At 66.3% G+C, this 115,343-nt stretch carries 92 protein-coding genes, 1 tRNA gene and 4 pseudogenes (1 of these 97 cut by a window edge); 45 read left to right on the forward strand and 52 right to left on the reverse strand.

The annotated features are described in order from the left end of the window. The 6 genes and pseudogenes from BN4346_RS27195 to BN4346_RS27215 all read right to left on the reverse strand — a co-directional run. Positions 1–177 (reverse strand): annotated as a pseudogene (locus tag BN4346_RS27195) (type VII secretion protein EsxS); the annotation flags it as partial. A 253-nt stretch (positions 178–430) separates the two neighbouring features. Then, complete coding sequence (gene fdhD / locus BN4346_RS27200; RefSeq protein WP_067968491.1) at positions 431–1,255, reverse strand: formate dehydrogenase accessory sulfurtransferase FdhD; 825 nt, start codon at positions 1,253–1,255, stop codon at positions 431–433. Between the two features lie 88 nt (positions 1,256–1,343). Then, complete coding sequence (locus BN4346_RS27205; protein WP_067968494.1) at positions 1,344–3,053, reverse strand: GMC oxidoreductase; 1,710 nt, start codon at positions 3,051–3,053, stop codon at positions 1,344–1,346. A gap of 10 nt (positions 3,054–3,063) precedes the next feature. Continuing rightward, positions 3,064–4,599 (reverse strand): succinic semialdehyde dehydrogenase, encoded by a 1,536-nt coding sequence (locus BN4346_RS27210; protein ID WP_067968499.1) that lies wholly within the window; start codon positions 4,597–4,599, stop codon positions 3,064–3,066. Beyond that, entirely contained in the window at positions 4,596–4,766 is a 171-nt protein-coding gene (locus tag BN4346_RS48770) for a hypothetical protein (protein WP_235653536.1), read from the reverse strand. The genes BN4346_RS27210 and BN4346_RS48770 overlap by 4 nt, the downstream gene beginning before the upstream one ends. A gap of 7 nt (positions 4,767–4,773) precedes the next feature. Continuing rightward, complete coding sequence (locus tag BN4346_RS27215) at positions 4,774–5,637, reverse strand: Rieske 2Fe-2S domain-containing protein (RefSeq protein ID WP_235653537.1); 864 nt, start codon at positions 5,635–5,637, stop codon at positions 4,774–4,776. A 113-nt stretch (positions 5,638–5,750) separates the two neighbouring features. Here BN4346_RS27215 and BN4346_RS27220 point away from each other — a divergent pair, with 113 nt between their 5' ends. Further along, positions 5,751–6,935, forward strand: a complete 1,185-nt coding sequence (locus BN4346_RS27220) for an RNA-guided endonuclease InsQ/TnpB family protein (protein WP_078058454.1) — start codon at positions 5,751–5,753, stop codon at positions 6,933–6,935. Between the two features lie 50 nt (positions 6,936–6,985). Here the strand turns inward: BN4346_RS27220 and BN4346_RS27225 are convergent, their stop codons facing one another. The 7 genes from BN4346_RS27225 to BN4346_RS49445 all read right to left on the reverse strand — a co-directional run bounded on the left by BN4346_RS27225 (position 6,986) and on the right by BN4346_RS49445 (position 14,308). Beyond that, a complete protein-coding gene (locus tag BN4346_RS27225; RefSeq protein WP_067968502.1) occupies positions 6,986–7,978 on the reverse strand; it encodes a PDR/VanB family oxidoreductase in 993 nt (330 codons plus the stop codon). Beyond that, positions 7,975–8,334 (reverse strand): cytochrome P450, encoded by a 360-nt coding sequence (locus BN4346_RS27230; protein WP_078058455.1) that lies wholly within the window; start codon positions 8,332–8,334, stop codon positions 7,975–7,977. Before BN4346_RS27230 ends, BN4346_RS27225 begins: the two co-directional genes overlap by 4 nt. 22 nt (positions 8,335–8,356) lie before the next feature. Further along, positions 8,357–9,585, reverse strand: a protein-coding gene (locus BN4346_RS27235; RefSeq protein WP_096867456.1) for an IS3 family transposase whose coding sequence is annotated in 2 segments (ribosomal slippage) — positions 8,357–9,273 and positions 9,273–9,585 — 1,230 coding nt in all. Because the reading frame shifts where the segments join, the coding sequence is not laid out codon by codon here. 63 nt (positions 9,586–9,648) lie between these two features. Then, positions 9,649–10,554 carry a cytochrome P450 gene (locus BN4346_RS27240; protein ID WP_109562133.1) on the reverse strand — a complete coding sequence of 302 codons (906 nt, stop codon included), beginning with the start codon at positions 10,552–10,554 and terminating at the stop codon, positions 9,649–9,651. 46 nt (positions 10,555–10,600) lie between these two features. Beyond that, a complete protein-coding gene (locus BN4346_RS27245) occupies positions 10,601–12,076 on the reverse strand; it encodes a long-chain-fatty-acid--CoA ligase (protein WP_067968513.1) in 1,476 nt (491 codons plus the stop codon). A gap of 44 nt (positions 12,077–12,120) precedes the next feature. Next, positions 12,121–13,029: a lysophospholipid acyltransferase family protein gene (locus BN4346_RS27250; RefSeq protein ID WP_067968516.1), complete on the reverse strand. Its 909-nt coding sequence runs from the start codon at positions 13,027–13,029 to the stop codon at positions 12,121–12,123. 31 nt (positions 13,030–13,060) lie between these two features. Beyond that, positions 13,061–14,308 (reverse strand): PucR family transcriptional regulator, encoded by a 1,248-nt coding sequence (locus BN4346_RS49445; RefSeq protein WP_154677546.1) that lies wholly within the window; start codon positions 14,306–14,308, stop codon positions 13,061–13,063. A 373-nt stretch (positions 14,309–14,681) separates the two neighbouring features. On the opposite strand from BN4346_RS49445, the gene BN4346_RS27260 reads away from it, so the two are divergent. From BN4346_RS27260 to nrfD, 4 genes are read left to right on the forward strand one after another with little or no spacing between them, the layout of a single operon-like run. Beyond that, on the forward strand, positions 14,682–15,950 hold the full coding sequence (locus BN4346_RS27260; RefSeq protein ID WP_067968518.1) for a PucR family transcriptional regulator: 1,269 nt from the start codon (positions 14,682–14,684) through the stop codon (positions 15,948–15,950). Positions 15,951–16,007: 57 nt separating this feature from the next. Beyond that, positions 16,008–19,190, forward strand: coding sequence for a formate dehydrogenase-N subunit alpha (gene fdnG, locus BN4346_RS27270; protein WP_235653538.1), 3,183 nt, complete (start codon positions 16,008–16,010; stop codon positions 19,188–19,190). Beyond that, entirely contained in the window at positions 19,190–20,158 is a 969-nt protein-coding gene (locus tag BN4346_RS27275; protein WP_067968527.1) for a 4Fe-4S dicluster domain-containing protein, read from the forward strand. The genes fdnG and BN4346_RS27275 overlap by 1 nt, the downstream gene beginning before the upstream one ends. Then, positions 20,158–21,213 carry an NrfD/PsrC family molybdoenzyme membrane anchor subunit gene (nrfD, locus tag BN4346_RS27280; RefSeq protein WP_067968531.1) on the forward strand — a complete coding sequence of 352 codons (1,056 nt, stop codon included), beginning with the start codon at positions 20,158–20,160 and terminating at the stop codon, positions 21,211–21,213. The genes BN4346_RS27275 and nrfD overlap by 1 nt, the downstream gene beginning before the upstream one ends. Before the next feature lie 10 nt (positions 21,214–21,223). On the opposite strand, the gene selD is transcribed toward nrfD, so the two are convergent. The 3 genes from selD to BN4346_RS27295 are packed head-to-tail and all read right to left on the reverse strand — an operon-like array spanning position 21,224 to position 24,242. Continuing rightward, entirely contained in the window at positions 21,224–22,204 is a 981-nt protein-coding gene (selD, locus tag BN4346_RS27285) for a selenide, water dikinase SelD (RefSeq protein WP_067968534.1), read from the reverse strand. Continuing rightward, on the reverse strand, positions 22,201–23,340 hold the full coding sequence (locus BN4346_RS27290; protein WP_407695052.1) for a PDR/VanB family oxidoreductase: 1,140 nt from the start codon (positions 23,338–23,340) through the stop codon (positions 22,201–22,203). Before BN4346_RS27290 ends, selD begins: the two co-directional genes overlap by 4 nt. Beyond that, the gene (locus tag BN4346_RS27295; RefSeq protein ID WP_096867615.1) at positions 23,337–24,242 is read right to left on the reverse strand and encodes a metal-dependent hydrolase; all 906 of its coding nucleotides are present in this window, start codon (positions 24,240–24,242) and stop codon (positions 23,337–23,339) included. The genes BN4346_RS27290 and BN4346_RS27295 overlap by 4 nt, the downstream gene beginning before the upstream one ends. A 117-nt stretch (positions 24,243–24,359) precedes the next feature. Here BN4346_RS27295 and BN4346_RS27300 point away from each other — a divergent pair. The 4 genes from BN4346_RS27300 to BN4346_RS27315 all read left to right on the forward strand — a co-directional run bounded on the left by BN4346_RS27300 (position 24,360) and on the right by BN4346_RS27315 (position 28,996). Then, positions 24,360–24,454 (forward strand) — tRNA-Sec (locus BN4346_RS27300). Positions 24,455–24,477: 23 nt separating this feature from the next. Continuing rightward, entirely contained in the window at positions 24,478–25,785 is a 1,308-nt protein-coding gene (selA, locus tag BN4346_RS27305) for an L-seryl-tRNA(Sec) selenium transferase (RefSeq protein ID WP_067968539.1), read from the forward strand. Between the two features lie 12 nt (positions 25,786–25,797). Beyond that, positions 25,798–27,594 carry a selenocysteine-specific translation elongation factor gene (selB, locus tag BN4346_RS27310; protein WP_067968543.1) on the forward strand — a complete coding sequence of 599 codons (1,797 nt, stop codon included), beginning with the start codon at positions 25,798–25,800 and terminating at the stop codon, positions 27,592–27,594. Between the two features lie 173 nt (positions 27,595–27,767). After that, positions 27,768–28,996, forward strand: a protein-coding gene (locus BN4346_RS27315) for an IS3 family transposase (protein WP_096867457.1) whose coding sequence is annotated in 2 segments (ribosomal slippage) — positions 27,768–28,080 and positions 28,080–28,996 — 1,230 coding nt in all. Because the reading frame shifts where the segments join, the coding sequence is not laid out codon by codon here. On the opposite strand, the gene fdhD (BN4346_RS27320) is transcribed toward BN4346_RS27315, so the two are convergent. Genes fdhD (BN4346_RS27320) through BN4346_RS27335 form a run of 4 tightly spaced genes read right to left on the reverse strand, consistent with a single transcriptional unit; the run spans position 28,974 to position 34,699 of the window. Next, the gene (fdhD, locus tag BN4346_RS27320; RefSeq protein ID WP_067968554.1) at positions 28,974–29,780 is read right to left on the reverse strand and encodes a formate dehydrogenase accessory sulfurtransferase FdhD; all 807 of its coding nucleotides are present in this window, start codon (positions 29,778–29,780) and stop codon (positions 28,974–28,976) included. The genes BN4346_RS27315 and fdhD (BN4346_RS27320) overlap by 23 nt on opposite strands. A 2-nt stretch (positions 29,781–29,782) precedes the next feature. Further along, a complete protein-coding gene (locus tag BN4346_RS27325) occupies positions 29,783–32,155 on the reverse strand; it encodes an FdhF/YdeP family oxidoreductase (RefSeq protein WP_078058457.1) in 2,373 nt (790 codons plus the stop codon). Continuing rightward, positions 32,152–33,234: a cytochrome d ubiquinol oxidase subunit II gene (gene cydB, locus BN4346_RS27330; RefSeq protein ID WP_067968557.1), complete on the reverse strand. Its 1,083-nt coding sequence runs from the start codon at positions 33,232–33,234 to the stop codon at positions 32,152–32,154. The genes BN4346_RS27325 and cydB overlap by 4 nt, the downstream gene beginning before the upstream one ends. Positions 33,235–33,250: 16 nt before the next feature. Next, a complete protein-coding gene (locus BN4346_RS27335) occupies positions 33,251–34,699 on the reverse strand; it encodes a cytochrome ubiquinol oxidase subunit I (RefSeq protein WP_067968560.1) in 1,449 nt (482 codons plus the stop codon). A 195-nt stretch (positions 34,700–34,894) separates the two neighbouring features. Here BN4346_RS27335 and BN4346_RS27340 point away from each other — a divergent pair, with 195 nt between their 5' ends. Continuing rightward, positions 34,895–35,935, forward strand: a complete 1,041-nt coding sequence (locus BN4346_RS27340; RefSeq protein ID WP_096867458.1) for an FUSC family protein — start codon at positions 34,895–34,897, stop codon at positions 35,933–35,935. 75 nt (positions 35,936–36,010) lie between these two features. Here BN4346_RS27340 and BN4346_RS27345 read toward each other — a convergent pair whose 3' ends face one another. After that, a complete protein-coding gene (locus tag BN4346_RS27345) occupies positions 36,011–37,165 on the reverse strand; it encodes an NAD-dependent formate dehydrogenase (RefSeq protein ID WP_067968563.1) in 1,155 nt (384 codons plus the stop codon). Positions 37,166–37,639: 474 nt separating this feature from the next. Between BN4346_RS27345 and BN4346_RS27350 the strand changes: the two genes are divergently transcribed. Next, positions 37,640–38,704: an FUSC family protein gene (locus tag BN4346_RS27350; RefSeq protein WP_067968565.1), complete on the forward strand. Its 1,065-nt coding sequence runs from the start codon at positions 37,640–37,642 to the stop codon at positions 38,702–38,704. Positions 38,705–38,738: 34 nt separating this feature from the next. Here the strand turns inward: BN4346_RS27350 and BN4346_RS27355 are convergent, their stop codons facing one another. The 3 genes from BN4346_RS27355 to BN4346_RS27365 form a co-directional block, all read right to left on the reverse strand. Next, positions 38,739–39,671 (reverse strand): LysR family transcriptional regulator, encoded by a 933-nt coding sequence (locus BN4346_RS27355; RefSeq protein WP_067968567.1) that lies wholly within the window; start codon positions 39,669–39,671, stop codon positions 38,739–38,741. 142 nt (positions 39,672–39,813) lie between these two features. After that, positions 39,814–41,268, reverse strand: coding sequence for a catalase (locus BN4346_RS27360; RefSeq protein WP_067968570.1), 1,455 nt, complete (start codon positions 41,266–41,268; stop codon positions 39,814–39,816). Positions 41,269–41,506: 238 nt separating this feature from the next. Beyond that, a complete protein-coding gene (locus BN4346_RS27365) occupies positions 41,507–42,730 on the reverse strand; it encodes a GMC family oxidoreductase (protein ID WP_456080967.1) in 1,224 nt (407 codons plus the stop codon). A gap of 104 nt (positions 42,731–42,834) precedes the next feature. Here BN4346_RS27365 and BN4346_RS27370 point away from each other — a divergent pair. Continuing rightward, positions 42,835–44,096, forward strand: a protein-coding gene (locus BN4346_RS27370; RefSeq protein ID WP_096867617.1) for an IS3 family transposase whose coding sequence is annotated in 2 segments (ribosomal slippage) — positions 42,835–43,138 and positions 43,138–44,096 — 1,263 coding nt in all. Because the reading frame shifts where the segments join, the coding sequence is not laid out codon by codon here. Here the strand turns inward: BN4346_RS27370 and BN4346_RS27375 are convergent. The 4 genes from BN4346_RS27375 to BN4346_RS27390 form a co-directional block, all read right to left on the reverse strand. Continuing rightward, the gene (locus BN4346_RS27375) at positions 44,051–44,590 is read right to left on the reverse strand and encodes a GMC family oxidoreductase (protein WP_067968573.1); all 540 of its coding nucleotides are present in this window, start codon (positions 44,588–44,590) and stop codon (positions 44,051–44,053) included. The two genes, BN4346_RS27370 and BN4346_RS27375, sit on opposite strands and share 46 nt — an antisense overlap. Before the next feature lie 110 nt (positions 44,591–44,700). Next, positions 44,701–45,822, reverse strand: coding sequence for a PucR family transcriptional regulator (locus BN4346_RS48780; RefSeq protein WP_078058467.1), 1,122 nt, complete (start codon positions 45,820–45,822; stop codon positions 44,701–44,703). Between the two features lie 98 nt (positions 45,823–45,920). Beyond that, the gene (locus BN4346_RS27385) at positions 45,921–46,829 is read right to left on the reverse strand and encodes a LysR family transcriptional regulator (protein ID WP_067968577.1); all 909 of its coding nucleotides are present in this window, start codon (positions 46,827–46,829) and stop codon (positions 45,921–45,923) included. A gap of 3 nt (positions 46,830–46,832) precedes the next feature. Next, positions 46,833–47,699, reverse strand: a complete 867-nt coding sequence (locus BN4346_RS27390) for a helix-turn-helix domain-containing protein (protein ID WP_067968580.1) — start codon at positions 47,697–47,699, stop codon at positions 46,833–46,835. A gap of 103 nt (positions 47,700–47,802) precedes the next feature. On the opposite strand from BN4346_RS27390, the gene BN4346_RS27395 reads away from it, so the two are divergent. Continuing rightward, a complete protein-coding gene (locus BN4346_RS27395) occupies positions 47,803–48,711 on the forward strand; it encodes an alpha/beta hydrolase family protein (protein ID WP_067968583.1) in 909 nt (302 codons plus the stop codon). Positions 48,712–48,735: 24 nt separating this feature from the next. Here the strand turns inward: BN4346_RS27395 and BN4346_RS27400 are convergent, their stop codons facing one another. Beyond that, positions 48,736–49,311, reverse strand: a complete 576-nt coding sequence (locus BN4346_RS27400) for a VOC family protein (RefSeq protein WP_067968587.1) — start codon at positions 49,309–49,311, stop codon at positions 48,736–48,738. Positions 49,312–49,404: 93 nt separating this feature from the next. On the opposite strand from BN4346_RS27400, the gene BN4346_RS27405 reads away from it, so the two are divergent. Genes BN4346_RS27405 through BN4346_RS27415 form a run of 3 tightly spaced genes read left to right on the forward strand, consistent with a single transcriptional unit; the run spans position 49,405 to position 53,238 of the window. Next, positions 49,405–50,046 (forward strand): TetR/AcrR family transcriptional regulator, encoded by a 642-nt coding sequence (locus tag BN4346_RS27405; protein ID WP_067968591.1) that lies wholly within the window; start codon positions 49,405–49,407, stop codon positions 50,044–50,046. 2 nt (positions 50,047–50,048) lie between these two features. Further along, positions 50,049–51,062: a 2-hydroxyacid dehydrogenase gene (locus tag BN4346_RS27410; RefSeq protein ID WP_067968594.1), complete on the forward strand. Its 1,014-nt coding sequence runs from the start codon at positions 50,049–50,051 to the stop codon at positions 51,060–51,062. Continuing rightward, complete coding sequence (locus BN4346_RS27415) at positions 51,040–53,238, forward strand: acyl-CoA dehydrogenase (protein ID WP_067968597.1); 2,199 nt, start codon at positions 51,040–51,042, stop codon at positions 53,236–53,238. Before BN4346_RS27410 ends, BN4346_RS27415 begins: the two co-directional genes overlap by 23 nt. Positions 53,239–53,313: 75 nt before the next feature. On the opposite strand, the gene fadD2 is transcribed toward BN4346_RS27415, so the two are convergent. After that, positions 53,314–54,984: a long-chain-fatty-acid--CoA ligase FadD2 gene (gene fadD2, locus BN4346_RS27420; RefSeq protein WP_067968601.1), complete on the reverse strand. Its 1,671-nt coding sequence runs from the start codon at positions 54,982–54,984 to the stop codon at positions 53,314–53,316. Positions 54,985–55,051: 67 nt separating this feature from the next. Here fadD2 and BN4346_RS27425 point away from each other — a divergent pair, with 67 nt between their 5' ends. After that, positions 55,052–56,281: a DNA polymerase domain-containing protein gene (locus BN4346_RS27425; RefSeq protein ID WP_067968604.1), complete on the forward strand. Its 1,230-nt coding sequence runs from the start codon at positions 55,052–55,054 to the stop codon at positions 56,279–56,281. 3 nt (positions 56,282–56,284) lie between these two features. Here the strand turns inward: BN4346_RS27425 and BN4346_RS27430 are convergent, their stop codons facing one another. The 8 genes from BN4346_RS27430 to BN4346_RS27465 form a co-directional block, all read right to left on the reverse strand. Further along, a complete protein-coding gene (locus BN4346_RS27430; protein ID WP_067968606.1) occupies positions 56,285–57,418 on the reverse strand; it encodes a Rieske 2Fe-2S domain-containing protein in 1,134 nt (377 codons plus the stop codon). Positions 57,419–57,423: 5 nt separating this feature from the next. Next, complete coding sequence (locus tag BN4346_RS27435) at positions 57,424–59,085, reverse strand: AMP-binding protein (protein ID WP_067968608.1); 1,662 nt, start codon at positions 59,083–59,085, stop codon at positions 57,424–57,426. Next, positions 59,075–59,638, reverse strand: coding sequence for a nuclear transport factor 2 family protein (locus tag BN4346_RS27440; protein WP_096867459.1), 564 nt, complete (start codon positions 59,636–59,638; stop codon positions 59,075–59,077). Before BN4346_RS27440 ends, BN4346_RS27435 begins: the two co-directional genes overlap by 11 nt. A 79-nt stretch (positions 59,639–59,717) precedes the next feature. Next, entirely contained in the window at positions 59,718–60,803 is a 1,086-nt protein-coding gene (locus tag BN4346_RS27445) for a PucR family transcriptional regulator (RefSeq protein ID WP_067968615.1), read from the reverse strand. A 110-nt stretch (positions 60,804–60,913) separates the two neighbouring features. Then, entirely contained in the window at positions 60,914–62,284 is a 1,371-nt protein-coding gene (gene ltrA / locus BN4346_RS27450) for a group II intron reverse transcriptase/maturase (protein ID WP_067968617.1), read from the reverse strand. A gap of 555 nt (positions 62,285–62,839) precedes the next feature. Next, the gene (locus BN4346_RS27455; RefSeq protein ID WP_067968619.1) at positions 62,840–63,601 is read right to left on the reverse strand and encodes an SDR family NAD(P)-dependent oxidoreductase; all 762 of its coding nucleotides are present in this window, start codon (positions 63,599–63,601) and stop codon (positions 62,840–62,842) included. A 29-nt stretch (positions 63,602–63,630) separates the two neighbouring features. Further along, positions 63,631–64,656, reverse strand: coding sequence for a phosphotransferase family protein (locus tag BN4346_RS27460; protein ID WP_067968622.1), 1,026 nt, complete (start codon positions 64,654–64,656; stop codon positions 63,631–63,633). Further along, positions 64,653–65,864, reverse strand: coding sequence for an acyl-CoA dehydrogenase family protein (locus BN4346_RS27465; protein ID WP_067968624.1), 1,212 nt, complete (start codon positions 65,862–65,864; stop codon positions 64,653–64,655). The genes BN4346_RS27460 and BN4346_RS27465 overlap by 4 nt, the downstream gene beginning before the upstream one ends. A gap of 156 nt (positions 65,865–66,020) precedes the next feature. Between BN4346_RS27465 and BN4346_RS27470 the strand changes: the two genes are divergently transcribed. From BN4346_RS27470 to BN4346_RS27525, 12 genes and pseudogenes are all read left to right on the forward strand, one after another. Beyond that, positions 66,021–66,932 (forward strand): TetR family transcriptional regulator, encoded by a 912-nt coding sequence (locus tag BN4346_RS27470; protein ID WP_067968627.1) that lies wholly within the window; start codon positions 66,021–66,023, stop codon positions 66,930–66,932. Positions 66,933–66,935: 3 nt separating this feature from the next. Then, positions 66,936–70,528: pseudogene (locus tag BN4346_RS27475) on the forward strand (hydantoinase B/oxoprolinase family protein). 20 nt (positions 70,529–70,548) lie between these two features. After that, on the forward strand, positions 70,549–71,496 hold the full coding sequence (locus tag BN4346_RS27480) for an ABC transporter substrate-binding protein (protein WP_067968631.1): 948 nt from the start codon (positions 70,549–70,551) through the stop codon (positions 71,494–71,496). A 97-nt stretch (positions 71,497–71,593) separates the two neighbouring features. Beyond that, positions 71,594–72,253: a 5-oxoprolinase subunit B family protein gene (locus BN4346_RS27485; RefSeq protein WP_067968634.1), complete on the forward strand. Its 660-nt coding sequence runs from the start codon at positions 71,594–71,596 to the stop codon at positions 72,251–72,253. Positions 72,254–72,258: 5 nt separating this feature from the next. After that, positions 72,259–73,112 (forward strand): annotated as a pseudogene (locus BN4346_RS27490) (5-oxoprolinase/urea amidolyase family protein). Between the two features lie 9 nt (positions 73,113–73,121). Then, the gene (locus BN4346_RS27495; RefSeq protein WP_067968637.1) at positions 73,122–73,667 is read left to right on the forward strand and encodes a GNAT family N-acetyltransferase; all 546 of its coding nucleotides are present in this window, start codon (positions 73,122–73,124) and stop codon (positions 73,665–73,667) included. A 444-nt stretch (positions 73,668–74,111) separates the two neighbouring features. Next, the gene (locus BN4346_RS27500) at positions 74,112–75,335 is read left to right on the forward strand and encodes a sodium-dependent bicarbonate transport family permease (RefSeq protein ID WP_067968640.1); all 1,224 of its coding nucleotides are present in this window, start codon (positions 74,112–74,114) and stop codon (positions 75,333–75,335) included. Positions 75,336–75,561: 226 nt separating this feature from the next. Further along, complete coding sequence (locus BN4346_RS27505; RefSeq protein ID WP_067968643.1) at positions 75,562–76,950, forward strand: MFS transporter; 1,389 nt, start codon at positions 75,562–75,564, stop codon at positions 76,948–76,950. Positions 76,951–77,052: 102 nt separating this feature from the next. Beyond that, positions 77,053–77,343: pseudogene (locus tag BN4346_RS27510) on the forward strand (winged helix-turn-helix domain-containing protein); the annotation flags it as partial. Further along, the gene (locus BN4346_RS27515) at positions 77,340–78,032 is read left to right on the forward strand and encodes a sirohydrochlorin chelatase (protein WP_067968650.1); all 693 of its coding nucleotides are present in this window, start codon (positions 77,340–77,342) and stop codon (positions 78,030–78,032) included. The pseudogene BN4346_RS27510 and the gene BN4346_RS27515, both read left to right, overlap by 4 nt. 221 nt (positions 78,033–78,253) lie before the next feature. Beyond that, positions 78,254–79,645: a nitrate/nitrite transporter gene (locus BN4346_RS27520; RefSeq protein WP_067968857.1), complete on the forward strand. Its 1,392-nt coding sequence runs from the start codon at positions 78,254–78,256 to the stop codon at positions 79,643–79,645. A 1-nt stretch (position 79,646) separates the two neighbouring features. Next, positions 79,647–80,780, forward strand: coding sequence for a uroporphyrinogen-III synthase (locus tag BN4346_RS27525; RefSeq protein ID WP_067968653.1), 1,134 nt, complete (start codon positions 79,647–79,649; stop codon positions 80,778–80,780). Here BN4346_RS27525 and nirD read toward each other — a convergent pair. Further along, the gene (gene nirD / locus BN4346_RS27530) at positions 80,777–81,145 is read right to left on the reverse strand and encodes a nitrite reductase small subunit NirD (RefSeq protein ID WP_067968656.1); all 369 of its coding nucleotides are present in this window, start codon (positions 81,143–81,145) and stop codon (positions 80,777–80,779) included. The two genes, BN4346_RS27525 and nirD, sit on opposite strands and share 4 nt — an antisense overlap. Beyond that, positions 81,142–83,709, reverse strand: a complete 2,568-nt coding sequence (nirB, locus tag BN4346_RS27535; RefSeq protein WP_067968659.1) for a nitrite reductase large subunit NirB — start codon at positions 83,707–83,709, stop codon at positions 81,142–81,144. Before nirB ends, nirD begins: the two co-directional genes overlap by 4 nt. Positions 83,710–83,930: 221 nt before the next feature. Between nirB and BN4346_RS27540 the strand changes: the two genes are divergently transcribed. From BN4346_RS27540 to BN4346_RS27560, 5 genes are all read left to right on the forward strand, one after another. Next, positions 83,931–84,383 (forward strand): Hsp20/alpha crystallin family protein, encoded by a 453-nt coding sequence (locus tag BN4346_RS27540; protein ID WP_067968662.1) that lies wholly within the window; start codon positions 83,931–83,933, stop codon positions 84,381–84,383. 165 nt (positions 84,384–84,548) lie between these two features. Then, positions 84,549–84,845 carry a hypothetical protein gene (locus tag BN4346_RS27545; RefSeq protein ID WP_067968860.1) on the forward strand — a complete coding sequence of 99 codons (297 nt, stop codon included), beginning with the start codon at positions 84,549–84,551 and terminating at the stop codon, positions 84,843–84,845. Between the two features lie 69 nt (positions 84,846–84,914). Beyond that, complete coding sequence (locus tag BN4346_RS27550; RefSeq protein ID WP_067968665.1) at positions 84,915–85,739, forward strand: hypothetical protein; 825 nt, start codon at positions 84,915–84,917, stop codon at positions 85,737–85,739. 34 nt (positions 85,740–85,773) lie between these two features. After that, the gene (locus tag BN4346_RS27555) at positions 85,774–87,693 is read left to right on the forward strand and encodes a fumarate reductase/succinate dehydrogenase flavoprotein subunit (protein ID WP_067968668.1); all 1,920 of its coding nucleotides are present in this window, start codon (positions 85,774–85,776) and stop codon (positions 87,691–87,693) included. Beyond that, on the forward strand, positions 87,693–88,448 hold the full coding sequence (locus BN4346_RS27560) for a succinate dehydrogenase/fumarate reductase iron-sulfur subunit (protein WP_067968671.1): 756 nt from the start codon (positions 87,693–87,695) through the stop codon (positions 88,446–88,448). The genes BN4346_RS27555 and BN4346_RS27560 overlap by 1 nt, the downstream gene beginning before the upstream one ends. Before the next feature lie 2 nt (positions 88,449–88,450). On the opposite strand, the gene BN4346_RS27565 is transcribed toward BN4346_RS27560, so the two are convergent. From BN4346_RS27565 to BN4346_RS27575, 3 genes are all read right to left on the reverse strand, one after another. After that, complete coding sequence (locus BN4346_RS27565) at positions 88,451–89,320, reverse strand: aldo/keto reductase (protein ID WP_067968674.1); 870 nt, start codon at positions 89,318–89,320, stop codon at positions 88,451–88,453. 239 nt (positions 89,321–89,559) lie between these two features. Further along, a complete protein-coding gene (locus BN4346_RS27570) occupies positions 89,560–90,429 on the reverse strand; it encodes an inositol monophosphatase family protein (RefSeq protein WP_067968677.1) in 870 nt (289 codons plus the stop codon). Between the two features lie 64 nt (positions 90,430–90,493). Next, entirely contained in the window at positions 90,494–90,970 is a 477-nt protein-coding gene (locus tag BN4346_RS27575; protein WP_407695123.1) for a flavin reductase family protein, read from the reverse strand. A 277-nt stretch (positions 90,971–91,247) separates the two neighbouring features. Between BN4346_RS27575 and BN4346_RS27580 the strand changes: the two genes are divergently transcribed. After that, positions 91,248–93,092, forward strand: a complete 1,845-nt coding sequence (locus BN4346_RS27580; protein WP_067968867.1) for an acyl-CoA dehydrogenase — start codon at positions 91,248–91,250, stop codon at positions 93,090–93,092. A 107-nt stretch (positions 93,093–93,199) separates the two neighbouring features. Here the strand turns inward: BN4346_RS27580 and BN4346_RS27585 are convergent, their stop codons facing one another. Beyond that, positions 93,200–94,666 (reverse strand): PPE family protein, encoded by a 1,467-nt coding sequence (locus BN4346_RS27585; RefSeq protein ID WP_067968680.1) that lies wholly within the window; start codon positions 94,664–94,666, stop codon positions 93,200–93,202. 253 nt (positions 94,667–94,919) lie between these two features. On the opposite strand from BN4346_RS27585, the gene BN4346_RS27590 reads away from it, so the two are divergent. The 4 genes from BN4346_RS27590 to BN4346_RS27605 all read left to right on the forward strand — a co-directional run bounded on the left by BN4346_RS27590 (position 94,920) and on the right by BN4346_RS27605 (position 98,459). Next, on the forward strand, positions 94,920–95,525 hold the full coding sequence (locus tag BN4346_RS27590; protein WP_067968683.1) for a TetR/AcrR family transcriptional regulator: 606 nt from the start codon (positions 94,920–94,922) through the stop codon (positions 95,523–95,525). Positions 95,526–95,635: 110 nt separating this feature from the next. After that, the gene (locus BN4346_RS27595) at positions 95,636–96,664 is read left to right on the forward strand and encodes a methyltransferase (protein WP_067968685.1); all 1,029 of its coding nucleotides are present in this window, start codon (positions 95,636–95,638) and stop codon (positions 96,662–96,664) included. Positions 96,665–96,750: 86 nt separating this feature from the next. Next, positions 96,751–97,719, forward strand: a complete 969-nt coding sequence (locus BN4346_RS27600) for a GlxA family transcriptional regulator (RefSeq protein ID WP_067968692.1) — start codon at positions 96,751–96,753, stop codon at positions 97,717–97,719. An 11-nt stretch (positions 97,720–97,730) separates the two neighbouring features. Continuing rightward, positions 97,731–98,459 (forward strand): DJ-1/PfpI family protein, encoded by a 729-nt coding sequence (locus tag BN4346_RS27605; protein ID WP_067968694.1) that lies wholly within the window; start codon positions 97,731–97,733, stop codon positions 98,457–98,459. 130 nt (positions 98,460–98,589) lie between these two features. Here the strand turns inward: BN4346_RS27605 and BN4346_RS27610 are convergent, their stop codons facing one another. After that, positions 98,590–99,945 carry an acetyl-CoA C-acetyltransferase gene (locus BN4346_RS27610; RefSeq protein ID WP_067968696.1) on the reverse strand — a complete coding sequence of 452 codons (1,356 nt, stop codon included), beginning with the start codon at positions 99,943–99,945 and terminating at the stop codon, positions 98,590–98,592. 139 nt (positions 99,946–100,084) lie between these two features. On the opposite strand from BN4346_RS27610, the gene BN4346_RS27615 reads away from it, so the two are divergent. Further along, entirely contained in the window at positions 100,085–101,422 is a 1,338-nt protein-coding gene (locus tag BN4346_RS27615) for a 3-oxoacyl-ACP reductase (protein WP_067968870.1), read from the forward strand. 5 nt (positions 101,423–101,427) lie between these two features. After that, entirely contained in the window at positions 101,428–102,270 is an 843-nt protein-coding gene (locus BN4346_RS27620) for a MaoC/PaaZ C-terminal domain-containing protein (protein ID WP_067968699.1), read from the forward strand. A gap of 9 nt (positions 102,271–102,279) precedes the next feature. On the opposite strand, the gene BN4346_RS27625 is transcribed toward BN4346_RS27620, so the two are convergent. Then, on the reverse strand, positions 102,280–102,885 hold the full coding sequence (locus tag BN4346_RS27625; protein ID WP_067968702.1) for a TetR/AcrR family transcriptional regulator: 606 nt from the start codon (positions 102,883–102,885) through the stop codon (positions 102,280–102,282). A 137-nt stretch (positions 102,886–103,022) separates the two neighbouring features. Here BN4346_RS27625 and BN4346_RS27630 point away from each other — a divergent pair, with 137 nt between their 5' ends. Further along, complete coding sequence (locus tag BN4346_RS27630) at positions 103,023–104,516, forward strand: PE-PPE domain-containing protein (protein WP_067968705.1); 1,494 nt, start codon at positions 103,023–103,025, stop codon at positions 104,514–104,516. A 12-nt stretch (positions 104,517–104,528) separates the two neighbouring features. Here BN4346_RS27630 and BN4346_RS27635 read toward each other — a convergent pair whose 3' ends face one another. Next, positions 104,529–105,149, reverse strand: a complete 621-nt coding sequence (locus tag BN4346_RS27635) for a TetR/AcrR family transcriptional regulator (RefSeq protein ID WP_067968708.1) — start codon at positions 105,147–105,149, stop codon at positions 104,529–104,531. Between the two features lie 78 nt (positions 105,150–105,227). Beyond that, positions 105,228–106,406, reverse strand: coding sequence for a glycoside hydrolase family 3 N-terminal domain-containing protein (locus BN4346_RS27640; protein WP_067968710.1), 1,179 nt, complete (start codon positions 106,404–106,406; stop codon positions 105,228–105,230). 134 nt (positions 106,407–106,540) lie between these two features. Here BN4346_RS27640 and BN4346_RS27645 point away from each other — a divergent pair, with 134 nt between their 5' ends. Continuing rightward, the gene (locus BN4346_RS27645; protein ID WP_019738802.1) at positions 106,541–106,714 is read left to right on the forward strand and encodes a DUF2613 domain-containing protein; all 174 of its coding nucleotides are present in this window, start codon (positions 106,541–106,543) and stop codon (positions 106,712–106,714) included. 49 nt (positions 106,715–106,763) lie between these two features. Continuing rightward, positions 106,764–110,855: an alpha-(1->3)-arabinofuranosyltransferase gene (locus BN4346_RS27650; RefSeq protein ID WP_078058458.1), complete on the forward strand. Its 4,092-nt coding sequence runs from the start codon at positions 106,764–106,766 to the stop codon at positions 110,853–110,855. Positions 110,856–111,044: 189 nt separating this feature from the next. On the opposite strand, the gene BN4346_RS27655 is transcribed toward BN4346_RS27650, so the two are convergent. After that, complete coding sequence (locus tag BN4346_RS27655; RefSeq protein WP_067968713.1) at positions 111,045–111,971, reverse strand: hypothetical protein; 927 nt, start codon at positions 111,969–111,971, stop codon at positions 111,045–111,047. 74 nt (positions 111,972–112,045) lie between these two features. Between BN4346_RS27655 and BN4346_RS27660 the strand changes: the two genes are divergently transcribed. Further along, on the forward strand, positions 112,046–113,467 hold the full coding sequence (locus BN4346_RS27660) for an NADP-dependent succinic semialdehyde dehydrogenase (RefSeq protein WP_067968716.1): 1,422 nt from the start codon (positions 112,046–112,048) through the stop codon (positions 113,465–113,467). A 9-nt stretch (positions 113,468–113,476) separates the two neighbouring features. Here the strand turns inward: BN4346_RS27660 and wrbA are convergent, their stop codons facing one another. The 3 genes in view from wrbA to BN4346_RS27675 are tightly spaced (at most 17 nt apart) and all read right to left on the reverse strand, a layout consistent with a single transcriptional unit that may run on beyond the window. Further along, entirely contained in the window at positions 113,477–114,079 is a 603-nt protein-coding gene (gene wrbA, locus BN4346_RS27665) for an NAD(P)H:quinone oxidoreductase (protein WP_067968719.1), read from the reverse strand. 17 nt (positions 114,080–114,096) lie between these two features. Further along, on the reverse strand, positions 114,097–114,690 hold the full coding sequence (locus tag BN4346_RS27670) for a CE1759 family FMN reductase (protein WP_067968721.1): 594 nt from the start codon (positions 114,688–114,690) through the stop codon (positions 114,097–114,099). Then, on the reverse strand, positions 114,687–115,343 hold the 3' portion of the coding sequence (locus BN4346_RS27675; protein WP_067968724.1) for an LLM class flavin-dependent oxidoreductase. The gene runs 441 nt beyond the window's last position; only the last 657 of its 1,098 coding nucleotides appear in the window; the start codon falls outside the window, past its right edge; it ends in the stop codon at positions 114,687–114,689. Before BN4346_RS27675 ends, BN4346_RS27670 begins: the two co-directional genes overlap by 4 nt.

Consider the following 115,343-nt stretch of genomic DNA (forward strand, 5'->3'; position numbering starts at 1 on the left):
CACAAACCGCGCATGCGACCCCTGAAACGCCGCAGCCGCCTCACCCACATGAAACGCCTGCGCCGACATCGCCGCCTGCTCCGCCTGCGCCATCGTCGACCGCATCAACGCCGCCTTGGCACCAAACGCCGACTCCGACGCCACCAACTGCGGAATATGCGCATCCAACAAACTCATCCCCGCACTCCTCTCAACTATCGATTAGTCGCCGCCCGCGCCGTTCCGGTTCCATGGAGGCCACGACCGCTCGTTGCTCGCATCGTTGAGAGCGGCCACAGCACTCCCGGACAAGAACGCCGGCAGAGTCAGTCGGGTCAATAACTGAGGGTTGATGCTACGTTATTTACCTCGTTATACGAACCATTAATTGGATCAACAACCGCGAATGAGGATTAACTTTTAGGCGCCTGACGGGGGCTCCGCCGGTGAATCAGCCGACGATGCGGTCCGCGCGGCTGTAGATATTCATCGAGTCACCGCGAAGAAACGCGACCAACGTCAGCCCGCATTCGCCGGCCAGGTCGACGGCCAATGACGAGGGCGCCGAGACTGCGGCCAGCACGGGAACACCGACCATCACCGCCTTCTGGGTCAGCTCGAACGACGCCCGCCCGCTGACCAGCAGCACGGTCCCGGACAGCGGTATCCGGCGCCGCTCGAGTGCCCAGCCGATCACCTTGTCGACGGCGTTGTGCCGGCCGATGTCCTCGCGAACCACCTGCATCGCGCCGCCGTCGGTGAAGTCGAACAGCGCCGCGGCATGCAGACCGCCGGTGCTGGCGAAGACGTCCTGCGCCGCCCGCAGTTGATCGGGCATCGCGGTCAGCGCCGCCGCGGGAATCTGGACCGGGTCGTCGCCCGGGTGATATCGGCTGGCAAGGCGTACCGCGTCCAGTGCGGCCTTGCCGCAGATACCGCAGGATGAGGTGGCGTAGAAGTTCCGGGAGATGTCCACCAGCGGCGGCGGCACGTGCGGCGCCAGTGTCACATCGAGCACGTTGTAGGTGTTGGGGGTCTCCGGGTCGCCGCAGTAACGCGCGCTCACCACGTCGTCACGCCCGGCGATGATCCCCTCGGTGAGCAAAAAGCCCTGCGCCAGCTCGACATCCGATCCGGGCGTGCGCATCGTGACGGTGAGCGGCACACCGCCCAGACGGATCTCCAGCGGTTCCTCGACCGCCAGCGTCTCGGGCCGCTGCATCGCATCCCCTGCGACGAGGCGGCTGATCCGCCGACGCTGCGTTATCCGACTCATCGCTCCATCTTGCTCGGTCCGTTCGCATCTTCAGCGGTCAGTACTCGGCTGGAGAAAACGCTAGGGCGAAAGCTGTTGGAGTGAAAGACTATCCGGCGGCCTCCCGCCGGATAACCGGGAGTCGCAACGCTGCCGGTGCGCCCGCCGGGACCACCGGGTGGTTCGGAACGATCGGGGTGATACGGCGGTAGCCGCAGCTCTGCTCGGGCCGCTGGTCGGCTTGCCCCTTGTTCGGCCACATCGCGGCGGCACGCTCGGCTTGGGCGGTGATCGTCAACGAGGGGTTCACCCCCAGATTCGCCGAGACCGCCGAACCGTCGACCACGCTGAGGGTCGGATAGCCGTACACGCGGTGATACGGGTCGATCACACCGTGGTCGGGATCCGCGCCGATCGCGCACCCCCCGAGGAAATGCGCGGTGAGTGGAATGTTGAACAACTCTCCCCAGGTTCCCGCGGTCACGCCGCCGATCTTGGCCGCGATCCTGCGGGTCGCTTCGTTGCCCTCCGGGATCCACGTCGGATTGGGCTGGCCGTGACCCTGTTTGCTCGACAGGTGCCGGCCGCGCAGCCCGCCCTTGGTGTAGGTGGTGATCGAGTTGTCCAGGTGCTGCATCACCAGGGCGATGATCGTGCGCTCGCTCCAATTCTTCACCGCCAGCACGCGCAGCAGCGCGACCGGATTCTTGGCCGCCACACCCAGGAACTTGCACCAGCGTGGCCAACGGCCGCCGCCGTCGGTCATCAGGGTCTGCAGCAGGCCCATCGCGTTGGAACCCTTGCCGTAGCGCACCGGTTCGACGTGGGTGTCACCCGAAGGATGGAACGAGGAGGTGATGGCCACCCCCCTGGTGAGGTCCAGGTCGGGATCGACTTTGTACTTCATGGCACCCAGAATCGACTCCGAGTTGGTGCGGGTGAGCACACCGAGCCGGTCGGACAAACCCGGCAGGGTTCCGGTGTCCTTCATCTTGTGCAGCAAGTTCTGGGTGCCCCACGTGCCGGCGGCCAGCACCACGTACTGCGCGGTGTAGGTTCGGCGGTTCTTTCGCAGTAGCGCTCCGCTCTGTACCGTGTCGACGTGCCACGCCCCGTCCGGCGCCTGCCGCAGCGACGTGACGGTGGTCAGGGGATGCACTGCGGCACCGGCCCGTTCGGCAAGGCCGAGATAGTTCTTCACCAGCGTGTTCTTCGCGCCGTAGCGGCAGCCCACCATGCATTCTCCGCATTCCACGCAGCCGGTGCGTTCGGGCCCGACGCCCCCGAAGAACGGGTCGGCGACGGTTTTGCCGGGCTCCCCGAAGAACACCCCGACCGGTGTCTGGATGAACGTGTCACCGACGCCCATGTCCTCGGCAACCGCTTTGACGATCTCGTCGGCCGGGGTCATGTGCGGGTTGCGAACCACACCGAGCATGCGCTGACCCTGCTCGTAGTAGGGCGCCAACTCGTCTTCCCAGTCGGTGATGTGCTTCCACTGCGGGTCGTTGAAGAACGCGGCGGGCGGCTTGTACAGGGTGTTCGCGTAGTTCAACGATCCGCCGCCGACACCCGCGCCGGCCAGGATCACGCAGTCCCGAAGTAGGTGGATTCGCTGGATGCCGAAGCAGCCCAGTTTCGGCGCCCACACGAATTTGCGCAGATCCCAACTGGTTTTCGCGAACTGCTCGTCACTGAAGCGACGGCCCGCCTCCAGCACACCGACCCGGTATCCCTTCTCGGTCAGCCGCAAAGCTGTGACGCTGCCGCCGAATCCGGACCCGATCACCAGGACGTCGTAGTCGAATTGCTCGGCCATGGGCTCCTCCTCATTTGACGCCGGGCGTGCGCCGCAGCACCCGTAATCCGGTGGTCATGATCCGCGCGTAGCGGCCCGGTTCGAGCCACGACGGCGCGCCGACCGGTAGCAGCCGCTCGGTGGCAATCGTCTGCGGTTCGGTGTATTTGAGGATGCCGTGTTCGCCGTGTCGACGCCCGAGACCGGAGGCCTTCATGCCGCCCATCGGCGCGTCTACCGACGCCCACGCGGCGGCGTAGGCCTCGTTGACGTTGACGGTGCCGGCCTGTAGCCGGGCGGCGACACGGCGGCCGCGCTTCGGGTCTGAGGTCCAGACGCTGAAGTTCAGGCCGTAGTCACTGTCGTTGGCGCGTTCGATCGCCTCGTCGTCGTCCTGGACCCGATATAGCGAGACGACCGGCCCGAACGTCTCCTTGGCGAACGCGGCCATGGACTCGTTAACCCCGGACAAGATGGTGGGCTCGTAAAAGTAGGGGCCGATGTCCGGGCGTGCCCGGCCGCCGGCCAGCACGTTGGCGCCCTTGCTCACCGCGTCGTCGACGTGGCCGGCGACAACGTTGAGTTGTTTCTGCGAGATCAGTGATCCCATATCTGCCGAATAGTCCAGGGTCGCCGACAGTTTCATTGCGTTAGCGGCGTCGGCGAAGCGGGTGGTGAACTGATCCCAGAGCCGGGCCGGCACATAGATGCGTTCGACCGAGATACACAGCTGCCCGGTATTGGAGAAGGCCGCCCGCAGAGCGCCCGACACCGCCTTGTCGACGTCGGCATCGTCGAGCACGAGCAGCGCGTTCTTGCCGCCGAGCTCCATCGAGCAGTCGATCAGTCGCTCACCGGCCTGCGCGGCGACGGTGCGCCCCACCGCCGTGGAACCGGTGAACATCAGATAGTCCGAGTGTTCGATGATCGGCGCACCCAGCTCGGCGCCGAAACCGGTCAGCACCTGCACCAACCCCGGCGGCATACCGGCTTCCTCAAGCAAGGCCACCGCCCACAGCGCCGAAAACGGGGTCTGCTGATCGGGTTTCGTCAGCACTGCGTTGCCGGCGACGATGGCGGGAAGGGCGTCGCTGATACCCAGGGTCAGCGGATAGTTCCACGGCGAGATGATCCCCACCAGCCCCTTGGGGTGATGCAGTTCGGTGACCTGGGTGAGCGCCAGCTGCACACCCTGCCGGCGCTTGGGGCGCAGGTAGTCCGCGGCGGTGTTCGCGTAATAGCGGGCCGTCAGACAGACATCGAGGATTTCTTCGAATGCGTGCCGGCGCGCTTTGCCGTTCTCGAGCTGGATCAGGTCGAGAACTTCGTCCTGACGTTTGAGCACCAGGTCGTGGAAGCGCAACAACACCGCGGCCCGGTCGCGGATCGGGCGCGCAGCCCATCCCGCCTGCACCGCGCGAGCACGCAGCGCCGCGGCAGCCACATCGGCACCGCCGCAGCGCGGCACCCGTCCCAACAGCTCGCCGGTCATCGCGTTGGTGACCTCGATGGCGGAGTTCGGGTCCGCGGTCGCCACCCTGGCGGAGAGCTCATCGGTGCGGGTCATGGCATCCCATTCAGAACGAAACGACCGGACTCCTCGTCCACCATCTCCATGGCGATCCGGCGCGCACGCACCGCAGCGCGGTCGGCTTTGACGTTGATGTCACGGCGGGGCTCGCCGCGTTCGCCAAGTCGCGCCTGAATCGTCTCCAGCACAACCGAATCCCGCATCGCCCAGTCATGGAACATGCTGCGCAGAAACTCGGCGACCCGCCCGTCGTCGGGTAGCGAAGTTGCGGGCCATCTGCAGGAAGACGTGGGTGGCCTGCGGGGATTCGGGGGTAAAGCCCTGGATCCGGAGCAGCTGGTGGGTAGTGCCGGCCTCGAGATCGATCACATAGTGCTGAACGTGCAGCCCCGGTGCGACGAAGGTTCCCTCCTCGCGTCGGCTGCCCCTGGTGTCGGCGGGAAGGCCGGTGATGTCGGCTTCCCAGGGGGCCAGGCGGCTGGGCGGCGTGATCCGGGAGTAGGAGACCGACCGTTCGGAGACCTCGACCTCGTCGAGTTGGGGAAGAACTTCGATATCCGGCGGAACGACTTCGGGGTGCATCACGAATACATCGGTCAGGTCGAGGTAGTGCTCGTGCAGCAGCAGGTAGTTGGCGTCGACGCGCAGCACCTCGGTGGTGCCGGTCCATCCCGAGCCGTCGGCGTACCACGGCACTCGCGGTGGCGGGCGCAGCGCGGCGACACCGGGATCGCCGAGCCAGATCCAGACGAACGGCGCCCGCTCCTGAACCGGGTAGCTGCGAACTGCGGCGCCGGGCGGCACGTTCTCCTGTGACGGCACGTCCAGCAGGCAGCCGTCGGCGCCGAACGCGAAGCCGTGGTAGCCGCAGATCACCCGATCACCGTCGCGCCGGCCGGCCGACAGCGGATAGGCCCGGTGGATGCAGCGGTCCTCCATGGCGACCACGTCGCCGGATCGGCGGCGGTACAGCAGGACCTGCTTGTCGAGGAGACGACGGGTCAGCAGTCCTTGCCCGACTTCGGCGCTGGCCGCGGCGACATACCAACAGTTGTAGGGATAGTTGGGTCTCATCTCAACTCCTTCGCCGAGAAGCGACGGGATTTCTGCCTGGACGAAACGCTGATCCCGCTCCGCACGGGTCTATGACACCCGTCTGTGTCGGTGGCGAGGTTTACATTGCGGGTATGTCCAGGTTCCTGCTGTTGCCGACATCCGCTCAGCAAGTCGTGTTGTCGGAACATTGCCGACATGCGCGGTTCGTGTGGAATCTGGCAGTGGAGCAGCAGCAGTTTTGGCAACCGGGGCGGCACGCCCCTGGGTACAACAAGCAGTCGGCACAGTTGACCGAGGCCCGCGCCGAATATGCTTGGTTGGCGGCTGGGTCGCAGACGGTGCAGCAGCAGGCACTGCGGGATTTCGCACGCGCCATGGAAGGCTTTTTTGTGGGCACTCATGGCCGTCCGTCGTGGCGCAAGGCCCGGGTACATGAAGGGTTCGGAGTAGTCGGGGTGCGGCCAAGCCAAGTCCAGAGGCTCAATAGGCGTTGTGGACAGCTGTGGGTACCCAAGGTTGGGTGGGTTCGGTTCCGATGGACGCAGGCGGTGCCGAACGGTGTGAAGTCCTACCGCGTTACTCAGGATCGGGCTGGTCGGTGGCATGTCGGCTTCCCGCGCATTCCCGACCCAATCCCAGGGCCGCGTGACGGCAGCGTGGTGGGTGTCGATCGCGGTGTGACGGTGTCGGCGGCACTGTCTACCGGCGAGCTGCTGCACGCTCCTGGTCTGACCTCCGGTGAGCAGGCCCGGCTGTGTCGATTGCAGCAACGCCTCACCCGCGCCAAGCGAGGCTCCAACCGCCGACAGCGAACCAAGTTGTCCATCGCGAAGCTCAAAGCGCGCGAAGTATGCCGACGACGAGATTGGGTCGAGAAGACCACCACCGATCTTGCACGTCGGTTTGACACTATTCGGGTGGAAAAGCTCGACGTGCGGGCGATGACCCGCTCTGCGCGCGGCACGGTTGACAAACCAGGCACTCGCGTTGCGCAGAAGCGGGCGCTCAACCGTGAAATCAGTCGTCAAGGGTGGGGTCAGCTGGTTATCCGACTCAGCAACAAGGCCGGGGGCCGGCTCGAGCGGGTCCCGGCCGCGTACACATCTCAACGATGCTCGGCATGCGGATATGTCGCGCCCGAAAACCGCAAGAGCCAAGCGGTCTTCAGGTGCGTCGCCTGCAAAGCGGGACCGCGCAACGCCGATGTAAACGCAGCACGCAACATCGCCGCCGGACGGGCGGTGCCAGCACAGGGAGACTTCGCCGTAGGGCGGTCTGTGAACTGTGAACCTCAACTCAGCTCTCCTGCTTCCTAAGTTAGGTGGGACGGGGTTGGAATCCTCGGGCTTCGCATCCGGGGAGGACGTCAAAGGTCCAGCACCAGCCTCTCGGAGAGCGACCGTGAAACGCAGATCATGATTGTCTGGTTCGCCGCCTTCTCGGCGTCATTGAGCACGGAGTCGCGATGGTCGCCCGCGCCCTCGATGATGTCGCATTCGCAGGTTCCGCACACGCCCTCCATGCACGACCCGAGTACGTCGACACCGGCTTCCTCACACACTTTGTAGATCGATTTATCTTGTGGCACTGTCAAAGTCATTCCGGACCGCTGACATTCCACGTCGAAGGCGGTCAATGCAGCGGGTTCGTCGAGCGCCTTGGCCGAGAAACGTTCCACGTGCAGGCTTCCGTCCGGCCATGAGGTGCACGCGTCCTCGACCGCGCCGAGCAGGCCCTCCGGTCCGCAGCAGTACACCAGCGTGTCCTCGGATGGTTGGGCGAGAACGGATTGCAGGCTCGCCCGGAAGTCCGGCTCGTCGTCGTCGCGCGAACAGAGCACCACCCGCTCGCCGTAACCCTCGAGCTCGGCGACGAAGGCCATCGACGCTCGCGTCCTGCCGCCATAGAGCAGCTTCCAGTCGGAGCCCGCGGCGTCTGCCGCGGCGATCATCGGCAGCATCGGGGTGACACCGATACCGCCCGCGATGAAGTGGTACCGCGCCGAACCGACCAACGGAAAGTGGTTGCGGGGCCCGCGGACCCGCACGGTGGCTCCCTCGTGGAGCTTGTCGTGGACGAACTGGGATCCGCCGCGACTGTTCGGGTCGAGCAGGACGCCTACCCGCCACTGCGCGCGGTTGGCGGTGTCACCGCACAGTGAGTACTGCCGCACCAGCGACGGCGTCATGATCAGGTCGATGTGCGCCCCGGGTGCCCAGTCGGGCAGGTCGGCGCCGGCCGGGTCGGCGAGGGTGATCGTCACCACCCCGTCGGCCGAGGTCTCTCGGCGGCGTACCTCCAGGTCGGCCTCGACCTCCCGGTAGGCCGGGCGGCCACGGGCGGTCTCGGCGGCCGTCACGATGTTCTCCGGACCGGAATCGACTTGAACTGGTTGAGGAACAACGCCCGCACCCGGGTCGGCTCCCCGTCCGGCATGAGATCGGGAAAGCGTTCCAGGGTCCGCTGAATCCACAGCTTCAGCTCCAAGCGGGCCAGGTTGGCGCCCAGGCAGAAATGCCGGCCGCGGCCGCCGAACGCCTGGTGCTTGTCGGCAAGACCCTCGCGGGTGATGTCGAAGGTGTGCGGATCCGGGAAGGCCGTCTCGTCACGGTTGGACGCCAAGTACCACAACAAGAGTCGATCGTTTTCCTTGATCGTCTTGCCGTGCAATTCGGTGTCACAGGCCGCCGCGCGGCCCATGGGCCTTGCCCCCATGTAGTGGACACGGGATTTGTGGTTAAGCAGCTTCGGGCAGCGTAGCCGGTGTCAGGGTCCTTTCGTAGGTGGCAGGGCTGGATTGACGGCAGTGGGAGTGCCGTCGTTTGGTGTTGTAGCGGGCTAGCCATCGGAAGACCTCCCGGCGGCAGGTCGCCGCGTCCGGCCAGCAGGCACGGTCCTGCAGGATCTCGCGTTTGAGGGGGGCGTTGAAAAATTCGGCCAGGGCGTTGTCGGCGCTCGTTCCCACCGCTCCCATCGACTGGATGACCCCATACTCGCGGCAGAGGGACACGAAATCCCTTGAGGTGTACTGACTTCCGTGGTCCGAGTGGAACACTGCACCGGCCAACGTGCCGCGTAGCGCGGCAGCGGCGTTGAGGGCGTCGGTGACCAGTTCGGTGCGCATGTGATCGGCGATCGCCCACCCCGCTACCCGCCGCGAGCAGCAGTCGATCACCGTGGCCAGGTACAGGTTGCCGCCGGTGGCCAGTGGCAGGTAGGTGATGTCGCCGACATAACGGGTGTTGATCTGCGCGGCGGTGAAATCCCGCTTCAGCAGATCAGGGACTTTCTGGCTGGCCGGATCCGCCGCGGTGGTCTTGACCCGCCGCCGGCGCCGATAACCGACGATCCCGGCGCCGCGCATCACTCGAGCGACCCGCTTGTGGTTGACCCGCTCACCGTCGGGCGCACCATCGTTGAGCTCGGCGGTGATCCGCGGCGCCCCGTAGGTGTTGTCCTCGCCGTGCACCACCCGGATACGGGCGGCCAGCGCCTCATCAGCGGCGGCCTTCGCGGCGCGGGAATCGGCGCCGGCGAGCCAGGCGTAGAACGATGAACGCGCGACCTCCACGACCGCGCAGAGCCACTTCACCTCGAAGGCGTGTAGGTGGTCGGCGACGAACTGGAAGCGGCTCACCAGTTCGTCTCCCCGGCGAAATATTTGGCTGCCGACCGTAGAATGTCCCGCTCGGTGGATAGCCGAGCCTCGGTGGCGCGCAGCGTCTTGTTCTCGGCGCGCAGCCGCACCAGTTCCTGCTCCGGGCTCTCGGCCCCTGGCGCAAGCTCGGTCTCTACGCTGCCGCGGCGGTGCCGAATCGCCACGCCGGCCGACTTGCACCACGCTGAGAGCGTGGCTTCGCTGACACCGAGCTCGGCAGCGATCTGCGTAATCGTCGCACCCTCGGTATCCCGGTACAGCGCGACCGCGTCACGCTTGAACTCATCGGGGTAATTTTTCCTTGCCATCGGGTTGGATCATCTCGCTTCCCCCAGGACATTCCTGGGATTGAGCGTGTCCAACACACGGGGTCAAGTCCCCATGAAGGAGAACGCCGGATAGCACCGCAGCCCTTCCTCCACGGCATTCGGGATCAGCTCTGGGCGCTCGGCGAGCAGGGTCCGCAGCTCTGGATCGCCCAACAGGTGCAGCATCGTCGCGCTGTAGGTCGCCCGGGTCGAGTCATTGGCAGCCGACATCAGCAAGATGAAGAACGTGCCAAGCTCGATCTCGTTGAGTCGCTCGCCGTCGACCTCCGCGTTCATCAGGGCGGTGATCAGATCGTCGCGCGGGGATTTGCGGCGCTCTTCGATCCGCGCCATGACATAGCCGATGATCTCTTGCAGCACCGCCTCGGTATCGGACCACTGTTCACGGATGGCCGGGTCCTCGAAGGCGGTGAAGACGTTGGTCCAGTGCACCAGCTTCTCGTCGTCCTCGGGCGGTGTGCCGAGCAGTGAGCCGGCCACCCGGGCCGGAACGGCCCGCGCGACATCGGCGACCAGGTCGAATCTCTCGGTGTCGGCGACACGGTCGAAGACGTGGTCGATGATCTGCGTGATGTGGTCCTGGTGCTCGGCCACGCGTTGCGGGGTAAATGCCTTGATGGCCAACGCCTTGAGCCGGTCGTGGCGCGGCGGGTCGATCGAGATCATCTGGGACTGTTGGACGGCCAGCGGCACCCCGATGTCGTCGAGCAGGAAGATGCCGCGCCGTTCGGAGGAGAATGTCTTGTGGTCGCGACTGACGGCCCGCACGTCGTCGTAGCGGGTGATCGACCAGAAGCCGCCTTCGTCGGGCGCATTGCGTTGCGGGCTGAAGTGCGCCGGCGCTTCGCGTTGCATCCTGGCGAACAACTCCCACGGCGGACCGTCATCCCAGTGCGCGGAGTCCGCCAAATCGACGCTGTCGAGGTCCTGTTGACCGACGGTTGTCATCGTCGCACCTTTCCTTGCCGCGAATGCTGGCTGCTTACGAATTCCATTACGCGTCTGCCGGTTTGGCGATCTCGCGTTTGAGGATTTTGCCGGTGGGGCCTTTCGGCAGCTCGTCGACGAACCAGACCTTGCGCGGATACTTGTAGCCGGCGAGCCGGTCCTTCACGAAGTCGCGGATGGCCGCAGAATCCGCCTCAGCGCCGGGCCTCAGCGCAACGGCGGCACCGACCTCCTCGCCGAGCAGGTCGTCGGGGACACCGACCACGGCCGCCTCGCGCACCGCGGGATGCTCGTAGAGCACTTCCTCGATCTCGCGCGGATACACGTTGTAACCGCCGCGGATGATCATGTCTTTGGAGCGGTCGACGATGAAGAAGTAGCCGTCGTCGTCCACCCGGGCCAGGTCGCCGGTGTGAAACCAGCCGTCGGCGTCGATCGCCTCGGCCGTCGCATCCGGGCGGTTCCAGTAACCCTTCATCACGTTGTGGCCGCGGATGGCTATTTCGCCGACCCCGTCGTCGCCGGCCCCGACCAGCCTCATCTCGACCCCGGCCACCGGCGTGCCGATCGACCCCGGCTTACGTTCCCGATCGGGGTGGTTGAACGATGCCACCGGCGACGTTTCGCTCAGCCCGTAGCCCTCCAGGACCATGGTCTGAAAGGCTTCTTCGAAGCCGCGCATCACTTCGACCGGCATCGCGGCGCCGCCGGAGATGCACAACCGCAATGACGCGGTGTCGCCGCGCTGGCCGGCGTGCAGCATCGCGGCGAACATGGTCGGGACGCCTTCGAATACGGTGACTCGATCGCGTTCGATGATCGCCAGCGCCTTCGCCGGTTCGAACCGGGGGATCAGGGTCAGGCATCCTCCGGCGGCGACGGCGGCGTTGAGCCCGGCGGTCTGCCCGAACGCGTGAAACAACGGCAGCGCGCCCAGGATCACGTCGTCCGCGGTCAGGCCCAGCATGTCGACCACTGTCGCGACGTTGCGTCGGAGGTTGGCATGAGTCAGCTCGGCGCCCTTGGGTGTGCCGGTGGTCCCCGAGGTGTAGAGGAGCACCGCGGTGTCCTCATCGTGGCGTGCCACGGGTTCGGCGACGGGATCGGCAGTGCAGATCAACTCCTCGAAGTGCCCCGGGGTCACCACGATGCATTCGGCCCCGGCGGAGTCGGCACCCGCTTGGGCCGCGGCGGCGAATTCATGCCAGGCGATCACCGCTTTGGCTTGCGAATCCGACAGGTAGAAGCTGGTCTCGCGTTCCTTCAGCAAGACGTTCATCGGCACCACCACCCCACCGGCACGCAGCACGGCGTAGTACGCGATAGCGAAATAGGGCACGTTGGGCAGCATCACGCCGACGCGGTCGCCCGGACACAGTCCGCGCGCAACCAGCAGGCCGGCCAGGCAGGCGCTGGCCGCGTCCAAACCGGAGTAGGGAACTTCGACCTCGTCGAGACGTAGCGCCAGGCTGTCGGGGTTGCGACGGGCGGCGTCGATCAGGTTGACGGCAAGGTTGGTCATCGCGCCACCAGCGGTGGTAGCCCCTCGAGCGTCAGCACGGCCAATCACCCCAGGACCGGGAAGCTACGGCGCTTGGCCAGGCGGTCCATCCCCGCCTGGATCGCGCCCTGCACCTGGTCGTAGATCGAGTCGACGTAGTCGGAGTCGTCGAGACGGCCGGGATCGGTGTCGACGCGGATGGGCTCGAGGAATTCGGTGCGGATCTTCGCGGGCAGCGGCACATGCGCGGGCAGGATCTCGATGGCGAGTGGAAACGGGAAACCCGCGATGATGGGCATCGTCGCCCCGCGCAGCCGCTTGCCCAGACCGGTCCAGCGGGCGAGGAATCGACCCTCCGACAGCACGAAGACGGTGTCGTGGCCGCCTACCGTAGCGACCGGGACGATCGGCACGCCGGAGCGGATGGCCTGACGGACGAAGCCCTTGCGGCCCGCCAGCAGTGCCTGGTCCCGGTGGCGCCAGTTGCGCATCGCGTCCTGCTCGCCGCCGGGCCACACCACCACGTCGTGGCCGGCGGCCAGTGCGGCGGTCACCCCGCTGCGCGACGCCGGTATCACGCCGACCGCTTTGAAGTAGTCGCCGAGCAGGGGGGCGGCCATCAGGAGGTCGTGCGCGGTGCCGTGCAGGATCCGCCGGCCTTCGAAATGCCGATGCCAGGCATGCACCAGTGTCCAGGCGTCCATGGTCAGGGAGCCACCGGAGTGGATGCCGATCAGCAATGACGGTTCGTCGGGAATCCGGTGCCAGCCGTCGATTTCCAATCGGAAGTAGTGGTCACACAGGAAGTTGAAGACGGGATTCTGCACGTTCCGCATGAATCGCTCGTCAGGACCGTCCGACGTCGTGGCTGCGGCGAGGCGCTGCGCGACGAATTGCTGGAACCGGCCGAGTGGCTCTGCGCCCTTGCCGGCCTTGACGGATGCGGATTCGGCAGGCGTTGTGGTCGATGTCATCTGGCTTCCTCAATCAAACGTTTGCATGCGGTTAAGCGTCTGTCGGATCTGGGCGGTGGGGTACGGAGTGGCCTCCGATATTGCGGACTTCGGTTTGGGGGCTACTACGACCGCATTCATCCAGCTGGAGCGCCCACCAGACCCCGAACAGCACTTCGACGTCCCGCAGGCTGGTCCCGGTCAGTTCCTCGAACCTGGCTAGGCGGTAGCGCACCGTGTTCTGGTGGACGAACAGCCGGGTAGCCGTACGCTCCACGTGCATGCCGCTCATCAGATATGCCCGTAGCGTCGCGATCAGCTCACGGGCTGAGCCGCCCTCGGAGAGCGGGTCGAGGTAACGCTTACAGAGTGCGTCACCGACGTCGGCGTCGGCCGCGACCGCCGCTCGCAGGCCGATCGCTCCGATGTCGTAGACCCCGTGGAGGCCGCAGGCCTGGATCGCGGTCAGCGCCCGGGTCGCCAACCGGTAGGAGGCGGCCAAGCGCCCCAGGGGCTTGGGCGGGCCGACCCCGACTACGGCAGCAATGTCATGCGGTGGCGGATCACTCAAGAACCCGACCACACATCCGTCGGCGACGGCGCTGAGCCCCCGCCGGTCGGCGCCGTGAAAACCCAACAGCCACTCCAGCTTGCGCTGCGGCGCCGCCTCACTGAGCAAGGCGCGGATCGCGACGAATTCGCCGTTGGGATCCAGGCCGTACGCCTGCGCCTGAATGGCGAGCTCGACGGCGGGGATAGTGCCGGACAACGCACCGCGAACGAACCTGGAGCGCTGCTCCTCCTCGGCAAAACCCAAGGCAAGTTCGGCTCTGCGGTGTGCCCCGACGGTGGCGGCCATCGCGACGTCGGACCAGGCCAGCGTCGACTGCACGAACTCCAGCACGGCGGCGTCCTCGATGCCCAGCCGCGCACTCACTCCCCGGGAGTACGCGACGACCGCCTCGATACCGACGTGCCATGCGTGCAGCATTTCGTCGACAGGAATCCCCTGCTGCGCGCGCGTTTCTCCGATCACGGCCAGCTCGGCGAGTTCGTGTCCACCCCCAGCCGCGCGACAGTCGCGAGCCGCGCGTAAGACCTGTTCCAGCTGCAGCCCGATCTCTTCCTCGAGTTCCAGACTGCTCAAAACGCGGTAGGTGGGTATTTGAGCCTCGATCGCTTCCCGTATGTTCCCGGCGATCTCGGCGAGCTGGCCGAGCAGTGCGTCCACGAGCAACTCCCGGCCCACCTCCACGCCCATCTGGCTCGGGGCGGGAATCCGGTCCGCGACGCGGTACATCACGACGCGCTATCGGTAGCCGGGGTATTCCTGCTCGCCGGGGCCTGCCCGGCGGGAACCGCCAGCGGAAGCAACACCGATGCCAACATTGGCATAAGAATGGCGGCCAACATCATCTTCTCATTTCCGAATTGGCGTTCAAGAATTTTTCAGGGAACGGCACTGGCTTTCGAATTCGCGTTGTCGAATTACGCCGTCTTTCCGAACATTACGCAGCCCGAGTCGACGCGGCTACGTCGTCAACCGACGAAACTCTGACCGGATCGTCGTCTCCCGGGAACAAAGCGCGCACGGGGTTCGGGGTACGCACGGGGTCGCCGCCCAAACCCGCGAATCGCCACGTCGGAGCGGCGGTAGCAACTACCGTCGGGTCATGGGGGAGAGTTCGCGCGACCGCGCAGCCGTTGCCGAGGCTGCGGCAACGATCGTGGGCCGACTCTACGACAAGCTCGACAACATCACCCGCGACATTCAGCAGTTGGTGGTCACCGAGATATCCGAATTGGGCGGCGACGCGCAGCTGCTGCAGTTGCTGCGAGACACCGCTGGCAGCAGCGTCGAATCGTTCTTCTCGTCGATTCGTCATGGCATCCCGGTCCGGAACCTGGAGCCGCCGACTCCCGCGCTGGAGTACGCCCGGCGCTTGGCGCAGCGAGACGTCTCGGTAAATGCGTTGACGCGGGCCTACCGGCTAGGACACCGGGCGACACTGCGCATGGTGATCAACGAGATACGCGCCGCAAATCGGGATCCGGAACTGAGCCTGGCCGTCTACGACCTGATGGAAGACGTGTCATTCGAATACATCGACCAGATCTCCCAGCAGGTGGTCGCCAGCTATCAGGATGAACGTGACCGGTGGGTGGCCAATCGGAACAACCTCCGCGTCCTGCAGGTTCGCGAGCTGCTCGCGGGTGGCGACGTCGACATGGACGCCGTGACGACCGCGTTGCGCTACCCGCTACGCCGGCACCACCTGGCGGTGGTGCTCTGGTATCCGGAACCCTTCGAACGCGCCGATGCGCTGTCCATGGAGCGGTTCGTGCAGAAACTCGGAGAATCGGTCGACGCGACCAACAATTCGCTATTCGTTCCGGTCGATCGAGTGACCGGTTGGGGCTGGATTCCGCTGTCAGCCAAGTCCGCGCCGACCGCTGCGGCACGGCTTCGCGTGTTCGTCGAGAAAGCCACCGACGGCCCCCGGGTCACGGCGGGCAATCCGCTGCCCGATGTCGAAGGATTTCGCCGTTCGCATCAGCAGGCGCGGGACGCCTGGACGGTGATGAGCGCGGCAGGAACCGCCGGTCGCCGGATCCCCACCGCCGGTGACGCCGGTCTCGCGGTGGCGGCACTGATCGGTCGCGATGTCGACGCCGCGACGGCCTATGTCGGTGAGGTTCTCGGTCCGTTGGCCACCGCCACCGACAGCGATGAGCGGCTACGGGAAACACTGCGGGTCTTCCTGAGCACCGGCTCCAGCTACACCGCCGCCGCCGAGGAACTGCACCTGCACCCCAACTCGGTGAAGTATCGCGTCCAGCGTGCGGTCGAACGGCGCGGCCGGCCCATCGCCGGCGACCGGCTCGAGGTCGAAGTCGCGTTACTGCTGTGCGAGTGGTTGGGCGCGGCGGTGCTCAGCTGAGCGTCCTGGCGGGGCCATTCCCGCTCGCGCAAACGCCCACAGCGTTAAGATTCGCAGATGATAGAGCGAAAGTTCTTGGAGTGGCCGGTTATCCGGCAATTGCGCACCGGCGACGTGTTCGGCCGCGGGCCGGCGGTCACCTCCGAACACACCCGCAGCATCGCGCCGCGAACCGCTACCGCCGACCGCGTGGTGAGCAGCGTCTGCCCCTATTGCGCGGTCGGCTGCGGCCAGCGCGTCTACGTCAAGGACGAGAAGGTCGTACAGATCGAGGGCGATCCCCATTCGCCGATCTCGCGGGGGCGGCTGTGCCCGAAAGGGTCGGCCAGCGAACAGTTGGTCAACTCACCCGGCCGACAGATCAGCGTGCTCTACCGGGCGCCCCGTGCCACGCAGTGGCAGCCGATGGAGCTGGACACCGCCATCGACATGGTGGCCGAGAGGTTCATCGCCTCGCGGCGCAACGCCTGGCAGGACCACGACGCCGACGGCCGGCCGCTGCGGCGCACCCTGGGGATCGCTTCGCTGGGCGGCGCGACACTGGACAACGAAGAGAACTACGTCATCAAAAAACTCTTCACCGCCGCCGGCGTCATACAGATCGACAACCAAGCTCGTATTTGACACTCCGCCACGGTTCCCGGTCTGGGAGCCTCCTTCGGTCGCGGTGGAGCGACGCAAACCCTGCAAGACATGGCGAACGCCGACTGCATCGTCATCCAGGGCTCGAACATGGCCGAGTGCCACCCGGTGGGTTTCCAGTGGGTGGAGGAGGCCAAAGCGCGGGGCGCGGTGGTGATCCATGTCGACCCGCGGTTCACCCGCACGTCGGCGGTGTGCGACAAGCACATTCCGATCCGGGCCGGCTCCGACGTGGTGTTGTTGGGTGCGCTGATCAACCATGTGCTCACCCACGACCTGTGGTTCGGTGAATACGTGCTGGCTTACACCAATGCCGCGACGCTGGTCAGTGAGCACTTCCGCGACACCGAAGACCTGGGCGGGCTGTTCTCCGGCTTCGATCCGCAGACCAGGCAGTACGACCCATCAAGTTGGGTCTATCAGCGCGATGACTCCGGCGCGCCCGTCACCGACGAAACGCTGCAGCATCCGCGTACGGTCTTCCAGATCCTCAAGCGGCACTACGCGCGCTACACGCCGGAGATGGTCCGCGATGTCTGCGGTATCGACACGGCGATGTTCGACTACCTGGCGCGCGCGGTCACGGCCAACTCGGGACGCGAACGCACCACGTGTTTCGCCTATGCGGTGGGCTGGACGCAGCACACCCTGGGCGCGCAGTACATCCGCACCGCGGCGATCCTGCAGCTGCTGCTGGGCAACGTGGGTCGGCCCGGCGGCGGGATCATGGCGCTGCGGGGGCACGCCAGCATTCAGGGCTCCACCGATATTCCGACGCTCTACGACATGCTGCCGGGCTATCTGCCGATGCCCAAGGCCGGCCGCGACGACACCCTCGAGGCATACCTGGACCGCGTCGGTTCGAAGAGCCAGAAGGGTTTTTGGGCCAACGCCGACGCGTACCTGGTCAGCCTGCTCAAGGCGTGGTGGGGGGACGCCGCGACCGCCGACAACGACTGGGCTTATCACTACCTGCCCCGGCTGACCGGACCACACGGCACCTATCAGGCCGTGACGGGCATGCTGGCCGACGAAGTGGAGGGCTACTTCCTGCTCGGCCAGAACCCGGCCGTCGGTTCGGCCAACGGCCACCAACAACGGTTGGGCATGTCGCACCTGAAGTGGCTGGTGGTGCGGGATCTGAACCTGATCGAGTCGGCCACCTGGTGGAAGGACGGCCCGGAGATCGCCTCCGGCGAGCTGTGCACCGAAGAGAACGAGACCGAGGTGTTCTTCCTGCCGGCGGCCAGCCACGTCGAGAAGGCCGGGACGTTCACCCAGACCCAGCGTCTGCTGCAATGGCGCCATCAGGCCGTCGCCCCGCCGGGGGACTGCATCAGTGAGCTGGAGTTCTTCATCAAGCTGGGCAACCGAATTCGCGCTCACCTGGCCGGGTCCACCGATCCGCGGGACCGGCCGCTGTTGGACCTGGTCTGGGACTACCCGGTCGATGAGCACGGTGACCCCGATCCGGAGTTCGTGCTGGCCGAGATCAATGGCCATCAGTTGGCCGGGCCCGATGCCGGCCGGTGCATCTCGGGTTTCGCCGAGCTGCGCGCCGATGGATCCACCGCCGGCGGCTGCTGGATCTACGCCGGCGTATACGGGGGCGGGATCAATCAGGCCGCCCGCCGGGTGCCGCACGGCGGTCCGGGCCCCAGCCAGTCCGAATGGGGCTGGGCTTGGCCGGCCGATCGGCGGATCCTCTACAACCGGGCGTCGGCGGATCCGGACGGGGTGCCGTGGAGCGAACGCAAGCGCTACGTCTGGTGGGACGAGCAACTGCGCCGATGGGTGGGCAATGACGTGCCCGACTTCGTGATCGATCGCGCGCCGGGAGCTCGACCGGATCCGGCGTTGGGCGGTCCGGATGCGTTGGCCGGCGACGACCCGTTCGTCATGCAACCCGACGGCAAGGGTTGGTTGTTCGCACCCAAGGGCGTGGTGGATGGGCCGTTGCCCACCCACTACGAGCCGCAGGAGTCGCCGGTCGCCAATGCGGTCTATCGCCAACAGCGCAACCCCGCCCGAATCACCTTCCCCCGCAAAGACAATCTGTCGGCCCCCAGCGCCGGGGAGCCGGGCGCCGATGTCTATCCCTACGTGTTCACCACCTACCGGCTCACCGAGCATCACACCGCCGGCGGCATGAGCCGCTGGCTGCCGTATCTGGCCGAGCTGCAGCCGGAGATGTTCTGCGAGGTCTCTCCGGCGCTGGCCGCCGAGCGGGGTCTGGAGAACTTCGGCTGGGCCACCATCATTTCGCCGCGGGCGGCGATCGAGGCACGGGTGCTGGTGACCGACCGGATGACGCCACTGTTCGTGGGCGGTCACACGGTGCACCAGATCGGGCTGCCGTATCACTGGGGGGTCGGCGGCGACGCGGTGGTCAGCGGAGACGCCGCCAACGATCTGCTCGGGGTGACCCTGGATCCCAACGTGCAGATCCAGGAGTCCAAGGCCGGGTCGTGCGATATCCGGCCGGGCCGGCGGCCGCGGGGCGCGGCGCTGCTGCGCCTGGTCTCCGAATATCAAAGCCGTTCCGGCGCAACACCGGAGACCGGCAATGCCGCTATCGATGCAGAAGGGCGGGACTGATGGGCCAACTGTCCGGGCCGACCGACCCCGCCGCCGACGCCAGGTGGTCGCCACAGCACCCACGCAAGGGGTTCTTCACCGACACGTCGATCTGTATCGGTTGCAAGGCCTGCGAAGTGGCATGCAAGGAGTGGAACCACAACCCGCAGGACGGCCCGCTGGAGTTGCTCGGGTCCTCGTATGACAACACCGGTGCGCTGGGTGCCAGCACATGGCGGCATGTGGCGTTCATCGAGCAGGGCCGTGACCGTATCGCGGAGGCCCGTGAATCCGGCCGGCAGTTGATCAGCCTGGGTCTGCCGAAAATGCCCGATGACCGCGACGACACGGCGGATGTCGCTGCGCCCGACACCGACCAGTTCCGCTGGCTGATGGCCTCGGACGTCTGCAAGCACTGCACGCACGCGGGATGTCTGGACGTGTGCCCGACGGGCTCGTTGTTCCGCACCGAGTTCGGCACGGTGGTGGTGCAGGCCGACGTCTGCAACGGCTGCGGCAACTGTGTGCCGGCCTGCCCGTTCGGGGTGATCGAGCGTCGCACCGACGGAACCGCCGCGCCGAAGACCGCCCGCGGCCCAGAACCGGTGCCCAACACCGGGGTCGCCCAGAAGTGCACGCTCTGTTACGACCGGTTGGTCGACGGCCAGACCCCGGCGTGCGCGCAGACCTGCCCGACGCAGTCCATCCGGTTCGGTGATCACGACGACCTGGTCGAGCGGGCCCGGCAACGGGTGGCCCAGCTGCATGCCCAGGGCCGCACCGAGGCCCGGCTCTACGGCGCCAATGAACATGACGGTGTCGGCGGCACCGGCTCGGTCTTCCTGTTGCTCGATGAGCCGGAGGTCTATGGGCTGCCGCCCGACCCGCGGGTGGGCACCGCCGACCTGCCGACGATGTTCAAACGCTCGGCGTTGGCCGCGGCCGGCATGCTGGCCGCCGCGGCGGTCGCCTTCTTGGGGGGACGCTGATGAGCATGGTGTCCGATGGCCCCCGCCGCGGCGGTGGTAAGCGCCGACGCCGCGGCGGGGGTGACGGCGGCCGTGAGATGCCGATGGTCCCCGACGTGCAGTTCAGCTCCTACTACGGGCGTCCGGTGGTCAAACCCGCACCCTGGTCACACGAGATCGCCGCGTACCTGTTCCTGGGTGGGTTGGCGGGCGGCTCCGGCCTGCTGGCCACCGGTGCCCAGCTGACCGGCCGAAAAGTGTTGCGGCGCAATTCCCGGCTGGCGGCGCTGGGGGCGATCGTATTGAGCGCAGCAGCGCTGATCAGCGACCTCGGCCGGCCGGAACGGTTCGTCAACATGTTGCGGACCATCAAACTGACCTCGCCGATGAGCCTGGGCTCGTGGATTCTGTCGGGGTTCGGTGCGGGCACCTCGGTGGTAGCGGCCGCCGAGCTGGATCGGTTGACCGGCCAGCGGCTACCGCTGGGCCCGCTGCGCGGGGTGCTGCACGCGGTGGAGGGGCCGGCCGGCTTGGAGGCTGCGGTGTTCGCGGCGCCGCTCGCCGTCTACACCGCGGTGTTGCTGGGCGATACCGCCACCCCGACCTGGCACGACGCGCACCGCGATTTGCCGTTTGTGTTCGTCAGCTCGGCGAGCCTGGCCTCGGGCGGCTTGGCCATGCTGACCACGCCGGTGTGTGAGGCCGGGCCGGCCCGGCGGTTCGCTGTGCTCGGGGTGCTCGGCGATGTCATCGCCACCCGGGCCATGGCGCACCGGATGGACCCGATCGCCGCCGAGCCTCTGCACCAGGGCCGGGCCGGGGCGATGCTGCGTTGGAGCGAACGGTTGGCGATCGCCGGAGGTATCGGGACGCTGTTGGGCGGGCACCGGCGCGGTGTGGCGGCGTTGTCGGGGCTGGCGCTGCTGGGCGCCTCGGCGCTGACCCGATTCGGGGTGTTCGAAGCCGGCATCGCCTCGGCGAAGGACCCCCGCTACACCATCGAGCCGCAGAAGCGCCGGCTGGCGAAGCGGCAGGCGGCGGGAATCACCGGGGATTCGATCACCACCGCGGATTAAGAGTTCCACCTCATCGGACCTCAATTCCACTGCCCGCCAAGGTATGTCCGATCACCGGATGGCCGGGCAGCTCGCCGACCACCAGCAGGCCTCCGGAGGTTTGGGCGTCGGCCAGCAGCAGCAGGTCGTCTTCGCCGACTTCGGGCCCCAGGCGCAGGTGCGGACGCACCCAGTCCAAGTTGCGGCGCGTGCCGCCGGAGACGTAGCCATCACGCAAGGCTTCATGTGCGCCGGCGATCATCGGCACCGCGGACCGGTCGAGCACCGCACCCACCCCCGACGCGCGGCACATCTTGTGCAGGTGGCCGAGCAGCCCGAAACCGGTGACGTCGGTGGCCGCCCGCACCCCCAGCGACACGGCGGCGTCGGCGGCGTCGCGGTTGAGACCGACCATGGTTGCGATCGCCTCGTCGAACACCTCGCCGGTGCGCTTGTGCCGGTTGTTGAGCAGCCCCACCCCCAGTGGCTTGGTCAAGGTCAACGGTAGGCCGGGCCGGGCGGCGTCGTTGCGCAGCAACTTAGTCGGGTCGGCCACCCCGGTGACCGCCATGCCGTACTTGGGCTCCGGATCGTCGATGGAATGGCCGCCGATCACCGGGCAGCCCGCCTGCTGCGCCACCGCCAGACCGCCGCGCAGCACCTCGGTCATCAACTCCAGCGGCAGCGTTTCCCGCGGCCAACCGACCAGGTTGATCGCGACCACCGGGCGCCCACCCATCGCATAGATGTCCGAGAGCGCGTTGGCGGCGGCGATCCGGCCCCAGTCGTAGGCGTCGTCGACGACGGGGGTGAAAAAGTCCGCGGTGGACAGCACAGCCAGGTCGTCGCGCACCAGCACGGCCGCAGCGTCGTCGCCGTCGTCGAGGCCGACCAGAACGTTCTTCCCGGACTGCCCGGTCAGGCCGCGTACCGCCTCTTCCAGCTCACCGGGGGGAATCTTGCACGCGCAGCCGCCGCCGTGGGCGTAGCCGGTCAATCGCACGTCGGTCATGCGTCGATGACCAGGTGGTCGCCGGCCGCGCGGGAGATGCAGATCAGCATGTCCCCGTGGGCACGTTCGGTATCGGTCAGGGTCTGATCTCGGTGGTCGACCTCTCCGTCGAGCACCCGCACCCGGCAGGTGCCGCAGAAGCCCTGCTTGCAGGAGTAAGGAGTGGCGGGGTTGACCTGCAGAATCGCCGCCAACGCGGTCTGCTCGGCACCGACAGGGACGGTGGTGCCGCTTTTGGCGAGGGTGACGGTAAACGGTTTGCCGTCCAGAACCGGTGGGGCAGAGAACCGTTCGTAGTGCAGCTCCACGTCGGTGCGGCCGACCAGTCCCTCGCGGAGCACTTCGAGCATCGCCGGCGGGCCGCACGCGTACAGCGCTGTCGGCACTGGCGCGTCCCCGATCAGATCGGCGGCTGTCGGCAGCCCATGCGTGTCGTCGGTGCGGACGGCCACCTTGTCGCCGAACTGCTCCACTTCTGCGATGAACGGAATGCTGTCGACGGAGCGGCCGGTGTAGATCATCGACCAGTCCAGGCCCAGGCGCTCGGCGGCGCGCATCATCGGCAAGATCGGGGTGATCCCGATACCGCCGGCGACGAACCGCAGATGCTGCGCCGACGAACCGTAGCCCGGAACCGCCATGGGCATGCCGTTGCGCGGCCCCTTGATCGTGACCGTGGCGCCGGGCTGCAACCTGTCGTGCACTTCGATCGACCCGCCACCACCGTCGGGAATGCGGCGGACCGCGATGCGGTAGCTGTCCGAGTCCGCGGGGTCCCCGCACAGCGAGTACTCCCGCATCCGCCCCGAGGGCAGCAGCAGGTCCAGATGTGCGCCGGGCGTCCAACGGGCCAGCGGCTTCTCATCGGTGGCGACCAAGGTCAGCGCCACCACGTCCTTGTCGTGCGCCACGATCTCGCGCGCGGCCACCCGCAGCTCCCGGGTGCGCTCCGGCTCGGCCAACTTCCGGCGCCGCATCAACATGCTGAACGTCGGGAACGCGATGGTGGCCAGCAGATTCGAGAACCGCAACAGCGGATCGTGACGCCACCGTCCGTACAGCTGCGGCGGCACGTCGGTGGGAATCTCGCCAAGTGGCCGGAATCGTGATCCGGCGGCGTCGTGTCCCGAGGTCAACGCCGCGCCCTCCGCGCTGCCGGCGAGGTCGCCAGGTAGGCCACGGCCTGCGCGGTGGAGCCGATGGACGCCGGGTCGAACGAGGGTTTGAAGTAGACGACGGTGAATTTGAGCACCTGCCGCAGCTGGGGCAGGATGTTGCGCCGCGAGCCGCGCAGGTACTGACGCCACAGCCAGAAATAGGAATGGCTGATGGTGGGATCGGTCCGGCAGGTGAATCCGATCGCCCGGTGAATCATCAGCACCAGATAGACCAGCGCGACCACCATGGCTCGGCATCGGTTCAGGTAGCCGGGGTGAAAATAGTTCGCCACATCGTGCGCGACGCAGCGGTGCTCGATCTCCTCGGCGCCGTGCCAGCGGCAGATGTCGGCCATCGTGGGGTCGACGTCGTAGTCGTCCCACGCGCAGTTCAGCACGAAGTCGCCCAGGATCGCGGTGTAGTGCTCGATCGCCGCGATCAGCCACAGCCGCTGCACCATGTCGTTGTATCGGGTGCGGGCAAACCGTTGGCTGCGCGGCGCCAGCAGCCGCCGGAAGAAGTACTCGAACTGCCGCAGGATGGGCCCGGTGTCGACGCCGCGCGCCTCCAGGAACTCGGTCACCGCTTTGTCGTGCGACTCGGCGTGCATCGCCTCCTGGCCGATGAAGCCGCGCATGGCACGCGCCAGGTCCTCGTCTTTGACGTAGGGCAGCGCCTCGTTGAACACCTCACAGAACCACCGCTCGCCCTCGGGCAGGATCAGGTGCAGGATGCTCACCACATCGGAGGCCACCGGCTCGCCTTTGATCCAGTGCAGCGGGGTCTGTGACCAGTCGAACTCGACGTTGCGGGCGTGGATCTCCACGCCGGCCGGCTCATAGATATGCCCGCCCACCGCCGGCTTGGTTTGGCTCGTCATGATCGCGGCCTCCTTCGGGGCCATGCTACCCACGAGCTCGGCGCGTTTTTCTCCTCTGACCGGTCGTTATCGCGCCAAAATCGGCCGAGGACCACGGCGGTGACTAGGTTGATCAGCGGAGGCGTCTGAGTCCTGGTGGGCTCCCCGGTCTTCAAAACCGGTGAGGCCGAGTAGCTCGGCCTGGCGGGTTCGATTCCCGTCCGCCTCCGCCAGCTGAGTATCTCCAGGAGGAGCTGTGACCGACGCCGATCCGCGCCGCGCCATTCCGCGCACCGATGCCCTGTTGATGCTGCCGCCGGTCCGCGCGGCCCGTGCACGACTTGGCGAGCATGTGGTCCGCGGCCTGGTGCGCGACGCGCAGGATCGAGCACGACGCGGCGATCTGGCACCAGAACAGGTTGAAAGCGCTGTCCTGGAAGGTCTTTCCGGGCAGACGGGGACGACGTTGCGGCCGGTGCTCAACGCCACCGGGGTGGTGGTGCACACCAACCTGGGTCGAGCGCCGCTATCGACCGCCGCGGTCGAGGCGCTGGTGGCGGCCAGCGGCTACGTCGACGTCGAGCTGGACCTGGTCACCGGTGCACGCTCGAAACGTGGGGTCGCGGCGCGGGCCGCCCTGCTGGCGGCCTGCCCGGCCGCCGAGGACGCGCTGGTAGTCAACAACGGTGCCGCGGCTCTGGTGCTGGCCACCACGGCGCTGGCCGCCGGCCGGGAGGTGGTGGTCAGCCGGGGTGAACTGATCGAGATCGGGGCCGGATTCCGGCTACCGGACCTGATCGCCTCCACCGGGGCGAGGCTGCGGGAGGTCGGCACCACCAACCGCACCCACCTGCGCGATTACGCCGAGGCCATCGGACCCCAGACCGGCTGCATCCTCAAAGTTCATCCCAGCAATTTCGCCGTCCATGGCTTTACGGCGTCGGTGGATTTGGCGCAATTACGGCCGCTGGCAACCCAACACGGCGTGGCCTTGGTGGCCGATCTGGGCAGCGGACTGCTGGCCCCAGATCCGCTGTTGCCCGACGAGCCGGATGCGGCGACCACGCTTGCCGCCGGCGCCGACATCGTGACCGCCAGCGGGGACAAGCTGCTCGGCGGGCCGCAGGCCGGAGTCGTGTTGGGCCGGGCCGGGGTCATCACCCGGCTCGCTCGACACCCGTTGGCCCGCGCGGTTCGCGCCGACAAACTCACGCTGGCCGCCCTCGAGGCCACCGTCTCCGGCGCCGCCGCACCGGTGACCCGGGCGCTGCACGCCGACCCCGGCCGGTTGCATGCCCGCGCCGAGCAGCTGGCTGCCGCGGTCGGTGCCACCGTCGTCGACCACGATGGCCGCGTGGGAGGCGGCGGCGCTCCGGGAGTCCCGCTGCCGGGCTGGGCGGTCCGGCTGCCCGAGGCGGCGGCCGCCCCGCTGCGCACCGGCGATCCTGCGGTGCTGCCCCGAGTGCACGACGGCGCCTGCCTGATCGATCTGCGCTGTGTGCCGGAAGCCGACGACGGACGGCTGCTGGCCGCGGTGCGGGCCGCACTCGACCGGATCGAGTGAGGACGTTCGGCCATGTTTGTTATTGCCACCGCCGGCCACGTCGACCACGGCAAATCCACCCTGGTACGGGCGCTCACCGGGATGGAACCCGACCGCTGGGCCGAGGAGCGCCGGCGCGGACTCACCATCGACCTGGGTTTCGCCTGGACCGCGCTGCCGTCGGGCCGGCGAGTGGCCTTCGTCGACGTCCCGGGCCACGAACGCTTTCTGCCCAATACGCTCGCCGGCCTGGGACCGGCCTCGGTGGTGTGCTTCGTGGTCGCCGCCGACGAAGGTTGGCGGGCGCAGTCCGCTGATCACCGCGACGCCATTGCCGCCCTGGGCATTACCCAGGGACTGGTAGTGCTCACCCGCATCGACCGGGCCGGCGACCACCGTGTCAATGAGGTGTCGCAACAGGTCCGCACCGAACTGGCCGAGACGGGCCTGTGCGACGCCCCGATCGTCGCCGTTTCGGCGCTGGACGGTACCGGCCTGGACACGCTGCGTGCTGCGCTCGACGACCTGCTGGCTGAGCTGCCGGCGCCTGCGAGCACGGGGCGCGTTCGGTTGTGGGTCGACCGGTCGTTCAGCATCACCGGGGCCGGGACGGTGGTGACCGGCACCCTGACCGCCGGCACCCTGACCGCGGGCGATCACCTGCAGTTGCTCGATCGCGGCCAGGTGCGTGCGGTGGTCATCCGCGGGCTGCAAAGCTGCGGCGAGACACAGTCGGAACTGCACCCCACGGTGCGGGTGGCAGTCAATCTGCGCGGGGTGGCGGCCGGTGAGGTGCGCCGCGGGGACACCCTGATCAGTTCCGCCGAGTGGCTGACCACCACGGTGGCCGACGTCCGGCGCAGCACCGGTTGTCCCCTGGCCGAGGTGCCTGAGCGAATCGTGGTGCACCTGGGCACGGCTGCGGTGCCTGCCCGACTGCGCCTCCTCGACGCCGAACACGCGCGAATCACGTTGGAATACCCTTTGCCGCTGATGTTTTCCGACCGTCTGGTACTGCGCGACCCCGGGGCCCGCCGCGTGCTGGGCGGGGTGGTGGTGCTCGACGCCGATCCGCCTGCCCTGCGGCGCCGCGGTGACGCGGCCCGACGCGCTGACCAGCTGGCCGGCACCGATCCGGCCGACCAGGCACGCCGGGTCCTGGCCGAGGTGGCCCGCCGCGGTGCGGTGTCGACGCGCCGGCTGCAGTTGCTCGGATACGCGCTCCCCCCGGTACCGCCGGAAGTGACGGTGATCGCCGGCTGGTGGGTGCACGCTGTGGCCTACGAGGCTTGGCGGGACCGGCTGCAGAGCGCGGCAGGTGAACTGCGAGAGCGTGATCCGCTGTCCGCCGGGCTGTCCCGGGGCGCGGCAGCGGATCTGCTCGCGCTACCCGATCCCGCGCTGCTCGACGAGCTGGTAGGCGCCGCAGGGTTGGAACAACACGACGGGTTGATTCGGCTGCCGGACGGCCGGGATGGTCTCGGCCCGGCCGAGGACGCGATCGCCGAGTTGGAATCCCGGCTGGCCGCAGCCCCGTTTCACGCCCCGGAGGCAGACGATCTGTCCGCGCTGCACCTCGGGATCCGGGAGCTGGCGGCGGCCGAACGGGTCGGTCGGCTGTTGCGGCTCACCGAGAACCTGGTGCTGCTCCCGACCGCGCCCGCGTTGGCCATGCGTGAATTAGCTTCGCTGGAGCAGCCTTTCACCGCCACTGCGGCCAAGCAGGTGTTGAACACCACTCGGCGGGTGGCGATCCCCTTACTGGAGTATCTCGATGCCCGCGGCTGGACTCGCCGACTCGATGCGGTGCACCGGGAAGTGGTGCGCTGAGGCGCCCAGGGCCGGGTCAGTCAATGGACTATCCGATCGGGCCTGCTGTAGACGTTCATCGACTCCCCGCGCAGGAAGGCCACCAGCGTCAGACCGGACTGGGGACTTGACCCCGTGTGTTGGACACGCTCAATCCCAGGAATGTCCTGGGGGAAGCGAGATGATCCAACCCGATGGCAAGGAAAAATTACCCCGATGAGTTCAAGCGTGACGCGGTCGCGCTGTACCGGGATACCGAGGGTGCGACGATTACGCAGATCGCTGCCGAGCTCGGTGTCAGCGAAGCCACGCTCTCAGCGTGGTGCAAGTCGGCCGGCGTGGCGATTCGGCACCGCCGCGGCAGCGTAGAGACCGAGCTTGCGCCAGGGGCCGAGAGCCCGGAGCAGGAACTGGTGCGGCTGCGCGAAGAGAACAAGACGCTGCGCGCCACCGAGGCTCGGCTATCCACCGAGCGGGACATTCTACGGTCGGCAGCCAAATATTTCGCCGGGGAGACGAACTGGTGAGCCGCTTCCAGTTCGTCGCCGACCACCTACACGCCTTCGAGGTGAAGTGGCTCTGCGCGGTCGTGGAGGTCGCGCGTTCATCGTTCTACGCCTGGCTCGCCGGCGCCGATTCCCGCGCCGCGAAGGCCGCCGCTGATGAGGCGCTGGCCGCCCGTATCCGGGTGGTGCACGGCGAGGACAACACCTACGGGGCGCCGCGGATCACCGCCGAGCTCAACGATGGTGCGCCCGACGGTGAGCGGGTCAACCACAAGCGGGTCGCTCGGGTGATGCGCGGGGGCGGGATCGTCGGTTATCGGCGCCGGCGGCGGGTCAAGACCACCGCGGCGGATCCGGCCAGCCAGAAAGTCCCTGATCTGCTGAAGCGGGATTTCACCGCCGCGCAGATCAACACCCGTTATGTCGGCGACATCACCTACCTGCCACTGGCCACCGGCGGCAACCTGTACCTGGCCCCGGTGATCGACTGCTGCTCGCGGCGGGTAGCGGGGTGGGCGATCGCCGATCACATGCGCACCGAACTGGTCACCGACGCCCTCAACGCCGCTGCCGCGCTACGCGGCACGTTGGCCGGTGCAGTGTTCCACTCGGACCACGGAAGTCAGTACACCTCAAGGGATTTCGTGTCCCTCTGCCGCGAGTATGGGGTCATCCAGTCGATGGGAGCGGTGGGAACGAGCGCCGACAACGCCCTGGCCGAATCGTTCAACGCCGCCCTCAAACGCGAGATCCTGCAGGACCGTGCCTGCTGGCCGGACGCGGCGACCTGCCGCCGGGAGGTCTTCCGATGGCTGGCCCGCTACAACACCAAACGACGGCACTCCCACTGCCGTCAATCCAGCCCTGCCACCTACGAAAGGACCCTGACACCGGCTACGCTGCCCGAAGCTGCTTAACCACAAATCCCGTGTCCACTACATGGGGGCAAGGCCCCTGGGTGGCCAGGTCTACCGCAAGTGATGACGGCGCGGAAACCGCGGCCAGAACGGGTATTCCAGCCATCACGGCCTTTTGGGTCAACTCAAAGGATGCCCGTCCGCTAACGAGCAGCACAGCGCCGGACAGTGGTATCCGGTCGTGTTCGATCGCCCAGCCGATCACCTTGTCCACCGCGTTGTGGCGGCCGATGTCCTCGCGTACCACCATCAGCCTGGCGTCCTTATCGAACAAGGCCGCCGCGTGCAGACCGCCGGTGCTGTCAAACACCTTCTGCGCGGCACGGAGGCGCTCCGGCATGGCGGTGATCGCGTGCGCTGGGACGGTTACCGGATCATCGCCGGGGCAGTAGTGGCTGATCGACTGCACCGCGTCCAGTGACGCCTTGCCGCAGATACCGCACGACGAGGTCGTATAGAAATTGCGAGTGACGTCGACCTCGGGCATCGGCACGCCGGGGTCCAGAATGACATCAAGGACGTTATAGCTGTTCGCACCGTCCACGCGGCCGCCCTGGCAATAACGGACGCTTAAGATATCGTTCCGACGGGCAATCACTCCTTCGGTGAGCAAGAACCCTTGGGCGAGTTCGATATCCGATCCGGGGGTACGCATCGTGACCGTCAAGGCACTGCCATTGAGCCTGATCTCCAAGGGCTCCTCGACGGCCAGCGTCTCGGACCGATCCGCCGCACGGCCGGCAGCCAGGTGGCTAGCTCGCCGACGTGTAGTCACCCGTCCCATCGTCACCGCGCCTTCGAGTGGGTGACTTCAATGGGGATATGTTTCATCACAGGTTGGCCACTCTCCGAATTGACGTCGCCGATGGGGCAGAGCACGTTGAGTTCGGGCATGTATCCGGCAGCATTACCCGCGGGAATGTTGTAGGAAACCGCCCGGTAGCCATAGACGCTGCGCCGGCTGCCGTCTCGGGCGATGCTGGTGATGTCAATGTAGTCGAACTGGTTGATGCCCATGTCTTCCATATCGGCGCTGTTCATGAACAGCAGGGTGCGGAGGCTCTTCACGCCACGATAGCGGTCGTCATCGGAGTAGATCGTGGTGTTGAACTGGTCGTGCGAACGCATCGTGCCCAGCACCAACCGTCCTTTCACCGGTACGACATCAGACAGAGCGGCGGCGGAGAATTCGGCCCGACCGGACCGGGTGAGAAAGACCAGTTCGCGCGCCGGTTGTCGGATGCGGAACCCGAGGGGCTGGCGCACTCTCCGATTGAAGTCCTCAAATCCATACAGACCCTTGGCCATCCGGTCCCTGATCCGGTCATAATCCGCGACCAGCTCGTCCCAGGGGGTCTTCGTCGCGGGAAGCGTGGCTTTTGCCATCCCAGCGATGATCGCCGGTTCGGAGCGCAACTCCGGGGACGCCGGCTCCTTCATCCCCAATGACAGGTGCACCATACTCATCGAATCCTCCACCGTGATCGATTGGATCCCGCCGGCCTGTCGGTCGATTTCAGTGCGGGACACACACGGCAGGATCAGGGCGTTGCGACCGTGTACCAGGTGGCTGCGGTTGAGTTTGGTCGAGACCTGGACGGTAAGTTCGCAGCGCCTCAACGCCTCGAAGGTATAGGCGGTATCAGGTGCGGCCAACGCAAAGTTGCCGCCCATCCCGACGAATACCTTGACGTCACCACTGTGCATGGCATGGATGGTGGAGACCACGTCAAGTCCGTGGTGGCGTGGGACGTCGATCTCACAAGCGGCGGCAAGATAATCCAACGTCTGTTCCGACGGATGGTGATCGATACCGCAGGTTCGGTTGCCCTGCACGTTGCTGTGACCGCGGATGCAGCACGGTCCGGCGCCTTCGCGACCGCTATTGCCGCGCAACAGCAGCACGTTGATGATCTCGCGGACTGCGTCCGGGCCGTGAGTGTGCTGGCTGACGCCCAAACACCACGCGATGATGCTGGCACGAGACTGGCGGTAGATTCGCGCCAGCGTGTGGATCTGCTCGACCGGTACCCCCGACTGGTGCTCGATCTCCGGCCAACTCACCGCCTCGCAAGCGGCTCGATATTCGGCAAAGCCGTGGGTGTAGCGATCGATGAACAGTTGATCGATCGCCTCCGGGTCGTTGACGGCGGCTTCCAGCAGCGCCTTCGCCACCCCCCGCATCAAGGCGAAGTCGCCACCGATCCGGGGTTGGATGTTCATGGTGCCGATCTTGGTGGAACGAAACAGCGCCATGTCGACAAACTCATGCGGCACGATCGTTCGGGTTGACGCCGCCTCGATCAGCGGGTTGATGTGCACGATCTGGGCGCCGCGGCGGTAGGCCTCGGCCAGCGAGGTCAGCATCCGCGGGGCGTTGGAGGCCGCGTTGACGCCCATGATGACCAGGAGGTCGGTTTTCTCCCAGTCGACCAGATCGACAGTGCCCTTGCCGGTGCCCAGCGAGGACAGCATCGCCTTGCCGCTGGCTTCCTGGCACATGTTCGAACAGTCCGGGAAATTGTTGGTGCCGAACTCGCGGGCCCACCATTGGTACAGGAAGGTGGCCTCATTGCCCAACCTGCCCGAGGTGTAGAAGGCGGCTTGGTCCGGCGAGTCCAGTTCCTGCAGGGTGTCGCCCACCATTGCGAACGCCGCATCCCAATCGATGGGCACATAGTGATCCGAATCGGCCTCGTACACCATGGGTTCGGTCAACCGGCCCGCGTCCTCTAACGCAAAATCACTCCAGGTGGCCAATTCTGCGACCGAATGGGCGGCGAAGAAATCCCGACCGACCCGTTTGGAGGTCATCTCCCAGGTCGAGTGCTTGATGCCGTTCTCGCAGATGTCCAGGTGCAGGCCTTTGCGATCGTCGGGCCAGGCACAGCCGGGGCAGTCGAAACCGCCGTTCTCGTGGTTCATCCGGGTGATGACCTGCGGGCCTTCCAGGATCTCGCGCTGCTTGACCAGCACCTTGGCCACGCTGAACGAGGCGCCGTAGCCCGCGGCCGGATGGTGGTAGTCCTTCTGCTTCGGCCGCCCCTGCCCGGGACCGCACCCCGGCGCAGCGCTCTCGGGCGTGCCTTGACCCTGCAGGACTTCACGTCGCGTGGTTGAACCGTGAGGTACGGACTCTTCTGGAGAAGTCGTCGTCATCGCAGCAATCCTCCTGCAGTTCTGGGCAATCCGACTGATTCTGGTATCGCCTCAGCCGAGATCCGTCGGCGAAATACCCAGTAGGTCCAGGCCTGGTAAACCACCACCGCGGGCGCGAACAACACCGCCGCCCACGTCATGATCTTCAGGGTGTAGTGGGTCGACGACCCGTTGTAGATGGTGACGCTGAAGTCCGGGTTCAAGGTCGAGGGAACGAGATTGGGATACATCGAGCCGAACAGGAGCACTACGACCAGGGCGACGACCGACAAGGTGAGCACAAACGTCCAGCCTTCGCGGGGATTGCCTGTCATGACTTTGAGCCCGGCCCATTGGCGCCAGACCAGACCGACTGCCGTCAGCAGAGCCAACACCGCGGCCACCAAAGGCAGCCAAGTCCAATTCTTTCCGTACCCCAATTGGGTCCACAGCCCGAACGCTCCCACGATCGCGACCGTCGGCAGCGACAGCACCGTCGCGAACCGCAACGCGTCTTCACGAACTCCTTGAGCGGTTTTCAACACCAGAAACACCGCACCATAGAAGAGAAACAGGGTCGTCGTCGCCAATCCGCCGAGCACCGTATAGGGGTTGATCAGGTCGGCGAATGTGAGGTGAACTCGATGGTGGCCGTCCACCGGAAGACCGCGCACCAAGACGGCGAAGGCCACGCCCCAGAGGGCTGCTGGCAACCAGGATCCCATGGCGATCCCGAGATCAGCCCACCGGCGCCACCGCGCATCGTCGATCTTTCCCCGCCATTCGATCGCAACGACGCGCAGGATCATCGCTATCACGATGGCCAACAACGGAAGATAGAGCGCCGAAAACACTGTGGCATACCAGTTTGGGAAGGCCGCGAACATCGCAGCTCCCGCGGTGATCAGCCACACCTCGTTGCCATCCCACACCGGACCAATCGTGTTCAGTGCCGCGCGGCGGTGGGCCTCCGGGTCGCCCTTTGCCACCTGGCCCAACGGCGCCATCAACATGCCGACCCCGAAATCGAAGCCTTCGAGCACAAGGAACCCTAGAAATAGCACGGCCAGTATGACGAACCACAGCTCCTGCAAGCCCACGTTGAATCACCTCCTCTCAGTAGGCAAATGACAGTGGTGCGACATCGTCCTCGCCAGGTGGTGCGGGCGGGGCCGGCTCGGTGTCGTACTCCTGGGGCCCTTCGACTACGTAGCGTCTCAGCAGCCCAAACCAGAGAACCGCGAGCACTGCGTAGACAAGCGTCAGTGTCACCAGTGACAGCATCACGGTTTCGGGTGCATGATCGGAAACCCCTTGCTGCACGGTGATTCGGATCGACTGGTCGCCGGTCGGATTCGGCGCCACTATCCACGGCTGACGTCCCATCTCGGTGAAAACCCAACCGGCGCTGTTGGCCAGAAACGGTGTCGGGATAGTCAACAACGCGAGCCATGAGAACCACCGGCCAGTGGGAATGCGGCCACCCCTGGTCACCCACAGCGCAACCAGGGAGAACAGCAGAGGAACCGCAAGGAGTCCTACCATCACGCGGAAGGACCAGTAGGTCACGAAGAGGTTCGGCCGGTAGTCACCGGGACCGTACTGCTTTTCGTAGCGCTCTTGGATATCCTTGACGCCCTCGAGCGTGACGCCGGTGAACTTGCCCTCCGCTAGGAAGGGCAGCACATATTGCGCTTCGATAACGCGGACGATGCTGTCGCAGTTGTTGTGCGTGCCGATGGTCAGAATAGAAAAGTTAGGGTCGGTTTCGGTGTGGCACAAAGATTCCGCCGAAGCCATCTTCATCGGCTGCTGCCGGAACATCAGCTTGGCCTGCATGTCTCCGGTTAAGAACAGCCCCACGGCCGCCACCAATACCACCAGAGCGCCCAAGATTGCTCCGGGCCTATGCATACTGCGCGCTTCTTCCGCGGCGGGTTCACGGACCATCCACCATGAGCAGACCGCGGCCACGAAAACCCCCGCCGTCAACCAACTACCGACCACCACATGGGTGAACGCCGCGATTCCGGTGTTGTTGGTCAGCAGTGCGCCGATGCTGTCCAGTTCCGCGCGTTTCGTCACCGGATTGTAGTGCGCTCCAACCGGGTGCTGCATGAATGAATTCGCCGAAATGATAAAAAACGCGGATACATTCACCGCGATTGCCACTACCCAGATACAAGCCAAGTGCACCAGTCTCGGCAGCCGGGTCCAGCCGAAGATCCACAGACCGATGAAGATCGATTCGAAGAAGAAGGCGGCCAGCCCCTCCATCGCCAGCGGCGCCCCGAACACATCTCCGACAAACCGTGAATACTCGCTCCAGCTCATGCCGAATTGAAATTCCTGCCAGATCCCGGTGGCGACGCCGATCGCGAAGTTGATCAAGAACAATTTGCCGAAGAACCGCGCCAGTCGATACCAGGCGACATTGCCGCTGACTGCCCATACCGTCTGCATCAGCGCGACCAACGGCGCCAGACCGATCGTCAGCGGCACGAAAATAAAGTGGTAGACGGTCGTGATCCCGAACTGCCACCGCGAGATATCGACGACATCCACTGGTACAAACCCCCTGCGCTCTAGCCGAGCCCATGCACTAGGAACAGTAATGGGGGCGATGTTTCGCGTCTAGGCATTTGTCTTGGAGACTTGCCCCGTCTTTGTGGCTTCGCTTTGGCGCTTTGTCTAGGCTTTCAGGCGATGCTGAATAACGTATTCCGCACATGCGGGGAACTGCTCTCTCGCTGGTCCGAAATGCGGTTGAGGAGCGGGGTGCGTCGGCCGCCGCACACCCAGCCGGTCGGGATCGAGCCAGTCGCCGCGCGCCTGCTGCGCACTGCGCTGTGGCCGAGTGTGCAGACCGCGTTGGCCGCGGGCGTGGCCTGGTACCTGACCCGTGATGTGCTCGGCCATACTGCCCCGTTCTTCGCTCCGATAGCCGCGGCAGTGTGCATGTGGGCGACCAATGTGGTCCGCGCCGAGCTTGCGATCGAGATGATGATCGGGGTGGGCTTGGGTATCGGTTTGGGCAGCGGTGTCCACATGTTGCTGGGCACCGGCGCGTTCGCGATGGCCGTGGCGGTGTTCGTGTCGTTGTCCGCCGCCATGCTGATCGGGCGGGGTTTTCTGCTCCAACGCCCGATGTTCGTCAACCAGACGGTGATCTCGGCGATCCTCATCTTGGCGTTCCCGCATGGCGGTGTCGGGACGGAGCGGCTTTTCGACGCGCTGATCGGCGGCGGGATCGCGGTGGTCTTCAGTATCGTGGTCTTCCCCAAGAATCCGCTATCGGTGCTGCGCGATGCGCGGATCGAAGCGTTGGTCGCCCTGCGCGAAATTCTGAGTCAGACTCATTGCCACACCGGCGATTCAGACTGGACATTGCCGGTTGCGGCGAATCTTCACCGCCGACTCGCGCGGCTGACCGAGGCCCGAAGCACTGCCGAGCAACTAGCTCGCATCTGCCCGCTTCGCTGGTCGTTGCGTGATGAGACCCGCGCAGTGAGCCATCAGGCCGCGCAACTTTCTCTACTGGCCGGCTCGGTGCTGCACCTGGCACGAACCATCACCCACACCGACGAGCCACTCGCCGAGCCGTTCCGCGCGACGATGGTTGATCTCGCTGCGGCAGTGTCGGACCTCGCCGTGGACGATCCCATTCCCGCTGCGGCCCATGCCGAATCGGCGCGTGGCCGGTCGGCAGTATCGCATCCCAGCAACGCGGATCTGGTTGCCACCGCCATCGGCACCTGCATCGACGAACTAGATCGCGTGATTAGCCTCGCGCCGCGCTGAGACAATTTGGGCCAACGGCCACTGGCGGTGGGGCAATCGTTCACCGACTGACCCACCACCAGGGCTCGGACGGCACTACTGCGCGTAGGACCTCGCTCCAGTGCCGGCGAACTTTCCGCCTTCGACAATCAGGTACTCCGAGCGGATCGGCCGACCAGCGAACCAGTCCTCGAGGATCTCCCGGGTACCTGCGGCATAGCGAGCCTGTGCGGACAGGCTGGAGCCCGACATATGCGGCGTCATCGCGTTATTGGGCATCTTGCGCCACGGGTGGTCGGCCGGCGGGGGCTGCGGGTACCACACGTCACCGGCGTAGCCGGCCAACTGGCCACTCTTGAGCGCTGCCACGATCGCCTTCTGGTCGGTCTCCTCGGCGCGAGCGGTGTTGACGATGTAGGAGCCACGGCGCATGGAGCCCAGCAGTTTCTCGTTGAACATGTGATGAGTCTGGGCAATCAGCGGAGAGTGGATCGACACCACGTCCACCGACCGGGCCAACGACTCGACATCGGGATGGTAGGTGACATCCAACTGCTTCTCTAACTCCGGCGAGAGCCGGTGCACGTCGAAATAGTGCAGCTTCACACCGAACGGCTTCATTCGTTCGAGCACCGCTCGACCAATTCGGCCCGCGGCGATCACCCCGACGTCCATGCCTTCGAGGTCGTAGGAACGCTGGACACAGTCGGCGATGTTCCATCCACCGTCGACAACCACCTGATGGGCGGGAATGAAATTGCGTACCAGTGCGAGAATCTGCATTACCGCATGCTCGGCCACGCTGACGCTGTTGCTCCAGGTCTCCTCGGCGACCGTCACCCCACGGGCCTGCGCCTCGACCAGATCCACGTGGTCCGAGCCGATTCCGGCCGTCAGCGCCAACTTGAGCTTGGGCGCCTTTGCGAACCGCTCCTTGGTGATGTAGGCCGGCCAGAACGGCTGAGAAATCACAATGTCGGCATCAGGTAGCTCCCGTTCGAACACCGAATCCGGCCCGTCCTTATCCGAGGTCACCACTAACTCGTGGCCGTTCTCCTCAAAGAACTTCCGCAGACCCAACTCACCGGAGACACATCCCAACAACTCACCGGGGGTGAAGTCAATCGCCGACGGCGTCGGCAACGAGGAGCCATCGGGATAGCTGTCGATCACCGGCATGTGGTCTCGGGCATACTTCGGCGGATACCCGGTCACCGGATCGGGGTACAGCACCATCACACATTTAGCCATTATCTCCTCCTGAAGATTCCGATAGCCTAAATCTGCTGGACGGCAAGCGAATCCGTGTTGAACTCCGTCCTCGAATCCGTTTTCTTCCCGGCCGATTCCATTCTGGGCGCCTGGGTTAACACCGGCAAATACGTGGCTCCGATGGGCCAATAGGCCAGGCCTATCATCGTTTCGAGGCTCCTCCGCAGGAATGGACGACACCCGGGTTGATCTGCCTCGCGAGGCGGATGGATGCCACACACGCCGGGCCGGCTCGGTCGACGGCGCGCACCCGAAAGGAACGTCATTGACGGGTGCACTCCGATTACCGAGCGCCTTCTCGATTGGCTTCTCCTATCGCTTGGTCGGCAACTTCTTTTGGACCCCAGTGCGGTAGCTCGCTAAGACTTGAGATGGTGCCGCGAGGCCGGCCTATTCGACGCCATCGACCCGTCTGCGCGCATAGCCGGTCACCTGAACGAGCGGAGAAATTCGTTGCGCAACTCGAACCAAAGCAAGGGTGCGGGTAGCCTCACCCCGACTGGCAGCGATCAGCTACACGCGAGTCGGGTCGCCGTCGGGTTGATCGGCCCTGGGATTGTGCTGCTCATTGCCGAACGTCCCGATCTGATCATCTTCGCGGTCTTCGGGTCGTTCATTGGCATGTACGGGCGAACAGAACCGCACCATCTCCGTGTCATACATCAGGTGCAGGCAGGGACCGTGCTGCTGGTCGGTGTCGGTACGGGTGTCCTGCTGTCCAGCATCCATGCCGCCCCATGGGTCTTGGTGACCGTCGAAGCCGTCTTCGCTTGGGCCGGTTCACTGCTGACAGACCGACTGAATGTGCGCCCTCGCGGCCCCTTTTACGGGATCTTCGCTGTCGGCGCGATTGCAACCATCCCAGCGCGGCAGGCCGCGCCCTGGGTAGCGTTATCGATCTACGCCGTTACCGCGCTGTTCTGCATCACGATCAGTTCCGTTGGCGCACTACTGTCTAGCAGCGACCAATCGGCTATCGCCCGTCCACTGGCTGAGGCCAATCGCTCACAGCTGCCCGACTCCGGAATACACGCAGCCCGCTACGCGTTGGCGATCACGCTGGCCGGCTCAGGCGGCTTGGCCTTGGGCGTCGACCATGCCAACTGGGCCATGGCCGCGGCCGCCGTGCCGCTGGCTGCCGAAAATGCCCGTAGCGCTGGCGCTCTCAGCTTCCCGGGCGTAATGCAGCGCGGCACTCAGCGCCTCATAGGTACACTTGCCGGTCTCGTAATCTCCGCAATACTACTGCTGCCCCAGTTCAGCACGACCGTCCTGGCGATCGCCGCGATAGCCCTGCTGTTTCCCACCGAGCTCTATATGGCCCGCCATTACGCGCTAGCAGTCGGGTTCTTCACGCCGCTAATCATCCTCGTGACCGAGCTATCCAATCCTGCTGGAGCGGTTACTTTCCTCGGCGATCGCGCCATCGACAACGTGATCGGCGTTTCTGCGGGCATCGCCGTGTCGTTGGCCATGCCAGGCCGCCGCCCAAAATGGCGACGGCGATCAGCTGCGTGATTTGACCAGAAGGTAGTCGAGACGCAATCGACGTCTATGAACCAGCGTCGATCGGTCCGAGCCGCTGGTCAAAGAACTCATGTAGTTTCAGTTGCTGGGCACTGGCTACGAACGCCCTGGCGACCGGCGCGGTCGGCCCAGATGCGTTGGTAGCAACAGCAATATGTGTCCTCAGCGTGGGTTCGATAAGTTCGATCGCACGGGTGTCGCCGGCGAGGATAGTTGTCGACAGCCAAGTATGCGGCACTATGCACGCCCAGTCGCCGGTCGACACTTGTGCCATCAACGTTGCGACTGAGTCGGTCTCCACCCGGGGATTGACCGTGATTCCTTGCTCGGCAAAGGCTTTATCGATGATCTGACGTACCGTCATATTCTGGGTCAGTAACAGCAGCGGCAAATCGGCTGTGTCCCGCCAACCCAACGACGACGCGTCCTTTGGCAGCATATCCGTCCCGGCCACCAACAGGTAACGCTCCTCATACAACGGAACTGCAGTGACCGCCGGCCTGATGTCGGTTTCAACCGGCACAATCGCGGCATCGAGTTCAGCCTTGTGAAGCCGGCTGTGCAACTCTGACGTGGCCATCGCTGACCGTACCTGGACCCTGACTAAGGGATACGCGGCACAGAATGCGCCCAACATCAACGAAACCGTGGTTGCGGCTGTTGGGATCGTGCCTAGTCGAAGTGTGCCGGTCACCTCCGAACGCGAGAATCGCAGCTCAGATCTGAGCACCTCGTATTCAGCAAGAATCCGCTTGGCCCACTCAAATAGGCGCTCTCCCTCTCGAGTAAGACCCTCGAAGTTGCGTCCGCGGATGACGAGTTGGGTATCCAGCTCACGCTCTAGCTTGACGATCGCGCCCGAAAGCGCTGGCTGCGAGATGTGACACCGCTGCGCAGCCCGGGCGAAGTGCCGCTCTTCTGCGACGGCAACAAAGTACTCCAGACGTCGGAATAGCACAGGCACCTAACCTTCCATATGAACCCCCGCACTGCTATCACGCGCCCTACGTTGGTCCGTCCCGATTTCATTGGGCTCTGCCCGAGCGCGCCCGTACCGAATACCGACTGTCTAATGACAGCTTCGGTGCCTCTTGCCGTATTCACTGATTGCTAGTCGCGCGGACTCCGTGCTCGATCCGCTGGCCGACCTCGCGATCGATCGCGCACCAGTAGTCGAAGACCCGCGACAGCACGGGCTCACGCACCCCGGCACGAACATGGCCGATCACGTTGTGGACCAACCGATCACGCTGAGCCTCATCCATCACTGCCCGCAGCAGGGTGCGGGCCTGGCCGACATCGTCGTCGTCGGGGTGCAGGGTGTAGCCCTCGCGGACCATCTCCCCGTCAGCCGCCCAATGCACTTCGGCTGCCCGCGCAGGATCAGGAGCCGGTCCACCGACGGTATTGGGCGTGTACACCGGATCGGACACATTCTGCACCCGCATCCGCCCATCCTTGGAATAGCTGCGCACCGGCACCTTCGGTGCATTCACCGGAATCTGATGATGGTTCACCCCGATCCGAGCCCGATGCGCATCGGCATAGGCAAAACTGCGGCCCAACAACAACCGATCCGGACTCAACCCGGTACCCGGCACGATGTTATGCGGCCCAAACGCGGCCTGCTCCACCTCAGTATGGTGGTCAGTAACGTTGCGATCCAACGTCATCCGGCCCACCTCGATCAACGGATAATCCGCGTGCGGCCACACCTTCGTCACATCAAACGGATTGAACCTATACGACTTCGCATCCTCATACGGCATGATCTGCACCCCGAGCGTCCAACTCGGAAACTCACCCCGCGCGATCGCCCGGTGTAGATCCAACATGGAGCAGTTCGGGTCGGTCCCTGCCAGCCGATCGGCCTCCTGCTGGGTCAAACACTCAACGCCCTGGTCGGTCTTCCAGTGGTATTTCACCCAGCAGATCTCGCCCCCGACATTGATCCAGCTGAAGGCGTGCAAGCCATAACCGTTCATATGCCGGTGCGTCCTGGGGATACCGCGATCCCCCATCACCACCGTCACCAAATGCGACGACTCCGGCGACCGGGTGAAGAAGTCCCACACCATGTTGTGGTCGTGGCAATCGTTATCCGCGCGACGTTTATTCGCGCGGATCAGATTGGGAAACTTCAGCGGATCGCGAATGAAGAAGATCGGCACGTTGTTGCCGACGATGTCGTAGTTTCCCTCCGAGGTGTAGAACTTCACCGAGAATCCCCGGGTATCCCGCAAGGTATCCGAGACACCACGTTCACCGTTATTGCCCGAGGAAAACCGAGCGAATACGTCGGTCACCGCGCCAGGCTGAAACACCGCTGCCTTGGTGTACGCACTGACATCACCGGTGACCTCGAACCGACCGAACGCACTGGCGCCCTTGGCGTGCGGCTGACGCTCCGGCACCCGCTCCCGATTAAACGCCGCCAACTGCTCGATCAAATAAGTGTCCTGCAACAGAATCGGGCCATTGGGGCCCAACGTCAACGACCGCTCAGAACTCGGCGCCGGAGCACCTCCATCGGTAGTCGTGAAGTTGTCCGTCATCCCTGTCTCCTTAAGTGTGGCGGGTTGAGTGCGGTGGCCGAGTTTGGGGCGAACGGCGCGGTGAGGCGAAGAGACCTGCCCCACCGCGCCGTGCGCGGCTGACTGCCATAGGACTTGACTTCCCTACCAGACAACCTCCCGGTCCACCAGCAGCGTGCAGGCCGGTCGGCCGAAGTTACGGCGCAAAAGACCTTGCTGGGATGGACCGTTCGGCCGAGGCTGTCCGGCGACATCGGGACTACTTGTACAGGTCCTTGTGGTCAGCCTTGATCAGGTCGGCGCCCTTCTCTCCGACCATGTAGACGGTGTTCTGGATGCGGCAGTCCGGAATGATCGGGAAGACAGAGGCGTCGATCACCCGGAGCTGGTCCACACCGTGCACCTTCAATTGCGGACTGACGACGCCCTGCTCGATGTTCTTGGACAGCCGGTTGGTGCCACACGGGTGATAGGACGTCTGGACCCGGTCCTGAACCGACGTCCTCATCAGCTCGTCAGAGTGCAGCGGCATGTTCCACGGGTACTGCTCGACGACCAGGTCCTTGAACCCGTCGCCCTTGGTGAGAATGTCGTAGGCGAACCGGACGCCTTCGCGCAGGGCGATGATGTCGAGTTCGTTGGACAGATAGTTCAGGTTGATGTTCGGCGCCATGAACGGGTCGTCGCTGTTCAGCGTCACCGCTCCACCGTCGTAGGCGGGGCGCACCAGGTCCACCATCACGGTGATGTGGTCGCCGTCCGGCGGCGTCGGGTACTGCCACTGGAAGGCACTGCCGAACGCCGGGACGAAGTCGATTTCGAAGTGCGGCTGCCCCTCCGGGGAGAACGGGTCCACGCCGCCGTTGGCGGCCTTGGCCTCGCGGTAGACCGGGTCGTTCTCCAGGTATTTGTCGACGCGGGGAAAGCCGATCATCTCCAGCAGACCCGAACCCAGCGGCCCGGAATGGTCCTTCTCGTAGGCGGCGACCGCCTTGTCGTGCTTGGGGCCGGGGCGCAGCAGTGCGCTGTCCAAGGCGAAACCGTCCTTGATGCGCAGCACGAAGGGCACACCGGGGTGGTCGTAGAGATGCTGGCCGACGTGGCGCGAATCCACCACCACATCAATACCGTGCCGTGCCAACTCACGGCCCGGGCCGATTCCGCTGAGCATGAGCAGCTTTGGGCTCTCGAATACGCCTTGGGCGAGGATGACTTCCCGCTTGGCGTAGTAGTCGACCTCATTCCCAGCGGCATCGATAATCGTCACGCCCTTGCAGGTGCGGGTGGCGTAGTCGATGATCAGCCGCTTGGAACGCACCTCGGACACGATTGTGACGTTGGGCCTGTCTTTGACGAACAGGAAGCTGCCGGAGCGTACGCCGCGGTAGATGGTGTTGACCGCATGGGTCAGGCCCTTCATCTCACCGTCGTAGATGTTCTCGGTGAGCGGCTCGCCGCGGGACGTCCAAGCCTTGGTGATCATGTCGCGGAACGGCTGCAATTCCGGGATCAGGTTGTGCGAGATGGGTAGCGTGAATCGCCCTGGAAATCCCGGAGGCTCCTGACCTTGGAAACGAGGATGCAGGTATGCCGAAGGAACAGTCGCCAGGTAGGCCCACGACACGCCGTTACGGCCCGGAGGAGAAGGCCGCCGCGGTGCGGATGGTCCGGACGTTGCGGACTGAGCTGGGCACCGAGCAGGGCACGGTGGCGCGGGTGGCGCGTCAGCTCGGTTACGGGGTCGAGTCGGTCCGGTCCTGGGTGCGCCAGGCCGATATCGACGACGGGCATGTACCGGGGGTGTCCACCGCTGAGATTGCGCGGATCAAGGAACTCGAACAGGAGAATCGAGAACTGAAGCGTGCCAACGAGATTCTGAAACGAGCAGCGAGTTTCTTCGGGCCGGAGCTGGGCCGCTGACGCCGAGAATAGTCGCGTGCAGCGACGCGAATCGCGAGGAGTTCGGGGTCGAGCCCATCTGCACCGTCCTGCGTGAAGCAGGCGTGTCGGTGGCCCCGAGCACCTACTACGACACCAAAACCCGCAAGCCGTCGGCGCGGGCCTGCCGCGACGCGGTGCTGGGTCCGGTACTGCGAGCGCTCTGGGAGGACAACTACCGCGTCTACGGGGCACGCAAGCTCTGGAAAACCGCACGCAGGGCCGGCCACGACGTGGGCCGCGATCAGGTCGCCCGCCTGATGCGGGCAGCCGGGATCTGTGGGGCGCGGCGCGGCAAGCGCGTGCGGACCACCAAAGCAGATCCGGCGGCGACGCGGCATCCCGATCTGGTCAAACGGCAGTTCACCGCTACCGCTCCCAACCAGCTCTGGGTGACCGACCTGACGTTCGTGCCGACCTGGGCCGGGGTGGCCTATGTCTGTTTCCTCATCGACGCGTTCAGCCGGATGATCGTCGGGTGGCGGGTCGCCTCCCATATGCGCACCACGATGGTGCTGGATGCGATCGAGATGGCCCGCTGGTCACGCGGAATCCTGTTGCCGTACTTGGTATGTCATTCCGACGCCGGGACGCAGTTCACTTCTATCCGCTACGGTGAACGGCTCGCCGAGATCGGCGCGACTCCCTCGATCGGCACCGTCGGGGACAGCTTCGACAACGCCCTGGCCGAAACCGTGAACGGCTACTACAAGGCCGAACTGATCTACGGGCCAGCACGTACCGGGCCGTGGAAGACCGTCGAGGACGTCGAGTTGGCCACCCTGAGCTGGGTGCACTGGCACAACACCAGCCGCCTGCACGGCTACCTCAGCGACGTTCCGCCGACCGAGTTCGAAGCGGCGTTCTACGATGCATCACGGAACGACCAGAACCTGGTCGAAATCCAATAGATCGAGCCTCCGGGAGAACCAGGGCGATTCAGCGGACCGCCTTGGCCGAGCTTTTGCAGGTCGGAGGAGAACATTCCCGAGTCGTCGTGGTAGGTCGCGCTTTTGCGCAGGTACGGGACAAGCGCGTCCCACGTCCATTCCGATCCGCCGTACTCCCCCCAGCGATCGTAGGTCGGCTTACAGCCTGGGATCCAGCTGAAATAGTTCGCCGACGAGCTGCCGCCCAGGATCCTGCCGCGGGTGTCCTGCTTGTCCACACGCTCCCAGACACCACGGTCGACAAACTTCGCCTTGTAGTCCCAGTCATATTGGCTGTGGCGGAGCTCCATGGCCGTTCCCGGTGTGGTGACTCCGGCGAGATCCCAAGGGTTGCCGACGCCCGCCTCGACGACGAGGACGTTGACGTCCTTGTTCTCGGCTAGCCGGCCGGCGACGACACATCCCGCGGTGCCTCCCCCGACCACGACGAAGTCATAGTGCGTCCCAGCGGCCATTGCGTCCTCCTCGATTGCGAATTGATTGACTGCTCTTGCAGCGTGCTGCGTGGGGCGGGGCCACGGCTACGGAGTCGACTCCGAGGTTTCTTCTCGACGTTTGGGGTTCTCTACATGTGCATTGCGGAAAGTTCGAGCGCCCACCATAATTCGAGAAGAACCTGAGTTTCCCTCAGACTGGCCCCGGTGAGTTCCTCGAAACGGGCCAGCCGGTAGCGCACGGTGTTCTGGTGAACGAACAACCGCGTCGCCGTACTCTCGACGTGCATGCCGCAGGCCAGATAGGCCCGTAGCGTGGCGATCAGGTCTTCGGCGGATCCGCCGTTCGCCAGCGGCTCCAGGTAGCGGCGTCGCAGCATCGCTCCCACATCGGCGTCCATCGCCACCGCCGACCGCAAACCCAGTGCTTCCAAGTCATAGGCTCCGGTCAGCTTGCACGCCTGAACGGTGACCAACGCGCGCGCCGCCAGCCGATACGAGTCGCCCAACTGCTCCAGCGGTCGGGCCGGCCCGTAGCCAACCGCCCCATCGATGTCGCCCGGCGGTGCTTCGACGAGCAGGCCCGCCAGGCCACCGTCGACGACCGCGCATAACCCGCGCCGCGGCTGCGACCCGGTACCCAAGCCCAAACCGTGTTGCAGATCGTGCAGGCTCGCGCCGTCCTCCAGACGGGCCCGGATTGCCACATACGCGCCAGCCGGGTCAAGTCCGTACATCTCGGCCCGAGCGCGCAGCTCGACGGCAGGAACCAGGCCGAGCAAAACCTCCCGGACGAATCGGGTGCGCCCGCTGTCCAGCGCGTCCGCCGCATTGAGTTCGGCGCGTCGGTAGGCGCCAACGGTTTCCGAGAGTGCAGCGGCCGAACAGATCAGCATCGATTCAGTGAACCGCCAAGGCTCTCCGTTTCCGACTGCCGTGCTCCGGGCCATTTTGCGTGCGGCCGAAACCAGCGTTTCGACTCCGATACGCCAAGCGTGAATCATGTCGTCGAGCGGGATACCCCACCGTTGTTGACGCTCACCGGCTGCGGCGAACGCGGTACGGTCCTCGTCGGCGACCGCAGCGCTGGCGCTCCCGGCGGAACTCAACACCCACTCCACTTGAAGTCGAATCCCCGCTTCGAGCTCGCAGCGCGGCACCGAGCGAAACACCGGCAGACTCGACACCACACCGTCGCCGATCAGCGCCACCAAGTTCTGCTGCTCGCTGAGCAGAGTGTCATGGATCGTCATCATCATTCCTGGGGTATTCGTCGGTGCTGGACTGGTTTTCAGTCTCAGCCGATGACCGGCGAGGTGTCCAAGACGTGATTCCGACCAGACGATAGGCGCTACCGATCAGGCCCTGGTGGGGCGCCGAAATCGGCCTGCTGCGCGGTCTGCAGCAGAGCGCGGACCAGTACTGAACCGGGCTCGGCGGCGCTGGTGACAAGTGCCACCTGAGCGCTCAGCTCCGGATCGAGCAAGCGCAGCGTCACCGTGCCGGGCAACGTCACGGCCCGCACCCAGGTCTGCGGAACGATAGTGGCCCACCGGCCGGTGGTCACATGGGCAAGCAGCGCCACGAAGGAGTCGGTCTCCAGTCTCGGAATCAGTGCGAGATCTCGGCTGGCCAATGCGTCGTCGATCAGCCGCCGGCCGCGCATCCCTTCGGCGAGCAGACACATCGGTAGCTCGGTCACGTCCGACCAGCTGATGGTCTCCGTCTGGCCGGTGAGCAGCTCGCTGCCGGCGATCAGTACCTGCTGTTCCTCGTACAGCGGGGTGACCACCAGGTCCGCGGTGTCATCCCGGTCGGGATAGATGATGCCGGCGTCCAGTTCGAAGCGGCGGACCCGTTCGGCGATCTGGGCGGTGCGCAGACTGGTCTCCAACTGCACCCGCACCAGGGGGTGCGCCGCGGAGAACGGGTCGGACAGCAGGGCGACGGTGCTCGCGGCAGCCGGGATGACGCCGATCCGCAGTTCCCCGGTGAGGCCGGTCTGTAGCGCGGTCACCTCCTGCTTGAGTGCGTCGCGGTCGGCCAGGATGCGCCGTGCCCACAGCACCAGGCGTTCGCCCTCGGGGGTCAGGCCCTCGAACTTCTGGCCGCGCCGCACCAACGGAACCTTCAGCTCGTGTTCGAGCTTGCGAATGGCCTCCGATAGGGCCGGTTGGGAGACGTAGCAAGCGGCCGCGGCGCGCGCGAAATGCCGCTCCCGGGCCAGCGCAACGAAGTACTCGAGCTGACGAAACAGCATGGTCTATTCGACCACGATCCCCTGTTGTTCGGTGGCAACCCAGCTGGCCAAGAGTTTCAGCGCCTGTCCAGCGGGCGAGTCCGGTGCGGCGGTGTAGCCGATCAGCGACAACCCGGCGGCGCCGGGCAACTCGAAAGCGTTGTAGGTCAACGTCAATTCCCCGACTACGGGATGCCGGAATCGTTTGGCGCCGTGGTGGTGGGCCTTGACATTGTGGGCCGCCCAGCGGGTGCGGAACGGTTCGCTGCGCGTCGCCAGTTCCCCAACCAGCGCGATCACCTCGGGCGAGTCCGGCACGCGGGCGGCTTCGGCGCGCAGCAGGGCCACCACGTCGTCGGCGGCTGCAGCCCAATCGGGAAACACCGCATCGGCCGACGGATCAAGGAAGACCGACCTGGCCAGGTTCGGCGTCGTGGCGCGGGCGAACACCGGCGCATACAGGGCACGCCCGAGCGCATTGGCGGCGACCACGTCGAGATGCCCGTTGAGTACCACTGCCGGAGCGCCGACCATGGCATCCAACAGCTCCTGCACCCCGCCGGGCAGGGCCGCGGCGGTCTGGCGCGCCGCCCGGCGCCGGCCGGGTTTGACCGCTCCGGCCCGGGCCAGGTCGAACAGGTGCGTCCGCTCCGCTTCGCTCAGGCGCAATGCCGCGGCGACCGCATCCAGCACCTCGTCGGAGACGCCGGCGACATGCCCCCGTTCGATCTGGGTGTAGTACTCGATGCTGACCCCGGCCAGCTGGGCCACCTCCTCGCGCCGCAGCCCGGGAACTCGACGCCGTCGCCCGGTTGGCAACCCGACCTGCTCGGGAGTGATCCGCGCACGCCGGGTCATCAGGAAACCCTTGATGTCCTGGCCGATGTCCATGCATTTCACAGTAGAGAAGTAGCCCGGGGCTCAGGGAGGAACTGCCAGTACCCCTATAAACGCCAACTCCCTGAACGGACCGCGGGCCCATAACGTTGCGGTCATGACTAGCAACGAACAACAGGCCGCATTCGACGGCTTCGTGGACATGTGGGTGACCGGCACGACGGCGGGCCGGCGCGCCCCGCTACTGCACGACCCGAGCGAGGTCGGATTGGACTTCGAGGAGGTGACGTTCCCCTCGAGTGACGGTGTCGAACTGCACGGCTGGTTCATTCCAGCTGACTCGCAGAAACTGATCATCCACAATCACTTCCTGCCCGGAAACCGTTGCGGCTATCCGGGACACCTGCCGGAGTTCGGTGGACTGGGCGGCTTCGAAGTGAACTTCCTCCCCGAGTACAAGGCGCTGCACGACGCCGGCTACAACATCCTGTGCTACGACATGAGCAACCACGGCGAAAGCGGGTCGCGAAGCGCCACCGGGATCGGCCTGGTGGAGTATCAGGACGTGATCGGCTCGGTGCGGTACGCCAAGTCACGGCCGGACACCGCGGCAATGACGACTTTCCTGCTCAGCGTCTGCCTGGGCGGTGACTCGACCTGCGTGGCGATGGCCAAGCATCCCGAGGAATTCAGCCACATCAAGTCCCTGATCCTGCTGCAGCCGGTGTCGGCCGACCCGATCGTCGAGAATTTCGTGCGGGACAACGACATTGCCGACGGCTACGCACGCTTCGACCAAGAGGTGTTCGCCCGTACCGGCTTCCATCTCGCCGAGCAGTCACCGATCGAGTACGCCAAGTCGATCCAGATCCCCACCCTGGTGGCACAGGTGCATCACGACACCATGACCCGCCCCGAGGACGTGCAGGCGATCTACGACGCGATCCCCGCAGCGGAGAAGAAGTTGCATTGGATCGAAGGCACCACCCGGCGCTTCGACGGCTACAACTACTTCGGCGAGCACCCCGAGGTCGCCATCGACTGGTTCGACACGCACGCCGGGTAGCGTGACCGCGCCCAAATATCGCGACTAGCTGCTGGCCGGAACCCGCCGGTCGGCTGCAGTCTTGGGGGTGACGTGCGCCTCGTCGCCGGCGAATTCCTTGGTCCAGCAGGCGAATTCCAGGGTGATTCCATCGGGATCCTGGAAATAGAACGAGCGGACATACACCCCCGGGTGCAACGTCGGGGAGGCCTGCCACTCGGACTCGTCGTGGTTGAGCACTGGGCCGACCCGGACGCCCTTTTCTTTGAGTCGCTGGCGGTAGGCGTCGAACTTGTCCGCCGGCACATGGAAGGCCAGGTGGTTGAGCGTGCTCACCGCACTGGTGATCTCGCCGATTCCGGGAATGGCGGCCGGCGAGGAGATCCCGGGCACCCGGTCCGGAGCGTCACGGAACCAGAAGAAAGCCACGCAGTCCCCGTTGCCGGCGTCGAAGAAGAAGTGCTGACCGATATCCCCGGGCAGGTCGAGCGACTTGATCAGGGGCATGCCCAAGGTGTTGCTGTAGAAGTCGACGGTGCGTTCCATGTCGGAGCACACCATCGCCACGTGATTGATCCCGCTGATTTCGAATTCGGTGTTGACACCGTGCGGCTTGATCATGTGCGGACGCTCCTCTGGTCAAGATCTGAAACTGAATCTAACATCAGATTCAGCTCTGATCCAGGCCCACCTCCAGACGGGAAGTCAGTTCCGGTGTCGACCAGCCCCGAGCAGCCCGGCCAACGCGATCCGTTGCCCACCCACCGGGGGCGACGCACCCAAGCCGCGATCGACGCCGCGGCGCGCGCGGTGATCGCCCGCAAGGGCGTGCTGGCTGCCACCATCGCCGACATCGCGGCCGAGGCCGGCCGATCGGCGGCATCGTTCTACAACTACTACGACTCCAAAGAGGCGATGGTCCGCGAATGGGCCCTGCGATTCCGCGACGAGGCCGCCGAGCGAGCGTCCAGTGTGGTGCGGCACGGGCTGACCAATCGCGAACGGATCGAGCAGGCCACCGCGGCGCACTGGCACACCTACCGCAACCGGCTGGCCGAGATGGTCGGCGTCTCCCAGCTGGCGATGGTCAACGATGACTTCGCCCGGTATTGGGCGGAGATCTGCGCGGTTCCGGTCGGCCACATCACCGAAACGGTGAAGCGCGCCCAAGCCGAGGGCTACTGCACCAATGACGACCCAGCGTTGCTCGCGGTGGCGATCGTGTCGATGCTCAACCAGTTCTGTTATGTCCAGCTCGCCACCCCCCGCGACGACGGCGGTCCCGACGACGCAGCGTGTATTCGCACGCTGGCCAACGTGTTCTACCGGGCCATCTACACCGAGGAGAATTCCTGAGCATGGCGCTGAGAGTCCTGGCGCACTTCGTTCCCGGCCCGAAGGTCGAGGAATTCGTTGCACCCGAATCTGATTGGCTGGACATCCGGTGGTGCGCCGCCGACGATGACGACACGTTCCGCCGTGAACTGGCGGACGCCGAGGTGCTCTGGCACGTGCTGCGGCCGCTCTCCGGCGACGACCTGCGGAGCGGGCCTGCGCTGCGGCTGGTGCACAAGTTCGGTGTCGGCATCAACACCATCGACGTCGACGTCGCGACACAACGCGGCATCGCGGTGGCCAACATGCCCGGCGCCAATGCCGCCTCCGTGGCCGAGGGCACCGTGTTGCTGATGCTCGCCGTGCTGCGCCGGCTGCTGCCGTTGGATCGCGCGACCCGTGAGCTCCGCGGTTGGCCGACCGATCCCGATCTTGGGGAGCGCTGCCGCGACATCGGCGGCTGCACCGTCGGCCTGGTCGGTTTCGGCAGCATCGCCCAGCGGGTGGCCGGGATCGTGGCCGCCATGGGCGCGCAGGTGCTGCACACCAGCACCCGCGACGACGGCACGCCCGGTTGGCGGCCCTTGTCGGAACTGCTGGCCGCGTCCGACATCGTCTCGCTGCACGTTCCGCTCACCGAGGCCACCGAGGGCTTGATCGATAAGGCCGCCTTGGCGCGGATGAAACCCGACGCAGTGCTGGTCAACACCGCTCGCGGACCGATCGTCGACGAAGCCGCGCTGGCCGACGCGCTGCGCGGCGGGCGGTTGGCCGGGGCCGGCCTCGACGTGTTCGCCGTCGAGCCGGTGACCGCGGACAACCCGCTGCTCGGCCTGGAGAACGTGGTGCTGACCCCGCACGTCAGCTGGTATACCGCCGACACCATGCGGCGCTATCTGACGGCGGCGCTCGACAACTGCCGCCGGCTGCGCGACGGTCAGCCGCTGACCCACGTGGTCAACCAACCGACTGGTTGTTGGATTCACTATACGTACACACTGAAAGGCGTCTGGAATGCCGATAGCGATCACTTCTGAGCATCAGGACCTCGCCGACTCCGTGCGGTCCTTCGTCACCCGGGCCGTGCCGTCCGAAATGCTGCACGCCGCCATGGACACGCCGATCCAGAATCCGCCGCCGTATTGGCGGGCCGCCGCTGAGCAGGGCTTGGCGGGTGTGCATCTGGCCGAGGACGCCGGCGGACAGGGCTTCGGAATCTTGGAACTGGCTGTGGTCCTCGCCGAGTTCGGTTACGGCGCAGTGCCCGGCCCGTTTGTGCCGTCCGCAATCGCCAGTGCCCTGATCGCCGCGAACGATCCGGCGGCCGCCGAGCTGAGCGGGCTGGCCAACGGAGAGGTGATCGCCAGCTACACGATCAATCCGGGGCTGACCGGCACCGCCCAAGGAACGGGGCTGGTGATCCGCGGCGAAGCCCGTGCGGTCGCGGCCGCCGCCCAGGCGTCGCTGCTGGTGCTGCCCGTGGCGGTCGACGGCGCGGAGGTGTGGGTGGTGCTGCCCGCCGACCAGCTCGAGATCGAGCCGGTGACCAGCGTGGACCCGCTGCGCCCGATCGCCCACGTGCGCGCCGACGGCGTCGAGGTCGACGACACGGCGATCCTGCGCAACCTCACGGCGGTGCGCGCACACGCGCTGATCTCGACGCTGCTTTCCGCGGAGGCCGTCGGCGTGGCCCGCTGGGCCACCGATACCGCGGCGGACTACGCCAAGATCCGCGAACAGTTCGGCCGGCCGATCGGCCAGTTCCAGGCCATCAAACACAAGTGCGCGGAGATGATCGCCACCACCGAACGGGCCACCGCTGCAGTGTGGGACGCCGCCCGAGCGATCGATGAAGCCGACCAGAACGGCTGGGACACTGCGGGTCCGACGGTGCAGTTCGCGACGGCCGTGGCGGCCACCCTGGCGCCGAGCGCCGCGCAGCACTGCACCCAGGACTGCATCCAGGTGCACGGTGGAATCGGCTTCACCTGGGAGCACGACGCGGGCGTGTACTACCGGCGGGCGCTGATACTGGCTGCTTCCTTCGGCTCCCGGTCCACGTACCCCCAACGGGTCATCGATACCGCCACCGCCGGTGCGATGCGCAAGATCGACATCGACCTGGACCCCGACACTGAGAAGTTGCGCGCCGAGATCCGGGCCGAGGTCGCGGCGCTCAAGGCCATGCCGCGCGACGAGCGCACGATCGCGATCGCCGAGGGCGGCTGGGTGTTGCCCTACCTGCCGAAGCCGTGGGGTCGGGCCGCCCAGCCGATCGAGCAGATCATCATCGAGCAGGAATTCTCCACCGGTCGGGTGCGCCGCCAGGGGATGGGTATCGCCGCCTGGCTGATCCCGTCGATCGTGGCGTTTGGCACCGATGAGCAAAAGCAGCGTTTCCTGCCCGTCACGTTCCGCGGCGAAATGATCTGGTGCCAGCTGTTTTCCGAGCCTGGCGCCGGTTCAGACCTGGCCAGCCTGACCACCAAGGCCACCAAGGTCGACGGCGGCTGGCGGATCAGCGGCCAGAAGATCTGGACGTCGGCCGCGCAGTTCTCCTCGTGGGGAGCCCTGCTGGCCAGGACCGACTCGAGCGCTCCCAAACACGACGGCATCACCTACTTCCTGCTGGACATGAAGGCCGAGGGCGTGACCGTCAGTCCGCTGCGTGAGCTCACCGGCGGGGCAATGTTCAACACCGTGTTCATCGACGACGTGTTCATCCCCGACGAGTTGGTGCTCGGCGAGGTGAACCGCGGCTGGGAGGTCAGCCGCAACACCTTGACGGCCGAGCGGGTGTCGATCGGCGGCAGCGAGATGCCGTTCCTGGCCAGCCTCGACGGCTTCGTGGAGTTCATCCGGGACGGCGAGTTCGGCGGCGGTGAACAGCGCCGGGCCGGGCAGTTGATCGCCGAAGGGCACGCCGCCAAGCTGCTCAACCTGCGCTCGACGCTGCTGACCCTGGCGGGCAAGGACCCGATGCCGGCGGCGGCGGTGTCCAAGCTGCTGTCGATGCGCACCGGACAGGGCTATGCCGAGTTCGCGGTGGGCACGTTCGCCGGCGACGCCGCGATCGGCGACCGCGAGCAATTGCCGGGCAAGTGGGCCGAGTACCTGTTGATGAGCCGGGCCACCACCATTTACGGCGGCACCTCGGAGGTGCAGCTCAACATCATCGCCGAGCGGCTGCTGGGCCTCCCCCGCGATCCCTAAGCCGCGAGATCCCGCCCACGCAGGCCCCCACTCGAACTTTTCCTGCGTGAGCGCGATCTCGCGGAACAGATGGATCTACAGGTCGCGGAGTTCGCGCTTGAGGATCTTGCCGGTCGGATTCCGCGGCAGCTCCTCAAGGAAGACCACCTCACGCGGCACCTTGTAACGGGCCAGGTGCTCCTTGACGTAGACCTTGATGGTGTCCTCGTCGACGGTGGAGCCTTCCTTGCGCACCACGAAGGCCCGCAGCCGTGCGCCCCACTCCTTGTCCTCGACGCCCAACGCGGTCGCTTCGATCACGTCCGGGTGGCCGCTGATCAGGTCCTCGACTTCGGCGGGGAAGACGTTCTCGCCGCCGGAGACGATCATCTCGTCGTCGCGACCGCTGACGTAGAGCAGGCCCCGCTCGTCGAAGTAGCCGACGTCACCCGAGGACAGCAGGCCATCGATGATCTGCTTGCCGCCGCCACCGGTGTAACCCTCGAACGGGAAGAAGTTGCCGACGAAGATCCGCCCGACCTGGCCCCGCGGCAGTTCGTTGCCGTTGTCGTCGAGGATCTTGACCTTGACGCCCTTGACCACCTGTCCCACCGTCGCCGGGTTGTACTGCAGATCGGCGGGATCGGCGATCGTGGCGAACGCGACCTCGGTGGAGCCGTACATGTTGTAGATGACCGGCCCCAGGTCCTTCATGGCCCGGGTCGCCAATTCGGCGCCGAGCTGCGATCCGGAGACGAACACGATCCGCAGGTTGGACAGGTCCGGCTTGGGGCTGGTCTTCTCCAGCTGGTCGAGGATCCGGGACAACATGACCGGGACGACGACCATGCCGGTCACCTTGTGCTTCTCCAGATCCTCCAGCACGGTGGCCGGCTTGAACCGGCGCCGCAGCACCAGTGTCGAGCCGAAGAACATGGCCAGGGTGCCGTGCAGATAGCCCAGCGCGTGGAACATCGGCGACGGCAATGACGTCACCTCACCGGCGCGGAACGGGACGTGCGACAGGATGCCGCCGATCGGCGCCATGGTGGGCGGGGTGCTGCGGTTGGCGCCCTTGGGGGTACCGGTGGTGCCGGAGGTCAGGATGATGATCGAGGCGTGCTTGGTGATCTTGGGCGCCGGCGCCTTGCTGCTGCGCGCAATGAGCTGCGCCAGCGTCTCGTCGGTGCTTCCCGACGGTTCATCGGTGTCCGGGTTGACGCCCAACGCCCGCAATTTGCCCAGCGGCGGTGCGGCCTGCGCCACGGCGGCGGTGTATTCGTCGTCGTAAATGATCAGTTTGGCGCCTTCGCGTTCGGAGACGTCCTTGATCTGCGGGCCGGAGAACTCACTGTTCAGCAGGATCAGCCGGGCGCCGACCCGGGCGGCACCGTAGTTGGCGATCAGGAACCAGCGGTGGTTGCGGGCCAGGATCGCCACCCCGTCACCGCCGCGCACCCCCATGGCGAGCAGGCCGTTGGCCACCGCGTTGACGGCGTCGTCGAGTTCTTTGAACGTGATGCTGCCGTCGTCGTCGATCACGGCGACACCGTTCGGGTTACGACGGGCATTGAGCGCCGGAATCATCCCCAGCTCACCCCAGCGCGCCCCGTCCGCGAGTGCACTGGCGATGACCCGTGGCGACTCCAGCTTCAACGCACCGGACTGCAGGATCTTGCGCAGATAATGCAACTCGGCGCCACCGCGTTCGAGATAGCGACCGAGCTTGTTTACAGCCTGACTGGGCAGGTCAGTGAGCTTAGCCATGGGACAACCTTATGTGACGCAGATCGCCGTTGGGCAGCGGATGGCGGCCTCTCATTAACATGACCTCATGGCCGGCGGGATGTCGCTGGAGGTTGCGGGGCACCGGGTGGTGGTCACCCACCCGGAAAAGTTGGTCTTCCCAGGTGGACGAGGCTCCACCCCGCGGACCAAGATCGAGCTGATTCGCTACTACCTGTCGGTGGCCGACGGTGCGCTGCGCGGGGTGGCCGGTCGGCCGATGATCCTCAAACGGTTCGTCGACGGCATCGACGCCGAGGCCGTCTTCCAGAAGCGGGCACCGGCCAACCGTCCGGAGTGGGTATCGATCGCAGAACTGCACTATGCGTCGGGCCGGTCGGCGCAGGAGGTCGTCGTCGACGATGCGGCCGGGCTGGCCTGGGTGATCAACCTGGGCTGTGTGGATCTCAACCCGCACCCGGTGCTCGCCGGCGACCTCGACCATCCCGACGAGCTGCGGGTCGACCTCGATCCGATGCCGGGAGTCGGCTGGCCAGAGATCGTCGAGGTGACCCTGCTGGCTCGTGAAGTACTGGCCGATCACGGGCTGACGGCGTGGCCGAAGACATCGGGCTCACGAGGCATGCACATCTACGCGCGGATCGCACCGCAGTGGGAGTTCGGCCAGGTGCGGCTGGCGGCACAGGCGGTGGCCCGCGAGATCGAGCGGCGCGCACCGCAGTTGGCCACCAGCCGGTGGTGGAAAGAGGAGCGGCACGGCGTCTTCGTGGACTTCAACCAGAACGCCAAGGACCGCACGGTCGCCTCGGCGTACTCGGTGCGGGCCACTGCCGACGCTCGGGTGTCGACGCCGCTGTTTTGGGACGAGGTCGCCGACGCGGACCCGGCGGCCTTCACAGTGGACACGGTGCCGGACCGCGTCGCGCAGATCGGCGACCCCTGGGCGGGAATGAACGACACCGTCGGCGGGCTGGCATCGCTGTTGGAGCTGGCCGACGAGCAGGGCCCGGCGGAGAAGGCCCCGCGCGGCGCCCGCAAGAACGTCGACGGCCGGCGCACGTCACCGCTGCCGTTGATCGAGATCGCCCGCACCAGGACTCGCGGCGAGGCGATGGCTGCCCTGGACGTCGGGCGGGACCGGCACGCCGCAGCGGCGAAACAGCTGGCGCCCGAGGATGTTCTGCTCGACGGTATGCGCGGCCCGAGTTCGATCTGGTACCGGGTCCGGATCAACCTGCAGCATGTCGAAGCGGCGCAGCGCCCGCCCCAGGAGGAGTTGATCGCCGACTACAGCCCTTGGAAGGGCAAGCAGCTCTAGCGATCAGGGCACGGTGATGCCGGCGGCCAGGTTCGCGGCGACTTCGGACTCCCAGTGCCCGAACGCGTGGGTGGTGTCGACCTCCACCTCGAATCGGTCGGTCATCTCCGGGGTGACGGCCGCGGCGTCGACGTAGAACTGCTCGTACCATCGGCGCAGCTGGTACACCGGACCGTCCTCTTCGGTGAGCAACGGGTTCTCCACGGGCGCCTTGTGCTTCCAGATCTCGACGTCCTCCAAGAACCCGGCTCCGAATGAGCGGCTCATCGCCGCAGCGAGTTTGGCGGCCTTCTCCGCCGGCAAGTTCGGCATCTGCTGGACAGCGACGCCCCACTGCAGCATGAAGGAGTTCTGCGTCACCGGGTAGTGGCAGTTGATCAGCGCGATCTCAGCGGTGAAGTCGGGCGCGAGGTCGTTGTGCAGCCAGTTGATCATGTAGGCCGGCCCGAAGTAGGTCGCCTCGGAGCGCAGGTAGGTGCCCTCCCACAGTTTGTCGGCGCCCGGCGAGTCCGGCCGGACCTTGCTCTCCATGTACTGGCTGGCGCAGGTGCCCTCGATGACGTTCTTGAAGTAGGTCGGGTAGGAGTGGTGGATGTAGAAGAAGTGCGCCATGTCGACGACGTTGTCAATGATCTCTCGGCAGTTGGCGCCCTCGATCAGGACCGAATCCCACTGCCACGGCGACCACCTGCCGGCGTCCATTCCTTCGATCTGCGGCGGGGTGAGGTCGGCGGGTGGCGTCGATCCCTCCGGGTCGTGCCACATCAACAGTTGACCGTTGACCTCGCAGGTGGGCCAATGTCGGGTGCGCGCTATCCGCGGTGGTCGTTTGGCGTAGGGCACCGTGGTGCACCGTCCGGTCGAGCCCTGCCAACGCCAGTCGTGGAAGGGGCAGGCCACGGTGTCACCCTTGATGGTGCCCCGGGACAGGTCGCCACCCATGTGCCGGCAGTACGAATCCAAGACATGCACGTCGCCGCTGGAGTCGGCGAACACCACCAGCTTGGTGCCAAAGGCGTTGATGCCGTGCGGTTTACCGTCCCGGAAGGTCTCGGTCAGCCCCAGGCAGTGCCATCCCCGGGCATAGCGGGTCTTCGGTATGCCGTGGTCCAGCTCGCGGATCGCGCAGTCGCTCATCGTCTCTACCCTTCGCCTCGCAGGTAGCTTTGCCGGCCGTAGGACGTGAATTCGGCGTCCAGTGCACGCTTGTCGTCGTCGGTCATGCGGACGTACTCAGGGGTACCCCGACCGACCCAGCGGTATACCGGTTCGTCGGTGTGCCAGCGCCTAGCCTGTAATTCGCGTTTGAGTACCTTGTTCGAGCCGGTGACCGGCAGGCCGGCCGAGACCCGGAGAAACCGCGGGAAACCCTTGCGGCCCAGGTCGGGCTGAGCGGCCAGAAACCCGGCGAAGGCCGCCGCGTCGAAGCTGTCGGGGTCGGCGACCTCGACAGCACCCATCACCTGATCGCCGGAGCGCGGGTCGGGCACCGCGTAGACGCCGGCACTGATGATCAGCGGATGCCGGCGCAGTACCTGTTCGATGGTCAGCGCGGAGGTGTTCTCGCCGTCGACCCGGATCCAGTCGCCGCGGCGGCCGGCGAAGTACAGGAAGCCGGCCTCGTCGCGGTAGCCCAGGTCTCCGGTCCAGTACCAGCCGTCGCGGATCTTGTCGGAGTCCGCGGCGTCGTTCTTGTAGTAGCCCTCGAAGTCGCGGGCCCCGGTCTTATCGACGATCTCGCCGACCGCGTCGTCGGCGTTGGCCACCCTGCCGTGTTCGTCGAGGATCGCCGTGGCGCATTCGGCACGGGTCTGCGGGTCGACGATGGCGATGCCGGCGTGCGCCGGACGGCCCAGCGCGCCAGGTGGTGCCGCCGGGTCGGGTATCGCGGCGTTGCCGCCTTCGCTGGAGCCGTACCCCTCATGCAGGACGGCGCCGAACCGGCGGAGGAACTCCGCCTGATCCTGTGGCGACGCCTCGGTTCCGAAGCCGCGAACCAGGACGTTATCGGCGTCGTCGGGCTGTTCGGTGGTGGCCAGCAGGTAGCCCAGCGCCTTGCCCACGTAGGTGAAGAACGTCGCGCCGAAGTAGCGCACGTCGGGCAGGAACTGCGACGCCGAGAATTTGGGGGTCAGACAGATCGTGGCTCCGTTGGCCAGCGCGGGCGCCCACAGCGCCATGATCGCGTTGCCGTGAAACAGCGGCATGCAGCAGTAGTCGACGTCGGAGCGCACGTGGCCGAATTTGGCGGTGGCCATTTCGGCGATCCGGACCAGCCGGCCCTGGCTGCACTTGACCGCCTTGGAGGCACCGGTGGTGCCCGAGGTGAACAGCAGCAGCAGCAACGATTCCGGCCCTACGCCCGGGGCGGCGGCCGGCTCCATCCGGTGCTCGTCGAGCAGCGCGGCGTAGCCGGGCTCGTCGATTACCAGGAAACGGTCGGGGTCCAGGCCGTGGCCTAGGCCGCGCAGTCGGCTCATCCCGGCGGTGTCGGTGACGATCAGCTGACAGTCCGCGTGGCGGATCTCCGCGGCCATCTCGGCATCGCCGCGGGTGGGGTTGATCCCGACGATGACCCCGCCGGACAGCGCACCGGCACCGAGCCAGAACACGAAATCTTCGACGTTGTCCAGCAGTACGCCGATGTGGAACGGCCCGTCCCGGCGTAACGACGACGCCAACGCGGCACGCGCGGCGGACTCGCGCACCACCTCGTCCCACGTCCAATCCCGTTGCCGGGTACGCAGCCCCAGATGCTGGTCGCCGAGGCGGTCGAGCAGCATCCCGGCGATATCAGTACGCATTCGCCGCGGGCGCGTGCACGAGATCGATGTACTGCTGCGGGAGGTCTTCGCGGGCCACCGGAGTCACGCTGCGCACGCCGGCGAAGTAGGAGTCCTCGCCGACGATCTTGCCGCTGGCATCGAGCGGCCACAGCAGCACCTGCCGGTACACCACCAAGTAGTCGGCGTCGGGATCGTCAACCTCGATTCCGAGGATGGCGGTCTGCGAACCCGGGTACAGCTGCTTCATGTTCCCCTCGGTCACTACGCAGTCGTCATCGACCACCAGCCGGTCGATCTCGAACTCCAATACGTTGGTGCGGGTCGCCATGAAGGCCGTGTAGTAGGTGTGCACGCCGTCGGTGGTCTTGGGACCAACGTCCTGACCGCCCATCCAGAAGTGGTAGTCCGGCTCAGCGCTCAGCGTTCCCATCACCTGGTCGAGGTCGGGTGCCGCCTCGCCCTTCATGTGCTCGATCACCACTTCGAGCGCGGCCCGGTGCCGCTCATTGGTGGTTTCGGCCAACCGCTTCTCCAAGGGGGCCCAGGTCCGGCTGGGGTCGATGACGGTCACGGTTCTCACTCCTTCGTTCAGGTGGTGATCATCATCACTGCAACCGCCAACACTCGTCATCCGCCATATGTCTGTTGAATCAGGTATTTCGACCGACATTTGTCGGTTCCGTGGCGGTGAGCTCGGCCGATGACAGCGCGATTCGGCGTACAAAGAGCACCAGGGTCGCCGTGAAGCGATCGATCGGGTCGGCCAGATCCCAGCCCATCGCCGACTCGACGTGGGCGATACGCGCCGCCACCGTGCTGTGGTGCAGGTGCAACTGGGTAGCCGTACGGCGCAGCGAACCGAGCACGCAGAACGCCTCGGTGGTGTCGACATCGTGCGCGCCGGCCGGTTTCGCCGCGATCGCATTGATCCGCGCCACGTCCTGGTGGCGCAGCACCTGCTCCAGCGGTAGGTCGGCAAGCAACTCCAGGACACTCAGCCGTTCGTAGGCGACCGCCCGGCGTCCGTAATGGGTGGACGAAGCGAACCGCAGCCCCCGCTGCGCTTGCCGCCAGGATGCCGCCGCCCCGAACACCGTGGTCTTGGCGCCGATCCCGACCCACGGCCCGCGGCCCACCTGCGCCGGCAGCGGTGGCGGAAAAGCGGCGATGATCGCCGCATCCAGCCGGTCCGACAGCGTCCGGGCGTCCTCGGAGCTGTAACACAGCAGCGCCGTGTCCGCGCCGATCGTGACCGAGCGGACCGGTTGGTCGCCCAGTTCGTGCACGACGACGCCCAGCGCCTCAGCGGGTGAACCCGCCGACACCGCCAGTACCCGGACCTCGCGGGACTCGTCGAGACCCAACAGCCGGATGGCGCGGGCCCGCTCGGCGGGTAATTCGTTGTCGGACAACACCAATTCCAGCAATGCGGGGTCACCCAATCGAACGGTCGCTCCCGCCCGCGCCGCCGCCAGCCGCAGCGCGTGACGCACCCGGTCTGAGAAGACCTCATCGAGCGGGTGCAGCGCGCTGCCCCCGCGTTCCAGCCGGACCTCGGGCTCGGTCGCCGAGACCCATCGCACGGACACCGGGCATTGCGCGACCGACTCGGCCGACCGGATCACCGTCTCGGCGTCGGCGTTCGCCTCGACGAGCGCGTCGAAATGCGCGACGAGCCGCAGCACCGCGGTGGCACCGGAATCCAGCTGGGACAGCCGGATCGGCTCGGGATCCATTGGTAGTCAGGGGCGCAGTACTCGCAGTGCGAGCCTGTTTCCCCATCCCCCTTTCAATCCGTGCGTGCGGTTTTCCCGCACACGGCTTACCGATGATCTTCTTGACATGGTTACGCTGCCTTCGGGTAATGGATGGTGCCGCGAAGCCGGTGCAGGCCGTGCCCGTTGAACCACTCTTCAGTCCACTGTTCAGCCTGCCCCGCACGCAGGTTGCGGCCCCGCTTCTTAACCATCAAACGGAACAGTCGCCACCACACGTACCGGTCAACCTGGACGAACTTGTCGGCGGCATTACCGGTGCGAAAGTAGTTACCCCAGCCGCGCAGCACCGGATTCAGACCCGCGATCACGTCACGGATGTCGAACCCGACCCGGTTGCGGCCGGTTCGGTCACGTACCTTGGCCCGAAGCCGGGCCATGGCCGTTTGACTGGGCCCGCGGTGCAGGTAGTAGCGCACGATGCGCTTTTGTTCCCACAGCCGCCCCGACATGCGTGCCCGGAAGTGACAGCCCAGAAAATCCAGACCCTCACGACCGCCGCGCAGGTCGACTACCTTCGTTTTGTCCGGATGCAGCCGCAACCCTAATGACGCCAGGATTTCTCCCACCGCCACCAACGCATGCTCGGCTTGTACCGCGCTACGGCACAACACCACGCCATCATCGGCGTAGCGCACCAACTCGCCCAGCCCGCGGGCAGCCAACTCGGTGTCGAGCACGTGCAGGTAGATGTTGGCCAACAGCGGCGAGATCACCCCACCCTGCGGGGTGCCCGCGACCGTCCGCTCGACACCCCCTTCGACCATCACTCCTGCTTGCAGCCACAATCGCAGCAGTTTGAGCACCCGCCGATCCGAGACCCGCTTGCTCACCTCGGTGAGTAAGCGCTCATGGTCGATCTCGCCGAAGAAATTGGCGATATCGAACTCGACAACGAACTGGTAGCCCCCAATGAACCCGGTCCGCAAGCGTTCCATCGCCATCGTCGCCGACCGCTTCGGCCGAAACCCATACGAGCACGACAAGAAGTCCGCCTCGAAAATCGGTTCCAACACCAGCTTGGCCGCCGCCTGAGCCACCCGGTCTCGCACCGTGGGAATCCCCAACGGCCGCTTACCGCCTTGTGGTTTCGGGATCTCCACCCGACGCGCAGGCGCCGGACGGTAACGACCCGTGCGAAGGTCACAGCGCAACTCTCGCAACATGCGGTCCACACCGTAGTCCTCCACCGCAGCCAAGGTGACACGATCCACCCCGGCCGCACCCTTGTTCTTACGCACCCGCTCCCACGCCTCCCACAAGACGTCACCCCTGTGGACACGGTCATACAGGGCGTGGAAACGCCGACCCTCAGACTGCTTGGCCGCAGCCCATAGCGCGCGTTGCAGTTGTCGCACTTTCACCGGCGAGACCACCAACGGCTCATCGGCTACGGCGGGCTGGGACCCGCCGGGGTAATTGGACCGGGAAACCCCGATCATGCCCTCACGCTTACCTACTTCGCCCGCGTGATCAAAGTTGGGGCCCTTCCCTCCCGGCGCGTCTCTCACGCCGATCAGCGGTACTACGACCCCATCGGACTCCCGCTGCCCTCCAGAGGATTTCACCATCGGCTTATACCCCTGGTCTTCGCCCGACGCAGTCCAGGCAGACGGGCCTCTCCTGTTCCCAACCGAACTATGTGCACGTGCCGCTCCCCGTACCCCGGAAGGACCCGCCGAGCTGACCCCGGACCAGGGCTCGACAGACATAGGCCTTCGCCGTGAAATGAGCGGCTCGGCTCCTCCATTGTGACTATGACGAGGCTGCAGGACTCGCACCTGATGGCACTACGGCCCGCGCACTTGCTCCCTCCAAAGAGGCTCTTGACACCCCGCTCAGCCCGCCGCCTCTCGACGACGAACCGGGGCCTGCTACCCGGCGCTCCGGTGCCTACCGGGACGGGACTTACACCCGCTAGTTCGGTCCAACTTGCAGGACGCAACATCAGCCGAGGCTATCGCGGATCCGTTTGGCCGTAGCCAGGCCTCGCCGCTTCAGTTGATCGTGAAGCCGCCGTCGACCGCGATGGTCTGCCCGGTGACGTACCCGCCGGCATCCGAGGCAAGCCACAGGACCGAGGCTGCGAGGTCTTCGGGGTCTCCCATTCGGCCCAGCACGATTCGGTGAGCGACGCTGTCCAGGTAGCCCGGGCGGTACTGCTCGGTCATCTCCGATGCGAAGAAGCCGGGGGCGATCGCGTTGACGCGAATACCTTTTCGGCTTCCCCATTGCTGAGCCAGGTCCCGCGTCAGACCGATCAGTCCGGCCTTGCTGGCGGCGTAGGCCGCCTGCGGCAACCCGGCCGTGGTCAGGCCCAGGACGCTGGAGATGTTGACGATCGACGAACCCGGCTCCATCACCCGTCCGCAGGCCTGCGCCGCCCAGTAGGCCCCGTTGAGGTTGATGTCGATCACCTCCCGGAACTGCTCCGGGGTTTCCCGGGTAGCCGGGTGGGCCGTTCCGATGCCGGCGTTGTTGATCAACACATCGACCCGACCGAATCGCTCCATCGCGGCCTCGACCATTCCGGTCGCCGCCGCCGGGTCGGCGACATCGGTCGCCACCGACAGGGCTGCGCGTCCGGCGGCGGTCACCAGATCGGCTGCCTGCTCGAGCTTCGCCACCCGCCGCGCCGCCAGCACGACGTCCGCGCCGGCCTCAGCGAAAGCCCGGGCGAAATACACGCCGAGGCCCGAGGACGCCCCAGTCACCACGGCGACCTTGCCGTCCATCCGGAACTTGTCCAGTACGCTCACCCGACTCACCTTTCTCGATTTTTCTCCGGTTACTTCAACGCATTTCGCGCCGCGGCAATGAACTCCGGCGCGGCCTGTGCCGCTGCACCGGCATTCTGCACGTCGTTCGCGCCATGCTGGGCTCGGTGGGTGATTCCTTCGGCGATCACCCCGATCTTGAAGTTCGCCAGCGCCAAGTAGAAGTTCCAGTCGCTGAGGTCCCGGCCGGACAGCCGTGCGTATTCCTCGGCGAGATCGTCGGCCGAGGGCAGGCGTGAACTGGTCCACGCGGCGGGGTGGCCGAACACCAGGTCGAAGGCCGGCGACCGGTAGACGCACATCAGGGCGATATCGGTGAGCGGGTCGCCAAGGGTGGAAAGCTCCCAGTCCACAACCGCCCGGATGACGTCCGCCTGCTCTGGCGCGCAGATGGTGTTGTCGATGCGGAAGTCGCCGTGCACCACCGAGGGTTGCGATGTCTGCGGGATGGAGTCGGCCAGTGCGGCGGCCAGCTTCGTGACATCGCCCGACAGCGCGTCATCGTTGCCGGGCGTCTTGACCAGTTCCCACTGGCGGGCCCACAAGCGTACCTGGCGTTCCAGGAATCCCTCTGGCCTGCCGAAGGATTCGAGCCCGACGGCCCGGTAGTCGACCGCATGCAGATCCACCAGAACCCGCACCAGCGCCGAGGCATTGGCCGCCAGTTCCGCGTCGGACAGAGCGTCCAGATCGTCCTTATGGCGGTAGACCCGGCCGGTGACAAACTCCGTGACGGTCAACGGTGCACCGCAGACCGTGCCATCGGCGTCGAGCGCCACCGGTCGCGCGATCGGAACACCCGTGCCGTAGAGCTTGTCGGTAACCGCGAATTCGCGGCCCACATCGTGCGCCGACGGGGTAAGGCCACCGAGCGGAGGACGACGCACGACCCACGCCGACGATTCGTCGCTGACCTTGAAGGTGAGGTTAGACCGGCCACCGGCGATCAGTTCGACGGTGAGTTCACCCTGAACCGGAACGTCATTGGCGACAAGGTATTTCCGCAGGGCGACCGGATCCAGGGCTTCGACCGTCACTGCGCGGCATCCTTGCGAGCACGCCGGGCCGCCCCGACCCGCCGCTTGGCGATGGCCCAGCGGTGCACCTCGGAGGGACCGTCGTACACCCGGAACGGACGCACCTCCCGGGACAGCCGCGCCGGGGGCAAGTCCTCAGTGACCCCGAGCGCGCCGCACATCTGCACGCTGCGGTCGACGATCCGGAAGATCGCCTCGGCGGCGAACGTCTTGGCGATCGACGTCGCATCGCCGGCATTGCTGCCTTGATCCAGTTCCCAGCATGCTCGTACCAGCAGCGCTCGGGTGGCCGCGATGTCGATTTCGTTGTCGGCCACCATATTTTGAATCATGCCCAGATCGCCGAGCGCCGAACCGAATGCCTGACGCTCCACAACGTGTGACAGTGCGGTGTCGTGTCCACGACGCGCGGCGCCGAGCCAACGCATGACGTGGGTCATGCGTGCCGGCCCGAGGCGTACCTGGGCATATTCGAAACCGCGGTCCACCTCGCCGAGCACCGCCTCGTCAGGAACCCGAACGTCGTCGAAGAACACTTCACAGTGGCCGCCCACCATGGACCGGTCCAGGGTTGGGATGTGCCGGCCGACGGTCAGACCCGCGGCGTCGGCGGGGACCAGGAACATGGTGGCGCCGCCGCGCTGGCCGGGTTCCCCGGAGGTGCGGGCCATGACGATGAAGAACCCGGCGCCGTCGGCACCGGTGATGTACCACTTGCGGCCGGTGATGTACCACTCGCCCGACCGGCGCTGCGCCGTGGTGGTCAGCGCGGCCGGGTCCGAACCCGCGCCCGGCCCCGGCTCGGTCATCGCGAACGCGGATCGCACGTCGCCGGCCGCCAGCGGCGCGAGGTAACGCGCCTTCTGCTCGGGGCTGGCCACCTCCGCCAGCAGATGCACGTTGCCCTCGTCGGGCGCGGCGATGTTCACCGCGGCCGGGCCGAACAGTGAGTAGCCGGCGGCTTCGAACACCGGCGCCCGGTCGGACATGTTCAAGCCCAGCCCGCCGTATTCGACGGGGGCGTGCGGCGCGAACACACCCGCCTGGCGAGCTTTCGCCTGCAGTTCTTTCACCGCGGAGTCCCCGCCCGCGGCGGCGATGTCCCCGCCGAAGCGGTCCTCCACCGGCAGAACGACGTCCTCGATGAACGCCCGCGTCTTTTCGACGAGCGCCGACACTTCCGGCGAGTAGCTCAACTCGATCGCCATGACACCCCATCAGCACTTTCGCAATGACCGACCGATCGCTCGGCCCGAACACTACGGACTGTGACACAAGAGGGTATTTGCCGTCAAAATCGGGCAACGGGTAGCGCCATTCCGTGCTATATAGTTCAGTACTCCTGAACAAGACCGGAGGTAGTCGTGGCCGGAGCGTCGGAGTGCGGCACGGCGATCCGCACCGCCCGTCAGGCCCAGGGTCTGACCGTCCGCGACCTTGCGCAGAGCCTGCGGGTCAGCCCGGCCACCGTCAGCGCGATCGAGAACGGCAAGACCGGGATCTCGGTGTCCCGACTCCAGGAGTGTGCCGAGGCGCTGGGCGTCACACCGGCCCAGATCCTGGCGGGCACCGTCCCCGCAGCGGCAACGCGCCCGACGCACGCGCGCGCCGAGGCCGCCGAACCCGGGCAACGCGACTGGCGACGGTTTCCGCCGTTGGCCCTGGACGGCGTCTTGGCCGCGGCGATCGATGCTTTTGTCGAAACCGGCTACCACGGCAGTTCCATGCGCGACATCTCGGCACGCGCGGGCATGAGCGTGCCCGGGATCTACCACCACTACCCCGACAAGCAGACGCTGCTGGTCGCGATACTCGATCTGACCATGTCCGAACTGCACTGGCGGGTCGCCGCGGCCCGCGCCGACGCCGCAACCGGTCTGCAGGAGGTGCGGCTGGTCGTCGAGGCCCTGGCCTTGTTCCACACCCACCGCCAAAAGCTGGCCTTCATCGGAGCCAGCGAGATGCGCAGCCTTACCGCGATGAATCGGCAACGCATCGCCGACTCACGAAATCAGCTGCAGCACACCCTGGACGCCGCCATCGACCGCGCCGCCCGGGAAAGCGATGTCGAGGTCGCCGACGTTCTCGACCGCCGGATCGCGGGACGCGCCATCACGACGATGTGCACGTCACTGCCGCAGTGGTTCAACGCCGACGGTCCCGCCACACCCGAGGAGACCGCACGCAGCTACGCCGATTTTGCGGTCGCCCTGCTCACCGAGCCGCGCAGTCCCGGACTGGCTTCCCCACCACCGGCACCCGACGGCAGAATGTGACCCGTGTCGGCTACCTGGCAGTTCTGGATCGATCGGGGCGGCACGTTCACCGACATCGTGGCGCGCCATCCCGACGGGCGGCTGCTCACACACAAACTTCTCTCGGAGAACCCGCAGCAGTACCGCGATGCGGCCGTGGCCGGAATCCGCGCCCTGCTGCAGATCGAGGGCGACGCACCGATTCCGGCCGGGCTGATCGGTGCGGTGCGGATGGGCACGACGGTGGCCACCAACGCCCTGCTGGAGCGCGCCGGGGAGCGGACCCTGCTGGTCATCACCCGGGGCTTCGGCGACGCGCTGCGTATCGCCTACCAGAATCGGCCGCACATCTTCGACCGGTACATCGTGCTGCCCGAGCAACTCTACGAACGCACCATCGAGGTCGATGAGCGTGTCGCCGCCGACGGGACCGTGCTGCAGGCACCGGATCTGGAGGCCCTGACCGCGCAGCTGCGGGCCGCCCACGCCGACGGTATCGGCGCTTGCGCGGTGGTATGCCTGCACAGCTACCGAAATCCGTTGCATGAGAAGCTCATCGGTGAGCTGGCCCGCGAGATCGGCTTCACCCAGATCTCGTTGTCGGGTGAGGTCAGTCCGCTGCCGAAACTGATCCCCCGCGGCGATACCGCGGTCGTCGACGCCTATCTGTCACCGGTATTGCACCGCTACGTCGCCCAAGTGGCCGACCAACTCACCGGCGTGCGGCTGATGTTTATGCAGTCCAACGGGGGGCTGGCCGCGGCAGATCATTTCCGCGGCAAGGACGCGATCCTGTCCGGTCCGGCCGGCGGAATCGTCGGGATGGTTCGGATGTCGGCGTTGGCGGGCTTCGACTCGGTGATCGGTTTCGATATGGGCGGAACCTCCACCGACGTCTCGCATTACAGCGCCAACCTCGGGTACGAGCGGGTGTTCACCACCGAGGTCGCCGGCGTGCGGCTGCGCGCCCCGATGCTGAACATCCACACCGTCGCGGCCGGCGGCGGCTCGATCCTGCACTTCGACGGCAGCCGGTATCGGGTGGGCCCGGATTCCGCCGGCGCCGACCCGGGGCCTGCCTGCTATCGGCGCGGTGGACCATTGACCGTCACCGACGCCAACGTCATGCTCGGGCGCATCCAGCCAGCCCATTTCCCCGCCGTGTTCGGGCCAGGCGGCGACGAACCATTGGATGCGGCGACGGTCGGGCGATCCTTCACCGATCTGGCCGCCGAAATCCGCTCCGCCACCGGAGATGACCGCAGCCCCGAGCAGGTCGCCGAAGGGTTCCTGCGCATCGCCGTGGCCAACATGGCCAACGCGGTCAAGAAGATCTCGGTGGCCAGGGGTCACGACATCACCCGCTACGCCCTGACCACCTTCGGCGGTGCCGGCGGTCAGCACGCGTGTGCGGTCGCCGACGAGCTCGGCATCCGTACGGTGTTGGTGCCGCCGATGGCGGGTGTGCTCTCCGCACTAGGGATCGGATTGGCCGATACCACTGTGATCCGCGAGCGCGCTGTCGAAACCGAGCTGGATTCGGCCGCCCTCGCCGGGTTGGACCAGGTCGCGGACGACCTGGAGCGGCAGGCTCGCGCCGAGCTTGCCGCCCAGCACATTCCGTCCGAGCAAATCCACGTGCTGCGCCGGGTGCACCTGCGCTACCAGGGCACTGACACGTCGATCCCGGTCGAGCTCGGCGGGGTCGCTGCCATGACGACGGCGTTCGAAGACATTCACCGCAGCATGTATTCGTTCCTGATGGAGCGTGCCCTGGTCGCCGAGGCGGTTTCTGTCGAGGCAACCGGCCTCACCGAGCAACCGGAGCTATTCGGGCGAAGCGATGCCGCCCCCACCCGTCATGCCGGCGAAGTCGTGCGCCTCTACACCGGGGGCACCTGGCACGACGCGCCGCTGCTCCAACGCGACTCGATCGCCGACGTGGTGATCGGGCCGGCCATCATCGCCGAAGACAACGCCACCACCGTCGTCGACAACGGTTGGCAAGCCCAGCTCACCGCGGACGGTCAACTGGTATTGCAACGGCTGGCCACCACCGCACCGGCCACTGCCGGGACCGCCGCCGACCCGGTGCTGCTGGAGATCTTCAACAACCTGTTTATGGCCATTGCCGAGCAGATGGGAACCCGGCTGGAGGCCACCGCTCAGTCGGTGAACATCCGTGAGCGGCTGGACTTTTCCTGCGCGGTGTTCGACGCGCACGGCAATCTGGTGGCCAATGCTCCGCATATCCCGGTGCACCTGGGATCGATGGGCGCCACCGTCAAAGAGGTGCTCGCCCGCCGGGCCGGGACGATGCGGCCCGGCCAGGTCTATGCGGTCAACGACCCGTACCACGGTGGGACCCATCTGCCCGACATCACCGTCGTCACTCCGGTGTACGCCGAAGGCGCGAGCCCAGGCGACCCGGTGTTGTTTTTTGTGGCCTCGCGCGGTCACCATGCCGAAATCGGGGGAACCACACCCGGTTCCATGCCCGCTGACAGTCGGTCTGTGATCGAGGAAGGCGTGCTGTTCGACAACTGGTTGCTGGTCGACGAGGGCCACTTCCGTGAGACACCGACCCGCGAGCTGCTCACCGGGGCGACGTTCGCCTCGCGCAGCCCGGACACCAACCTCGCCGATCTGCGTGCGCAGGTCGCTGCCAACCAGAAGGGCATCGACGAGATCCGGTCGATGATCGCCCATTTCGGGCTGGATGTCGTGCAGGCCTACATGCGCCACGTCCAGGACAACGCCGAGGAAGCGGTGCGCCGGGTCATCGATTCCCTCGACGACGGCGAGTACAGCTATGAGATGGACTCCGGCGCGACGATCGCGGTGCGGGTCACCGTCGACCGCGCGGCGCGCGCTGCCACCATCGACTTCGACGGAACGTCGCCGCAGTTGGCGACGAACTTCAACGCGCCGTCGTCGGTGGCCACCGCCGCGGTGCTCTACGTGTTCCGCACGCTGGTGGCAGAGGACATCCCGATCAATGACGGCTGCCTGCGGCCGCTGCGGATCACGATCCCGGACGGCACCCTGTTGTCGCCGGCCTACCCGGCGGCGGTGGTCGCCGGAAACGTCGAAACCTCCCAGGCCATCACCGGCGCTCTGCTGGCTGCACTGAGGGTGCAGGCCGAAGGCTCCGGGACGATGAACAACGTCACGTTCGGCAATGCCGGCCACCAGTACTACGAGACACTCGGCAGCGGGTCGGGCGCGGGCGATGGGTTCGACGGCGCCTCGGTGGTGCAGACCCACATGACCAACTCGCGGCTCACCGACCCCGAGGTGCTGGAGATGCGTTTCCCGGTGTTATTGCGCGAGTATGCGATCCGGCGCGGCAGCGGCGGGGCCGGGCGCGCGGTGACGGTGGGGTGCGCAAGATCGAGTTCCGCGAGCCGATGACCGTCAGCGTGCTGACGGGGCACCGGCGTGTGGCCCCCTACGGTATGGCCGGCGGCCGCGCCGGAGACTTGGGACGTAACCGGGTGGACCGCGCGGACGGCTCGGTGACCGAGTTGGCCGGCTGCGATTCCACCGGCGTCGGACCCGGTGACGTGCTGGTGATCGAGACTCCCGGCGGCGGCGGCTATGGCGAGCCCGCCTGATCGCGGGTTAATCTCACGCCATGCGAGACCAGTGGAGCCGGCGTGGCTTTTTCGGCCTCTGCGGCGCGGCCGGTGCCGCCGCGCTCCTGGCGTCCTGTTCGTCGAAAGAGCACCCCGAAGACGGCGCACCTGGTCCAGTCACTATCACCCACATCTTCGGTGAGACCACCATTCCCGAACCGCCCAGCCGGGTGGTCTGCGCCGGCTACACCGGCCAGGACGACCTGCTGGCGCTCGGCGTTGTACCCATCGCGGTGACCAACTGGTTCGGCGATCAGCCGTTTGCGGTGTGGCCCTGGGCACAGCGACAGCTCGGGGATGCCAAACCGGTGGTGCTGAACTCGGACAACGGGATTGCGGTCACCCAGATCGCCGACCTCAAGCCGGATCTGATTATCGCGACGAACGCCGGAGTGGACGCCGAGACCTATCAAAAACTGTCGGCGATCGCGCCAACCGTGCCGCAGTCGAGCGGTGACGCCTTCTTCGAACCCTGGAAGGTTCAGGCCGCCGCCATCGGTAAAGCGGTGCATCGCAGTCAGCAGATGCAGTCGCTGATCGACGGTGTCGACCGCGGGTTCACCGACGTCGCCACCGCGCACCCCGGCTTCAAGGGCAAGAAGGGACTGCTGCTGGCCGGCCGACTGGACCGGGGCAATGTCAGCGTCGCCACCGGCTGGCGAACCGCGTTTCTGACCCAGATGGGGTTGACCGTCGCCGATGCACCCACGGTGATCGAGCGCGACCGGATCGGCTCCGCCCTCGGCGGCGCGGACGTGCTGATCTGGACCACCGAGAGCGACGACGAGCGCACGGCGCTGCTGGCCGATCCAGACCTCTCCGGGTTCGAGTCCCGCAGCGTCTTCACCACCAAGGACCAGGCCGGCGCGATCGCCTTCGCCTCCCCGTTGAGCTACCCGCTAGTGGCCGGGCAGCTACCGGCACTGATCGCCAAGATCACCGGTTAGGGCCAACTCTGCGCGTTCAGTAAGACCCCTCTGGCATACCCCGCAGAATTGTGTTCTACGTCACTATTTGACGCCATTCGGGGCTACCGTCGTGGGCATGAGCGTGGCATTGGATTTCACGGATCTCACCCAGACCGACAGCATCCTCGACTACGGCGACAGCGCCTTGCTGCTGCAGTTCGACTCCACCACCGACGTGCTGGCATGGACCGCTGCGCTGCGGTCCGCCGCGTTGCCCGGCGTTGTCGACATCGTCCCGGCGTCGCACACGGTGTTGGTGAAAGCGGCCGCACCCAGGTACCTGGCCGGAGTCCGGCGCCGCCTGACCACCCTGGACGTCGACCCCGGCGCGGCCCGGACTGTCGCCCCAGACGGCCCCGCGGATGTGGTGGTCGACGTCATCTACGACGGGCCGGACCTGACCGAGGTGGCCGAACACACCGGCCTGAGCGTTGCCCAGGTGATCAATGCCCATACCGCGACGCCTTGGTTGGTGGGGTTCGGCGGATCCACACCGGGTTTCGCCTACCTGCTCGGCGGCGACCCCAGGCTCCAGGTGCCGCGGCGCGCCGAGTTGCGTGCCGCGGTGCCGGCCGGCTCGGTGGCCCTGGCCGGCCGGTTCAGCGGCATCTACCCGCGTCAGTGGCCGGGCGGCTGGCAGGTGATCGGCCACACCGACGCCGTGTTGTGGGACCTGGACCGTCCCGCCCCGGCGCTGTTGACGCCGGGCCTGTCCGTGCAATTCCGGGCCGCGTGATCGCCATGACAACCACTCTCGAAATTCTGCACACCGGCCCGCTGGCCCTGGTCGAGGATCTGGGCCGGGCCGGCGCTCGCACAAGTTGGCCAACCGCCTGCTGGCCAATCCCGACGATCGGGCCACCATCGAGGTGGCATTCGGCGGATTTTCCGTGCGGGTCCACGGCGGAGATGTCGACATCGCGGTCACCGGCGCCGACACCGACCCGAATGTCAACGGAGTCAGCTTCGGCACCAACAGCATCCAGCACGTCCGCGACGGCCAGGTGGTCTCCTTGGGCAGGCCGCGGTCGGGGCTGCGCAGCTATCTGGCGGTGCGGGGCGGCATCGACGTCACCCCTGTGCTGGGTTCCCGCAGTTACGACGTGATGGGTGAGATCGGCCCCGCCCCGTTGCGCGACGGTGACGTGCTGCGGATCGGGCAACGGACCGGCCACTACCCCGAGATCGACCAGGCGCCGGTGGCGACCATCCCCGACGACGTGGTCGAGTTGCGGGTAACCCCCGGGCCGCGCGACGACTGGTTCGTCGACCCCGACATCATGGTGCGCACCAACTGGCTGGTGAGTAACCGTAGCGACCGCGTGGGCATGCGCTTGGTGGGGATGCCGCTGGAATACCGTTGGCCGGACCGGCAATTGCCCGCCGAAGGTGTCGACCGCGGCGCTATCCAGATCCTGCCCAACGGCTTTCCAATAATCCTGGGTCCCGACCATCCGGTGACCGGCGCCTACCCGGTGGTCGGGGTGGTGGTTGACGAGGACATCGATACCTTGGCCCAGGTCCGGCCCGGGCAGACCGTGCGGATGCACTGGTCTCGGCCCCGTCAGCACCCCGCCGCACGCTCGGCCTGGTAGGCCGGTCGGGTGCCCGGCCAGGTTCATACCGCCCGCCTGATCCACACCTGCGATCTGGATGATGAGACCCGCCGCGGCGCCCATCGGCTGGTCACCGAAGCCTCCGGGGGCACACTTTCCGACGCCGACTGGCAGCACGCACTCGGCGGCATGCACGCGTTGATCTGGCGTCACGGCGTCCTGATCGCCCATGGCTGCGTGATCCGGCGCCAACTGCTCTATCGCGGCAGATCTCTGCGGTGCGGCTATATAGAAGCCGTCACCGTCCAGGCCGATCACCGGGAGCGGGGCCTGGGCACCGCGGTGCTTCAGGCGTGCGAGCAGGTGGTCCGCGGCGCCTTCGAACTCGGCGCGCTCAGTTCGCCAAGTATCAGCCGCCGGCTCTACACGGCGCGGGGTTGGTTGCCGTGGCGCGGACCCACGGCCGTCCTGGCGCCGACCGGGCCGGTGCGCACCCCCGAGGCGGACGGCACCGTGTTTGTCATGCCAGTGGGGACGGAACTTGACACCACCGCCGAGCTGACGTGCGACTGGCGCGACGGGCATGTCTGGTAGCCGACCGGTTAACGGCCGGTAGACAGACGGTGTGTGCCCGGTCGCCGGGCGGGCGTCGGACCTAACCGCACGCGATCTCTGGACTGTTCATAAGAATCAGCCGTGCGATTGGGGCGTCAGCCGGATTGATTGTTAACTTAATATTGCGTCAAGCTCACCGCCGAACCGGCTCTCTGACGCGTGCTTTGCGACCGATCCCCGCCGGCGAGAACATTTCCCGGGCTCTGACCTGGGAAATTCGAGCGCACTGGCCGCACCGACGCCGCGCGCCCCACCCCCGGACGTTTCGGGCGCAGGGCCGGATTTTGTGACTCCCTGCCACTCTGCTGCCAATCGTCACAGGGCCCTGACTTCGGGGCGACGCCCAACGAAACGGGCCCTATGGTGTGACCGTCACGGCTTGCCCCCGCCCTGCACAGTCCCCCTCTCGAAAGACGCACCCTCATGCTGTACGAGTTCTGGCACAACTTCACCCACAACTTGTTCAAGCCACTGTTGCTTTTCTTCTACATGGGGTTCCTCATCCCACTGCTGAAGATCCAGTTCGAGTTCCCCTATGTGCTGTATCAGGGCTTGACGTTGTATCTACTGCTGGCCATCGGCTGGCATGGCGGCGAAGAGCTCGCCACCATCGATTCATCGAGCATCGGTGGTGTCCTGGGCTTCGTCGTGCTGGGCTTCGCCACCAACTTGATCATCGGATTCGTCGCCTACTGGTTGCTGACCCGGATGACCAAGATGAGACGAATCGACCGTGCCACCGTCGCCGGGTATTACGGGTCGGACTCCGCTGGCACTTTCGCTACCTGCCTTGGCGTGCTAGCCACGCTGGACATCGCGTTTGACGCTTACATGCCGGTGATGCTGGCGGTCATGGAGATACCGGGCTGCATCGTGGCCCTGGCCCTGGTGTCGCGGATGCGGGCACGCGGAATGGACGCCCGCGGCAACATGCCCGACGAGCCCGGTTACAACAAGAAGGCCAGCCGTCAACTCGTCGTCGCCGCCGCCCAGGCGAACGGAGCGGACACCACGATGCGGCATGGCCAGGGGATCCAAGACGAAATCGACCTCGCACTGGAGAGGCAGGAGCAGGTCCAGACGAGTACGACAACGGTAACGACGTCCTCGGCCCCGCCCAGCGGAGCGCTGCTGCGGGAGGTACTGCTCAACCCGGGGCTCTACCTGCTGTTCGGTGGGATCCTGATCGGCTTCGTCGGCCGCCTGCAGGGAGCCTCGGTCATCGAGGACGGCGACCACGTCTTCGTCACCGCATTCCAGGGGATGCTGTGCCTCTTCCTGCTCGAAATGGGGATGACAGCCTCACGCAAGCTCAAGGACCTGCGGTCCGCGGGACGCGGTTTGATCGTCTTTGGATTGTTGGCGCCCAATCTGTTTGCGATAGCCGGAATTTTCCTCATCCATACCTATTCGCAAGTCACCGGCACCCATTTCGAGGCCGGCAGCTACGTGCTGTTCGCCGTGTTGTGCGGCGCGGCTTCCTACATCGCCGTCCCGGCGGTGCAACGAATGGCGATACCTGAGGCCAGTCCGACGGTCCCACTGGCCGCATCTCTGGGCCTGACGTTCTCCTACAACGTGACCATCGGGATACCGCTGTATCTCCAGATCGCAAAGGCCGTCAACGTCTGGCTTCCAGTGAGCTGACAGAAGATTCCAACCGAACGCAACGCTTCTACGCTCGGCCGGTCCACCAGGCGAAATATCCTGTGTGCACGCCTAATACGTGATGTGGGCCACTCAGAAGCCGTGAGTCCAACGCATTTTCAGGTTCTGCCCTGCCACTTGCCAGATCAGCTCGGTAGGTTCGCACACCGTCCATCGTGATGCGAGATTCTTCGTGTCGCGGTGTGCCAGAGCCTGAGGAGACCGCATGACGAACCGCCACATCAGCAATTTCGATCCTGAGGACTCCGCAGCCTGGGAGGCCGGCAACGCCGCCATCGCGCGGCGCAACCTGATCTGGTCCACCGTCAGCACGCATGTCGCGTTCTCCATCTGGTCGTTATGGTCCGTGGTGGTCCTGTTCATGCCCGAGTCCGTGTACGGCATCAAGGCCGGCGACAAGCTCCTGTTGGCCGCGGTCGCCACGCTGGTCGGTGGCTGCGCCCGGGTGCCCTATGTGCGGGCCACCGCGAAATTCGGCGGCCGGGACTGGGCGGTGTTCTCCTCGCTGATTCTGCTGGTCCCGACCGCAGGAACGCTGCTGCTACTGGCCAAACCCGGCCATCCGCTATGGATGTACCTAGTGTGCGCAGCGCTGACCGGGCTGGGCGGCGGCAACTACGCTGCATCGCTGGCTAACGTCGACGCCTTCTACCCCCAGCGGCTCAAGGGCATCGCACTCGGGCTGTGCGGCGGCATCGGCAACCTCGGGGTGGCGGCCATCCAGCTGGTCGGACTGTTGGTGCTGGCCACCCTCGGCAACACTAGGCCGGAATTGGTCTGTGCGATCTACCTGGTCCTGCTTGCCGTCGTCGGCGTATGCGCGGCGCTGTGGATGGACAACCTCGACCACGGTATGGAAGAGGTGGGCAACATCCGATCGATCCTGTCGGTCTCGGACAGCTGGATCGTTTCGGCCCTGTACTGCGCGGCGTTCGGCTCGTTCATCGGCTTCGCATTCGCCTTCGCCCAGGTGCTGCACGAAACGTTCGAGAAAGCCGGCCATAGCCCCGCCGAGGCGGCACTCTACGCCGCGCGAATTGCATTCCTGGGCTTGTCCCGCATCTACGGCGGCCGGGTGGCCGACCGCCGCGGCGGCGGCCGCGTCACCTTCGCGGTGTTCGTGGGCATGATCCTGGCCACTGCGGTACTGGTTGTCACCAGCACTGCCGACGACCACAACAGTCGGGCGACCACATCGACGATCGTGCTCTACGTGGCCGCATTCATGGTGCTGTTCATCCTGGCCGGGATGGGCAACGGTTCGGTATTGAAGATGATCCCGTCGATCTTCGAGGCCCGCAGCCGGTCGCTGGACGCCGACGAGGCCGAGCGCCGGCATTGGGCACGTTCGCACTCCGGTGCCCTGATCGGGTTCTCCACCGCCGTCGGCGCGCTCGGCGGGGTCGCCATCAACCTGATCTTGCGTCAGGCCTACGCCAGCTCCGGTACCGAAACACCGGCATTCTGGGTCTTCCTGGCGTCGTACTGCGCCGCTGCGGGATTGACCTGGGTGATGTACGTTCGGCGGCCACCGCGGGTGCGCGGCGCCCGCAGCGCCGATGTTCCAGTCGGCACCGAGAAAATCTCGGCGTGACCTGGAACACCGGGCCGCAATGGAGCAACGGTTCCGAAATGGGTCGGTAACACGGATGAAATCGACTGGGGCTAAATCTTATACATGAGTACCGCCGTTTACGCCGCCGGTCACCGTATTGAGATCGAGGAAAGCCGGGTTCTCGTGGACGGGATGGTCAAGCCGGTCTCTCCAGCCGGCCTGGCCGCCCTGCGTGCCCTGGCGCACCGTCCGGGCAACGTCGTTCCCCGGGACACCCTGCTGCGCGCACTTCCGGGGCGCGGCAACAGCATGCACGCCGTCGAGTCTGCCGTGCTCCGGCTCCGAACGGCGCTGGGCGACAGCCAGATCGTCGCCACGGTAGTCAAGCGGGGGTACCGACTCGCCATCGACAGCGAGCAGGGCGCAGCATGATCCCCATCTTGGTCGCGCACGGCACCCGCCAGCCCGATGGGGTCCTGATGATCGGCGAACTCGCCGACCGGGTCAGCGCCTTGTTGGCGCAGCCTGTCAGAGTGGCATTCGTCGACGTACTGGGGCCCAGCCCCGCGGAGATCCTTGCCGCTGAGGCCGAGAGCGGCCGGGAGGCGATCCTGGTACCCGCCTTTCTGGCCCGCGGCTACCACGTCCGTGTCGACGTACCCACTCAGGTCGCGGCCAGCGGCCACCCGGACGTCACGATCACTCCGGCACTGGGACCCGACCCTAATGTTGCCGCGGTGGTCGCCGCTCGGCTGACCGAATCAGGCTGGCGCCCTGGAGACTCGGTGGTTCTCGCCGCTGCCGGTTCATCAGATCCGGTGGCGCAGAACGACCTGACCCATGCAGCGGAGATACTGTCTGGGCTGATCGGATCGCCCGTCACTGTGGCGTTCGCCGCCATCGGTGGCCCCAGTGTCCCGGAAGCCGTCGCAGCCTTGCGCAGCCAAGGCGCCTCGCGCGTGATGATCGCGTCGTACTTGTTGGCCGACGGCCTTTTCCAGCGCCGCCTGCACAACGCCGGGGCGGATCTGGTGACCGAGCCATTGGGCACGCATCCCGGGATCGCCCGAGTCGTCGCTGACCGGTTCATCAGTGCCCACACGCGGATTCCGGTGCGATAACACCCTTTCTGCAGCGGTCTGCGTCGGCGCGAAGCACCGCTGACACCAGCCCTGGTGAATTCGTTTCCGACTCTGCCATGTTGATCGGCGATCTTTGCTTGCTCCACGTGTGCCGGACGCGCCCTGCGCCTTACACACCGCCCATAGCGCCGTGAGGAGAAGTTCACGGGCGGGTCACCTTGTGCAGCATGGTGGTAACGAAACATTTCTACGGTGACCACATGGCTCGTTCACACGTAATCACCCAGTGGGATCCCGAAGACACCGTGGCCTGGAAGGCCGGCAACGACAAGATCGCGCGGCGCAACCTGATCTGGTCAACAGTTGCTGAGCACGCCGGCTTCTCGATCTGGTCGATCTGGTCGGTGATGGTGCTGTTCATGCCGGAGTCGGTGTACGGCTTCAGCGCCGGCGACAAGTTCCTGCTGGCAGCCACGGCTACGTTCGTCGGCGGCGTGCTGCGCATACCGTATTCGCTCGCCACCGCGGCCTTCGGCGGCCGGAATTGGACGATTTTCTCCGCGCTGGTGCTGTTGATCCCGACCATCGCAATGATGGGCCTGCTGGCTCATCCAGGTCTGCCACTGTGGCCGTACCTGGTGTGCGCGGCACTTACCGGCCTGGGCGGCGGTAACTTTGCCGCCTCAATGACCAATGTGAACGCCTTTTACCCGCACCGGCTCAAGGGCTGGGCGCTGGCAGTCAACGCCGGTGGCGGCAACCTGGGCGTTCCGCTGATCCAGCTGGTCGGATTGGCCGTGCTGGCCACTGTGGGCAACCGCCAGCCGTATTGGGTGTGTGCGATCTATTTGGTCTTCCTTGCATTCGCGGCAATCGGCGCAGCGCTGTTCATGGATAACCTCGACAGCCAAAAGGCCGACTTGACCGCGATGCGCTCGATCCTTCCCGAGCTCGACACCTGGATAGTCGCACTGCTTTACATCGGCACATTCGGCTCCTTCATCGGATTCTCGTTCGCGTTCGGCCAGGTCCTGCAGATCAGCTTTGTGGGCAGCGGCCAGAGCCCCGCACAGGCTTCCTTGCACGCCGCTCAAATCGCCTTTTTGGGTCCGCTTTTGGGATCACTGTCCCGGATCTTCGGCGGGCGCCTGGCCGATCGCCTCGGCGGCAGCCGAGTCACGCTGGCCGCTTTCGGCGGGTTATTCGCAGCCTCCGGATTGCTTGTTGGCGTGAGCACCCTGGACAGCAACCGCACCGGTCCCACTACCGGCGCCGTCATGGTGGGTTACGTCATCGGCTTCGTGGCGCTGTTCGTCGTGTCCGGAATCGGCAATGGCTCGGTATACAAGATGATTCCGTCGGTCTTCGAAGCCCGCAGCCACCGAATGGGTATGCCCGAGAGCGACCGTCGGCACTGGGCACGAGCCATGTCGGGCGCGTTGATCGGGTTCGCTGGTGCCGTCGGCGCATTGGGCGGCGTAGGAATCAATCTGGCTCTGCGCCAGTCGTATATCACCAGCGGCTCGGCTACGACAGCATTCTGGATCTTCCTGGTGGGTTATGTCGGGGCCGCGGCGCTGACCTGGCTGAGGTACGTACGTCGGCCGTTCTTCGCCACGCAACCGGCTCGGGCCGCGCTGGCACCGGCCTAAGGTGTCCACGTCGCTGAGCGGCTACCGGGTCGCAGTGACGTCAGCGCGCCGCGCTGACGAGCTCTGCACCTTGCTGCGGCGCCACGGCGCCTCGGTCTGCGCAGTCCCAGCCATCACCATGATCGACTTGACCGACGACGTTGTATTGCACGGGCGCACCGAATCATTGATCGAGACACCACCCGATGTCCTGGTTGTGACGACCGCCATGGGCTTCCGCGGCTGGATCGCCGCCGCCGAGGGATGGGGCATCGCCGACCGGCTGATCGCAGCCCTGACCACCGCCCGCATCGTGGCCCGCGGGCCGAAGGCAGTCGGCGCAGTGCGCACTGTGGGCCTGTCCGAGGAGTGGTCGCCCGACTGCGAGTCGTCAGCCGCGATGGTCGATTACCTGAAGGCCGACATTGCCGGCTCCCGCATGGCGGTACAGCTGCACGGCACCACCGGGGACTGGGATCCGGCCCCTGAGCTGCTCGACCAATTTCGCAGGGCCGGAGCCGAAGTACTGCCCATTCCCGTCTACCGGTGGCGCCCGGCCCAGCCGGGCGGGGAATTCGACCAGCTCACCGCTCAGCTCGCGCAACGCCAATTCGACGCGGTCAGCTTCACTTCGGCTGCCGCTGTGATGGCGACACTGACCCGCGCGGCCGATCTCGGTATCTCCGATGCGCTGCTACGGGCTCTGCGGTCCGACGTACACGCGATGTGCGTCGGACCGTTGACGGCGCGGCCGCTGGCGCTCTTGAACGTCCCGACCTATTCGCCGCAGCGAATGCGATTGGGGGCGTTGGCTCGTCATATCATCGACGAGTTGCCTCGGCTGCGCACCTTCACCCTGCACGCTGCCGGCCATCGAATCGAAGTCCGCAGCAGCTGCGTGTTAGTCGACGGGGCGGCCAAGGCGCTGTCGCCCTCGAGCATGGCTACTTTACGGGCGCTGGCTCACCAGCCCGGCCAAGTCGTCTCACGGCAGACCCTCCTCGAAGCGCTGCCCGGCAACGGCGCCAACACCCATGCGGTAGAGACCGCAATTTTGCGGCTGCGAACAACCTTGGGCGACAAGAATATTGTCGCTACCGTTGTCAAGCGAGGCTATCGCCTGGCGGTGGACGAGATAGACCAAGTGGCCGGCTAAGCGACGGCCCTCTGCGGGACGCTCTGGCCGACCTGCACGTAACCGTCCTCGCTGATCCGAGTCGGGTACACCGGCACCGAGACGCTCGGGTCATCCAGGCAGCTGCCGTCGTCGAACGCAAATGCCTGCTTCTTCAACGGGGAGATGACCGAAAGCCGGCCGCCGCGGTCGCCCACGATTCCGCGGGACAGCACCGCAGCCCGGAAGAACGGGTCGATGTTGCACACCGCGCGGACCGAGCCGTCGTCAAGCCGGAACAATGCCGCCTGCTCACCGTTGGCAAGCAGGACGCCCACGCCGAGGCCGGGAATCAGACTGTCGTAGCGGCAGGCGGTGGTCCAGATTTCAGTCTTGCTGGTACTCATGATTCCTCCTCAGATGAACGCAGGACGGGGACGGGTAACGGGATCTTGCGGCCGTCGCGCACGGTGAACGCGACGGTTGGGTCTTCGGCATCGGGGGCGTTGACGAAAGAGACGAATCGCGACAGCTTCTCCGGGTCGTCGAGAACGCCCTTCCACTCGTCGGTGTAGTTGTCGACGTGGCGGGCCATCTCCGCCTCGAATTCGGCGGCCAGTCCCAGGGAGTCGTCGCAGACGACCTCGCGGACGTGGTCGAGTCCGCCTTCCATCGCCTCGATCCACGGTGCGGTGCGCTGCAGCCGATCGGCGGTGCGGATGTAGAACATCAGGAACCGGTCGACGTAGCGGAACACGGTCTCGGTGTCGAGGTCGCTGGCGAGCAGCTGGGCGTGCTTGGGCGACATGCCACCATTGCCGCCGACGTAGAGGTTCCAACCGATCTCGGTGGCGATCACACCGACGTCTTTACCGCGCGCCTCGGCGCACTCCCGGGCACAGCCCGAGACGCCCATCTTGATCTTGTGCGGCGCGCGCAGCCCGCGGTAGCGCAGCTCCAAGTCGATGGCCATCTTCACGGAGTCCTGCTGCCCGTAGCGGCACCAGTCGCTGCCCACACAGCTCTTCACCGTCCGCAACGACTTGCCATAGGCCTGACCGGATTCCATGCCGGCGTCGACCAGCTTGCGCCAGATCGCGGGCAGCTGATCCACCCGCGCACCGAACATGTCGATGCGCTGCCCGCCGGTGATCTTGGTGTAAAGGCCGAATTCCTGGGCGATCTGGCCGATCAGGATCAGGTGTTCGGGCTTGATCTCGCCGCCGGGCACCCGCGGAACCACCGAGTAGCTCCCGTTGCGCTGAATGTTGGCCAGGAAGTGGTCGTTGGTGTCCTGCAGGGCCGCCTGCTCGCCCTCGAGGATGTGCTCGGAGCCGGTGGACGCCAGAATGGAGGCGACGGTGGGCTTGCAGATATCGCAGCCGTAGCCCGTGCCGAACCGATCCAGCAGTTCGGAGAAGGTGCGGATTCCGGTGACCTGCACGATCTCGAAGAGCTCCGCGCGGGACTGGGCGAAGTGCTCGCACAACGCCTTTGACTGCTCCACTCCCTGAGCGACCAGCAGCTCTTTGAGCAGCGGGATGCACGATCCGCAGGACGTTCCTGCCTTGGTGCAATCCTTCAGGGCCTGCACATCGTGGCAACCGCCGGCGATCGCGTCGCACAGCTGTTCCTTGCTGACGTTGTTACAGGAGCAGATCTGCGCCGCCCCGGGCAGCGCACTGATCCCCAACGCGGTCTTGCCACCCCCGGATCCGGCCGGGGCGATCAAGTCCAGCGGATCGCCGGGCAACTCAGCGCCGACCATCGGACGCAGCACGCCGTAGGAAGAGGCGTCGCCGACAAGGATCCCGCCGAGCAGCGTCTTGGCGTCATCGGAGAGCACCAGTTTGGCGTAGGTACGCTTCACCGGGTCATTGACCACGACCGACAGCGAGTTCTCGGTCGCCCCCATCGCGTCGCCGAAGCTGGCCACGTCGACGCCGAGCAGCTTGAGCTTGGTAGACATGTCGGCCTCACCGAATTCGGCCACACCCTCCAACAGGCGGTCGGCGACCACCTCGGCGCTGGTGTAGCCGGGTCCGACCAATCCGTAGCAGACACCTTCGATGGCGGCCACCTCGCCGATCGCGTACACGTCGGAATCGCTGGTCCGACAGCACAGGTCGGTCAACACACCGCCGCGCTCGGCGATCGCCAGGCCGGCCTCACGCGCCAGTTCGTCGCGCGGGCGCACCCCGGCGGCGAAGATCACCAGTCCCGCCTCGATCGCGGTGCCGTCGGACAGCTGCACCCGCAGGGTGGGCGAACCGTATTGGTGGGTCAGTTGCTCGATGGACTCGGTACCCACGCCGACGTGCACCGCGATACCGAGGTCCGAGATCATCCGGCTCAGCAGCACACCGCCGGCGTCATCGAGCTGTTGCGGCATCAGTCGCGGCGCCATCTCGACGATGTGCGGTTCGATCCCGGACGCGCGCAGCGCGTTGGCGGCCTCCAGCCCCAGCAGCCCGCCCCCGATCACCACTCCGGCGCGGCTGTTACCGGCTTCCAGCATGCACTCGATATCGGCCCTGATTCCGTCCAGATCGTCCAGGGTCCGGTAAACGTGGCAGCCGGGCAGGTCGTGGCCCGGCACCGGCGGGACGAATGCCCGCGACCCGGTCGCCAGCACCAGGGTGTCGTAGCCGTAACGCTGTCCATCCACGGCGAGCACCGACTTGTCAGCCAGGTCCACCTTCTCGACCCGGGTGCTCAGCATCAGCCGCACCTGCTCGTCGTCGGCGTAGTCGTTGCCCGGCAGCGCCAGCCGGGATCGGTCCCACCCATCGGTATAGGCGGTCAACCCGACCCGGTCGTAGGCAGGATCGGACTCCTCGGCAAGCACCGTGACCCGCCAGTTGCCACCGCCAGACCGGCTGCGCAGGGCCTCCACGAAACGGTGCCCCACCATGCCGTGTCCGACCACAACAAGGTCCTTGACGGCGCGCGGGGTTTCGATCGTGGTCATACCGAAAAGACTAGGCAATCAACCATTGCCGGAGTATCGCCACACGTTACAAGTATGTGACGGTGTGCTCACTCGGCTGTGAGACTCCTCACTGCAGCCCGTTCTGAGACGTCCGTTTCACTCTCGGTGAACACGGAACTTTAGCGTGGTCGACTCAAGTTCTATCCGGTGACGGACCGGTACCCGACCGGCACGCCGGCAATTACCGCAAGGAGACACCCATGAGCACCCTGACACTGTGGCAGCGTCCATTCAAGTCCCATTCAAGCCACCCCTTCGACACCGACCGTTGGGTCCGCGACTTCTTCAGCCCGGCCACTGCCAGCGACTGGCGGGCGCCCGCGGCGAGCGGGTTCGCCAAGGACGGCGACGACGCGGTGGTCCGGCTTGAGCTGCCGGGCCTCGACGTCGACAAGGACGTGACGGTCGAGCTCGACAGCGGTCGCCTGGTGGTGCGCGGCGAACGCCGCGACGAACACGCCGACACCGGCGACGCGGCCACCAATCGCACGCTGCGCGAGGTGCGCTACGGCGCGTTCCGCCGCTCGTTCACGGTTCCAGCGCACGTCACCGGCGACGCCGTGACGGCGTCGTATGACGCCGGCGTACTCACCGTCCGGATAGCGGGCGTGTACGCCGGCACCCAGCCGCAAAGTATCGCCATCACCAAGTAGGCCAGCTAGGCACCGTCAGGTCCGAAAACCCCTGCACACGGCCGTGTGTGGGGGTTTTCGGCGTCCAACACATCCCTCGCACAACGTGATCTGTCTCACGTTCCGTTCCTCATGTGACTAGCATCGAGTGAACGTACTGTGATCCGTACCACCCGAGGAGGTCTGGTGTCGAGCACTACCGAACTCGCCGAACTGCACACCCTGATTGGTGACTTGCGGCGTTGCGTGCTGGGGCTGAAGACCCGGTTCGGCGACATTCCCGGAATGCGCCGCATCGAACTGGATGCCGAGCGCATCCTCACCGATGTTCAACTCCTCGAATCCGACGCCGGAGAGATGGACCTGGAGCGTTGGGCGGCCGAGCGGTCGCACGAGAAGATCGCCATCCCCGACACGGAATACGACAGCGAATTCTGGCGTGACGTCGACGACGAAGGCGTCGGCGGCCAAGGCAGGTACTGACCCACACCGGGTGCTGCTTGCGGCCAAGGGGCGCCCTCCGACGAACTAAGCCGAAGGGAACCCCACCAGATGAGCGCACCCGCCGTGAACCGTCCCGGCGTCTTCTCGGCGACTCGCGCACGGATCGCGAATCGCACCCTGCGTACCGACCGCTGGTGGCTCTCGCCGCTGCGGGTGAACCTCGGACTGGACGCGTTCATCATCTATGCGACCATCCGGTCGTTCTGGGGCAGCGCCTACTGGGTTGACAAGTACCACTACCTGACGCCGTTCTACTCGCCGTGCATCAGCGCGTCGTGTGTGCCCGGCTCAAGCCACCTGGGCGTCTGGTTGCCGGAGTTCCCTCGGTGGATTCCCTTGGGGGCGTTGGTATTGCCCTTTCTGCTCTGTTTCCGGCTCACCTGTTACTACTACCGGAAGGCCTATTACCGTGCCTTCTGGCAGTCGCCCACGGCGTGCGCGGTACCCGAACCCCGCGCGCACTACACCGGCGAGACGCGCTTCCCGCTGATCCTGCAGAACAGCCACCGCTACTTCTTCTATGCCGCGTTCGCGCTGGCCGCCCTCAATACCTATGACGCGTTCGCCGCGCTGCACTCCGACGACGGGCCCGGCGGATTCGGGTTCGGCCTGGGCAACATCGTGTTGTTCACGAACGTGGCAATGCTCTGGGCCTACACCGGCGGCTGCCATTCCTGCCGACACGTATTCGGCGGCCGCCTCAACCACTTCTCCAAACACCCGGTCCGCTACTGGTTCTGGACGAAGATCAGCTGGTTCAACGGCCGGCACCAGAAGTTCGCCTGGATCACCCTGGGCACATTGGCGTTCACCGACCTCTACGTCGCCCTGGTATCCAGCGGCGTCATCACCGATTTCCGGTTCGTCGGCTAAGCGCCGCGATCACACGAAGGGTTAACGAGAATTCATGGTTGAAGTGCAGCGGCACTCCTACGACGTGGTCGTGATCGGTGCCGGCGGCGCTGGCCTGCGCGCGGTGATCGAAGCCCGCGAACAGGGCCTCAGCGTTGCGGTGGTGTGCAAGTCACTGTTCGGTAAGGCGCACACCGTGATGGCCGAGGGCGGTTGCGCGGCGTCAATGGGCAACGTCAACTCCAAGGACAACTGGCAGGTGCACTTCCGCGACACCATGCGCGGCGGGAAGTTCCTCAACAACTGGCGGATGGCCGAACTGCACGCCAGGGAAGCACCCGAACGGGTCTGGGAACTGGAGACCTACGGTGCGCTGTTCGACCGCACCCCCGACGGAAAAATCAACCAGCGCAACTTCGGTGGCCACACCTATCCGCGGTTGGCCCACGTCGGAGACCGCACCGGCCTGGAATTGATCCGCACCATGCAGCAGAAAGTGGTTTCGCTGCAGCAGGACGACTATGCCCAGTTCGGTGACTACGAGGCCCGGATCAAGATCTTTCATGAGTGCACCATCACCGAACTGCTCAAAGACGAAGCCACTGGCGCCATTTCGGGTGCATTCGGCTACTGGCGCGAAAGCGGTAACTTCGTATTGTTCGAAGCGCCGGCAGTGGTGCTGGCCACCGGTGGCATCGGCAAGTCGTTCAAGGTGACGTCGAACTCCTGGGAGTACACCGGCGACGGGCATGCGCTGGCGCTGCGGGCCGGCGCGACGCTGATCAACATGGAGTTCGTCCAGTTCCACCCGACCGGGATGGTGTGGCCCCCCAGCGTCAAGGGGATCCTGGTCACCGAGGGCGTGCGCGGCGACGGCGGGGTGCTCAAGAACTCCGACGGAACCCGGTTCATGTTCGACTACATCCCGCCGGTGTTCAAGGGTCAGTACGCCGAGACCGAGCAAGAGGCCGATCAGTGGCTCAAGGACAACGACTCGGCCCGCCGCACCCCGGACCTACTGCCCCGTGACGAGGTGGCCCGCGCCATCAACTCCGAAGTCAAGGCCGGACGCGGTTCGCCGCACGGCGGAGTGTTCCTCGACATCGCCTCTCGGCTCACGCCGGAGGAGATCAAGCGCCGGCTGCCCTCGATGTACCACCAGTTCATGCAGCTCGCTGAGGTCGACATCACCAAGGACGCAATGGAAGTCGGCCCCACCTGCCACTACGTGATGGGTGGCATCGAAGTCGAACCGGACACCGGCGCAGCGGCGGTGCCCGGACTGTTCGCCGCCGGCGAATGCTCCGGCGGGATGCACGGTTCCAACCGGCTCGGTGGCAACTCCCTGTCGGACCTGTTGGTGTTCGGCCGCCGCGCCGGTTTGGGCGCGGCGCAATACGTGCAGGGCCTGCACACCCGGCCGGCGGTGGCACCGGCGGCGCTGGCGGCCGCCGCCGAGCTGGCACTGGCGCCGTTCAACGGCCCAGCCGGTGGCGGCGTACCGGAGAACCCGTACACCCTGCACGCCGAGCTGCAACAGTCGATGAACGACCTGGTGGGCATCATCCGCAACGCCGGCGAGCTGGAGCAGGCCCTGGTTCGCCTGGAGGAATTCAAGGCCCGGTTCGCGGCCGTCACCGTGGACGGCGGACGGCACTACAACCCGGGCTGGCATCTGGCCGTCGACCTGCGCAACATGCTGCTGGTCAGCGAATGCGTCGCCAAAGCCGCGCTGCAACGCACCGAGAGCCGCGGCGGGCACACCCGCGACGACCACCCGGGGATGGACTCGAACTGGCGCAAGACTCTACTGGTCTGCCGGGTCGCGGACCATAGCGCGGTTCCCGACATCACGGTCACCCCAGAGCCACAGGTCGGGATGCGCGAGGACTTGCTGGAGCTGTTCGAGATCTCCGAACTGGAGAAGTACTACACCGACCAAGAGCTGGCGCAACATCCGGGACGGAGAGCGTAATGACACACAACGCCCACCTGCGAGTCTGGCGCGGTGACGTTGGCGGCGGTGGACTTCAGGATTTCGAGGTCGAGGTCAACGAGGGCGAGGTGGTGCTCGACGTGATCCACCGCCTGCAGGCCACCCAGACCCCGGACCTGGCCGTGCGCTGGAACTGCAAGGCCGGCAAATGCGGATCCTGTTCGGCGGAGATCAACGGACTTCCGCGACTGATGTGCATGACGCGAATGTCGACGTTCGATCCAGCTGAAACGATCACGGTGACCCCGGTGCGGACCTTCCCCGTGGTTCGCGACCTGGTCACCGATGTCTCGTTCAACTACGAGAAGGCCCGCGAGATGCCGGCTTTCAAGCCCCCGGCGGATCTCAAGCCCGGCGAGTATCGGATGCAGCAGGTGGATGTGGAGCGCTCCCAGGAGTTCCGCAAATGCATCGAGTGCTTCCTGTGCCAGAACGTCTGCCACGTCATCCGAGACCACGAGGAGAACAAGCCACGGTTCTCCGGGCCGCGGATGTTCATTCGGCTCGCCGAGTTGGACATGCACCCGCTGGACGCCGCCGACCGGCGTGACTTCGCTCAGGACGACGCCGGCCTCGGACTGTGCAACATCACCAAGTGCTGCACCGAGGTCTGCCCGGAACACATCACGATCACCGACAACGCCATCATCCCGATGAAGGAACGGGTGGCCGGGAACCGCTATGACCCGGTGGTCTGGCTCGGCCGAAAGATCTTCCGCCGCAAGGCCGACTGACGCTAGGTACCCAAGAACGTCATCGGGTCGTGTAACACCCGGGTGCCGTCATGCAAGCCGTCCAGGGTGGCCATGTCGGCCTCGGACAGCTCGAACTCGAACACGTCCAGGTTCGCGGCAACCCGCTCCGGATTCCCCGACCGCGAGATCACCGCGTTGCCGCACTGCAGATTCCAGCGGATCAACACCTGCGCCGGCGTTCGCCCATGGGCCTTCGCCAGTGCAGTCACCGCGGGGTCATCAAGCAGCCGTCCCACGCCCAGCGGGCTGTAGGACTGGGTGACGATATCGCGGTTGGCGTTGACGTCACGAAGTTCGGCCTGGTTGAGCCGCGGATGCAGTTCAATCTGGTTGATCGCCGGAGTCACGCCGGTCTCGTCGATCACCTCGGTGAGGTGCTCCTCGGTGAAGTTGCACACCCCGACCGACTGCACCAGGCCGGCGTCACGGGCCTCGATCATCGCCTCGAAGCTCTCCACGTACTTGCCCAATTGCGGCGCCGGCCAATGGATGAGGTACATATCGATGTAGTCCAGACCGAGCTGCTCCAGGCTGCGTTCGCAGGCCTGCTTGGCAGCCGAGTAGCCCTGACTGGACGTGCCCAACTTGGTGCTGACGAACAACTCCGAACGCGGAACACCGGACGCTTCGATCGCCCGCCCCACGACGGCTTCGTTGCCGTAGGACGCGGCGGTGTCGATGAGCCGGCAGCCGCTTTCCAAGGCCGCCAGCACCGATGCCTCGGTCTGCTCGTCGGATAATTTGGCGACCCCGAGGCCCAGCACCGGCATGGCGACCTCGTCATTGAGCGCCACCTGGGGAATCGGCAATGAAGTATCTTCGGCGGATTCCAACTCGAATGAAATCGTCATCTCTTCGACCTACACATTCCGTTACGTTGCCATCACTAGTTACGTGTCGATGAGCTGGAAAACCAGCTGCTACTAGCCAGTTTTCACTATCTGGCGATTGCCGCGTCCATGCGGCCGCGGAAGCGACAGCGCTTCTGCATGTCCCGTTCTACCGACGCGATCGAACGGTGGTCAACAAGTGATAGGCAATAAAACCGCCGCGAAGTGAACCCGCTCACAACGCTCCTCGCGCAATCCGGCTATTGCGGGATGGCGGCCCAGCCACCCTCACGCTGCAGAATTGCGATCAAGGCGTCGGCGACCCCCGGCGCCGCGGCGACGCACACGTCGCCGCTGTCGATCTCCGGGCCAGGCAACACCACCCGCGCACCTGCCTCGGCCGCGATCAGCGCTCCGGCAGCGTAGTCCCACGGTTTAGTTCCGTGCTCGTAGTAGGCGTCGAGCCGCCCGGCGGCGACCATGCACAGGTCCAGCGCGGCCGATCCGATCCGGCGTACGTCACGTACTGCTGGCAGCAGCCGGGCAAGCAACGCCGCCTGGACTGCCCGGCGCCGAGGCGAATAGCCGAACCCGGTCCCCAACAGCGCCAGCGACAGCTCACTGACCTCGGTGCAGCGCAGTCCGACAGTTCCCCGACTGTCGGTCACGCGGGCGCCCAATCCGGCAGCGGCAGAGTAGATCCGGCCACCAACCACGTCCGCAACTGCGCCGGCCACCGACACCCCGCCAACCTGCGCGGCCACCGAGACCGCGTAAGCCGGGAGGTCGTACATAAAATTAACGGTTCCGTCAATTGGGTCGACCACCCAAGTCACGAGATCGGGCTCGCTGCCACCGACGTCGCCGCAGCCGCCGCCTTCCTCGCCCAGCACCGCATCACCAGGCCGCAGCCGTGTCAGCCGATCCCGAATGAAGCTCTCGGTCTCGGTGTCGACCACGGTCACCGGATCGGTCGGGCTGCTTTTCGTCTGGACCACGCCGGAGGACGACTCGACCCCTTCCGCGCCGAACACCTCGGCGCGTCGACGCCGGACGAAGGCGGCGGCTTCGGCCACCAGCATCTCGGCGGTGGTCCTCAACTGCACGGGGTCGCTACGCGGGGAGGCCATCTGCCCATAGCAACACATACGCGGTGGTCATCGCACCCCCGGCACGCCCGCAGCGACTCGCGCCTCAGCCTCCGAGACGGCGAAACCCGCTGCGGTGGAACACGATTGGCGCGATATCCGGATCGACGGTCAATTCGCAGACCCGCAGCACCACGATGGTGTGGTCGCCGGCCGGCACCAGCTGTTCGATAGCGCTGCCCAGCCACACGCCGGTGCCCTTGATGAAGACTGCTCCGTCGTTGGTGACCGTCTCCAACCCGGCGAACCGATCACCGGTCTTGGCCGCCAGGGTGCGCGCCGCGACGTCGTGCGCCTCGCCGAGCACACTGATGCCCAACCGCGGCGAATCCTTCAGTTTTGGCCACGTCGTCGAGGTGTTCTGCACGCAGAAGGACACCAGCGGCGGCTCCAACGAGACCGGGACGAAGGTGCTGGCCGCCAGGCCGACCCGAACGCCGTCGACCTCGGCCGCCACCGCTACCACTCCGGACGGGAAATGCCCGAAGGCTTCCCGTAGCGACGACGGGGTCAGCGGGGTCAGGTTGCTTGCGGAACTCACGTGGGGATTCACCGGGGGCCATTCGCCTCGTCTGGTCTGGTCGCCCAGAACCCTACTCGCCAGCCCCTGGCCTCGGCGGATCGGCCGCCGACGACCGCTTTCCCGGACCGAGGACCAACCGGTTGGTTACCCGTATGAAGGACGTAGCTCACATCAGCTTGCACTATGGCTACTGGCGAGTATATTTCAGGTTACGTTACTGGTGGGTAACTTAAGCCTGAGTACCCAACCACAGGTGGCATTCCATGAGGAGGAAGTAGTGAGCCACTACAAGAGCAATGTCCGTGACCAGGTATTCAACCTGTTCGAGGTGCTGGGCCTGGACCAGGTCTTCGGCGCGGGCGATTACGCCGACCTGGACATCGAGACCGCTCAAGAAATGCTCGGCGAGATGGTCCGCCTGGCCGAGGGCCCGATTGCCGAGTCCTTCGTCGACGGCGACCGCAACCCGCCGGTGTTCGACCCAGCCACGCACTCGGTGACGCTGCCCGAATCGTTCAAGAAGTCGGTGCGCGCCCACCTGGAAGGCGGCTGGGACCGGGTCGGGGTCATTGAGGAGCTCGGCGGTATTCCGATGCCCAAGGTCCTGATGTGGGCGTTGCAGGAACACATCCTGGGCGCCAACCCGGCGGTGTGGATGTACGGCGGCGGTGCCGGCTTCGCCAACATCTTCTACAACATCGCCACCGAAGAGCAGAAGAAGTGGGCCGTCCTCGCCGCCGAGCGCGGCTGGGGTTCGACCATGGTGCTGACCGAGCCGGACGCCGGCTCGGACGTGGGCGCCGGCCGCACCAAGGCCGTCCAGCAAGAAGATGGCTCGTGGCACATCGACGGGGTGAAGCGGTTCATCACCTCGGCTGACTCCGACGACCTGTTCGAGAACATCTTCCACCTGGTGCTGGCTCGCCCGGAGGGCGCAAAGCCCGGCACCAAGGGCCTGTCGCTGTTCTTCGTGCCGAAGTTCCTGTTCGACTTCGAAACCGGTGAGCTCGGCGAGCGCAACGGTGCGTTCGTCACCAACGTCGAGCACAAGATGGGCCTGAAGGTGTCGGCCACCTGTGAGCTGACCTTCGGCCAGCACGGTGTACCGGCCAAGGGCTGGCTCGTCGGCGAGGTGCACAACGGCATCGCGCAGATGTTCGACGTGATCGAGCAGGCCCGGATGATGGTCGGTACCAAGGCCATCGCGACGCTGTCCACCGGCTACCTCAACGCGCTCGAGTACGCCAAGGAGCGGGTGCAGGGCGCCGACCTGACCCAGATGACCGACAAGGCCGCGCCGCGGGTGACCATCACCCACCACCCGGACGTCCGCCGGTCGCTGATGACCCAGAAGGCCTACGCCGAGGGTCTGCGCGCGCTGTACATGTACACCGCCACCTTCCAGGACGATGCAGTCGCCAAGGCGCTGCACGGCGTGGACGCCGACCTGGCAGTCAAGATCAACGACCTGATGCTGCCGATCGTCAAGGGTGTCGGCTCCGAGCAGGCCTATGCCAAGCTCACCGAGAGTCTGCAGACCCTGGGTGGCTCGGGCTTCCTGCAGGACTACCCGATCGAGCAGTACATCCGTGACGCAAAGATTGACTCGCTCTACGAGGGCACCACGGCAATTCAGGCGCAGGACTTCTTCTTCCGCAAGATCATCCGTGACAAGGGCGCTGCACTGGGCCACGTCGCGGGCGAGATCGAGACGTTCATCAAGAACGAGACCGGCAACGGGCGGCTGAAGGCCGAGCGGGAACTGCTGGCCACCGCGCTGGCGGACGTGCAGGGCATGGCGGCGACGCTGACCGGCTACCTGATGGCCGCGCAGGAGGAGATCTCCAGCATCTACAAGGTCGGCCTGGGTTCGGTGCGCTTCCTGATGAGCGTCGGTGACCTGATGATCGGCTGGCTGCTGGCCCGCCAGGCCGCGGTGGCGGTGGCGGCCCTGGACGCTGCCGCCGGCGACCTCTCAGCTGCTGACCGGTCCTTCTACGAGGGCAAGATCGCGGTGGCGTCGTTCTTCACCAAGAACTTCCTGCCGTTGCTGACCAGCACTCGCTCGGTGATCGAGAACATCGACAACGACATCATGGAGCTCGACGAAGCAGCGTTCTAAACGCTGAGTACAGACCGCGCAGGCCCCCGGGGAGACCCCCTTGGGGGCCTGCTGCATGAGAGCGGACGCTTTGGCCGCGGGGTGCCAGACGCGGACAAGGCCGGCCTTCAGAGCCGTTCCGGCGGGTCTTGCTGCCAGTTGCTTGGCAGCAAGGGCTCAGTCGGGCTGTCACCGAAGTTACTGCGGTCAAGGATGTTTAGGCCGCTCGCCCTGACCTGACCGGTTCGCTCGGTCTCGGCATCTGCGAAACCTCCGGCGGCACCGACCCGCCCCGCGCCCTGAATTGATGCCGTGATCGGTGCCTCGCACACCGGCTCGCGGGTGCCCACCGGCTCGTCGTCACTTTCCATCGTCATGAATGCGTTCGCGTGATGATTCAGTTCGCCACCTCGCCGCCGCCGCGATTTGCGCCGTCGACCTGCCGAAGCCGCTGCGGCCGTACACGCATCAACACCCGATGGCGGTGCCTTGGTCACGGTCCGGTCGGTCAGGGTGGGACCGAAGCCCTCGTCCGGCGGGTGGAATCCAATCACCGCGTAGGGCACCGAAATGGGCGCAGCCGGCGCGCCCGGAGCGCCAGTCGTGGCTCCCGATGGCGCCGCCGACCCCGCGGTTCCGCCTCCAGTACCGGCACCCGAGATTGTCGCCGAACCGGCGGCAAGCTGCGGCGCACCACCCGGGCTGTTGCCGGCAACCGCGGCACCTCCGGGGTCCTCAGCAGCGGCGGGAGTCGTCTGTAGCGCGGCCAGCCCCGCCAGGCCAGCCAGACCCAGGGTCGCGTTGAACAGCAGTGGCGAGGCCAGGATCATGCCGTAGATCGTGAACCAGAACGGATAGCCCCAGATGTTATAGCTGATGTAGAAGAGCAGCGGTCCCCAAGTGCTCAAGGCCACCACCGGATTGGCGACAAAATCGGTGAAGAACGGTTGCAGGAAGCCAATCGGATCCTTGATCAGATCGATGGTCTCCTGGCCGTTTTCGGCCCACCCGAAGATGAACTGCAGGAGCTGGTCGAAGAGGGATGCGGACTCAGCCGACGCAGTCAGCATGGGGGGAGCAACTGCACTTTGGGGAACCGAGGCCAGCGCGACCTCCGCCACCGCTTGGTAGCCGGCCATCGCGGTGGCCGCCTGTGCCCACATCCGAACGTAGTCAGCTTCGTTTGATGCTATCGGAATAGTGTTGATCCCAAGAAAGTTCGTGCTGACTAGGACGCCGTGAGCAACGCGGTTGGAAGCCAGCTCGGCCAACGTCGGCATGGTGGCCAAGGCCGTGGAGTATGCCGCAGCTGCCGTCTGGTGTTGCACCGCGACGACCGCGCTGCGGTCGCTCTGCTGGTCAAGCCAGGCCAGATATCCGACATGAGCCGCGGCATACCGGTCGGCACCGGCACCCTCCCACTGGGACCTGACTTGGCCCAGCAGCGCGGCGAGCTCAGTGGCGGCAGTGCCGTAGTGGACAGATAAATCGCTCCAACTGGCCGCCGCGGCCAAAAGGCCCCCCGGCCCCGGCCCGGTGGACAGCAACGTCGAATGCACCTCCGGTGGCACAGCCATCCACATCGGTTCCGTCATGCCCGCGTCCCGACAACCCAGTCGACCACCACTCGGACAGCGCCGGCCAGTGCCAGCCTTGGGGCATCAGCTTGTGGTGGTATTGGTGACGACGCTGTCATTGTCATTCGCGAGCCCTTCTGGTTCCTGATGGTGACGCGACGCCGAAACCGCACGTCGACCTATTAGTTATGCGCGTAACAAATATAAATGGTGGAGCGAGAAAATGGTGATGTCCCCTCGACGACCGGTTGGTCGTCCCCCCCGGATTACGGTGGACGACATTGAACGGGTCGGCGTACGAATAGGCCTACGCGACCTCACCGTGCAGGCGGTCGCCCTCGAACTCGGAGTCAGCTCGACGGCGCTCTATCGCCATGTCGACGGAAAATTCGGGTTGGAAACCGTTGTCGGCGAGCGGATCCTGTCCGATCTGCAGATCGCCGACAACCCAGACCACGACGCCGCCGAACACCTGCTGTCGTCAGCTCAACAGCTGCGGGCGTTCTTGCTCGCACATCCTGGGCTACCCGCGTACGTACAGCTGCTGTTTCCCCGCGGCCCTGCGGGCGAGGCGTTGTTGGCCGGCGAGGTTGCTGCCCTCATCCGGCGCGGTTGCAGTCCCGAAGCCGCCATGATGGCGACCACTACCGTCGCGCTGATCGTGATCAGCGTGGCCGCTGCCGAGGAAAACCGCCGTGAACACGCCGCACGGATCCCCGGGATGGCCGAGCGGCGCCAAGAGGCCCTGGAGTCTTACGTCGATCACGGCCTCCCCGACACGGCGATGGATGCCGACGCCTACTTCAGCTACGTGGTCTGGTCATGCTTGAACGGCATCCTGCTCTCCAGCGGTATCACGTATCACGAACAGCGCTAGCTTTTTTACCCGAATATCTAACTGCCTCAAAGCAATTAGCTGAAAAACTAGCCCGGATACCGAAAAGTTACTCCCCCACGACTGATCTCGTTGACGTAACGTGGCCGGCCATGACCACGTTGGAAAGCCGCGGCCGACTCAATTGGATGATCTTCGGCGCCATGGCGGCCGAGGTGCTCTACACCGGCGCCAAGATGGGAATCGCCGACCACCTCGGCGAGGATGCCCGCGATCACCGCGAGATCGCCCGGGCTGTCGAAGCCGCTCCGGAGGCATTGACTCGGCTGCTTCGTGCCATGACTGCACTCGGGTTGCTAGCCGAGCCCGAACCCGGGCTCTTCGCCTTAACCGAAGACGGCGCTTTGCTGCGTTCCGATCGTCCGGATTCGATGCGCACCTTCGTCACGCTGTTCGGCGACCCGGCCATGCTCGCCGGTTGGCGCGAACTCGAACACGCCGTGCGCACCGGTGACACCACATTCAACCAGGTGTTCGGAACCGACTTCTTCGACTACCTGAGCGCCCGGCCAGCTCTATCCGCAGCGTTCAACGCCGCGATGCAAGCCGGGACCATGTTGACCGCCCATCAACTGCCGAGCGCCTACGATTTCACCCGCTTCCACACGGTCGCCGACATCGGCGGTGGCGACGGCACTTTGCTGGCGGGCATCTTGAACGCCCACAAACACTTGTCGGGAATCCTGTTCGACACCGAGGCAGGTCTGGCACAAGCCGAGACCACGCTGACCGCCGCGGGCCTTGAGCAGCGATGCGCATTGCACCCAGGCGACTTCTTCGCAGTGGCGCCCACGGGGGCCGATCTGTACCTGCTCAAAAGCGTCATTCACGACTGGGACGACGCCCGCTGTTCGACGATCTTGAGCCAGATCCGGCAGGTGATCCCGGACCACGGGAGGTTGTTGGTCATCGAACCGGTGCTGCCTCCGGCGGTAGACGGATCGCTGCCGCCGCAGGTCTACCTCAGTGACCTCAACATGTTGGTGAATGTCGGCGGACGGGAACGCACTCGTAGTGAATTCGTCGACCTGTTCGCCAGCGCCGGGTTCGAACTGTTGGACGCCACACCCCTGCCACAGCCCTCCGGCTATACGCTCATCGAAGGTGCCCCGCACCAGTGAGAATCACCTCTGCCCGCGTTCATCTGTCCTGATTTGTGGGATGTGTGTCGTAGACGCCACCGGTCCGGTCGGCCGACACTGATGACATGATCCGCAACGTCGTTATCCTCGGCTATCCGGGCATCCAGGCGCTGGATGTTTTCGGGCCCGCGGAGGTCTTCGCCACCGCGACGCTCGTCCTGCTCGGTTTGGGCCGCGGCAAGGACGGCTACGAGGTCACGGTGGCGAGCGTTGACGGCGCGCCGATAGCCACCAGCGGCGGGGTGTCTCTTGCCCCAGTGCCCCTGCCGGATCCCGACGAGCCCATCGACACGCTGGTCTTGCCCGGCGGAATCGGTGTCCCGGCAGCGCAGGCCGCCCCGCAGACCGTGGCATGGGTCCGCCGTGCTTCCACCCATACCCGACGGGTTGCCAGCGTGTGTACCGGCGCGTTCCTGGCCGCGCAGGCAGGACTGCTCGACGGGTGCCGGGTCACCACCCACTGGGCGTTCGCCGACGCGCTGGCCCGCGAGTTCCCCGCGGTCACCGTCGATCCCGAACCGATCTTCATACGCACCTCGGAGTCGGTGTGGACCGCAGCCGGTGTCACCGCCGGTATCGATCTGGCCCTGGCGCTGGTCGAACAGGATCACGGAACCGAGGTGGCGCAGACCGCGGCCCGATGGCTGGTGCTGTACCTGCGGCGGCCGGGTGGTCAATCTCAGTTCGCGGCTCCGGTCTGGCTGCCCCGGGCACGCCGTGCGCCGATCCGCGGAGTGCAGGAGCTGATCGAAGCCGAACCCGGCGGCCCGCACCGGATCACCGAACTGGCGGCCCGGGCGGCGATGAGCCCCCGGCATTTCACCCGGGTCTTCACCGAGGAGGTGGGCATGCCACCCGGTGAGTACGTGGAGCGGGTGCGCACCGAGGCCGCGCGCCGGCAACTCGAGGAGACCGACGACACCGTGGTCGCGATCGCCGGCCGCTGCGGCTTCGGAACGGCAGAGACCCTGCGCCGCACCTTCATCCGCCGACTCGGTGTGCCGCCCGACCACTACCGCAAGACGTTCGCCTGAGAGGAACACCCATGCAGATCGCTATCGTGCTGTATCCCGGCTTCACCGCGCTGGATTTCATCGGCCCCTACGAGGTGTTACGCAAGCTGCCACACGCGCGGGTGCGCTTCGTGTGGCATGAGCCGGGACCGGTCACGGCCGACTCTGGGGTACTCGTGGTGGGGGCGACTCACTCCCTGGACGAAACACCCTCCCCCGACGTCATTGTGGTGCCGGGCGGCCCCGGGTGCATGGCGGCCGCCCGGGACACGGTCTTATTGGATTGGCTACGACGGGCCCAGCGGATCGCCACCTGGACCGCCTCGGTGTGCACCGGATCGGTGGTGCTGGCCGCCGCCGGCCTGCTGGAGGGCAAGCGAGCAACATCGCATTGGTCGGCGCTGAGCGCACTCAAGGCGTTCGGCGCGACCCCGGTCGGTGACGAACGCATCGTCCACCAAGGCGATATCGTCACCGGCGCGGGCGTGTCGGCCGGGATCGACCTGGCACTGTGGCTGGCCGCGCAGATCGCCGGCGAGGACCACGCCAAAGCCATTCAGCTCGTGATCGAATACGACCCCCAGCCGCCATTCGACTCCGGCCACACCTCGAAGGCATCGGTGCAGACCAAGGCGGCAGCCACTGCGCTGATGGCCCGGGAACTGGCGAAGCCAACCCAGCTGAAGGCCAGCGCGCTGCTGTTGTGGGATCAGGCGATCGGTGCCGTTCGCAACCGGCGCGCCGAAACGGTCCGCCGCTGAATCCCCTCAGTTCAGCGGCGGACCGGGCAGGTTGCCTCGCGGTACCCACCGGGGGCGAGCGGCCACGCGCAGCGAACCGTTGTCTCGATTACCCGGCGGCGGCGCGTATCAAACGTCGACTCTGAGCCTGTTATCCCTCCAGGATGGCGGCCACGCCCTGACCTCCGGCGGCGCAGATCGAGATCAGCGCACGCACCGGCTTGTTCTTCGCCGTGCCTTTTTGACCCTTGCGGCTCTCTTTGGCCTCGGCGATCTGCTTGGCGGCCTGCGCCACGATGCGACCACCGGTGGCCGCGAACGGGTGCCCGGCGGCCAGCGACGAGCCGTTGACATTGAGTTTGGACCGGTCGATGGCGCCCAGCGCCGAATCCAGTCCCAGCCGCTCCTTGCAGTACTCCTCGGACTCCCACGCCGCCAGGTGGCACAAGACCGTCGCGGCGAACGCCTCGTGGATCTCGTAGAAGTCGAAGTCCTGCAGGGTCAGCCCATTGCGCGCCAACAGCCGCGGCACCGCATAGGTCGGGGCCATCAGCAGGCCATCGGCGCCGTTGACGTAGTCCACCGCGGAAGTCTCCGCGTCGACGAAGTAGGCCAGCGGAGTCAGCTTGCGCGCGGCCGCCCACTCCTCGCTGGCCAGCAGCGCCACCGACGCGCCGTCGGTCAGCGGGGTGGAGTTGCCCGCGGTCATGGTGGCGTCACCAGCCTTCGCACCGAACACCGGCTTGAGCGTGGCCAGCTTCTCCGGGCTGGACTGAGGCCGCAGGTTGTCGTCGCGGTAGAGCCCTTGGAACGGCGTAACGAGGTCGTCGAAGAAGCCCCGGTCGTAGGCCGCGGCCATGTTGCGGTGGCTGGCCGCGGCCAGCTCGTCCTGGTCGACCCGCTTGATGCCCATCTGTTTGGTGGTGATGGCCTGGTGGTCGCCCATCGACAGGCCGGTGCGAGCCTCCTTGTTGGCCGGGATTTCCACGCCCAGCGCGGCCGGCAGTTTGCCGACCAGCTTGAGCCGCTGCAGGTTCGTCTTGGACCGGCGCAGCGCGAGCAGCGTGCGACGCAGTTCGTTGCCGATTGCCAGGGGTGCATCGGAGGTGGTGTCCACCCCGCCGGCGGCGGCGACTTCGTAGCGGCCCGCGGCAATCCCGTCGGCGGCGCAGATCGCCGCCTGCAGTCCGGTGCCGCAGGCCTGCTGCAGGTCGAACGCCTGCGTGTAGGGCGACAGCGCAGAGCCGAGCACCGATTCGCGGATCAGGTTGAAGTCGCGGCTGTGCTTGAGCACGGCCCCGCCGATCACCGCGTCCAGCTTCTCCCCGGCCAGGCCGAACCGATCGATGAGACCGCCCAGCGCTGCGGTGAACATGTCCTGGTTGGACGCGTTCGCGTAGGCGCCGTCGGAGCGCGCGAACGGAATGCGATTGCCCCCGAGAACGGCGACACGGCGTCGCGTGCCGGCGGTTGCCTCGGCAGGTTTAGCAGCAGATGCAGGTGCCACGATCTCTCGTCTCTGGTGGTGGGTCCCCGAGTCGCCGGGGACAGTCGGGGTGATACTACCCAGTATTCTTACTCTGGAGTAAGTTCGTTGTCGACACCGTGGCCTGCACCAGGCACGTCCCCACATGGAAGGCAGCACCATGCCCCCCAAGGCCCCCAAAGTCCCTTCGGACCTGTTGTCCCAGATCCTGGGCTCCGCCCCGGGATCGTTCCTGTCCAAGCAGCTCGGCGTTCCGCAGGCCGAGACCCTGCGCCGCTACCGGGTCGGCGAGCCGGCACTGGCCGGACCCCTGCTGATCGGCGGGGCGGGCCGGGTGGCCGAGCCGCTACGCAACCTAGGCGGCCGTTGGGCCGACGCGTTCGGCGGGCTGGTCTTCGACGCCACCGGCATCACCTCGCCCGCCGGGCTGACCGCCCTGCACGAGTTCTTCACCCCCCTGCTGCGCAACGTGGGCCGCTGCGGCCGGCTGGTGGTCGTCGGCACCACCCCCCAGGCCACCGGCAGCGCCGACGAGCAGATCGCTCAACGCGCGCTGGAGGGTTTCACCCGCTCACTGGGCAAAGAACTGCAGCGCGGTGCCACGGTGCAGCTGGTGTACCTGTCGCCCGACGCCAAGCCCGGCGCCACCGGCCTGGAGTCGACGCTGCGATTCATCCTTTCGGCCCGCTCGGCCTACGTCGACGGCCAGGTGTTCTACGTGGGCGCCGACGACGCGACCGCACCCGCCGACTGGGACCGTCCGCTGGAAGGCAAGGTCGCGATCATCACCGGTGCGGCGCGCGGTATCGGCGCCACCATCGCCGAGGTGTTCGCCCGTGACGGCGCCAAAGTGGTGGCGATCGACGTGCCGCAGGCCGCCGAGGCGCTGGAGAAGACGGCCTCCCGGGTGGGCGGGACGGCGCTAGCGCTGGACGTCACCGCCGACGACGCGGTGGACCAGATCGCCGCGCACCTCAAGCAGCACTATGGCGGCAAGGCCGACGTACTGGTCAACAACGCCGGCATCACTCGCGACAAGTTGCTGGCCAACATGGACGACGCCCGCTGGAACGCGGTTTTGGCAGTCAACCTGCTTGCGCCGCAGCGTCTTACCGAAGGACTGGTCGAGGGCGGCAGCATCGGTGAGGGCGGCCGGGTGATCGGCCTGTCGTCGATGGCCGGGATCGCCGGTAACCGCGGCCAGACCAACTACGCGGCCACCAAGGCCGGCATGATCGGCTTGACCGAGGCGCTGGCTCCGGCGCTGGCCAAGAAGGGCATCACGATCAATGCCGTCGCCCCGGGGTTCATCGAGACCGAGATGACGGCGGCGATCCCGCTGGCCACCCGCGAGGTCGGCCGTCGACTCAACTCGCTGTTCCAGGGTGGTCAGCCCGTCGATGTCGCCGAGTTGATCGGCTACTTCGCCAGCCCGGCATCGAATGCGGTGACCGGCAACACCATCCGGGTCTGCGGCCAAGCCATGCTGGGGGCGTGAGACGCATGTCCCAACCCAGTGGCACGAGAAACATGGTGCGTGCGGTCGCCGGGGCGCTGCCCTTCATCCGGCGCACGCAAGCCCTGCCGAACCGGACGCTGCGGGTCGACCAGCTGGCTATCGACCCCAACCACGTCGCCGCTTACGCGGCCGTCACCGGGCTGCGCTTCGCCGATCAGGTCCCGCTGACCTACCCCTTCGCGTTGACGTTCCCGACGGTGATGGAGCTGGCCACCGGGTTCGATTTCCCGTTCGCCGCGATGGGCTCGGTACACACCGAGAACCGGATCACCCGTCACCGCCCGATCGCGGTCACCGACACCGTCGGCGTGACCGTGCGCGCCGAGAACCTGCGCGAACACCGCAAGGGCCTGCTAGTCGACATCGTTACCGACGTCAACGTCGGCAACGACCCGGCCTGGCATCAGGTGACGACGTTCTTGCACCAGCAGCGCACCAGCCTGTCCGATGAGCCGAAACCACCGCCGGCGAAGCAGCCCAAGCTGGGCCCGCCGAGCGCGGTACTGCGGGTGACCCCGGGACAGATCAGGCGCTACGCGTCGGCGGGCGGTGACCACAACCCGATCCACACCAGCTCGATCGGCGCCAAGCTGTTCGGCTTCCCCACCGCGATCGCACACGGAATGTTTTCCGCGGCAACGGTTCTGGCCAACATCGAAGGCTCGCTCCCGGACGCGGTGGATTACACGGTGCGGTTCGGCAAGCCGATGCTGCTACCGGCCAGCCCCGGCCTCTACATCGACAAGGTTGACGGCGGCTGGGATTTGGCGCTGCGCAACATCGCCAAGGGCTACCCCTACCTGACCGGGACCGTGCGGGCGCTGTAACCCCGCAGATCAAGCGTTGTCGACCGCGAGGCCGGCCGCCTTCAGCAGATTGGCCTTACTGACTTCCCAGCGGGCGCTGACCACCTCGATCCCCCAGACCGGAATCGACATCACCAGTCCGCGGACCACCACCATCACGGTGTCCATGTAGGCCCGCGCGGAGAACCCCGGAGCCGGCGCGGGTAACGCTTCGGCGGAGGCGACGGCCAGTCCGTAAATGTGTTGCTCCAGCGACTTCACGGTCTTGGCCAGTTGCGGGTCGGTCCAACACGCCACCCACAACTGGGCGACCGAAAGCGCTTGGGGCGTGGTGAATTCACGCCAGATCAGGTCGAGGTATCCGCCCAGGTCGAGCGTGGCGGTCGCGGCCGTCTCTTCGAAGTGGATGCGGGCCTGGTCAGCCAGTTCGAAGGCGAGCTGGGCGACCGCGGCCGTCACCAGATCATCGCGGGTCGGAAAGTGGTACATGACCGTGCTTTGCGACACGGTCGCGGCGCCGGCGACGCGGCGCGTCGTCACCGCGACCACCCCCTCGGTCCGGAGTAGTTCGACCGCCGCGCCAACCAGTGCTTGACGCGTGGCGACGCGCTGTTCGGCCCGCGTGCCAATTTTCATTGGGATTCCCCTATTGCGTTGACAGGTCTGCCACAGCTAATCTGACTGATCAGATGAACAGTCAACCAGGGCTCGGTCGTCATTTCCGCTGTTCAGGCCTGAAGACCTTGCCATGAGGCAATTGTAAGGACACACCGATGACCTTCGCGTTCCGTCTCGACAACACCGGCCGGCCGCTGCACGCCCTCGCCGTACCGCTGGCCATCACCTCCGCCGTCACCCTTGCGGTGTCCCCGGCCCTGCACCCGGTATCGACCACTGAGTGGAAAACCGTTACCGCCCAAGCAAAATTGCTGGACACCGAGGCCTGGATCATGGGTGGCAGCGGCCTGCCGATCCCGCCCCAGAGCTACATGGACGCGCTCTTTGCCCGCTACATCGACCCGGCCACCCCGTTCTTCGACGGCCAGCCGCGCTATCCGGTGGATAAGACGAATCCCCTGTTCACGCCGGAGGGCCTCTACCCCAACAGTGGCGTCAAGAGCCTGGAACTGGATCCGTCGATCGCCCAGGGCGTCACCATCTTGCAAAACACGATCAACCAGCAGATCGCCGAGGGAAACAACCTCGTCGTCCTGGGCTACTCGCAAAGCAGCACCATTTCCACGATCGTGATGCGCGACCTGCTGGCACTGCCTGCCGACCAGCAGCCGACCGCCGACCAGTTGTCCTTCGTACTGCTCGGCGCCCCCAACAATCCCAACGGCGGGCTGTTCGAACGATTCAATGTCCTCAACGACGGCAGCTACCCGACCATCCCGAGTCTGGGTATCACGTTCAACGGCGCCATCCCGGACGCCACCCCGTGGGACACCTCCGTCTACACCCTGGAATACGACGGCTACGCCGACTTCCCGAAGTACCCGATCAATTTCCTGGCCGACCTCAACGCTGTCCTGGGCATCATCTACGAGCACGTGGTCTACCCGAGCCTGACCGCCGAACAACTGGGGACGGCGATCGAATTGCCGATGAGCGAGGGTTATGACGGAAACACCCACTACTTCATGATTCCCAGCGAGATACTGCCGCTGCTGATGCCGCTGCAGTCGATCCCGGTCATCGGCCAGCCGCTCTACGACCTGTTGGAACCGAGTATGCGGATCCTGGTGAACCTCGGCTACGGCAGCATCACCGAAGGCTGGTCCGCCGGCCCGGCCAATGTGGCCACCCCGTTCGAGCTGTTCCCGACCGACCTCAACTGGGGTGAGGTCCTGACGGCTTTGGGCAATGGGGCGCAACAGGGCTGGAACGACTTCGTCCACGATCTGTCGAACCTGTCCTTCCCCGCTGCCTCCGATTTCCTGGGCACCTCGGCGGGCGACGTCACGTCGTTCGCGTTGCCCAGCCTCAGCGAACTTGCCAACGCGTTCAGCAGCATCACCTCGACGGCTTACGCCGCGCTGCTTCCCACGGCCGACATCCTCAACGCCTTGCTCACCACCGCACCGGCGTACGCATTCGAGGTGTTCGCCCAAGAACTCGCCCAGGGCGACATCGTCAACGCCATCGGGTTGCCGATCGCCGGCATCCTCGGATTAGGCACGCTGGGAGTCGGTTTCGAATATCTCGCACTCAACGGCGCGGTCAGCGACATCACCGCGACCATCCAGGATCTGTTCACGGCCTGAGGCCGCACTCGATTACCCGGCCGCGACGGCGCCGTCGCGGCCGCCGGGGGCTTCCTTAAGGCCGCGCCAGAACAGATCGATCATCAGCTCGCCGGCTTCGTCGACGTCGGTGTCGCCGGTACTGACCCGGCTGGCGATGGCCTCGCCGGCGCCCACCAGTGCGACCGCCATCAACTCGAAGTCGAGGCCCGGTTCGGGTTTACGCGTGCCGGCCCGCAGCAGCCGGCCGACCAGCTCGATGATTCGCTCGCGGCCCTCGCGCACGGTGTGGGCGAACGCCTGAGAACTGGTGGCCTGGGTGTACATCACGATCCACGACGCCCGGTTGGCATCGATGTAGCGCAAGAACGACCGAATGGTATTGCGCAGCATGTCTTTCGGGGGCTGTTGAAAATCGATGTCGGTACGCACTGTCTCGACGAAGCGGCGCAGTTCGCGGTCCAGACATGCCCCGAACAATTCTTCTTTGGAGCCGTAGTACAGGTAGAGCATCGGCTTGGAGATCTGCGCGGCCGCAGCTATCGAATCCATCGAGGTCTCGTGGTAGCCGTTCATCGAGAACATCTGCACCGCGGCGTCGAGCATCTGCTGTTCGCGCACGGCCCGCGGTAACCGCTTGCTACCAGCTGCCATCGCCTCGAGGTCCTTCCGCGCTCCCCCTCGGCACGATCTTACCGAAGAGTAACTTGTGTGCTGCCCACGCCGCCGGAATCAGCCGCGGCAGTGCGTACCAGGCTTCTTGACCGCGGCAACCCGTGCCAGCGAGGCCTCGACAGCCTCCTGCTTCAGCTCCCCGGCGGACACCGCCTGCTCCAACCTGTCCAGCACCGCCGGCACCTCGTCGGTGGTGACCCACAGCGCGATGTCGACACCGGCCCGCAGGCTGCGCAGTACCGCCTCGGCGACCCCGTAGTGCTCGGTGATCGCCGCCATCGACGACAGGTCGTCACTGAACACGGGGCCGTCGAACGCCGGGCCGTGGTAGTCGGTGCCGGTGCGCAGCAGCTCGACCGCCGCCGGACTCAAGCTGGCGGGGTCCTCGGTCAGGCCGGGCACCTCCAGGTGGCCCATCATCACTGCAACCGGCGCCTGGGTGACCAGGGTGCGGTAGGGCACCAAGTCGTTGTCCTGCAACTGCGCCAGGGGCGGGGTGACCACCGCGCCGGCGGTGTGGGAGTCACCGGAACCGTGGCCGTGGCCGGGAAAGTGCTTGAGCACCGGCAGTAGCCCGGCGTCGCGCAATCCCTGCGCATAGGCGCCGGCGTATTCGGTGACCTTGGCCGGGTCCGAACCGAACGAGCGGTCACCGATCACGGTGTCGTCGTCGGTATCGGAGTCCACCACGTCGACGACGGGTGCGAAATCAACGGTGATGCCCAGGTCGGCCATCTTGCGGCCCCGCTCGGCGGCCAGCTCACGCACTTGCGCTGCGCTACTGCTCTGCGCCAGTTCCTTCGCCGACGGCGACTTCCCGATCAGCGACGACAGCCGCGACACCCGGCCGCCCTCCTCGTCGACGCTGACCGCCAGTGGCAGCGGCCCGCCGGTTCCCGCGATCTCCTTGAGCGAACCGTCGGTAAGCATGGACAACTCGGTCCAGCTGCCGATGAAGATGCCGCCGACGTGGTGATCGGTGACCACCGCGCGGGCGTCGGCCGCGTCACGAACCCCCACCATCACCAGCTGCGCCAGCTTGTCGCGCAGCGGCAGGGCCGACACCTGCTCACATACCGGATCCACCGACGGCGCGGCAGCCGTCGCCTTCGAAGGGGAAGCGTCAGACGACGGTGCGGGCGTCTCGTCACGGGGCGAGCACGACGTGACGAGGGCCGGCAGCACCGCGGCGGCCAGCAGCAGACCGGGCAGTTGTCGAGTCAGCGATCCAGGCATCGCACCATGCTGTCACGGCCGGAACCGCGGGGCTCATGAAGGCTCACGTGCTACGTTGGCGGTCGGGGGCCAGCGGGGGCTGATGTTGATGGCGCCCCCGATCTACGTCACGAGAGTGCAGAAGGAGCCTGACCATGCCTCGGTTCGTGGTGCCGGCAGCCATAAGCATCGTCGTGGGGGTGTTGCTGGGTGCGGCGGCCGTCTTCGGGGTCACGCTGATGGTGCAACAAGACACCAAGCCGCAGATCGCCGGGGGTGACCCGGCGTCCTCGGTGCTGAACAGGGTGGAATACGGCAACCGCGGCTGACCTGCGGACGCCGGCAACGCCCGACCGTACGCCGGCAACACCGCAGGCTGTGACACCGTTATCCCGGCGCTGGTTGTGGCTGGTCGGCGCGGTCTCTCTCACCCTCAGCCTGCTGCAGGCACCCGGCCGGATCTCTCCGGACACCAAACTTGACCTGACCATCGCTCCGCTGCGGTTTCTGGCTCGTGCCGCCAACCTGTGGAGCAGCGAACTGCCGTTCGGCCAGGTGCAGAACCAGGCGTACGGCTATCTGTTCCCGCACGGCACCTTCTTCCTGGCGGGTGACCTGCTGGGGCTGCCCGGCTGGATAGTTCAGCGGCTGTGGTGGGCGGTGCTGCTCACGGTGGGGTTCTGGGGCCTGCTGCGGGTGGCTGAGACATTGCGGATCGGGACCCCGACGGCACGGTTGATCGGCGCCACCGTGTTCGCCCTGTCGCCACGAGTGCTCACCACCCTGGGCTCGATCTCCTCCGAGACGCTGCCGATGATGCTGGCCCCCTGGGTGTTGCTGCCGGTCATCCGGGCGCTGGGGGCGCCCGGTGATCCGAGCCAGGACACCCCGGAGCGGCCCGCGCGGGTGCTGGCCGGCCAGGCTGGGGTCGCGGTTGCGTTGATGGGCGCGGTGAACGCCGTCGCGACGCTGGCGGGTTGCCTTCCGGCGATGATCTGGTGGCTGTGTCATCGCCCGAACCGGCGCTGGTGGCGGTTCACCGGCTGGTGGCTGCTGGCGCTGGCGCTGGCGGTGACCTGGTGGGTGGTGGCCCTGCTGCTGCTAGGACGGGTCAGCCCGCCGTTCCTGGACTTCATCGAATCGGCCGGCGTCACCACCCGGTGGACGTCGCTGACCGAGATGCTGCGCGGCACCCACAGCTGGACGCCGTTCGTCGCGCCGAATGCCACGGCCGGGGCGCCGCTGGTCACCCGCCCGGTGATGATCCTGGGCACCTGCCTGGTCGCGGCCGCCGGTCTAGCCGGACTGACCGGCCTGCTGGCTCGGCGCGCACCTGGCGCCGCACGGCTGGTCACCATGCTGCTGATCGGGGTGACACTGTTAGCCATCGGCTACGCCGGTGGACTGGGCTCGCCGCTGGCCCACTCGGTGCAGGCCTTCCTGGACGGGGCAGGGGCGCCGCTGCGCAACCTGCACAAACTCGAGTCGGTGATCCGGATCCCGATAGTCCTGGGGCTCACCCATCTGCTGGGCCGCATCCCGTTGCCGGGCAGCGCGCCGGCGCCGGTGTGGCGGCGCGCGTTCGCCCACCCCGAACACCACAAGTCAGCCGCGGTCGGTCTGGTGGTCCTGACTGCTGTGCTGGTCTCGACGTCACTGGCCTGGACCGGCCGGCTCACCCCGCCGGGCACATTCAGTGCAATGCCGCAGTATTGGCGCGACGCCGCCGCCTGGCTGGCCGAACACAACAGCGGTGGACCCACCCCCGGCCGGGTGCTGGTGGCGCCGGGGGCGCCGTTTGCCACCCAGACCTGGGGCACCAGCCACGACGAACCCCTGCAGGTCCTCAGCGAGATAGGGGCCGGCCCGTGGGGAGTGCGCGACTCGATCCCGCTGACCCCGCCGCAGACCATTCGGGCGCTCGACTCGGTGCAGCGCCTGTTCGCCGCCGGCCGCCCGTCCGCAGGCCTGGCCGACACCCTGATCAGGCAAGGCATCTCCTACCTGGTGGTGCGCAACGACCTGGACCCCGACACCTCACGGTCGGCCCGGCCATTGCTGGTGCACCGCGCTGTCGACGGCTCGCCGGGATTGCAGCGGGTGGCCCAGTTCGGCGATCCCGTCGGGTCGGGCACGGTCCCCGGATTCGTCGCCGACAGCGGCCTGCGGCCGGCCTATCCCGCGATCGAGATCTACCGGGATCTGACCGACCTTGACGCGATGCCGCGGGTCGACGGCGGCCCGGAGGTATTGCTGCGACTCGACGAACACCGCCGACTGCGCGGTGAGCCGGTGCTGGGCCCGGTGTTGCTGACCGCTGACGCCCGCCGTGCGGATTTGGGCGCACCGGTAGTCACCGTCACCGACACACCCCTGGCTCGCGAGACCGACTACGGCCGGGTCGATGACCACTCGTCGACGATCCGGGCGGCCGGTGACGCCCGGCATACCCTCAGCCGGGTTCCGGACTATCCGACACCGGGCGCCAGCACGGTGTTCGGCGGCTGGCTCGGCGGCCGGCTCACCGCCTCCAGCTCATCCTCGGACGCCACCACGCTGCCCGATGTCGCGCCGTCGACCTCACCGGCCGCCGCCATCGACGGCGACTCGGGCACCGCCTGGGTATCCAACGCCCTGCAGTCGGCGGTCGGCCAGTGGCTGCAGGTGGACTTCGACCACCCGCTGACCAACGGCACCATCACCGTGACGCCCAGTGCGACGGCCGTCGGCGCGCAGGTGCGGCGGATCCAGATCTCCACGGTCAACGGCACCACCACGCTGCGGTTCGACCGCGCCGGCGAGCCCCTGATCGCTGCGCTGCCCTATGGCGAAACGCCCTGGGTGCGGATCACCGCGTCGGGCACCGACGACGGCTCCCCCGGTGTGCAGTTCGGCATCACCGATCTGGCGATCACCCAGTACGACGCTTCGGGCTTCGCGCACCCGGTCGACCTGCGCCACACCGCGCTGGTTCCCGCGCCGCCCGCAGGCGCCCAGGTGGCGCAGTGGGACCTGGGTACCGGCTTGCCGGGACGGACCGGTTGCGCGACGGCCGACGGCGCGGTGCGCTGCGCGGCGTCGATGATGCTCGAGCCCGAGGAGCCCGCCACCTTCAGCCGCACCCTGAACGTGCCGCGGCCCATGTCGGTGACCCCGATCGTCTGGGTGCGCCCGCGTCAAGGCCCGAACCTGGTCGACTTGATCGCCGAGCCGGGCACCCTGCGGGCCCGCGGCGACGCCGACGTGCTCGACGTGCTGGGGTCGGCCTACGCCGCCGCCGACGGTGACCCGGGCACGGCATGGACGGCGTCGCAGCGAGTGGTCGCGCACCGATCCCCGCCGACCCTGACCATCACCCTGCCGCGGCCGATCAAGGTGACCGGAGTCCGGTTCACCCCCAGCCAATCCCCGCTGCCGGCGCACCCCACGCTGGTCGCCATCGACCTGGGCTCCGGTCCCCAGGTCCGGGACCTGACGGAATCCGACGACCAGCAGGTGCGGTTGCTGCCGCGGGTCACCGACACGGTGACGATCAGCCTGCTGGGGTGGGAGGACGTGATCGACCGCACCGCGCTCGGCTTCGACCAGCTCAAACCGCCGGGGCTGGCCGAGGTCAGCGTGCTCGGCGCCGACGGACGTCCCGTTGCCCCCGCCGACCCCGCCCGCAACCGGGCACGCCAGGTCAGCATCGACTGCGACCACGGCCCGATCATCGCGATCGCCGGACGGTTCGTGCACACCTCGATCACCACCACGGTCGGTGCGCTGCTCGACGACGGGCCAGTGGCGGCGCAGGCATGCGATCTGCGTCCGATCGCGTTGCCGCCTGGCGCGCAGGAATTGCTGATCAGCCCGGGCCCGGCGTTCGTCGTCGACGGAGCGACGCTGTCCGGGCCATCGGCAGCCACCGGTGCAGCCACGACCACTCCCGCGGTCCTGGGCCGGTGGGGCGCGGACCGGCGTGAAGTGACGGTGCCCGCCTCGGTCGCCGCTCGGGTACTGGTCGTTCCGGAGAGCATCAACGGCGGGGGGGTGGCGCGCACCTCAGACGGCACCCGATTGGCTCCGGTCGCGGTCAATGGGTGGCAGCAGGGCTTTGTGCTGCCCGCGGGCACCGACGGCACGATCACGCTGATCTTCGGGCCGAACCGGATGTACCGGTTCGGCATGGCCGGCGGGCTGGCTCTGCTGCCGCTGCTGGCGTTGTGGACGGCTATGCCGGCCACTCCGCCGGGGTGCAGCTTGCGGCCCTGGTCTCGGTGGCAATCCTGGCGGCGACGGCGGTGGTCGCAAGCGGTGATCGCAAGCTCGACGGAGTCGAGGGCAGCGGGCCACCGCAATAAGCCCAGCCGACGGAGTCGAGGGCAGCGGGCCACCGCAATAGGCCCAGCCGACGGAGTCGGGCGAAGCGGGCCAGCGCCCATAGGCCGAGCGGTGGTTGCGGCAGGCTGCCGCGAATGGCACCCATAGGCGCGCTCCCGCAACACCTGCACCGTGCGCACCGTCGGCCCGACATAGTGTGCTGTCCGAATCGGGTATCACCGGCGATATCACCACCTGGCCATCCAACAGGCGCTAGCGCATGCGATAGCCAATTCGAACAGCACCACATGGTTCTGCCACGAGGCCGGTGGGGCCCACGTGGCATCTGGGGTGATGCTACTGCGCGGCTTCGAGCTTCTCGATCTGCGTGTTGAACAGCTTCACCAGGTCCTCGGCGTGCGTGGCGTCATCGGATCCGTCGCTTTCCATCCGCAAGCCGATGTCGTTGCTGGTCGCCACCACGAGCACCCCGCGGTAATAGCCGGAGATGGTGGAGGCCGTGATCGAGATCGGCAACCGGATGGCGGCCTTGCTGGCGCTGGTGATCACCGTCGCGACCGCCCACGGCGGCACCCCATCCGCATCCAGCGGGTTCATCTGGATGTCGGTGGTCACCGAACGCCCACCCTGCTCAAAGGTCTGCTTGAACGTCTGGCACTTCTCCACGAACCGCTTGAGGTTCGGGTGATCCGGCGTCAGGGCCAGCCGCACCCGCATGGTGTGCAGGCCGCCGGGCTGCAGCTTGGCCAGCGTCGCCGTCGCCGTCTGCGTGGCGGAGGAGGGACTGGAGTAGAAGTCGGCGCATTCGGGCGGGTCGACCGTCAGATTCGGCATGTCCGACGGCGTGTCGCCGGCGCTGTTCACCCCGCTGATCCACTTCCCGCCGGACGGGTCCGGGAAGGAAGACCGCTCCACCAGCATCTCCGACGTCAGGTTCGTGATGTCTGGCTTACGAGACGGCTTGTCCGCTGCCGTGAGTCGGCCGCCCAGGCTCAGAACCAGACCGGCGACCACCGCGACTACCACCGCAGCCGCGGCCAGCGACAGCCACAACACCTTGCGTGACCTGGGCTCGGGCCCCGGGACCGGCCACGGCGCACCATAGGGCGGGTAGCCCCCGGGTGCCACGCCGACGGCGTCGTCCTCCACCCACAGCGGCCAGCCGGGGGGCGGGGGCGGCCACGTCGGGTCCGGCGCCCAGTTGGCATCCGGTGCCCAGCCAGGTGGCGCGGGCGGCCAGTTGGGCGGTGGGTTGAAACGCATCGGGCAACTCCCGTATCGATGTACTGACGCTGGCTCGTGGCGAGCCTACGCGGTTCGATAGTGGCAGGCTGGACATGCACTCTCTCACCGCAGCGCTTTCGAAGGAGGCCCGCGTGCCCGCAACACCGATAGCCACGACCAACCCGGCCACCGGCGAAACGGTCGAGACGTTCACCGCAGCCAGCGACGCGGAGGTCGATGCCGCGATCACGCGCGCGGCGAATCGCTTCGTCGACTACCGTCGCACCGGTTTCGCTCAGCGCGCCAGCTGGATGCACGCCGCCGCTGATCTGCTGGAGACCGAAGCCGACGAGGTCGCCGCGATGATGACCCTTGAGATGGGCAAGACGCTGACTTCGGCCAAGGCCGAAGCACTCAAGTGCGTCAAGGGCTTCCGCTACTACGCCGACCATAGTGAAGAGTTGCTGGCCGACGAGGTCGCCGACGCCTCGAAGGTCAATGCTTCCAAGGCGTTCGCCCGGTACCAGCCGCTGGGGGTGGTGTTGGCGGTGATGCCGTGGAACTTCCCGCTGTGGCAGGCGGTGCGATTTGCCGCCCCCGCCCTGATGGCCGGCAACGTGGGCCTGCTCAAACACGCCTCGAACGTGCCGCAGACCGCGCTGTACCTCGCCGACCTGTTGGCCCGCGCCGGTTTCCCTGAGGGCTGCTTCCAGACTCTGCTGATCTCCTCGGGGGCTGTCGAGCGCGTGCTGCGCGACCCGCGGGTGGTGGCAGCAACCCTGACCGGCAGCGAGCCCGCCGGGCGTTCGGTCGCCGCTATCGCCGGCGACGAGGTCAAACACACCGTGCTGGAATTGGGCGGCAGCGACCCGTTCATTGTGATGCCGTCGGCCGATCTGGCGGCCGCGGTGCGCACCGCGGTCACCGCTCGGGTGCAGAATAACGGCCAATCATGCATCGCGGCAAAGCGATTCATTGTCCACACCGACATCTATGACGACTTCGTCACGCAGTTCGTCAGCCAGATGTCGGCGCTGCGGGTCGGCGACCCGACCGACCCGGACACCGACGTCGGACCGTTGGCCACCGAAGCGGGCCGCGACGAAGTCGCGCAGCAGGTCGATGCCGCTGCCGCAGCGGGCGCGGTAATTCGTTGTGGCGGCAAGCGACTCAACCGTCCGGGCTGGTTCTACCCGCCCACCGTAATCACCGACATCGGCCGCGACATGGCGATCTTCACCGAGGAGGTGTTCGGCCCGGTGGCATCGGTGTACCGCGCCGCCGACATCGACGAGGCCATCGAGATCGCCAACGCCAGCCCGTTCGGGCTGGGGTCCAATGCCTGGACCCGGGATGAGGCGGAGATCAGCCGGTTTGCCGACGAGATCGAGGCCGGCCAGGTCTTCATCAACGGCATGACGGTGTCCTACCCGGAGCTGCCGTTCGGCGGGATCAAGCGATCCGGATACGGCCGAGAACTCTCGGGCCACGGCATCCGCGAGTTCTGCAACCTCAAGACGGTGTGGGTGGCCTGACGCCAGGCATCAGCCCGCGGCGAGCTTGCCGGCGACGCCCACCACCCGAGTGGCCAGGTGGTCGAGTGCGGCCAGGGTGGCCTCGTCCAGCTCGTTCTGGTTGTTCGGTCCGGTGATGTGCCCGACGCCGTAGGGGTTGCCGTCGGCGAACTTGATCGGGTCGGTGTAGCCGGGCGGGACCAGAATGCCGCCGAAATGCATTAGGGACACGTAGAGGTTCAACAACGTGGCTTCCTGCCCACCGTGGGCGGTCTGGGTGGAGGTGAAGCCGGCGTAGACCTTGTCCGCGAGTTCGCCCTTGGCCCACAAGCCGCCCAGCCCGTCCAGGAAGTTGCGGAGTTGTGCCGAGGGGGAACCGAATCGGGTGGGCGACCCGAAGATGACGGCGTCCGCCCAGACGATGTCGTCGCCGGTGGCCGCGGGCAGGTCCTTGGTCGCCGCGTAGTTGGCGCTCCACGCCGGGTTGTGGGCGAAGGTCTCCGGGTCGCGCGTCTCCTCGACGTGGCGCACACGGACCTCGGCGCCCGCCGCCTCGCCCGCCCGAGCCACCCGGTGCGCCATCTTGGTGCCGTGTCCGGTGGCCGAGTAGTAGATAACCGCCAACTTCGTCATTGCCATCTCTCTTTCTGTCAGGCGCCTGCAAGCAGGCGTTGCATCTCATCGATTTCTGCGTTGACCGTATGGTTGTAGTGCGGTCCGCACAGTCTTAGTAGGCGGGTGAAATCGTTGGCCGCCTTGGTGATCCGTTCAGAAAGTCCCTGCGCGCCGAAGTCCGCGGTGGCGGCGAACACCCCGGTGGGTGATACCAGCGCATGCAGATAGCAGAACATCGGCCGCAGGGCGTGGTCCAGCAACAGCGAGTGGCGCTCAGTACCGCCGGTCGCCGCGATCAGCACGGGCGTTCCCGCCAGGGTCTGCTCGGGCAGCACGTCGAAGAAGGACTTGAACAACCCGCTGAAGGTCGCGTTGAACGTCGGCGTCACCGCGATCACCCCGTCGCTGCCTGCGATCGCCTCGAACACCGCCTCCAGCTCCGGTGCCGCGAACCCGGTCAGCATCGCGTCAGTGATCGCCCGAGCCAGGTGACGCAACTCGATGACCTCCAGGTCGACTTCAATATCGTCCAAGCCGAGCTCGGCGCGAACCGCGGCACCGAGCCGGTCGGCCAACAGCCGAGTCGACGACGGTTCACGCAGGCCGCCGCTGATCACGATCACCTTCATGACGCCTCCTGGATCTCGGATTGCTGCGCAGCCTCGACCAGCGACTGGTGCGTCGGCGCACCGGGAACGTGCGCGGGCCGTCCGATAGCGAACTCCTTGCGCAGCACCGGGATTACCTGCTCACCCAGCAGGTCGAGCTGTTCGAGCACCGTCTTGAGCGGCAGACCTGCGTGGTCGACCAGGAACAGCTGGCGCTGGTAGTCGCCGACGTAGTCCCGGAAGCCCAAGGTCTTGTCGATCACCTGCTGCGGCGAGCCGACCGTCAGCGGGGTCTGCGCACTGAATTCCTCCAGGCTCGGTCCGTGCCCGTAGACCGGAGCGTTGTCGAAGTACGGCCGGAACTCGTTGACCGCATCCTGGCTGTTGGGCCGCAGGAACACCTGACCGCCCAAGCCCACGATCGCCTGGTCCGCGCCACCGTGGCCGTAGTGCTCGAAGCGCTGCCGGTAGAGCTGCACCATCCGCCTGGTGTGCGACGCCGGCCAGAAGATGTGGTTGGCGAAGAAGCCGTCACCGAAGTGCGCGGCCAGCTCGGCGATCTCGGGAGTGCGGATAGACCCGTGCCAGACGAACGGGGGAACCCCGTCCAGTGGACGCGGCGCCAGCGTGAATCCATGCAGCGGGGTGCGGTGTTCACCGCTAAAGTCGACCAC

It is taken from the genome of Mycolicibacter icosiumassiliensis (assembly GCF_900078685.2).
Classification (GTDB): domain Bacteria; phylum Actinomycetota; class Actinomycetes; order Mycobacteriales; family Mycobacteriaceae; genus Mycobacterium; species Mycobacterium icosiumassiliensis.

Coding starts and splice junctions, on each gene's coding strand:
- fdhD (WP_067968491.1), bottom strand. CDS start 1,255: ATGAGTCGGATAACGCAGCGTCGGCGGATCAGCCGCCTCGTCGCAGGG.
- BN4346_RS27205 (WP_067968494.1), bottom strand. CDS start 3,053: ATGGCCGAGCAATTCGACTACGACGTCCTGGTGATCGGGTCCGGATTC.
- BN4346_RS27210 (WP_067968499.1), bottom strand. CDS start 4,599: ATGACCCGCACCGATGAGCTCTCCGCCAGGGTGGCGACCGCGGACCCG.
- BN4346_RS48770 (WP_235653536.1), bottom strand. CDS start 4,766: ATGCGGGATTCGGTTGTGCTGGAGACGATTCAGGCGCGACTTGGCGAA.
- BN4346_RS27215 (WP_235653537.1), bottom strand. CDS start 5,637: ATGAGACCCAACTATCCCTACAACTGTTGGTATGTCGCCGCGGCCAGC.
- BN4346_RS27220 (WP_078058454.1), top strand. CDS start 5,751: ATGTCCAGGTTCCTGCTGTTGCCGACATCCGCTCAGCAAGTCGTGTTG.
- BN4346_RS27230 (WP_078058455.1), bottom strand. CDS start 8,334: ATGGGGGCAAGGCCCATGGGCCGCGCGGCGGCCTGTGACACCGAATTG.
- BN4346_RS27240 (WP_109562133.1), bottom strand. CDS start 10,554: ATGACAACCGTCGGTCAACAGGACCTCGACAGCGTCGATTTGGCGGAC.
- BN4346_RS27245 (WP_067968513.1), bottom strand. CDS start 12,076: ATGACCAACCTTGCCGTCAACCTGATCGACGCCGCCCGTCGCAACCCC.
- BN4346_RS27250 (WP_067968516.1), bottom strand. CDS start 13,029: ATGACATCGACCACAACGCCTGCCGAATCCGCATCCGTCAAGGCCGGC.
- BN4346_RS49445 (WP_154677546.1), bottom strand. CDS start 14,308: ATGTACCGCGTCGCGGACCGGATTCCCGCCCCGAGCCAGATGGGCGTG.
- BN4346_RS27260 (WP_067968518.1), top strand. CDS start 14,682: ATGGGGGAGAGTTCGCGCGACCGCGCAGCCGTTGCCGAGGCTGCGGCA.
- BN4346_RS27275 (WP_067968527.1), top strand. CDS start 19,190: ATGGGCCAACTGTCCGGGCCGACCGACCCCGCCGCCGACGCCAGGTGG.
- nrfD (WP_067968531.1), top strand. CDS start 20,158: ATGAGCATGGTGTCCGATGGCCCCCGCCGCGGCGGTGGTAAGCGCCGA.
- selD (WP_067968534.1), bottom strand. CDS start 22,204: ATGACCGACGTGCGATTGACCGGCTACGCCCACGGCGGCGGCTGCGCG.
- BN4346_RS27295 (WP_096867615.1), bottom strand. CDS start 24,242: ATGACGAGCCAAACCAAGCCGGCGGTGGGCGGGCATATCTATGAGCCG.
- selB (WP_067968543.1), top strand. CDS start 25,798: ATGTTTGTTATTGCCACCGCCGGCCACGTCGACCACGGCAAATCCACC.
- fdhD (WP_067968554.1), bottom strand. CDS start 29,780: ATGGGACGGGTGACTACACGTCGGCGAGCTAGCCACCTGGCTGCCGGC.
- BN4346_RS27325 (WP_078058457.1), bottom strand. CDS start 32,155: ATGACGACGACTTCTCCAGAAGAGTCCGTACCTCACGGTTCAACCACG.
- BN4346_RS27340 (WP_096867458.1), top strand. CDS start 34,895: ATGCGGTTGAGGAGCGGGGTGCGTCGGCCGCCGCACACCCAGCCGGTC.
- BN4346_RS27345 (WP_067968563.1), bottom strand. CDS start 37,165: ATGGCTAAATGTGTGATGGTGCTGTACCCCGATCCGGTGACCGGGTAT.
- BN4346_RS27360 (WP_067968570.1), bottom strand. CDS start 41,268: ATGACGGACAACTTCACGACTACCGATGGAGGTGCTCCGGCGCCGAGT.
- BN4346_RS27365 (WP_456080967.1), bottom strand. CDS start 42,730: ATGATCACCAAGGCTTGGACGTCCCGCGGCGAGCCGCTCACCGAGAAC.
- BN4346_RS27375 (WP_067968573.1), bottom strand. CDS start 44,590: ATGGCCGCTGGGACGCACTATGACTTCGTCGTGGTCGGGGGAGGCACC.
- BN4346_RS48780 (WP_078058467.1), bottom strand. CDS start 45,822: ATGACGATCCATGACACTCTGCTCAGCGAGCAGCAGAACTTGGTGGCG.
- BN4346_RS27385 (WP_067968577.1), bottom strand. CDS start 46,829: ATGCTGTTTCGTCAGCTCGAGTACTTCGTTGCGCTGGCCCGGGAGCGG.
- BN4346_RS27390 (WP_067968580.1), bottom strand. CDS start 47,699: ATGGACATCGGCCAGGACATCAAGGGTTTCCTGATGACCCGGCGTGCG.
- BN4346_RS27395 (WP_067968583.1), top strand. CDS start 47,803: ATGACTAGCAACGAACAACAGGCCGCATTCGACGGCTTCGTGGACATG.
- BN4346_RS27400 (WP_067968587.1), bottom strand. CDS start 49,311: ATGATCAAGCCGCACGGTGTCAACACCGAATTCGAAATCAGCGGGATC.
- BN4346_RS27410 (WP_067968594.1), top strand. CDS start 50,049: ATGGCGCTGAGAGTCCTGGCGCACTTCGTTCCCGGCCCGAAGGTCGAG.
- BN4346_RS27415 (WP_067968597.1), top strand. CDS start 51,040: ATGCCGATAGCGATCACTTCTGAGCATCAGGACCTCGCCGACTCCGTG.
- fadD2 (WP_067968601.1), bottom strand. CDS start 54,984: ATGGCTAAGCTCACTGACCTGCCCAGTCAGGCTGTAAACAAGCTCGGT.
- BN4346_RS27425 (WP_067968604.1), top strand. CDS start 55,052: ATGGCCGGCGGGATGTCGCTGGAGGTTGCGGGGCACCGGGTGGTGGTC.
- BN4346_RS27430 (WP_067968606.1), bottom strand. CDS start 57,418: ATGAGCGACTGCGCGATCCGCGAGCTGGACCACGGCATACCGAAGACC.
- BN4346_RS27435 (WP_067968608.1), bottom strand. CDS start 59,085: ATGCGTACTGATATCGCCGGGATGCTGCTCGACCGCCTCGGCGACCAG.
- BN4346_RS27445 (WP_067968615.1), bottom strand. CDS start 60,803: ATGGATCCCGAGCCGATCCGGCTGTCCCAGCTGGATTCCGGTGCCACC.
- ltrA (WP_067968617.1), bottom strand. CDS start 62,284: ATGATCGGGGTTTCCCGGTCCAATTACCCCGGCGGGTCCCAGCCCGCC.
- BN4346_RS27465 (WP_067968624.1), bottom strand. CDS start 65,864: ATGGCGATCGAGTTGAGCTACTCGCCGGAAGTGTCGGCGCTCGTCGAA.
- BN4346_RS27480 (WP_067968631.1), top strand. CDS start 70,549: ATGCGAGACCAGTGGAGCCGGCGTGGCTTTTTCGGCCTCTGCGGCGCG.
- BN4346_RS27485 (WP_067968634.1), top strand. CDS start 71,594: ATGAGCGTGGCATTGGATTTCACGGATCTCACCCAGACCGACAGCATC.
- BN4346_RS27500 (WP_067968640.1), top strand. CDS start 74,112: ATGCTGTACGAGTTCTGGCACAACTTCACCCACAACTTGTTCAAGCCA.
- BN4346_RS27505 (WP_067968643.1), top strand. CDS start 75,562: ATGACGAACCGCCACATCAGCAATTTCGATCCTGAGGACTCCGCAGCC.
- BN4346_RS27515 (WP_067968650.1), top strand. CDS start 77,340: ATGATCCCCATCTTGGTCGCGCACGGCACCCGCCAGCCCGATGGGGTC.
- BN4346_RS27520 (WP_067968857.1), top strand. CDS start 78,254: ATGGCTCGTTCACACGTAATCACCCAGTGGGATCCCGAAGACACCGTG.
- nirD (WP_067968656.1), bottom strand. CDS start 81,145: ATGAGTACCAGCAAGACTGAAATCTGGACCACCGCCTGCCGCTACGAC.
- nirB (WP_067968659.1), bottom strand. CDS start 83,709: ATGACCACGATCGAAACCCCGCGCGCCGTCAAGGACCTTGTTGTGGTC.
- BN4346_RS27540 (WP_067968662.1), top strand. CDS start 83,931: ATGAGCACCCTGACACTGTGGCAGCGTCCATTCAAGTCCCATTCAAGC.
- BN4346_RS27550 (WP_067968665.1), top strand. CDS start 84,915: ATGAGCGCACCCGCCGTGAACCGTCCCGGCGTCTTCTCGGCGACTCGC.
- BN4346_RS27555 (WP_067968668.1), top strand. CDS start 85,774: ATGGTTGAAGTGCAGCGGCACTCCTACGACGTGGTCGTGATCGGTGCC.
- BN4346_RS27560 (WP_067968671.1), top strand. CDS start 87,693: ATGACACACAACGCCCACCTGCGAGTCTGGCGCGGTGACGTTGGCGGC.
- BN4346_RS27565 (WP_067968674.1), bottom strand. CDS start 89,320: ATGACGATTTCATTCGAGTTGGAATCCGCCGAAGATACTTCATTGCCG.
- BN4346_RS27570 (WP_067968677.1), bottom strand. CDS start 90,429: ATGGCCTCCCCGCGTAGCGACCCCGTGCAGTTGAGGACCACCGCCGAG.
- BN4346_RS27585 (WP_067968680.1), bottom strand. CDS start 94,666: ATGACGGAACCGATGTGGATGGCTGTGCCACCGGAGGTGCATTCGACG.
- BN4346_RS27595 (WP_067968685.1), top strand. CDS start 95,636: ATGACCACGTTGGAAAGCCGCGGCCGACTCAATTGGATGATCTTCGGC.
- BN4346_RS27600 (WP_067968692.1), top strand. CDS start 96,751: ATGATCCGCAACGTCGTTATCCTCGGCTATCCGGGCATCCAGGCGCTG.
- BN4346_RS27605 (WP_067968694.1), top strand. CDS start 97,731: ATGCAGATCGCTATCGTGCTGTATCCCGGCTTCACCGCGCTGGATTTC.
- BN4346_RS27615 (WP_067968870.1), top strand. CDS start 100,085: ATGCCCCCCAAGGCCCCCAAAGTCCCTTCGGACCTGTTGTCCCAGATC.
- BN4346_RS27620 (WP_067968699.1), top strand. CDS start 101,428: ATGTCCCAACCCAGTGGCACGAGAAACATGGTGCGTGCGGTCGCCGGG.
- BN4346_RS27625 (WP_067968702.1), bottom strand. CDS start 102,885: ATGAAAATTGGCACGCGGGCCGAACAGCGCGTCGCCACGCGTCAAGCA.
- BN4346_RS27630 (WP_067968705.1), top strand. CDS start 103,023: ATGACCTTCGCGTTCCGTCTCGACAACACCGGCCGGCCGCTGCACGCC.
- BN4346_RS27635 (WP_067968708.1), bottom strand. CDS start 105,149: ATGGCAGCTGGTAGCAAGCGGTTACCGCGGGCCGTGCGCGAACAGCAG.
- BN4346_RS27640 (WP_067968710.1), bottom strand. CDS start 106,406: ATGCCTGGATCGCTGACTCGACAACTGCCCGGTCTGCTGCTGGCCGCC.
- BN4346_RS27645 (WP_019738802.1), top strand. CDS start 106,541: ATGCCTCGGTTCGTGGTGCCGGCAGCCATAAGCATCGTCGTGGGGGTG.
- BN4346_RS27655 (WP_067968713.1), bottom strand. CDS start 111,971: ATGCGTTTCAACCCACCGCCCAACTGGCCGCCCGCGCCACCTGGCTGG.
- BN4346_RS27660 (WP_067968716.1), top strand. CDS start 112,046: ATGCACTCTCTCACCGCAGCGCTTTCGAAGGAGGCCCGCGTGCCCGCA.
- wrbA (WP_067968719.1), bottom strand. CDS start 114,079: ATGACGAAGTTGGCGGTTATCTACTACTCGGCCACCGGACACGGCACC.
- BN4346_RS27670 (WP_067968721.1), bottom strand. CDS start 114,690: ATGAAGGTGATCGTGATCAGCGGCGGCCTGCGTGAACCGTCGTCGACT.